This window comes from Pseudomonas sp. B20(2017), assembly GCF_002113125.1.
GTDB lineage: Bacteria > Pseudomonadota > Gammaproteobacteria > Pseudomonadales > Pseudomonadaceae > Aquipseudomonas.
Genome location: NZ_NEJP01000003.1, coordinates 230686 through 346028, shown reverse-complemented (window position 1 = coordinate 346028; position 115343 = coordinate 230686). Strand labels below are relative to the sequence as shown.

The window sequence follows — 115343 nt, the reverse complement described above, 5'->3', positions numbered from 1 at the left end:
CACCGATTTCTGGCGAGTTGAGATCGATGACCTGCTGACCACCGTCGACGAAAACCGCCTGTTGCAGCAAGAGAACGAATGCCGCAATGGCACCCAGGACATCAATTCAGCCAACTGCCAGTCGACCCTGGCACGCGTCGATCGCAATCCCGGCAATGCCGCCGTCGATCCCAATCAGTTGCAGCGGGTGCGGGTGAACGCGATCAACGCCGCCAGCGAACGGGTCAGCGGCCTGGACTTCAAGAGCAATATCCGCTGGGGCGCCGGGCAGTACGGCGCGTTCAGTTCGGCGCTGGGCTACACACTGGTGCTCTCGCATTACTACAAGGAATCGGACGAAGCCCCGACCCAGGACTGGCGCACTTCGCGCACCAATTACGACTGGCGCAGCAAGGTCAACGCCAGCCTGACCTGGGATTACCAGAAAGCCACGGCAACGCTGATGGGGATTCGTTACGGCTCGGTCACCAACGGCGCGGGCGACGGGCGTCTGTCGCCGTGGACGGTGTTCAACGCCAGTGCACGGTACAAGCTCAACGACCGGGCGAGTGTCGGGCTGACCGTGAACAACGTGCTCAATCAGGTCAAGCATGATGACTCGGCAGGGTGGCCTTATTACCCGACCGGTAACTACGACCCGTACGGGCGCCAGTGGTGGCTGGATGTGAGTTATCACTTCGGAGGTTGAGGGCTCGGCTTGGCTCGGAAACGGCCTACGGAAACGGCAGGATTTTTCGCGAAAGAGGGGATATTTCCGACGATATTTTCAGGTTGGTCGTCGGACGCGTGATCTATAGCATCGGCAATGACATTGAAGTCGTGAACGGCCTGATCGCTCAGGCCTCTGATAATGGATGGATCATGCGAACTGCACACCTCGAATACGAAGCGCCCGCTTATTCCGCTCGCCATCAGTGGCGCGATGATCGTGCCAGGTGCCCCATGGAGGATGTCGCCTTGCCCAGCGCAAAAGTACCCCGGTTGGCGGGCTTGAAGAGGGTCGAGGGCAAACCTGTCGAATTGCTCGTGCATGGCCAGAACATCGGTGATGACGCCTTGCTGATCGTTCACCTGACCGAGGAAGGTTTCCAGTTGAACGACGTCGTCGACATGCTTTCGACCTCCGGGCTTTACCAGCAAGGCGACATGGTCCAACGCATCACTGGCAAGTCGGTCCGAGCGGTTAGGCGACTGCTGAAGGAAGGTAAACCGGTACGGCTTGACCCGCAGCAGAGTGTCATCGCCTACCAGTATGCATTGGTGCTGGAATTGGCCACTCGGGCCTTCGGGGGGCAACCACGGGCGGAGGACTGGATGCAGAAACCCTCTACTTATTTTCACGGTCATGTGCCGCTGGAATTGACAGGACACCCATTGGGCTTTCAGATGGTTGAGCAGTATTTGCAGCAGCTTATCTACGGGGTTTACCCATGAACCCCTTGCCGTGGGACGAGCATTGGTATGCGTGGCGGCTGGATCCCGAGGTTTATGGAGGGACGTGGGACAGCGGGATAGGATCAAAGCTCAGAGGCGGTCGATGGAACATACCAGGACGACGCGTCGTCTACGCATCCGTCGATCCTTCTTCGGCCATTCTTGAGGTGGCAGCCAACCGCAGTTTTGATGCCCTGGACAGCGAGCCTTATGTGTTGACGTGCTTTGAGGTCATCAGCGACGCGAAGGTGAAAATCGTGCAGCCCGAAGAGGTGCCGAACCCTTATTGGCTGAGCCCTGCACGGCCGTCGCCCAATCAGCGATTGTTCGCCGACGCTTTACTGGCTGAGCATCCGTTTGTGCTGATTCCGTCGGCGGCAACCCGGCATTCGTGGAACTTGCTGGTGAGCTGTGACCTGGCAGAGGGGCAGTTCAGGATGGTCTCGCAGGAGCGGTTCGGCCTTGATACCCGACTAATCAGGGAAATGGAGTTGGTCTGATGCAGCGTCATGCTGCATTTTGCATAACCTCAGCACCCAATGGTCTAAATCGCGCCCTATAAAACAACATCCGCCATCGCACATCCCTGCATAAACCAAAACGCAGGGATGGCTGTTCATGATCCATTTTTCACCCGTTAAATCCCCTTTGAGCCTGGCCTTGCTGCTGGCGATCAACACATTGCCGGCCATCGCTGCCGACAGCACGGTAAACGAGCCGACAACGCAACTGCAACGGGTCGAAGTCACCGGCACCGCGATTCGCCGGGTCGATGCCGAAACCGCCGTACCGGTCACCATCCTGCGGGTCGAGGAGTTGCAGAAGCAGGGCGTGACCACCACTGAAGAGCTGGTCAGCCGCATCTCGGCCAACCAGTCTTCGGTGGGCTCCGGGCGCTCGGTGGGATCGAGCAGCGGCGGGGCGTCTTACGCCGACCTTCGTGGCATTGGCCCGAACAAGACCCTGGTGCTGCTCAACGGTCGGCGTCTGAGTAACAACGCGACCAATGCGATCAATGGCTCCGGCGTCGATCTCAACACCATCCCGTTCGCCGCCATCGACCGGGTAGAAGTGCTGCGCGACGGCGCCTCGGCGTTGTACGGCACCGACGCCATCGGCGGGGTGATCAACTTCATCACCAAGACCAGCCTCACCGAGGGCCAGGTCAGTACAAACTACGACACGCCGACCCATTCCGGTGGCGGGGAAAGCCGCAACTTCAGTGGCAGCTGGGGTTTTGGCGATTTGCAGGATGATCGCTTCAACGTTTTCGGCGTGGTGAGCTACGACAAGCAGAACCGTCTGGCCGCCGACGATCGCGGTTACACCTACAACTACCAGCCCGGCCGCGGTCTTGATTACACCTCCGGCACGGCGTCACCCGCCAACTGGAGTCAGGGCAGCAACGCCACCAATCCATTGGCCGGTTCCGGTTGCAATGCGCCGGGGCTGCTGTCGCGCAATGGCATCTGCCGCCAGAGCCTGTGGAATTACCTGGATCTGGTGCCGGAAACCGAGAAGACCTCGGCGTTCGCCAAAGCCACCGGCAAGCTGGCGGATGATCACAACGTCAGCCTCGAATACTTCTGGGCGCGCAACGAGAACCGGACGCAGATCGGGCCTGGCACTTTGATGGGCAATCAGGTCAACCCTGGCACGGCGTTCTATCCGGGCAACGGCATTACGCCCGGCCCGAGCGGTTTCGCTCTGGACCCGACGCAACCGGTGGATGTGAACTGGCGTGAAACCGCCGTCGGTGCGCGTCAGCATGAAGATGACAACACTGGTCAGCGTCTGCTGTTGAGCTTTGACGGCACGCTGGTTGGGTGGGATTACAACCTCGGTGCCTCGTACAACCAGAACAAAGTGGTCAACACGATTCGCAGCGGTTATGTGAACGACCGAGCCGTCAGCCAGGGCATCGCCGACGGTGTGATCAATCCGTTTGGTGCGCAGACGGCCGCCGGTTCGGCGTTACTGGCAGCCAACGGAGTGAACGGCGATTATTCGACGGCAGTAGGCCGGGTCAAGGCCATCGACGGACGCATCAGTCGCGAGATCGGCGACTGGTTCGGCGCCGGGCCGTCGGCACTGGCGCTGGGCGGGGAATATCGCAAGGAGGACTTTCATCAGGATTTCGCCCCGTTCGCGGCTGATGTGCAGAGCCTTGGTGTTGACCCCAATGCCAGCGTCGCCGGGGATCGCAGCGTCTCGGCGCAGTACGCCGAGGTCAATGTGCCGGTGCTCGACAGTCTTGAATTGTCTGCCGCCGTGCGACACGACAAGTACAGCGATTTCGGCAGTACCACCAACCCGAAATATTCGTTCCGATTCCAGCCGTTCAAGGAACTGGTGGTGCGTGGCGCGTATAGCGAAGGTTTCCGCGCACCGTCACTGTACGAGTTGTACAACCCGAACTTCACCTCGTTCACCGTGGCCAATTACAACGACCCGCGACTGTGTGCCGGTGGCAACCCGAGTAATGGCGGGATCGCCAATCGTGACTGCGCTCAGCAGTTCTATAACCGGACCGGCGGCAACACAGAGTTGAGCCCGGAAACCGCACGCAACGTGACACTCGGGTTCGTGTATCAGCCATTCGACCGTCTCACGACCGGCCTGGATTTCTGGTGGATCGATATCGCCAACCAGATCGCCGAATTCCCTGAATCGGCGGTGTTCGAAAACCCGGAGCTTTACCCGGAGCGCCTGATCCGCAAGCCTGACGGCTCCATCGATCACATCGTCACTGGCCTGGCCAACCTCGGCAAGATCAAGACCAACGGCGTCGACGTGAGCTTCGACTATCGCCTGCCGAGCACGCCGTACGGCGATTTCGGCATCGGCCTGCAAGGCACTTACGTCACCCGTTATGACTATCAGCAGCAGCTCAAGGGTGACTACATCGACAAGCTCGGCGATTTTCGTGGCGGCGACTTTGCTTCGGCCGGCGCCGTGGCCCGCTGGCGTCACAGCCTGATCGGCAGCTGGAACTACGGCCCGCTCGGCGCGAGCCTGACCAACCGCTACACCAGCGGTTACCACGACTCGGATCGCGAGACTCACGATTACGTCGGTTCCTACAACGTCTGGGACGTAGCCGGCACCTACACCTGGCGCAAGACCCTGGCGGTGACGCTCGGGGTGAAAAACCTGTTCGACCGCGAACCGCCGTTCAGTAACCAGACCTACACGTTCCAGAGCGGCTACGACCCGAAATACGGCGATCCGTTTGGCCGCACGTTGTACACGCGGGTCAATTACAAGTTCTGAAAATGACCGGTCAGGTTGGGTTTTAGTCACTTATCGTTCTAAACCCCGCCCTATAAAAAATGCCCGCCTGTTGTACATCACAGGTAGGCAGGAAGTGTGGTGACTGCTTTGGCCCTATCGCGAGCAGGCTCGCTCCCACAGGGGATTTGTGTTCACTGCGAACCATTGTGGGAGTGAGCCTGCTCGCGATGGGGCCATCGAGGCGCCCAATTATCAGGATCTTGCCGATGCTCTCCAGACTCATGCTTTTCAGCATCTTCGTGTTGTCGAGTCCGCTCAGTTTCGCGGCGCCCCAACACGCCCTCACGGTCTACGGCGAAGCCCCGAAATACGCCCCGGACTTCCAGCACCTGGCCTACGCCAATCCCGACGCGCCCAAGGGTGGGACCCTGCGCCGCTCTTCGCTGGAGAGCGGCCCGTTCGATCACCTGATTCCCTACATCGACAAAGGCACCGGCGTTGCCGACATCGACGGCTGGCTCTATGCGCCCCTGGCTTATCGCAGCAAGGACGAGCCTTACAGCGTCTACGGTCTGGTCGCGCAACGCATGGAGCTGGACGCGGACCGGCGCTGGCTGCGCTTTTACCTCAACCCCAAGGCACAGTTCGAGGACGGTACGCCGATCACCGCCCAAGACGTGCGTTACACCTTCGAGCTGTTCACCACTCAAGGCAGTCTCAAATATCGCCAGCAGTTTCGTGATGTCGCCGAGGTGCAGGTCGAATCGCCGACCCAGGTGCGTTTCGTGTTCAAGAACAACGAGAGCCGAACCTTGCCACTGGATCTGGCGACGTTGCCGGTGCTGCCCGAGCATTGGTGGCGTACACGCAATTTCGCCGATGGCGCAGGGTTCGAGATTCCGCCGGGGAGTGGGCCGTACAAGGTCAGCGCGGTGGACGCCGGGCGCAGCGTGAAATTTCAGCGGATCAAGGATTGGTGGGCCAGGGATTTACCTGTCACTCGCGGGCTCTACAACTTCGATCAATTGAGCGTGGAGTTTTTTGCCGACACCGACGTGTCGAGACAAGTGCTCAAGGCCGGCGGCTTCGATTACAACCGCGAGTTCTCAGCCACCAGTTACACCATTGGTTACGCCGGGGCGGCGCTGGAGCAGGGCAAGTTGCTGCGCGAACACCTCGCACCCGGTGCTGCGCAAGGCGCCCAAGGGTTTGCGTTCAATCTGCAGAAACCGATGTTTCAGGATCGCCGGGTGCGGCAGGCGATCGCCATGCTCTGGGATTTCGAATGGAGCAACCGGCAGATGATGCGCAGCATGTACCTGCGCCAACGCAGCTTTTTTTCCCACAGTGCGTTGTCGGCCACTGAATTGCCGGATGCCGAAGAGCTGAAAATCCTCGAACCGTGGCGCGGCAAGATTCCCGATGAAGTCTTCAGCCAGGTGTTCGAGGCGCCGCGCACCGACGGTAGCGGCAACATCCGCGCGCAGCAGTTGCAGGCGCTGAAATTGCTGGAGGCCGCCGGTTGGAAACCTCGTGGCGATCAATTGGTGAATGCCGCCGGCGAGCCGTTGCAATTCACTTTTCTCAACGGCCAGAAGGGCTTCGAGCGCTTGCTGCTGCCGTTCCAGCGCAACCTGGCGCAGATCGGCATCGGCTTCGATATTCGTCAGGTCGACACCGCGCAATACACCAACCGCGTACGCAGCCGCGACTACGACATGATCGTGGTGGGTTACCCGGTGAGTCAGGCGCCGGGGCGCGAGCTGTTCAACTATTTCGGCTCCGACGGTGCTGACGATCCCGGCTCCAACAACTACATGGTGCTGCGCGACCCGGCGGTGGATGCGCTGCTGGAGGGCGTGGTCCAGGCCGACAACCGCGAAAGTCTTCTGCGCCACGCCCATGCGCTGGATCGGGTGTTGCAGTGGGGCTATTACTGGATTCCCAACTATTACCCGCCGGGGATTTCCACGGTGTGGTGGAACCGCTTCGGTCGCCCGGCGATTGCGCCGTTGTACGACGCCGGCCTCGACACCTGGTGGGAAATCAGCCCGACCGCGCTGACCTCGACGCAGATGCAGCAACAGCAAAAGGAGTACGCCCATGTGGGGTTATAGCCTGCGGCGTCTGCTGCTGATCGTGCCGACCTTGCTGGCGATTCTGCTGGTGAACTTTGTGATCGTGCAGGCCGCGCCCGGTGGTCCGGTCGAGCAGGCCATCGCCCGATTGCAGGGGATTGGTGTCGGTGCGCCGGTGGGGGCCAGTCATGTCGAGAGCATTGGCGGCGAGTCCCGCGCGACCCGTGGCCTGGACCCGAAACTGGTGGCCGAGATCGAGCGCCAGTACGGCTTCGACAAAAGTGCCGGTGAGCGCTTGTGGCTGATGCTCAAGAGCTACGCGCAACTGGACTTCGGCAAGAGTTTTTTCCGTGGCGCGACAGTGACCGAACTGATCGGGGAGAAGCTGCCGGTGACCTTGTCGTTGGGATTGTGGGCGACGTTGATCACTTATCTGGTGTCGATCCCGCTGGGCATCCGCAAAGCCGTGCACAACGGTTCGGCGTTCGATGTCTGGAGCAGTGCGGCGATCATTATCGGCTACGCGATGCCGGGGTTTCTGTTTGCGCTGCTGCTGATCGTGGTGTTCGCCGGCGGCACGGCGCTGGACTGGTTTCCGGTGCGCGGACTGGTCTCGGACAACTTCGCCGAGCTGTCGCTGTGGGGCAAGGTCGCCGATTACTTCTGGCATCTGGTGTTGCCGGTCAGTGCGCTGGTGATCGGCGGTTTTGCGACGCTGACGATCCTGACCAAGAACAGCTTTCTCAACGAGATCTCACGGCTGTACGTGGTCACGGCCCGGGCCAAGGGCCTGAGTGAAAGACAGGTGTTATACGGGCATGTGTTTCGCAACGCGATGCTGCTGGTGGTGGCCGGATTGCCTCAGGCATTGGTCACGGTGTTTTTCGGCGGTTCGCTCTTGATCGAGGTGATCTTCTCCCTCGATGGTCTCGGCCGGCTGAGCTACGAAGCGGCGGTGTCGCGGGATTACCCGGTGGTGTTCGGTTCGCTGTTCATCTTCACCCTGTTCGGGCTCTTGATAAAACTGCTGGGCGACCTGTGCTACACGCTGGTCGACCCGCGCATCGACTTCACCGCGAGGACTGCCTGATGCCGACGCTTATTCCAATCGGACAGCGTCGTTGGGCGCGGTTCAAGGCTCATCGGCGCGGCTGGTGGTCGTTGTGGCTGTTTCTCGCATTGTTCGGCCTGAGCTTGGGCGGCGAACTGGTCGCCAACGACAAACCGTTGCTGGTGACGTATCAGGGCGAGTGGTATTTCCCGGCGTTCAAGCGCTACACCGAGCAGGATTTCGGCGGCGAGCTGCCGTTCCAGCCTGACTACCGCAGCGCCCAGGTGCGTGAACTGATCGATGGGCAGGGCGGGCGGATGTGGTTTGCGCCGATCCCGTTCGGCTACGACACTGCCAACTACGACCTCACCGAACCGGCCCCGAGCCCGCCCACCGTTGAAAACTGGCTGGGCACCGACGATCAGGCGCGGGATGTGCTGGCGCGGGTGATATTCGGCACGCGTGTGTCGCTGTTGTTCGCCCTGGCGTTGACGGCGGTGAGCGCGTTGATCGGCATCGCCGCCGGTGCCTTGCAGGGCTATTACGGCGGCTGGGTCGACTTGCTCGGACAGCGTTTGCTGGAAGTCTGGTCGGGGCTGCCAGTGCTTTACCTGCTGATCATTCTGTCGGGCTTTGTCGAGCCAAATTTCTGGTGGCTGTTGGGGATCATGGCGCTGTTTTCCTGGCTGAGTCTGGTGGACGTGGTGCGCGCCGAGTTCCTGCGCAGCCGAGGGCTTGAGTACGTGAAAGCGGCGCGGGCACTGGGTGTCGGCGATGCGCAGGTGATCGTGCGACACATTCTGCCCAACGCCATGAGTGCAACGTTGACGTTCCTGCCGTTCATTCTGACCGGGGCGATCGCCACGTTGTCGGCGCTGGATTTTCTCGGCTTCGGCATGCCCGCCGGCAGTGCTTCGCTGGGCGAACTGATCGGCCAGGGCAAGAACAATCTGCAAGCACCGTGGTTGGGGCTAACGGCTTTTTTTGCCCTGGCGCTGATTCTTTCTCTACTCGTATTCATCGGCGAAGCCTGCCGTGATGCCTTCGACCCCAGGACTTGATATGCGCGAACATCTGATCGAAATACGCGACCTGCGGGTGGCGTTCAAAGGACAGGAAGTGGTGCACGGCATCGATCTCGACATTTGCCCGGGCGAATGCCTGGCGCTGGTAGGCGAATCGGGTTCCGGCAAGTCGGTGACGGCCCACAGCATCCTGCAACTGCTGGATCCGAACATCACCCGGATCGACGGCAGCATCCGCTACGGCGGCGAAGAGTTGCTGGGGGTGCACGAGCGCTATCTGCGGCAACTGCGTGGCAACCGCATCGCGATGATTTTTCAGGAGCCGATGAGCTCGCTCAACCCGTTGCACAGCATCGAGCGGCAACTCGGCGAAAGCCTGGCGCTGCACAAAGGCCTGGCGGGCGCGGCGGCGCGCAAACGGATTCTGGAACTGTTGGAACTGGTCGGCATTCAACGTCCGCGCGAGCGACTGAAGGTGTATCCGCATCAGCTCTCCGGCGGGCAGCGACAACGGGTGATGATCGCCATGGCGCTGGCGTGCGAACCGCAATTGCTGATCGCCGATGAGCCGACCACGGCCCTCGACGTCACGGTGCAACGCAAGATTCTGTTGCTGCTCAAGGAACTGCAACAGCGGCTGGGCATGGCACTGCTGATCATCAGTCACGACTTGAATCTGGTGCGCACCATCGCCCAGCGAGTGGCGGTGATGCGGGCTGGCGAAATAGTTGAGCAGGCAAGCTGCGAGCAATTGTTCCGTGCGCCGCAACATCCCTACAGCATCGAATTGCTCAACGCCGAACCCGGTGGCGCGGCGCTGTGCCGTGATGCGGCGGAGGATTTGCTCGAGGTTCGTGATCTGAATGTGCGTTTTCCGCTGGGCGGCGGGTGGCTGCGGGCGAAGTCGTATCTGCACGCGGTCAATGGCATCGATCTGAACCTGCAACGGGGCAAGACTCTGGGCATCGTTGGCGAGTCTGGCTCCGGTAAATCAACGCTGGGGCAGGCGATCCTGCGCCTGATCGACGCCGACGGTAGCATCCGCTTCAAAGGCGAGGCGCTTGAGCAACTGAGCGGCAAACAATTACGTCCGCTGCGCAAACGCCTGCAAGTGGTGTTTCAAGATCCGTTCGGCAGCCTCAGCCCGCGTTTGTGCGTGGAGCAGATCATTGCCGAAGGTTTACAGGTGCACAGTGATTTGAATGCAGCCGAACGTGAACAGGCTGTTATTGATGTGCTGAAAGAGGTCGGGCTGGATCCGGCAACCCGCCATCGCTATCCCCACGAGTTTTCCGGCGGGCAACGGCAACGTATTGCGATCGCTCGGGCGCTGGTGCTCAAGCCGGATCTGATTCTGCTCGATGAGCCGACGTCGGCGCTGGATCGCACGGTGCAGAAACAGATCGTCGCGCTATTGCGTCGATTGCAGGAGGAGCACGGGCTGACCTATCTGTTCATCAGTCATGACCTGGCGGTGGTGCGGGCGCTGGCTCACGATCTGATCGTGATGAAGGATGGCGAGGTGGTGGAGCGTGGCGAAACGGCGGGGTTGTTTCATTCGGCCCGACACCCGTATACACGGGAATTGCTGGCGGCATCGTTTGCCGGTGTGAACGCCTGAAACGACAAATCCCGCCACAGGGGCGGGATTTGTTTGCAGACTGGCTGCGGTCTTACGCGGGGAACAGCTCGGACAGTTTCATCGACAGCATCATGTCGCCTTCAACGCGCAGCTTGCCACCCATGAAGGCCTGCATGCCGTCGGTTTCGCCGCTGACGATACCTTTCAGGGTTTCGCTGTCCAGCACCAGCGTGCAGTTGGCGTCGGCGTTTTCGCCTTCCTGGATGTCGCAGGTGCCGTCTTTGACGATCAGGGCATATTGCTTGTTTTCGTCAGTGATGTTGAAACCGAAGACCAGATCCAGACCGGCAGCGGCGGCTGGGTTGAACTTGGCTTGCATTGCTTTTACGGCATCAGCTACGGAGGTCATGGTTCGATCCTTTTTTGGTTGATTGCAGCAGGGTCACAGTAATCCGGACTCAGCGAAACGTGATGAGTTCCGGGGCCTTCAGCAGTTGCAAATGTGCATGACTGTTGAAGGAAGCCAGAGCCACCTCGCGACCGCGGAACTTCAGCTGGTTGAGCGAGGTGTTGACGATTTGCCAGTTCAGTTCAAAGGCCTGCCGGGCAGGCATTTGAGTGATGAGGTGGAGCAGGGCGGTGATCGTGCCACCGGAGGTGAACACCGCGATTTTCTGGGTGTTGTCGGCCTGTTCGAGAATCCGCTGCAGCCCGGCCTGTACCCGTTCGACGAAACCCAGCCAGCTTTCCAGGCCCGGTGTGTCGTGGGTGCCGGCGAGCCAGCGTTCGATGATCAGGGCGAAGATGCGCTGGAACTCGCCACGGTTTTGCGCGGCGTTGCGCAGGATCTCCAGTGCTTCGGGTTCTTCCGGCAGCATGGCCGGGAGCAGGGCGCGGATCACGGCATCGGCATCGAACTCGTTGAAGGCCGAATCGATTTCCAGAGCCGGAACCGGCAAACCGACAGCGGCGAACTGTTCCAGCGCGCTGTTGGCCGTGTGTTGCTGGCGGCGCAGGTCGCCCGACAGGCAGCGGTCGAAGCTGATTCCGAGTTCGGCGAGGTGACGGCCGAGGATTTCCGCCTGGCGTACACCGGTCGGCGACAGGACGTCATAGTCGTCTGCACCGAAGGAGGCCTGGCCATGTCGAATCAAGTAGATGCTGCCCACGTCCGCGTCATCCCGGTACGTTGAAGGTTGTGGCGAGGTTATGGGGATGACGGTGAGCTGTCAATGAAAAAACATACGCTTGTTTGAAATGCCCGTTCCAGCCTTGTTGCCAGAGGTTTCACGGCTGGCCGACGGGCCGGTGCATGGGTATGCTGGAGCCAATTCCCGCGTGTGTTTCACGACCGCGCATCGCTTGAAGGAGTCACTGTGGAGTTTTTCACTGAATACGCCAGTTTCCTGGCCAAGACCGTGACGCTGGTCATCGCCATTCTGGTGGTGCTGGCGAGTTTCGCTGCGTTGCGCAGCAAGGGGCGGCGCAAATCCGCGGGCCAGTTGCAGGTCAGCAAGCTCAACGATTTCTATAAAGGCCTGCGTGAGCGGCTGGAGCAGACCCTGCTAGACAAGGATCAGCTCAAGGCCTTGCGCAAGGGCCAGGCCAAATCCGAGAAGAAACAGAAGAAGAAACCCGACGCCAAGCCTCGGGTGTTCGTGCTGGACTTCGACGGCGACATCAAGGCCTCGGCTACCGAAAGCCTGCGCCACGAGATCACCGCGTTGCTGACCCTGGCCACGCCGAAGGATGAAGTGGTCCTGCGTCTGGAAAGCGGCGGCGGCATGGTGCACAGCTACGGCCTGGCTTCATCGCAACTGGCGCGTATCCGTGAAGCCGGCGTGCCGTTGACCGTATGCATCGACAAGGTCGCGGCCAGCGGCGGCTACATGATGGCCTGTATCGGCGAGAAGATCATCAGTGCACCGTTCGCCATCCTCGGCTCGATTGGCGTGGTTGCGCAGTTGCCCAACGTCAACCGCCTGCTGAAGAAGCACGACATCGATTTCGAAGTGCTGACCGCCGGCGAGTACAAACGCACCCTCACGGTGTTCGGCGAAAACACCGAGAAAGGCCGGGAGAAATTTCAGGAAGACCTGGACATCACCCACCAGTTGTTCAAGAACTTCGTTGCCCGTTATCGCCCTCAGCTGGCGATCGACGAAGTCGCCACCGGTGAAGTCTGGCTCGGTATTGCGGCACTTGAACAACAGCTGGTGGACGAACTCAAGACCAGCGACGAATACCTGGCCGAGCGCGCCAAACAGTCCGAGGTTTATCACCTGCACTATGCCGAGCGCAAAAGTCTGCAGGAACGCATCGGCATGGCAGCCAGCGGTTCGGTGGATCGCGTGCTGTTGAGCTGGTGGAGTCGGTTGACCCAGCAACGGTTCTGGTAATGCGGACATAAAAAACGCCGGTCAATGACCGGCGTTTTTGTGTGTGCAGTAAACCTGAAGGCTTAACGGCGACGGAACAGCGGCAGCGGCTCGTCAGTGGCGGCCTGATAGGTCACCGAGAAGTCCTTGAGGCTATCAAGAGCGTCGTACGGGTCTTTGTCCGCGCGCAGGGCGAAGGCATCGAAACCGCAACGGCGCATGTAGAACAGCTGGTCGCGCAGTACGTCGCCAATCGCTCGCAGTTCGCCTTTGAAACCGTAACGGTCACGCAGCAGGCGGGCGTTGGAGTAGTTGCGGCCGTCGGTGAACGCCGGGAAGTTCAGGGCAATCACCTGGAACTCGTTCACGTCGTCACCGATTTCCTCGGCTTCTTCGTCGGCGTCCAGCCACACACCCAGACCGCCATCGCGGGCCTTGAGCATGCGGGCGTGTTCACGCCACAGCTGGAGCGGGACGATCAGATCGTCGCAGTTGCTGATTTCATCGATGTTGAAATCCTTTGGCAGCAGGTGCCAGGTTTCGTCGACGACCTCGTTGTTCTTAATGATTCGCTGCATAGACGCGTTCCTTGAAGAGGTCGATGCCAATACGCTGGTAGGTGTCGATGAAACGCTCGTCTTCGGTGCGTTGTTCCACGTACACGTCGATCAGTTTGGAGATCACGTCCGGCATGTCTTCCTGGGCGAAAGACGGGCCGAGGATCTTGCCCAGGCTGGCGTCACGGCTTGCGCTGCCGCCAAGCGAGACCTGGTAGAACTCTTCACCTTTCTTGTCCACACCCAGAATGCCGATGTGGCCGACGTGGTGGTGACCGCAGGCGTTCATGCAGCCGGAGATGTTCAGGTCCAGTTCACCGATGTCGAACAGGTAGTCCAGGTCGTCGAAACGGCGCTGGATCGATTCGGCAATCGGGATCGACTTGGCGTTGGCCAGAGAGCAGAAATCGCCGCCAGGGCAGCAGATGATGTCGGTCAGCAGGCCTATGTTCGGCGTGGCGAAGCCGCTTTCACGCAGCTCGCCCCACAGGGTGAACAGCTGGCTCTGCTCGACATCGGCCAGAATGATGTTCTGCTCGTGGGAGGTGCGCAATTGACCAAAGCTGTAACGGTCGGCCAGGTCGGCGACGGCGTCGAGCTGCTTGTCGGTGATGTCGCCCGGTGCAACGCCGGTCGGCTTCAGGGACAGGGTTACGGCCACGTAGCCCGGCTTCTTGTGCGCCAGGGTGTTGCGGGCGCGCCAGCGGGCGAAGCCCGGATGCTCTTTGTCGAGGGCGGCCAGTTCGGCGTCGTGATTGCTCAGCGCCTTGTAGTCCGGGTCGACGAAGTGTTTGGCGACGCGATGAACTTCGGCTTCGGTCAGCGTAGTCTGACCGCCGCGCAGGTGTTCCATCTCCGCATCGACTTTCTGGGCGAAGACTTCCGGAGTCAGCGCCTTGACGAGGATCTTGATCCGCGCCTTGTATTTGTTGTCACGACGGCCGTAGCGGTTGTAGACCCGCAGGATCGCGTCGAGATAGCTCAACAGGTCCTGCCATGGCAGGAACTCGTTGATGAACGCGCCTACGACCGGAGTACGACCCAGACCGCCGCCCACCAGCACGCGGAAACCGAGTTCGCCAGCCGCGTTGTGCACTGGCTCAAGGCCGATGTCGTGGACTTCGATGGCCGCACGGTCGGAGGTCGAACCGTTGACGGCGATCTTGAATTTGCGCGGCAGGTAGGCGAATTCCGGGTGGAAGGTCGTCCATTGACGTACGATTTCGCACCACGGACGCGGGTCGATCAATTCGTCGGCCGCAACACCGGCGAACTGGTCGGTGGTGACGTTGCGCAGGCAGTTGCCGCTGGTCTGGATCGCGTGCATCTGCACGGTGGCCAGCTCGGCGAGGATGTCCGGGATGTCTTCGACCGCCGGCCAGTTGAACTGCACGTTCTGGCGCGTACTGATGTGGGCGTAGCCCTTGTCATAGTCGCGGGCGATTTTGGCCATCATGCGCATCTGACGCGAAGTCAGCTGGCCGTAAGGCACCGCCACGCGCAACATCGGCGCGAAACGCTGGATATACAGGCCATTTTGCAGGCGCAGGGGGCGGAATTCTTCTTCGCTCAGCTCACCTGCCAGATAGCGTCGGGTCTGATCACGGAACTGCTTGACGCGGTCCTCGATGATCCGCTGATCGTACTCGTCGTATACGTACATATAAGTCCTGTTCTCAGGCTTTGGCCACTCGGAAAACGCTGCGTTTTCGCTTGCTGGAGTCCGATGGTTCCTCTGCAATTCTGCGCGCACGGCCGCGCACTCCTGACGGAGCCGGGGCAATATACCCGTTTGCAGTTATGCGCAAAAGTGATGTTTGAGTATATGTAAAGAACCAAATCGCCTAACGAGAATCACTGGCAACTAATCCACATTTGTAGTGCGGGGAATCATCGTCTTAACTCTGGTCGAGTCTTTCTGCAATCACCGATAAAACCGACAAGAGGCGATGCAATGAGCAACCCAACCAAGGCAAGGAAAAGCGATAGCAGTGTCGATGCATGGGCCATTCTGTTCCTGATCATTTTGGTCGTTGGAACGGCTGTATTCTGGGTCAGTCATCAGTAAACGACACGTCCGGGCCCTGCTTGCGACGATTGTCGGACGAAAAGCGGGATCAAGCGCCAATGGCCGATTGATCGGTGGCTATAATGCGCGGCCATTTTTCCCCTGGGCCCGGATGTTTCATGTTCAAGTTACTTCACATCAGTCTGTTGCTGTTGGGCGCGATTTTCGGATCTTGCGTGCGGGCAGAGTCCGTGTTGTTTTTGAACCCGGGCTCGACTGAGGAAGCGTTCTGGGTCAGCTACTCGCAATTCATGCAGGCCGCTGCCCGGGATCTGGGGATCGACTTGCGCATTCTCTATTCCCAACGCCAGCCCGAGCTGACGGTTGCCCAGGCCCGGTTGGCGTTGCAGGGACGGGATCGTCCCGACTATCTGATGTTCGTCAACGAACAGTACGTCGCCCCGCAAATCTTGCGGCTGGCCAATGACAGCGGGGTAAAGCTGTTCATCGTCAACTCCGCATTGACGCCCAACCAGCAAGCGCTGGTGGCAGAGCGGGCGGACCGCATCGGCAGTCTGGTGCCTAACGACGAAGAGGGCGGTTACCTGATGATGAAGGAGCTGATTCGTCTGCATCCACCGGTGGCGCCCGGAAAAACCATCGACTTGCTGGCGTTCTCGGGCCTGAAGATCACGCCGTCGGCGCAACTGCGCGAAAAAGGCATGCAGCGGGCACTCGCTGAGCATCCTCAGGTGCGTTTGCGGCAACTGGTCTATGGCGGCTGGACGCAGAAACGCGCTTACGAGCAGGCGAAGCAGTTGCTGGTGCGTTACCCGGATGTGTCATTGGTATGGGCGGCCAACGACGAAATGGCGTTCGGCGCGATGCGTGCAGTTTCCGAGGCGGGCAAAGTACCTGGCAAGGACGTGTTGTTCAGCGCGGTCAACACCTCACACGAGGCCTTGCAGGCCCTGGTCGACGGGCGACTGAGCGCATTGCTCGGCGGGCACTTCACGCTCGGTGGCTGGGCGCTGGTCGAGCTGCACGATTATCAACAGGGCGTCGATCTGAATCAGTACGGTGGTCGTGATCGACAGGTTCCGCTGCTGCAACTGATCGACAGGGATCAAGCCCGCCGAATGCTGGCCATGGGCGCCTCACCAGACTACGGTGTGCACTTTCGCAAGCTCTCGGCGAAGGGCCGCCCGGCCTCGTACCGCTATCCGTTCAACCTGCAAACCCTGATGCACTGAGGCTGTTCAGGCGCCCGCCAGATGCACCACCAGTTGCACGATGCCGAACAGTGTCAGGGCGAACACGGCCGTGAACGCAATGCCCAGGAAGATGAAGTGGCTGGGCTTTCCATGGGTGAAATCCCTTGCCCGGTTCTTGCCGCTCTGCACCCCGAACGCCGCCGCCATGACGCTGTGCAGCATCTGCCAGAAGGTCGGTGGCTTGTTGTCGACTGGATCGTCCATAAATCCCTCGTCTGCCGTGTGTGTCAGACAAGCATAGTCAACCGTCCGGAGAACACCGCAAAACGAACTGTGGGAGCGAGCCTGCTCGCGATGGCGGCGGGTCATTCAACATTAATGCTGAATGATCGACCGTTTTCGCGAGCAAGCTCGCTCCCACAGGGTATTTCGTGAAGCTGTATTAGTTGTCGTAACCCAGGTTCGGCGCCAGCCAGCGTTCGGTCAGGCTCAGTTCCTGGCCTTTGCGCGAGGTGTAGCTCTGCACCTGATCCTTGTCGACCTTGCCCACCGCGAAGTACTGCGCCTGCGGATGGGCGAAGTACCAGCCGCTGACTGCTGCCGCCGGGAACATCGCGTAGTGCTCGGTCAGGAACACGCCGCTGCGACCGGCGCGCATTTCCTGGGCTTCAGGGTCGAGTAGGGCGAACAGCGTGGCCTTCTCGGTGTGATCCGGGCACGCCGGGTAGCCCGGGGCAGGGCGGATACCGGAATACTGCTCTTTGATCAGCGCCTCGTTGTCGAGGACTTCATCCTTGGCGTAACCCCAGTGCTCTTTACGCACCTGCTGGTGCAACCACTCGGCGCAGGCCTCGGCCAGTCGGTCGGCCAGGGCTTTGACCATGATCGAGTTGTAGTCGTCGCCAGCGTCTTGATAAGCCTTGGCCACTTCTTCGGCGCCGATCCCGGCGGTGGTGATGAAACCACCGACATAGTCGGTCACTTCGCTGTCCTTCGGCGCGACGAAGTCGGCCAGGGAGAAGTTCGGCTTGCCGTCGGTCTTGATGATCTGCTGACGCAGGTGGTGCAGGCGCGCCATTGGCTTGCCGTCATCGCCGTACAGCTCGATATCGTCGTCGTGCACCTGATTGGCCGGCCAGAAGCCAAACACCGCACGGGCGCTGATCAGCTTCTCGTCGATCAGCTTGGTCAGCATCTCGCGGGCGTCCTTGTACAGCGCGGTCGCCGCTTCACCGACGACTTCGTCCTCGAGGATGCGCGGGAACTTGCCGGCCAGGTCCCAAGAGATGAAGAACGGCGTCCAGTCGATGTACTCGGCCAGCACGTTGAGGTCGATGTTGTCCAGCACACGGGTGCCGGTGAAGGTTGGTTTGACCGGTGTGTAATTCGCCCAGTCGAACTGCGGTTTTTTCGCGATGGAAGCTGCGTAGCTCAGGCGCTCGGTACGGGCGCTGCGATTGGACGTGCGCTCGCGGACGTCGATGTACTCTTCGCGGGTCTTCTCGACGAAGCCGGCTTTCAGTTCCTTGGACAGCAACTGCGTCGCCACGCCCACGGCGCGGGAGGCGTCGGTCACGTAGACCACCGCGTCGTTGCTGTACTTCGGTTCGATCTTCACCGCCGTGTGTGCCTTGGAGGTGGTCGCGCCACCGATCATCAGCGGCAGGTGGAAGTCCTGGCGCTGCATCTCGCGGGCCACGTGGACCATTTCATCCAGTGACGGAGTGATCAGGCCGGACAGACCGATGATGTCGCATTTCTCTTCGCGGGCCACCTGCAGAATCTTCTCGGCCGGGACCATCACGCCGAGGTCGACGATGTCATAGCCGTTGCAACCGAGCACCACGCCGACGATGTTCTTGCCGATGTCGTGTACGTCGCCTTTCACGGTGGCCATCAGGATCTTGCCCTTGGCTTCCGGCTTGTCGCCTTTTTCCAGTTCGATGAACGGAATCAAGTGAGCTACGGCCTGTTTCATCACGCGGGCAGATTTCACCACTTGCGGCAGGAACATTTTGCCGGCGCCGAACAGGTCGCCGACGATGTTCATGCCCGACATCAGCGGGCCCTCGATCACTTCGATCGGGCGCGCGAAGGACTGACGGGACTCTTCGGTGTCTTCGACGATGTGGGTGGTGATGCCCTTGACCAGTGCATGCTCCAGACGCTTGTTGACGTCCCAGTTGCGCCACTCTTCGGTCTCGGCCTCCTTCACGCTGCCGTCGCCCTTGTACTTGTCGGCAATGGCGAGGAGGGCGTCGGTGCCTTCCGGCGTGCGGTTGAGGATCACGTCTTCAACGGCGTCGCGCAGCTCCTGCGGGATCTGGTCGTAGATCTCCAGCTGACCGGCGTTGACGATGCCCATGGTCAGGCCGGCGCGGATCGCGTGCAGCAGGAACACCGAGTGGATCGCCTCACGTACCGGGTTGTTGCCACGGAACGAGAACGACACGTTGGACACGCCGCCGGAACTCAGGGCGTACGGCAGTTCGTCACGAATGTAGGCACAGGCGTTGATGAAGTCCACAGCGTAGTTGTTGTGTTCTTCGATACCGGTGGCCACGGCGAAGATGTTCGGGTCGAAGATGATGTCTTCCGGCGGGAAGCCGACTTCGTTGACCAGAATGTCGTAGGAGCGTTTGCAGATTTCTTTCTTGCGCGCTTCGGTGTCGGCCTGGCCGGCTTCGTCGAAGGCCATCACCACAACTGCCGCGCCGTAGCGCTTGCACAGCTTGGCGTGGTGAATGAACTGCTCGACGCCTTCTTTCATGCTGATCGAGTTGACGATGCCCTTGCCCTGAATGCACTTGAGGCCGGCTTCGATCACGTCCCATTTCGAGGAGTCGATCATGATCGGTACGCGGGAGATGTCCGGTTCGCCGGCAATCAGATTGAGGAAGGTCACCATGGCCTTCTTCGAATCGAGCATCCCTTCGTCCATGTTGATGTCGATCACCTGGGCGCCGGCCTCGACCTGCTGCAGGGCGACTTCCAGGGCTTCGGTGTAGTTGTCTTCGCGGATCAGGCGGGCGAATTTCGCGGAACCGGTGATGTTGGTCCGCTCGCCGACGTTGACGAACAGCGAGCTGCGATCGATGGTGAACGGTTCCAGGCCCGACAGTCGGCAAGCCTTGGGAATGTCCGGAATCTGCCGTGGCGCATAACCGGCGACGGCTTTGGCGATGGCTTCGATATGGCCCGGCGTGGTGCCGCAGCAACCGCCGACAATGTTGAGGAAGCCGCTCTGGGCGAATTCTTCAATGACCTTGGCGGTGTCAACCGGCAGCTCGTCGTACTCGCCGAATTCGTTTGGCAGACCGGCGTTCGGGTGCGCCGAAACGTGGGTGCTGGCCTTGTCCGACAGCTCTTCCAGGTACGGACGCAGTTCGCGGGCGCCGAGTGCGCAGTTCAGGCCGACCGAGATCGGTTTGGCGTGCGCCACGGAGTTCCAGAACGCTTCGGTGGTCTGGCCCGACAGGGTACGGCCGGAGGCGTCGGTGATGGTGCCGGAAATCATGATCGGCAACTCGAAGCCCAGTTCCTCGAACACGCCCTGCACGGCAAAGATCGCGGCTTTGGCGTTAAGGGTGTCGAAAATGGTTTCGATCAGGATCAGGTCGGCGCCGCCCTCGATCAGGCCTTTGGTGGCCTCGGTGTAGTTTTCCACCAGTTCATCGAAGGTGACGTTGCGATAGCCCGGGTTGTTGACGTCCGGCGACAGGGAACAGGTGCGGCTGGTCGGGCCGAGCACGCCGGCGACGAAGCGTGGCTTATCCGGGTTTTCGGCAGTCTTGGCGTCGGCAATCTTGCGCGCCAGTCGTGCGCCTTCTACGTTGAGTTCGTAGGCCAGTTCTTCCATGCCGTAGTCGGCCATGGAAATGCGGGTGGCGTTGAAGGTGTTGGTTTCCAGGATGTCGGCGCCGGCATCCAGGTAAGCCTTCTCGATGCCGCCGATCACGTCGGGACGGGTAATGACCAACAGGTCGTTGTTGCCCTTGACGTCGCTCGGCCAGTCGGCGAAGCGTTTGCCGCGATAATCCTGCTCTTCGAGCTTGTAGCTCTGGATCATCGTGCCCATGCCGCCGTCGAGAATCAGGATGCGCTCTTTGAGAGCTTGCTTGAGAGCTTGAAGACGGACGCTGCGATCGGACATTGGGACTACTCGAAAAAGACCATGACGAAGGAGCGGGATCATAACAAACCTGTGCCGATTTAGAGCATGTGACGCTTTTGCATGAATATCGCTCATGTTGGCACGGTCGTCATAACGGTAGAATCGTCGGGTTTTTCTTACAGGATCGGGATCAGGGACATGTCGTACCGCGTCATCAGCATTGCGTTGCTGTTTCTCAGTTTTGGCGCGGTGGCGCAAAGTCCCGGGATTTCTCCTGCTATCTCGTATACCCGTGATATCCAGCCGATCTTCACCGAGAAGTGCGTGGCCTGCCATGCGTGCTACGACTCCGCCTGCCAGCTCAATCTGGGCAGCGGCGAGGGCGCTGCCCGTGGTGCGAGCAAGATGCCGGTCTATGATGGCGAACGCACCCAGGCGGCACCGACTACGCGGCTGTTCTATGACGCCTTTGGCAAACGTGCCTGGCAGCAGAAAGATTTCTATTCCGTACTCGATGCTCAAGGCAGTCAGGCCGCACTGATGGCGCGCATGCTGGAGCTGGGACACAAAACGCCGCTGACTCCCAACGCCAAACTGCCGGAAGACATCGTGCTTGGCCTCAACCGCGAGAACCTGTGCGCGATGCCCGCCGAGTTCGACGGTTATGCCGGCGCCCATCCGAAAGAGGGCATGCCGCTGGCGGTGACCGGCCTGACCGATCAGCAATACCAGACGCTGCAACGCTGGCTGGCGTCCGGCGCGCCTATCGATGAGCAAGGCCTGGCTCCGAGCACCAAGGAAGCGCTGCAGATCGTCCAGTGGGAAAACCTGCTCAACCAGCCCGGTGCACGGGAAAGTCTGGTCGGACGCTGGCTGTACGAGCACTGGTTCCTCGCGCACATTTATTTCAAGGACGGCGAGCCGGGGCATTACTTCCAGTGGGTGCGTTCGCGCACGCCGACGGGTAAGCCGATCGATCTGATCGCCACCCGTCGCCCGAACGACGATCCGGGCACTCAGGTGTATTACCGCCTGTGGCCGGTGCAGGGCGTGATTGTGCACAAGACCCACATCACCTATCCGCTGAGCGCGGCGAAGATGGCGCGGGTCAAAAGCCTGTTCTACAACGGTAACTGGCAGGTTAATGCCTTGCCGGGCTACGGGCCGCAGAGTCGGGCCAACCCGTTCGCGACCTTCGAGGCGATCCCCGCGCAGGCGCGTTACCAGTTCATGCTCGATAACGCCGAATACTTCGTGCGCACCTTCATTCGCGGCCCGGTATGCCGCGGGCAGATCGCGACCGACGTGATTCGCGACAACTTCTGGGCGCTGTTCCAGGCCCCGGAACACGACCTGTACATCACCGACCCGAACTATCGCGGCCAGGCCACGCCGTTGCTGGCCATGCCGGGGCAAAACGACGATGTCGGCAGTGTCCTCAGCCTGTGGCACAACTACCGCAACAAACGAAACAAATACGAAGCCCTGCGCCGTGACAGCTACGCCGACCTGCCGGCGCCGAGCTGGTCGACCCTGTGGGCCGGCAACGACAACGCCTTGCTCAGCATCTTCCGCCATTTCGACAGCGCCTCGGTGACCAAAGGCCTGATCGGCGAAGTGCCGCAGACCATGTGGCTGTTTGACTACCCGCTGCTGGAGCGCACTTATTATCAGTTGGCGGTGAATTTCGATGTGTTCGGCAACGTCTCCCATCAGGCGCAAACGCGTTTGTACTTCGACCTGATCCGCAACGGCGCCGAGCAGAACTTCTTGCGTTTGATGCCCGCCGATTCCCGCGAAGGCTACCTCGACGATTGGTATCAGAGCAGTGGTCAGTTCAAGATGTGGCTGGATTACGAAGCCATCGACGACGACAAGCCGACCGCGCTGAAGCTCGACGAGAAAGATCCGAAACACGATTTCGCCATGCAATTGCTGGCGCGCTATGGCGACCTCAACGCGCATCCGGATCCGATCAACCGCTGCGAAGACGCCTATTGCTCGCGTCCGAACATCGACCCGGCCCTGCAAAACGCCGAACAGGCGCTGAGCCGCCTGACTTCACGCCCGGCGGCTGGCTTGAAAGTGATCGATCAATTGCCGGAAGCGACCATGCTTCGGGTTGAAACCCGCAGCGGCAAACGCGAGGTCTACAGCCTGATGCGCAACCGCGCCCACAGCAACGTGGCGTTCCTGCTCGGTGAATCGCTGCGCTATCAACCGGGGCTGGATACGCTGACGATCTATCCGGGTGTGCTCAGCAGCTACCCGAATTTCATGTTCAACATCCCGGCCGATCAGGTGCCGGCGTTTGTCGATGCCATGGAAGGTGCAAAGGACGCCGCGCAGTTCGAGAAAATCGTCGAACGTTGGGGGATTCGCCGCAGTCATCCGCAGTTCTGGTTCTATTTCCATGATTTGAGCCAGTACATCCACGAAACCGATCCGGTGGAAGAGGGCGTGCTGGATATGAACCGGTACGAGAATCTTTGATCGTTTGACGCGTGCCTGCTGTCCGAACCCTCAGGGGCACCGCCGCTCCCCACAGGTTCAGTGGTGCCCCCCGAATCCAGGACGGGAGCACCATCGATGTTGATTTCAGTGCAGGCCCTGCGAGCGCTCGCCGCGTGGGCGGTGGTCTGCCATCACTTCATGCAGATCTTCTTCGACTTCGAGGCACGCGGGCCGATAGGGCAGCTGTTCATCGACAAGGGCGCCGTGGGCGTCGATATCTTTTTCGTGATCAGCGGGCTGGTGATTTTCCTGTCCACCGAAGGCAAGGCGCTGCCGCCGGCGCGGTTTCTGCTGTATCGGGTGTTTCGGATTGTCCCGGCGTATTGGCTCTAAACGGTGCTGATGGCGTTGCTGGTGGTGTTCGCCCGACCGCTTTTGCCGGATCAGACGGTGGACTGGAATCATTTGCTCCTGTCCTTGCTGTTTATCCCGATCGAGAACCCCGGCGGCTACGGGATCTATCCGACCCTGAATGTCGGCTGGACCCTGAATTACGAAATGTTGTTCTACGTGTTGTTCGCCTGGGCGCTGCTGTTCCGGCTGCAAGTGCGCTTGCTGGTGGTCGCGGCGCTGCTGTTTGCGGTGTGTCAGGCCTGGACCGGGTTTGGCTGGGTCAGCGAGTTTTATCGCTCGGACATCGTTTATGAGTTCCTGCTGGGGATTGGTATCGGCATGCTTTACCGTCGCGGCTGGATCGGACCGGCGCTGTGGCTGCCGTTACTGGGGATCGGCGCGGCGTTACTGGCGATCTATCACCTGCCGCCGGAACCCCGATTGCTGAATTGGGGTGTGCCCAGCGCGGTGCTGGTCATGGCCAGCATTGCGCTGGAGCGACATGTCGAGCGCAACAGGTTGCTCAAATTGCTGGGCGACTGTTCATACTCGGTGTATCTGATGCATGTGCTGGTGCTGTCGGCCGGCGGTTATCTGGCCCGACGCTACGGGATCAACCCGTATTTGATGTTTGTCGTCTGTGCGCTGGCCATTGTTATCGGTTCGTGGCTGAGCTACGAATGGGTCGAAAAGCGCAGTTATCAGTGGCTTAAAGCGCGGATTGACGGCGAACCTGGCGTCTAGCCGATTTGCGAACTATTCCTACGTAAATACTAGGACTTTGTGCCGCGCGCCGATTGGCGTAAACTCCGCCTCAAGCCTGCGAGGAGTCTCCATGACCGCTATTACCATTACCGACGCCGCCCATGATTACCTGGCCGATCTGCTCTCCAAGCAGAACACCCCGGGCATCGGCATCCGCGTTTTCATCACCCAGCCTGGCACCCAATACGCCGAAACCTGCATTGCCTACTGCAAGCCGGGCGAAGAAAAACCTGAAGACACGGCGCTGGGGCTGAAAAGCTTCACCGCTTACATTGACTCGTTCAGCGAAGCGTTTCTCGATGATGCCGTCGTCGACTACGCCACCGACCGCATGGGCGGCCAGCTGACCATCAAGGCGCCAAACGCCAAAGTCCCGATGGTCAACGCCGACAGCCCGATCAACGAGCGCATCAACTACTACCTGCAAACCGAAATCAACCCGGGGCTGGCGAGCCACGGCGGTCAGGTCAGCCTGATCGATGTGGTTGAAGACGGCATTGCCGTTTTGCAGTTCGGCGGCGGTTGCCAAGGCTGCGGCCAGGCGGACGTGACCCTGAAGGAAGGCATCGAGCGCACCTTGCTCGAGCGCATTCCGGAGCTCAAGGGCGTTCGCGACGTGACCGACCACACGCAGAAAGAAAACGCCTACTACTAAGGTGTTCGCTGCGGCATGAAAAAAACGGCGCCCCGTGAGCGCCGTTTTTTGTGCGTGAAATTCAATGACGCCTTCGCGGGCAAGCCCGCTCCCACACTGGATCGCATTCCAAGTGTGGGAGCGGGCTTGCTCGCGAAAGGGCCGTCATGGGCGGTAAAGATGTGCATGCCCCGCACGATACAGCGACGACTCACTAAAGTGATCGCTACCCAACACCCGCCCGACCAGAATCAACGCCGTACGCCGAAACCCCTTCGCCGCCACCTTCGCGGCAATATCCTCCAGCGTCCCGACCACCCAGTCCTGATCCGGCCACGTCGCCCGGTGAATCACCGCGATCGGGCAATCTGCGCCGTAATGCGGCAGCAGCTCGGCGAGGATTTTCTCCAGATGGTTGACCCCCAGATGAATCGCCATGGTCGCCCCGTGCTGCGCCAGACTACCGAGTTCTTCGCCAACCGGCATCGCCGTCTTGTCCGCGTAGCGGGTCAGAATCACGCTTTGCGAGATGTCCGGCAGGGTCAGTTCAGCGCCCAGCAGCGCGGCGCATGCGGCGGTGGCGGTTACGCCGGGGATGACCTCGAACGGAATATCCAGCTCGCGCAGATAACGAATCTGCTCGCCGATCGCGCCATACAGGCTCGGATCACCGGAATGCACCCGTGCCACATCCTGGCCCTTGCCGTGGGCGGTCTTGATCAGGTCGACGATCTGTTCCAGGTGCAGCTCCGCGCTGTTGACCACGGTTTCAGCGCAATGACCTTCCAGCACCGCCGTGGGCACCAACGAACCTGCGTAGATGATCACCGGGCAACTGCGGATCAGCCGCTGGCCTTTGACAGTGATCAATTCCGGGTCGCCGGGGCCGGCGCCGATGAAGTAAACGGTCATCGTTGGATCCTGTAGAAAGGGGCAGGGCAGTGCTTCACAAGCGCTTCAGATGAAGAATGCTCATGATCGAAAGCGTGGATTATCGGGAATTCAGGCAGCGCCGGCCAATGCCAGTGTCGCCTGAGCGTACTTTTGCCTGGATATCAGCAGTTTTGCGGGGCCGCTGATCAACTGTTCGGCGAGCGCCAGCGCGGCACTTTCCGCCACGCCGTAGCAGCCGGTGCGTTCAAAGGCGATCTGTGAATGGTGACTCAGTCGTTGCTGATAACTGGCCAGTTCCTCACTGCTGAAATACAGCAACGGCAGCGCCAGTTGGGCGGCAAGTTCCTGCAGGCCGGGTTCGTCGCGCTTGAGGTCGATGCTGGCCAGCGCCTTGACCTTCTCAAGGTCAATGCGGTGCGCCTGCAACGCCTGATCAAGCAATGCGCGCAGCGTACTGGCCGGGCAGCCGCGCTGGCAGCCCAGGCCGACCACGAAGGTCGGCGCTGCGCTGTCATCGGTCATGCGTGGTACTGACCTTCGCTTTTGCGGCGGAACAACCAGGCGCTGATCAGGCCCAGGGCCAGCCAGAAGGCGACGTTGGTCAGCTGCGATGCGATTTTGAACTGGGCTTCGAGGGCTTCCGGGGCGAGCATCGAATGCACTTCCGGTTGCGGCGCGCCGATCACGTGCGGCACGGCAAGGATCGCCACGCCGAGGATCTTCATCAGCCAGTGGCGGCTGAACGCGATCAAGGCCAGACCGACAGCGGTGGAGGCGGCAGTGCCGATCCACCACATCTGACGCGAGGCCAGATCCGCGGCGGCAGTGCCCGGCAGTTCAGGTGGCAGGCCCATGGTCGGCGCGAGCACGAAGGTCGCATAACCGGCCAGACCCCAGAGCAGGCCTTGCGAGGTTTTGGTCGGCGCACGCAGGGTGTACAGACCCGCGAGCATCAGGGCGAAACCCACGGCAACCACCAGATTGCCGCCGGTGGTGGACGCCACGCGCTGCCAGCCGTCTTCCGGCTCCCAAGCTTCGGCATCGTGGGTGTGGGCGGCGGTGCCGGCGGCGTGTTCGTGAACTTCGGCAACCGGTTCGGCTTTTTCGAAGGTTTCAGCCTGCAGAATCAGCGGCGACACCCAGAAGCTTTGCAGCAACGTCAGGAGCAGGGCGGCCAGAAGGCCAGTGAAACCTGCGGTCTGCGCAATACGCTTGATCATGTCGTCAGGTCTCAGTGGCACGGGAACGCGGCGCTATGGCGGGTATCGTGGGCGGCGTTGTGCACCGCTTCGATGTGCGAGAAACCGGCAAAATATACGAGGCACGCACCGAGGATCGACGCGCAGACGGCGGCGGTCAGGCGTTGGCTCAGGGTAGTAGTGCTGGAGATCTTGTCCGAATTGCTGCCGGTGCTGCTGATGATCGACATGGCGCTTCCCTCTGGAGTGTCAGCGGGTGAATAGAGCGCATGAAAATCCCTGCGGCCGGGCACGCAGAGGTTCGAACAGCGCCCGCCCACCGCGGGTTTGTTATGTTCAGTAACGCAAGATGCGCACTGTGTGTTGCGGGCCGGTCTCCGGGCTCACGAGGGGTGGCTGTCTGCCGACCTGCAAGCGTCACCTTCCCATGCTTGTGGGCACAGTGGATCTGACGCTTCGCTCGCTTACCGTTGCGGGGGCAGCACCGGACTGACATGGCTTTAGAGTAAAGCACATGATTCACCGGTTTCCCGTTTCACCCTGTGAAGGGCACCCGTAACAAGTTGTGTAGGAGACCATGGGCGGGGGTTTTTAGTCAATTGAATGGGGTGTGGGTTTGGATAGGTGGGGGCATATCCGTTGCTTCGGGTGCTGCCGCTGGCGGTTTCGCTCTTACAGCGAGTCACTTTTGGCAAACGCCCCAAAAGTAACCAAAAGGTCTCTAACCCTGACGTACGGCCCCTCGCTGAGGCTCGGGGTTCCTTCGCTCCGGGACTGATCCGGGGGCATCGCCTACGGTTTGCTTCGCTGCACCTCCTCTCGATGTGTTTGGCTTCGCCAAACGGTCGCTGCGCTCCCACCCCCCGGATCAATCCCTCCACTCAGCCTGCCGACGGGTCCTGCGATCAAGAGCGGTACTCGAGCTAACGCTCATCGTGGTGAGTGAGGCGGCTTTGCCGCTTGGGTTGTGCGCGGATTACAACTCTGGGAGCCCGCTTGCTGAGAGTGGCGGCCTGCTGGTCGACCAATTTGTATGGTTTGGGAGTTGTCCGCAGGATTTGCCGAAGCTGTGATCTTTGGCTTTGGCTTTGGCTTTGGCTTTGGCTTTGGCTTTGGCTTTGGCTTTGGCTTTGGCTTTGGCTTTGGCTTTGGCTCTTGATTTTTTGCCCCTTCGGCAGGCCGAGCGGAGGTGTTCATCAGGGGGGTAGGCGCGCAGCGCCGTGCGGCGAAGCCGCATACATCGAGAGGAGGTGCAGCGAAGCAAACCGTAGGCGATGCCCCCTGATGGACACCGTAGCGAGGGAACACTGAGCCTAGGCGAAGTGCCGTACGCCGGGCTCAGCCTTTTTGGTTACTTTTTTGGCGTTTGAAAAAAGTGACCCGCCGTAAGGGCGGAACCCTAAGTGGCCATAACCGCAGCAACGGATATGCCCACAAAACCAACCTCCCATTGACCCATCACGAACCCATGCGTAGCCTTGCGCTTTCGAGGTTCTTCGGCCCACGCCGAAGCTAAGAAGGGAACGCGGTCCAAGCCGCGGCTGCCCCCGCAACTGTGAACGGTGCTGTTCGCTGCCACGCCACTGCCAACTCAATCCAGAGCCAGCGGGAAGGCGCAGCGAATACCGGGCCAAGGCCCGAACACCGTCAGCCAGGAGACCTGCCTCGTCACAGATTCTCACTTTCAACCGGGCGGGGTGATCCGGTGGCGAACTCTCCAGGCACGCACCCGCGTTGCCGGTCTCGTCCCGTATGCCCGCCACCTTGCCAAAGGGCATCCGATGAAAACACTGGCCAAACTCCCCGTCACCATCGTCACCGGCTTCCTCGGCTCGGGCAAAACCACCTTGCTGCGGCACATGCTCGATAACGCTCAGGGCCGCCGCATCGCGGTGATCGTCAACGAGTTTGGCGAGCTGGGCATCGACGGTGAGATCCTCAAACAGTGCACCATCGGCTGCACCGAAGAAGAAGCCACTGGCCGCGTCTACGAACTGGCCAACGGCTGCCTGTGCTGCACGGTTCAGGAAGAGTTCTTCCCGGTAATGCGCGAACTGGTTGCCCGTCGCGGCGACCTCGACCATATCCTGATCGAAACCTCGGGCCTGGCCCTGCCAAAACCGTTAGTGCAAGCTTTCCAGTGGCCGGAAATCCGCAGCGCCTGCACCGTTGACGCCGTGATCACCGTGGTCGACAGCCCGGCCGTGGCTGCCGGCACTTTCGCCGCGTTCCCGGATCAGGTTGATGCCCAGCGCAAACTCGATCCGAACCTGGACCACGAATCGCCGTTGCACGAGCTGTTCGCCGACCAACTGGCCAGCGCCGACCTGGTGATCCTCAACAAGGCCGACCAGACCAGCCCTGAAGACCTCGCGCGCGTCCGTCTGGAAGTCGCCGAAGAACTGCCGCCAGCGGTGAAAATCATCGAAGCCAGCAACGGTCGTCTGCCGCTGGACGTGTTGATCGGCCTCGGTGCCGGTTCCGAAGAGCACATCGACAGCCGCCACAGCCATCACGATCACCACCACGGTGACGGCGATGACGATCACGACGACCACGATCACGACGCCTTCGACTCGATCTCCATCGAACTGCCGCAAGCCGACGAAAGCCTGCTGCTCGATGCGCTGACGCAACTGGTGGTTCAGCACGGCATCCTGCGGGTCAAAGGTTTCGCGGCGATCCCGAACAAGCCGATGCGTCTGCTGATCCAGGGCGTGGGCACGCGTTTCGACAAGCACTTCGACCGTCAGTGGGGCGCCGATGAGGCGCGCGTGACGCGTCTGGTGTTGATCGGTCAGGAACTGGACGCTGCCCAGCTCGAAGCGCAACTGCGCGCCGCGCTCAGCGTTTAAGCCATGCACCTGCTCAGGACCCAGCCCGGCGGTTTCGTGTCGGATGACAACATTGCCGACCTTGGACAAACCCCCGCCGAGCTGGTGATTCTGTGCAGCGGCGATTCCAGCCTCGCGCTGCTCGCCGAAGCGGCGCAGCAACTGCCCGAGGATTACCCGAGCGTGCGGCTGGCCAACCCGATGCAGGTGCAGAACCATGCGTCGGTCGACCTGTATGTTGATGAAGTGCTGCGCCACGCCAAGGTCATTCTGATCTCGCTGCACGGCGGCATCGCTTATTGGCGTTATGGCGTCGAGCGGCTGGTCGAGTTGTCCGAACGTGGCGTGCAGGTGATTCTGGTGCCGGGCGATGACCGGCCCGACCCGGAGCTCAGCGACCTGAGTACCGTGGGCGCCGAGGATCGCGATCGGCTCTGGCAGTTCTTGCGTCAGGGCGGCATGGGCAATGCGCAGGATTTCTTCCGCTGTCTGGCCAGTCGTTGGCTGGCGCGGGATTACGTGTGGGGCGAGCCGCAAACGCTGCCGCGCACGGCGATTTACCACCCGAACAAAAACACCGCCGCACTGAGTGACTGGCAAGCCGATTGGCTGCCCGGTCAACCGGTTGCGGCGGTGTTGTTTTATCGCTCGCATTTGCAAGCGGCCAATACGGCGTTTATCGACGTGTTCTGCCAACGGCTTCAGGCGGCCGGACTCAATCCGCTGCCGATCGCCGTGGCCAGTCTGAAAGAACCCGGCTGCCTGTCGGTGGTCGAGGACTGGCTCGATGAGGTCGAAGCGTCGGTGATTCTGAACACCACCGGTTTCGCCCAGTCCAGCCCGGAAGCACCGCATCTGCGGCCGTTTCGTCGCAACATTCCGGTGATTCAGGCGATCTGTGCCCAGGACAACGAGCCCGGTTGGCGTGACAGCGAGCAGGGCCTCGGTCCGCGGGATCTGGCAATGCACATCGCATTGCCGGAGCTGGACGGCCGGATCATCAGTCGGCCGATCAGCTTCAAGGACCTGGCTTGGCGCAGCGAACGCAGTCAGTCCGACGTCGTGTGTTATCGGGCCCAACCCGAGCGCATGGATTTCGTCGCCGAACTGGCGCGGCGCTGGGTCGATCTGGCGCGGGTGCCGAACGCTGAAAAGCGCATTGCGCTGATCCTCGCCAACTACCCGACCCGGGATGGACGCATCGGCAACGGCGTCGGCCTCGACACACCGGCCGCTGCGCTGAGTATCCTGCAGGCGTTGCAGGCCGAAGGTTTTCCGCTGCCGGCCAAACTGCCGGACAGCGGCACCGAACTGATCCAGCAATTGCTCGGCGGCGTCAGCAATGACCTCGATACGCTCGATCAGCGTCCATGTCAGCAAAGCCTGGCGATGGACGATTATCTGACGATGTTCAATGCGCTGCCAGAAGCCAATCGCACGGCGGTGCTGGGACGCTGGGGTTCGCCGCAGAACGATCCGATGTGCCGTGACGGGCGGATGATGATTGCCGGCCTGCGTTTCGGCCTGACCTTCGTCGGCATTCAGCCGGCGCGGGGGTATCAGGTCGATCCGAGCGCGGTGTATCACGACCCGGATCTGGTGCCGCCGCACGCGTACCTCTCGTTCTATTTCTGGCTGCGCCAGACCTATGGCGCTCACGGCGTGATTCACGTCGGTAAGCACGGCAACCTCGAATGGCTGCCCGGTAAAGGCGTGGGCCTGTCAGAGAACTGCTGGCCGGACGCATTGCTTGGGCCGCTGCCGAATATCTATCCGTTCATCGTCAACGACCCGGGCGAGGGCGCCCAGGCCAAGCGTCGCACTCAGGCGGTGATCATCGATCACTTGATGCCGCCGTTGACCCGCGCCGAAACCTACGGTCCGTTGCGCAATCTCGAATTGCTCGCCGACGAATATTACGAAGCTCAGTTGCTCGACCCGCGCCGCGCCCGTGAATTGCAACGCGACATCTTCCAGTTGGTGCGTGACACGCAGATTGATCGCGAATTGCAGCTGGACGAAAGCCTCGACAGCGATGCTGATGCGGCGATCTGGCTGCCGCGTCTGGATACTTACTTGTGCGACCTGAAGGAATCGCAGATCCGCGATGGCTTGCATATTTTCGGCGAGTCGCCGACCGGGCGTTTGCGTATTGATACTTTGCTGGCGTTGCTGCGGATTCCGCGTGGCGATGGCAAAGGTGAGCAGTCGAGTTTGTTGCGGGCGCTGGCCAAGGCGTTTCAGTTGGGGTTCGATCCGCTGGATTGTGCACTGGCTGATCCCTGGACCGGCCCGCGTCCAAAGGAACTAATGTCGGTCAGCGATGAAGTCTGGCGCACCGCAGGGGATACCCGCGAACGCCTTGAGCTGTTCGCCAGCCAGTTGATTGAGCAGGCACTCAACCAAAGTCAAGCCTTGCACACCCCCTGTGGGAGCGGGCTTGCCCGCGAAAGCGTCGTGTCAGTCAATATCTCTTTCACTGACATACCGCTTTCGCGGGCAAGCCCGCTCCCACAGGGTCCTCACTGGTCTGAGGTGAGTGCCATTCTTGCTCATCTGCGCGAAGTGATCGCCCCACGCCTCGACGCCTGCGGCCCGGCCGAAATGCGCGGCTTGCTCGACGCCTTGAGCGGCCGATTCGTCCCCGCCGGCCCAAGCGGCGCCCCAAGTCGCGGTCGCCTCGACGTGCTGCCCACCGGGCGCAATTTCTATTCGGTGGACGTGCGTAATCTGCCGACCACCACGGCATGGCGGATCGGCTTCCAGTCCGCGACCCTGATTCTCGAGCGACACCTGCAGGATCACGGCGATCACCTGCGCCAACTCGGTCTTTCTGTGTGGGGCACCGCAACCATGCGCACCGGCGGCGATGACATCGCCCAAGCCATGGCGCTGATGGGTGTGCGGCCGGTGTGGGCCACCGGCAGTCAGCGGGTCGATGATTTCGAGATTCTGCCGCTGAGCTTGCTCGACCGGCCTCGGGTCGATGTCACGCTGCGGGTCTCCGGATTTTTCCGCGACGCGTTCGCCAACCTGATCCGCCTGTTCGACGCCGCCGTTCAAGCCGTGGCGGAACTGGACGAACCGGACGATCTCAACCCGTTGGCCGCCAAAGTGCGTGCCGAGCGCGAGGCGTTGCGGCAATCGGGTCTGGATGAAGACGCGGCGCGGCGTCAGGCTGGCTGGCGGATCTTCGGTGCCAAACCCGGCGCTTATGGCGCGGGCTTGCAGGGCGCCATCGACGGTCGTCTGTGGCAGAGCCGCGAGGATCTGGCCGAGGTCTATCTGAACTGGGGCGCCTATGCTTACGGTGGTTCCGACGAAGGCACCGCCGCCCGCGAGCAATTCGTCCAGCGTCTGAGCCAGGTGCAGGCGGTGCTGCAAAACCAGGACAACCGCGAGCATGACCTGCTCGATTCCAACGACTATTACCAGTTCCAGGGCGGCATGCTTGCCGCCGTGGAAAGCCTGCGCGGTGAAGCAGCGGCCAGTTATCACGGCGATCACAGTCAGCCGGACCTGCCAAAGATCCGCACCCTGAAAGAAGAGCTGAACCGGGTAATCCGTTCCCGGGCGGCGAACCCGAAATGGATCGACGGCGTCAAACGCCACGGCTATAAAGGCGCGTTCGAACTGGCGGCGACGGTCGATAACCTGTTTGCCTTCGACGCCACCACGCAACTGATCGACGATCACCAGTACGCCTTGCTGGCAGAAGCGTATTTGCTGGACCCGGCAACCCGCGACTTTGTGCGCGAGCATAATCCCCACGCACTGCGCGACATGACCGAACGCATGCTCGAAGCGCAGCAACGCGGGATGTGGCAGGAACCGGGCGCCTACAAAGAGGCGCTGGAAAACCTGCTGCTGGACATAGAAGAAGAGAGCTGAGACTGAACATGACCGACACCCCGCATTTCCCGCTCTCCGCCGTGGTCGGCGCCGATGACCTGAAACTGGCGCTGTACCTGACGGCCATCGATCCGAAGATCGGCGGCGTGCTGATCGAAGGCCCGCGCGGCATGGCCAAATCTACATTGGCCCGGGGTCTCGCGGATCTGTTGGCAAGTGGTCAGTTTGTCACTTTGCCGTTGGGCGCCACCGAAGAGAGGTTGGTCGGAACGCTGGATCTGGACGCGGCATTGAGCGACGGTCGTGCGCAGTTTTCTCCGGGTGTGCTGGCCAAGGCTGACGGCGGTGTGTTGTATGTCGATGAAGTGAATTTGCTGCCGGATCATCTGGTGGATCTGCTGCTTGATGTGGCTGCCAGCGGCACCAACCTGATCGAGCGCGACGGCATTTCCCATCGGCATTCGGCGAAGTTCGTACTGATTGGCACGATGAACCCGGAAGAGGGGGAATTGCGGCCGCAATTGCTGGATCGTTTCGGCCTGAATGTCGCGCTCAGTGGCCACACGGCGCCGGTCGAACGTGGTCAGATCATTCGTCGTCGGCTGGATTTCGACAGCGATCCGCAGGCGTTCTGTGCTCAGTGGGAAACCGAGCAGAAAGCCCTGCGCGAGCGCTGCGAGAATGCCCGCAAGGTTTTACCGGGTATCCCGCTGGATGACGCGGCGCTGGCGCAGATCACCGAGCGCTGCTTTGCGGCAGGCGTCGACGGTTTGCGCGCCGACCTGGTCTGGCTGCGTGCGGCGCGGGCCCATGCGGCATGGCGCGGCGCCGAAGCCATCGCCGAGCAAGACATCGATGCCGTGGCCGAATTTGCACTGCGTCATCGTCGCCGCGAACAGTCTCCGACGAGTACGCAGCCACCGGCACAATCACCTTCCGGCACTCAGACCGAGCCGAGTGAAGGGCAGGGCCAGTGGGGAGAAATGCCGGCTCCGGCACTCGCTACCGGCACGCGCCGCGAAGTGCCGACCTGGCCAAAAAAGCCATAGGCATTCGCCCCCGATCCGACGCGGGGGCGAATGCCAGACCCCGCGCCGGATGCCTCGATAACGGTCGGCAGGGCAAACGTCACGCGGCTCGCAGTGGCTCGGTGAACTGGCCCGGAACCTTGCTCAATGGCCGTCCGAAAACCCGGGCGGATTTGCTGTTTCAACTGCGCACCCGTACGCCTCATGAGCTGTGGCTGGTGATCGTCGACGCTTCGGCCTCGACCCGTCGCCATCAAGCATTGAGCGATGCCAAGGGCGTACTCGCGCAACTGTTCGACGACGCTTACCGGCAGCGGGCGCGCCTTGCGTTGTTGACTGCAAGCGGCGCGGTGCCGAAATGGCAGGTGCAAGGCTTGAAAGCTTCCAGCGGATTGCACACATGGCTCGAAGGTCTGGGGGCGGGCGGCGGTACGCCGCTGCTGGCGGCGTTGTCCGAGGCCGGGCAATGGCTCGCGGTGCGCCGCAAACGCTTCCCCGCCGAGCAGCAGCGATTACTGCTGCTCACGGATGGCCGCTTGAAAGATATCGCAGGTTTGCCGGCGCTGGCCTGCCCGGGCTTGTTGATCGATATCGAGCGCGGGTCGATTCGTCTGGGTCGGGCGAAGCAGTTGGCGACGGCCCTGAAAGCTGATTACCGGCATCTCGACGAGTTGTTGACCGTCTGAGCTGTCTCCGTGACCAGAACAGTTACCCGCGCGAGCCGGCGCGGACGCCAACCATTTACACGTCCATCGCCTGGCGGTATTGGCGCGTACGGCGACTCAGGTACAACCTGTCGCGAATCAGCGCCCAGAGTGCCGACACTTCGGGATGCGGTTTGCGTCCACGACTCAGGCGATGCATCTGAAAACGCACGACGGCCATGTTTGCCAGCGCCGCCAGTGGTTTGCGTTTCCAGCGGATCGGCGGCAGTTGCGGCTGACTGTCCCGACCTTCGCGCCAATGCTTGACCAGGCTCGGTTCAATGGCCAGCGCCGTGGCAATGCCGGCCATGTCGATGCCGCTATCGAGCACTTGTTCGACCACGGGCAAGCGGCGGATACCGCCGGTGACCATCACCGGCATGCGCGCCACACTGGCCAGTTCACTGGCCATTTCCAGAAAGAACGCCTCGCGGGCGAGGGTGCGTCCGTCACGCGCTTCGCCTTGCATCGCCGGGGCTTCGTAGCTGCCGCCGGACAATTCCAGCAGGTCGATCGGCTGTTCGTTGAGCCATTCGATCACCTGTCGCGCATCGTCGGTGTCGAAACCGCCGCGCTGGAAGTCCGCCGAATTGAGTTTCACCGCCACGCAGAACTGCGGCGACACCGCCTGACGCACCGCCTCGATTACCGACAGCAACAACCGTGCGCGATTTTCCAGCGAACCACCCCAGCGGTCAGTGCGGCGGTTGGTCAGCGGCGAGAGAAACTGGCTGAGCAGATAGCCGTGGGCAGCGTGGATCTGCACCCCGGTGAATCCGGCCTTTTCGGCAAGCGCGGCGCTTTTTGCGAAACGTTGAATAACCTCTTCGATGTCGTCCTCGGTCATCGGCTTGGGCTCGGCGAACAGTTTTGAGAACGAACCCATCTCCAGGGCCACCGCCGACGGCGCCAGTGCTTGCTGGCCCATGTTGGCAAAGGTCTGGCGGCCGGGGTGATTGAGTTGGACCCAGACCTGCGCGCCGCCGCTGCGGGCAATTTCGGCCCATTGGCGGAAGCGGTCCAGATACCGTTCATCTTCGAGCACCACGCCACCGGGTCCGGTCATGGCGCGGCGGTCGATCATGACGTTACCGGTCAGCAGCAAGCCGGCACCGCCGTCGGCCCAGGCTTGATACAAGCGGAACAGTTCACGCGAAGGTGCCTGCTCACGATCCGCGAGGTTTTCTTCCATGGCGGCTTTGGCGATACGGTTGCCGAGGGTCTGACCGTTGGGCAGATTCAAAATCCGGAAGGGCGACATTGCTTGACTCCTCATCAGTGATGGAGAGAGGCTAAGCTTAAAGTTAACTTTAATGTCAAGCGGGCAAGTCGAGGCTGAAATGAAAATCGGTGAATTGGCGCAGCAGAGTGGCTTGAGCGCTTCGAGTATTCGCTTTTACGAGGCCCAGGGTCTGATTCCCAAAGTGGAGCGCCAGGGTAATGGCTACCGACGTTACCCGCCACAAGTGTTGCAAACTCTGAATATCATCCGCAGCGCCCAGCAGGCCGGTTTTTCCCTGGAAGAGCTCAAGCAGTTGTTGCCGGCCGCCGGAACCGGTGAATTCAAGCACGATGAACTGGTGGCAGGCCTGACGCGTAAGGTCGAACAGATCGAAGTCATGCAACAGCATCTGGCCCAAAGCAAGGCGCGGCTACTGGAGGTGATCGAGAACATTCAATCCAAGCCTGAAGGCATGAGCTGTGGTGCGAATGCCGACCGGGTTCTGGCTTCTATCTACCCCGATTCCTGAAATGATGCGGAGGGCGTACAGATTTTGAAATGATTTCCAGCTGTAGGAAAAGTCATCTGAGCCTGTACGCTTCAAGGCCTTTTTTCATTCAGGATTTGCATGAACACCCTCTCGGAGCCTCCCAGTTCTATTCAAAGAACCCCGTTCCTCTCGCGCCACGGCGCGGTCTTGACGCACTCGCAACATCCAGTTTTCCGACACCCGTCTATCGTTGTTGGCGCAGCCTTTGAGCTTTCGCGCCGCGCTTTGCCGTGTCCGGCAGCCTGAATTCACTGAAGAGAGATAGAGACAGATTATGGAATGGTTAGCGGATCCCACGGCATGGCTGGGCTTGTTGACACTGATCGTGCTGGAACTGGTGCTGGGTATCGACAACCTGGTGTTCATCGCGATCCTGGCGGACAAATTGCCGCCTCATCAGCGCGATCGTGCACGGATCATCGGTTTGAGCCTGGCGCTGATCATGCGTTTGGGCCTGCTGGCGAGTATTTCCTGGCTGGTCACCCTCACGGCACCGTTGTTCGAAGTGTTCGGCAAGAGTTTCTCCGGCCGTGACCTGATCATGCTGTTCGGTGGTGTGTTCCTGTTGTTCAAGGCGACCATGGAGTTGCACGAACGGCTGGAAGGCCATATCGGCGAGCGCTCGACCAACACCGCTTATGCGCTGTTCTGGCCGATCGTGGCGCAGATCGTCGTGCTCGATGCGGTGTTTTCCCTGGACGCGGTGATTACCGCCGTGGGCATGGTCGATGAACTGGCGGTGATGATGATCGCGGTGATCGTTTCCATCGGTGTCATGATTGTTGCCAGCAAGCCGCTGACTCGCTTCGTCAACGCCCACCCGACGGTGATCATGCTGTGTCTGGGCTTCCTGATGATGATCGGTTTTGCCCTGACTGCCGAAGGCCTGGGTTTCCACATCCCGAAAGGTTACCTGTACGCGGCCATTGGTTTCTCGATCCTGATCGAGATTTTCAACCAGATCGCCCGCGCTCGTCGCAAGCGCTCGATGCAGGGCTTGCGCCCGATGCGTGAACGCACGGCCCATGCGGTGATGCGTCTGCTGGGGGGGCGCAAACTGGCGGTAGAAGAAGTTGGCGAAGAAATTTCCGACTTGCTGGATAACGGTGAAGCCCCGAGTGCGGAGCTGTTCGACCGTCGCGAGCGGGTGATGATCAGCGGCGTGCTGCAATTGGCCGAGCGACCGATTCGCGCCTTGATGACGGTGCGCGCCGATGTCGACCACATTGATCTGGCCGACGACGCGGAGGCTATTCGTACGCGGTTGATGCATTCGTCCTACTCGCGCCTGCCACTGATTCGCAACGGTGCGGTGGATGAACCGCTGGGCTTCGTGCACAAGAAGGAACTGCTCAAGGAATATCTGGCCGGCAACGAGCCGAACCTTGAACACCTGGCACGCAAGACCGTCAATCTGCTGGACAGTTATTCGATCCTCAACGCACTGGAGCAAATGCGTGCGGCTTCGACCCACATTGCCTTTGTGGTGAATGAGTTCGGTGACTTTGTGGGCGTGTTGACCATGACCGACATTCTCGAATCGATTGCCGGTGAACTGCCGGACGCCAGCGAAATCGCCGGCCCGGACGTGGTCGAGGAGCAGGGCGGGTTTATCGTCAACGGTGCGCTGAACCTGAACCGCATCCGCGAGCACACCGGTTTTCGCGCCGAGCCCACCGAGGATTACCAGACCCTTGCCGGACTGGTGATGAGCCTGCTGGATCGCCTGCCGATGAAGGGCGATCGACTGGAACATGAAGGCTGGGGCATGACCGTGATGGCGGTCGAAGAGCGTCGCGTGACGCGGGTGTTGCTGGTGCGTGAGGCCTGACGGCCTCACTGATGAAAAGTGTACCGGTCCTTGCCGGTATGCTTTGACTCGTACAATGCTTCGTCAGCCTTGATCAGCGCCTGGTTGAGGGTGTCGCCGTCCTCGACCCGGGCCAGACCGATGCTGATGGTCACAGGGTGCCGGGTCGGTTGCTCACGCACCACCCGGCACAATTCCCCGGCCAGCGCCTCGACATCCTCGCGGCGCACACCGGCCAGATAGATCGCAAACTCCTCACCGCCCAGTCGTGCGTATTCGAAGCGTGACATCACGGTTTTGATGTCGGCGGCGATGCGCTTGAGCACCTCATCGCCGATATCGTGGCCGTACACATCATTCACTTTCTTGAAGTTGTCGATGTCGATCATCGCCAGGTAATGGTCATGCTCGCGCGGTACGGCTTGCAGGGTTTTTCCGGCGCGGGTCATAAACGAGCGACGATTGGGGATTTCGGTGAGGGTGTCGTTGTAGGCCTGGTCCAGCAGCAGTTTGGACATGATGTAGTTGTAGAGCTTGGCCTCGCGCAGCTTCAAAAACGTATAGATCGTCAACGCACAGAGAAACACGCTGTAGGCGATGGTCATCACGCCTTTGAGTTCAAGCAGGTCGATGCCGGTGTGCATGAACGGATTGAGCATCAGCCAGGTGATGACTTGAGCGGTGAAGAACGACCAGCGACTGAGCGGCAGCACTGACGCGCTGTACAGCGTGGTGGCGGCGGCCAGGACCAGCCAGATCCCGTGAAAGGAAGGCGGCAGACCATCGATCACCATCCTGATGCCCATTGTGATGATCGCCACGAACGTCAGGTTCAACCAGTCGAAATGCCGAGCCTTGCGGGTAAACATCAGTACCACGGCAATGATCGCGAACGCAGCGATGAAAACCATGGAGCGCCAGGTAAAATCCTGATCACCGAGGAAACTGACGATCAAATCGAAAGCCAGCCAGATGCCCATGCTCGCCAGATAAATCAGCAGGCAGAACGTGTGGAGCCGCTCGAACTCATGTTGAATGAACTCTTCCCACACTTCAGCGGGCGCAGTTTTCTTCAGGACTTCGTCTTCAATGGTTTTGTACATCGCTGCCCTGATGCTTGCGTTGGTTGTCGAGAATCGCCTTTCCCCACGGCCGATAACGCAGGGAAAACACTGCACTTTGATGGCAGCCAGGCGAGCTGGCATCCGGACTGGCCGGCTCGGCGCGAAACGGCTGACCCTCGCGGCTCACCTGGTGAAAGGCTTCTCGCACGATGCCTACGGAGCAGGGGAGTGCAGTGGCGTAACCGTTGCGCACCAGCGGTGCCAAACGAGCGGTGCCCGCGCCGTCCTGCCACCAGACCTGTGTGCCGGATGTCGTCAATTCGCCCAACCATTGCCCGTTGACCTCTGGAGCCAGCTTGCCGGCACTGAAGGCGCTGACATGCAGTGGCGCGTCCAGTTTTGCCGCGAAGTCTTTCAATTGGTGCTGGAGCGTGGCCCGTCGATCTGCCGCCAGAAAGTGAAGGTCATCCAGTTCCAGCGGCAGATACCAACCGCTGACCGGCAGTTTCCAATCCTGACGCAGCTTCTGTTGCTGGGCCAGGGACTGCCCCAGTTGTGCCTGCCAGTACGCACCGAGACCGGCGCTGTCCAGTTCGTCGATGCGCTGGTAGTAGGCCGGGTCCATCGCCAGGCCGAGCACCAGTTGCAGACCTTGTCGTTGAGCGAGTTTCAGGCTGTTGGCGAGCCAGCCAGTGGCACCGCCAAAGTCCGAGTCGCCATAGGCGGTCCACTGCACAATCACAGTTCGTGTGCCCTGTTTGGCGGTGTCCTGCCAGATTTTTTGCCATTGCGCCTGGGTCAGCCCGGCGTCGACATTCAGCGGCTGATAGAACACCCGCTCATCGGCCTTGGCGACAGTGGCACTCATCAGAAGGCACAAACACAATATCCATCGAGCCATCAGAAATTCCACTCCACGCCCACCAGTACACCGTTGCCGCCTTCATACAGATTGCCGCCCAGCGACTGTTGATATTCGGTACGTACCGTCAGTTTCGAACGGTAGGCGTTGTAGCGATCCTCGTCATACCACCATTGCCAGCGCAGACCGACACCGGTGCGCAGGTCCTGGCGCCAGTCGTTGCTCGGGTCCTGGCTGGCAAACTCGAGGAAGCCGTAAGGCATGATCGTCTGGGCGCCGCTGTTGGGCAGTTTCCAGGCGTGACCTTGCTGGAAGCGCGACAGCCACTGGTGATCGCCGGCCTTGGTCCACCACGCTGCATCGAGGTAGAGGAAGCGCTCGTCCCAATCGTTCTCGTCGACGCGCCAGTCGTTGCGGTATTTGCCCTGATCGAGGAATGAGGCGGTGGCGCGCAGCAGGTAGTCTGTGGTGGTGTGGCCGTCCTTGCGGTGATCGTTGACCTGATCGAACAGCTTTTCCGGCACCAGCATCTGGCCGAGGCTCAGGCTGTGACTGTCGTCATCGTCGAACTGGCTCTGTTTGTAGATCTCGCCGTAGAAGTTGATGTTCTGCGTGCCCCACGGTTTGTAGCGCAGACCGACACCGGCGGCGAGGGACTCCGCGTAACTGGAGCGACCTTGTCCGCCCAACAGCACGCGACCGTACACCGACAGCGTGCTGCCGGCGCGGCTCGGTTCTTCGCCCAGGGCATGGTCCCACATCGCCAACTGCACGTTCTGCGAGTCCGCGCGACGGCGCGAGCCCTGGCTTTCGTCCGGGCGTACGAAGTCGTTGGTCGAAACACCGGCGGGCGACCAGGTACTGGCAATCGTGCGACTGTCACGGCGCGATAGCGTTTCATGGGCGCGGCGCTGGCGATAGCGGCGGGCTTCCATGCTGCCGTCTTCGTCGTCGGCGGCTACGGGGTTCTGCTCCAGATCGATCACCCGGCGCAGTTCCTTGCGGGCAGAGGCGCTGTCTTCGACTTCGTCGTAGCGCCAGGCCAGGGTTTCGCCGAGACGGTAATCCTCGGGGAAATCGTGGGTGGCCTGTTGCAGATACGGAATCGCCGTGGCGCGCTCTTCGCGGGTTTCGGCACCGGCCAGACGCATGCCGTAGTCGGCGCGATAACGCGGGTTGTTCGGCTCGCGGCGTACCGCTTCGGCCAGCCAAGCAGTGCTTTGCGGCAAATCGCCGGCCTTTTGCGCGGTAACCGATGCGGCGTAGAAGTGCCCGGCATCCGGTGCCAGTTGCAGGGCCTGACGCTGACGTTGCAGTGCCTGGGTGTGATCACCCCGTGCATCGGCAATGGCTGCGCCGAGGGCCCACTCATTGGCGCCGCGAGTGGTGCTCTGTTGCCAGTAGGTTTCGGCGGTCTGGCTGTCGCCGACATTCAGTGCGCTGCGACTGGCCGTCAGACGTGCGTTGTCGCTGAGTTCGGCGGTCGGGAAGCTGCGCCAGATGGCCAGTGCGCCGGCAGAATCACCGGCCGCTTCCAGGGCATAGGCCAGCGGCAGACGACTGCTGCGATCGCCGAGCTTTTCAGCCTGCTGGTAGTAGACGACGGCTTCACCCGGGCGTTCAGGCATGGCGCAGCGACCGAGTGCGCGGTAATCGCCAGCCGCTTGCGGGTGGCTGCCGATGGCTTGCTGCACGGCGTCGCACTGGCCGGTCTCCGCGAGTTGCGCGAGCAGTTGGCCGCGTGTGGCGCCGTCCACCCGGTTGAGCAGCAGCGCCATACGCCGTTGTTGCTCGGGTGTCGTGGATGGCGCTGCGGCATATAGACCGGCCAGCCGCTGCAACGCCGTCGCCGGTAAACGTCCGTCATGACGATCGAATGCGGACTCCAGCAGCTGCTGGGCATGCGCACGATCGCCCGCATTCACCGCCAGGTAAGTCGCCTGATTCAGCGAGGACAAGTTGTCGGTCTGCCGGTAATGCAGTTCCCACAGGGTTTCTGCTTCGATCATTCGCCCCATGCGTTGCGTCAGTTCTGCGCGGCGCTTGACGATATCGGGCGTCTGTTTCTGCCCGGCCAGCCAGGCGTTGACCTCCGCACTGCGACCCTGCTCCTGCCAGATGTCGAGTACTTGGGCCTGACGACGGGTATCCCAAGGCTCCGGCAGACGAGTGCGTTGCAAAAGATCCGTGGCTTGCAGGCGCTGGGCGAGTACCAGCCAGGTTTGTGGATCATCCGTCGGTGTACAACTGTGCAGTTGCTTGAGTGCCGCTTCCGGATCCTGGCGCGACAGCCATTCGGCGGTCTCCAGGCAGGGACGTTGCAGATCGTTGCTCAGGCGCTGCACGGTGGGCACATCTTCGGTCTTGCGCGCCAGTTCCCACAAACGCTGACGTTGCGCGGGATCGGCGAGGTCGCTAGCCGGCAGCGACTGCATCCAGCGCTGGGCCTGTTGCTCGTGGCCCATGGCGATAGCGCGGTCGACCATCGCCAGTCGAACGTTGCGCGCGGCCTCGGGGCTCGGCGCCTGTTGCAGCAGTTGCTGCAGCGGCTTTTCATCGAGACGCTGCACGTAAGCGTTGGCCAGCCGTTGCCAGCCTTCGGCGTCCAGTTGCTTGCGCGCGGCCAGCGGCGCCAGTTGGTCGATGGTGCCGCTCCAGTCGCGCAGTTGCTCCGACCAGTTGGCGCGGGCCAGGCGCAGGATGTTGTCGTCACCCTTGGGCGCCAGTTGTGCCAGCCAGTCATGGGCCTTGGCTGCGCCGCCGAACTTGGCAAGGCTCAGACTGTAGGCCTGCCAAAGACGTACGCGGTCATTCAGATTGCTGGTGGCCATCCAGCTTTCCACTTGAGTGCTGGTCGGTGGATCCTGTTCGATCCAGGTCAGGCGCAGGTCGAGCAGGGCGTTGCTGTCGTCCGGCAATGCTTGCAGGGCTTCCTTGTAACGACGTTGCTTGGCCAGAGATTCCACCAATAGCGCTCGGGCTTCATCGTTTTTCGGGACCTTTTCCAGCAAGTGGCGCATCAGTCGCTCGACTTCTTTCCAGTTGCCCTTTTTCGCCTCGCGATAACTGCGGTCCATGTAGGGGTAGCTGCGGAACTGTTCGAAGTCGCTCAGCGGGGCCGCCTGTAGCGGATACGCAGTGCTCAGGCCCAGCAACAGGCTGCCCATCAGCAGGGTGTGACGATGCACAGGCTTCATGCGACCTCCCGGACAATGCGGTAGGCGGCTTGCTGCTCGCTGGCCTGATCGGACAGGGCCTGTTCCAGTACCTCTTGGGTGATCATGCCCCGAGAAATCAGATGCTCCCCGAGCGACATTTTCTCGGCATCGAAATCGATCAACGCCTGATTGAACAGGGTTGGCGGCACCATACCGCGCACTTGCAGCAGATTGCCCAGCAGCACCTGATGGCGGCTGACCCGTTCCATCAGGGCTTCATCGTCCTGATGGCGCTCAAGCACTTCGAGCATGTGACGCACTTCCTCATTCTGGCGGGGGCTGGCGTACCAGTAACGAATCCCCAATGTGACGCGGCCCTGAGGCGCAAGACGGCTGCGCACCGGGCGTTTCAATTGACGGCTGATGGCGCCGAGCGAAACCTGGCTGACCGGGCCTTCGGAGGCCAGAATCAGGGTGTCGCCTTCTTCGGCCACGGGCAGTACGCCGTAATGTGACGCGACCCGGCGCGGCACCGCATCAATCAGGCGTTTGTCAAGCTTGAACGGATTGAGCGGCGCCCATTCCAGATCCAGCTGTTCGGCAAGGGCTTGTACGAGTTGCGTGCTGTCAATGTACTCACGCAGCAGCAGTTCGCGGCCCAGTCGACGGCGCACAGGGCTGGTGATCGCCGCTTCCAGTTGTTCTTCGGTAAGCAGACCTTTTTCCACCAGCCGATGGCCGAGCGGGGTGCGCTGCGCTTTGGTCAGCGCCGGAAATTCGTGGGTGGTCTTGTCCCAGGCCACACGCCGCGAATCGCCCATTTCCATGACCTGACGCAGGGCGCGCAGGTTGGCGAAGAAGTTGACGAAGTTGCTCCACATCATTCGTGGGGCCGACAGCAGACCTTCGACCAGACCGTAATAGCGAGTGACGAACCAGCCGCGCTGAAACAGGCGGTTGAGCAGCATCAAGCCGTTGAGCCACAGCAATGCCGAGAGCAAAGAGCTGTCGGCGAGGATCGAGGGATAGCGCCACGAGTCCGGGGAAATGACCGTCACCGCCCACATCGCCAGCAGCACGAGGAACAGCAGGTTCACCAAAAAGCTCAGCAGGTAGGCGATCAGCCCGCGACGGTCGCGCCAGAGGAAGTAATTGAGCAGACCCTTGCGGCTCCAGCCGAGGTTCTTGGTGCCTTGAAAAACGATACCGACAATCCACCGCGATTTCTGCCGGATTGCGTGTTGCAGGTCACGTGGGAAGTGTTCTCGCACGCAGATCACCTGGGAGAACTCGCGGTTCATGCCGAAAACCCAGGGTTGCTCCAGCGCCAGCTTCGGATCGCTGACCGAATAACGGGCGAAGATGCATTTCATGCCTTTCTGCTTGAGGCGGAAACCGATGTCGTAGTCCTCGGTGAGACTCTGCACATCGAAGGCGATGCCGTCCCCGTCCTCAAGCAGAGCGCTGATGGCCTTGCGGCTGAAGCAGGTGCCGACGCCGGCGCTGGGCACCTGGCCGGTGAGGGCTTCACGGACGATGACGTCCTTGCCGTGGTTTTCGGCGAACTCATCGACGTAGTGTCCGGCGGTGAAGCCTTTCCACTCCGGCGCGTAGGGGTAGACCGGAATCTGGATCAGATCCTTGTTCGGCAACAGGTAGTTGTAGAGGCGCAATTCCATCGGCGAAATCACGTCTTCGGCGTCGTGCAGGATGAACCCGGCGAACTGGATTTTCGCCTCGCTCTCGAAGCGCAGGATGGCGTCGATGATGTTGTTCAGGCAGTCGGCCTTGCTGGTCGGGCCGGGGCGGGCGCAAACCACTTTGTGCACGTTGGGGTAGTGCTGGCACACCGCGTCGACATCGGCCTGGGTTTCGGCATCGTTGGGGTAGGTGCCAACGAAAATCTGATAGTTCTCGTAGTCGATGGTCGAGGCGGCCAGACGCGCCATTTCACCGACCACGCCGACTTCGTTCCACGCCGGCACCATGATTGCCAGCGGCTTCTCGGGAATCGAATAGAGACGCTCTTCATCAGCACGCTTGAACTTCTCGTAGATCCGCCAGCGCCGGATGAACTTGCGGCTCCAGTACACCAGATCGATGAACAGGTCATCGAGGCCGAGGATGAACATCAACAGGGCGAGGGCAATCGCCACATATTTGAGACCGAACAGCACATACGCGAAGAAATCGACCCAACCCAGGCTCATACCCCATTACCCGCCGCCGAGCGTGCGCTCAGCCAGGCGTGGAGGCGAGTGGCGATGCGTTCACTGGCGTGGCCGTCACCGTAGGGGAAGTGCACGCGGCTCATGCGCGCGTAGGTGTCCGGGTCGTCCAGCAGTTGGCGGGCTTCCTTGACGATGCGCGCCTTGTCGGTGCCGACCAGCAGCATGGTGCCGCTCTCGAGCACGGAAGGTCGCTCGGTGACGTCGCGCAATACCAGCAGCGGTTTGCCGATCGCCGGGGCTTCCTCCTGGACGCCACCGGAGTCAGTCAGGATGAAGTGCGCGCGGCCCATCAGCCAGACGAAATTCGGATAGTCCTGCGGTGGCACCAGATAGATGTTCGGCTTGTTGGCCAGCATGCCGTACACCACCTCCTGCACCAGCGGATTGAGGTGCACCGGATAAACGAATTGCACGTCCGGGTATTGTTCGGCCAGTTCGGCCAGGGCCTGGCAGATATTGCGGAAACCGTCGCCGAGGTTTTCCCGTCGATGGCTGGTGACCAGAATCATCCGGCGCTGTTCATCAATCGCCGCCAGAGGCGAATCGGCAGGCGGATGCCAATCGATTTCCTGCTGGTGCTTGCGCATCCACAGCAAGGCATCGATAACGGTGTTGCCGGTGATTTCAATGTTGTCTTCGGGTACGCCTTCGCGCAGCAGATTGGCGGCGGACTTGGAGGTCGGCGGGAAATGCAGGTCGGTAAGCACGCCGGTCAGACGTCGATTCGCTTCCTCGGGCCAGGGCGCGCGCAGGTTGCCGGTACGCAAACCGGCCTCGACGTGGCCGATAGGCAGTTGCCGATTGAAAGCGGCGAGGGCGGCGATGAAGCTGGTCGTGGTGTCGCCATGCACCAGCACGATGTCCGGCTTGACCCGTTCGTAGGCCTGATCGAGCTGGGCGAGCAGATGCTGCGACAGACCATTCAGGGTCTGGCCGTGGGTCATGACTTGCAGGTCTTCGTCGACCGTCAGTTCGAATGCATCCAGCACCTGAGTGAGCATCTCGCGATGCTGGCCGGTGGAGCAGATGTTGAGTTTGATGTCGGGCCACTGACGCAGAACCCGGGCCAGCGGGGCCATTTTGATGGCCTCCGGGCGAGTACCGAAAACCATCATGACATTAAAGGACATTGACCCCTCCTGGGACGAAGCAAGGCTGCGACCCGAGGGCCGGCAGCACTTATCTCTTTCTGAGAAATAAAGAAAAGCAGCCGGATGGGAGCTTGTCCAATCCGGCTTCGAGGCTAGTTGTTACAGATCAATTGGAACGACGGTGCCATTACCTGATGGCTCTTAGGTGGCACTTTCAGGAAAAGTTCCATCGTTTTGCGCGGGGAATGGTGCAGAGCGTGTTGAGGGTGTGGCGCAGCCAGTTCAGGTCATGGGTCGGTTTGCGCGGTGCAGCGCAGTGTCTGGTTTTGCCGAGGAATTGGGTGAAGTCTTGCAGGAGGGATTCTTGCGAACCGATGCCTTTCAGTTTTTTGATCAGAACGCCTTCCTTGTAGAAAAACAACGTTGGCGTGCCCGTGACATCCGGATGCCGACAACACTGTGCTGTATCGAGCATGAAGATATCCATCCAAGGCCGAAAGGGCTTGGCGATCTCAAGGAAAACGGGGCCGGAAGACACGCAGGCACCGCAGTGCTCGTTGAAGAAATACAGGACGACAAGGCGCCTGGCTTTCAAGACCTTCCGGTACGTCGGGGGCAACGCTGAATATCGGGTCGGTGTCGTCATTGGAGCCTCCTGAGCAATGAATCTGGAAGGCCTTTGACGTTAAAGCAGGGCAAAACGGCGGTCTACTGTCAGAAATTACAGGTAGGTCTTACAAAGGATGATTTCGTCCTACTTTGATGCAAGAGCATTCCCTCAGAAGACTTAGATCCGCGGAGGCCAGGCAGTTGGTATCGTTTTCAGACATTTATCAAAGGAGCTCCGGATGGGCAGCGATGCAGGTTTGAAAGCAGTTTCAGTAGCAAAAGGATTGAAGTCAGATGCGTCCTGGAGTGCTATTTTCAGCACTCTGAAAAGCACTCCGAGGCAAACCTTCATGACTCATATTGTCCTTTCCCAAGTCGTGGCAAGCATTTCCGAACTGAAAAAAAATCCCATGGGAACTGTCGCAGCAGGCGGCGGTGCTTCAGTCGCAATTCTCAACCGCAATGAGCCGGCCTTTTATTGCGTCCCGGCAGAAGCCTATGAGGCGCTGATGAATCGCCTTGAGGATCTGGAGCTGATTGCTCTGTGCAAGGAACGGGAAAATGATCCGACCATAAAGGTCTCGATAGATGACCTATGAGCTGGAGTTTTCGGAGAAGGCCTGGAAAGAATGGAAAAAGCTTGACGCGAATCTCAAGGAGCAGTTGAAGAAGAAGCTTCAGGAGCGGCTTGAGAATCCGCATGTTCCAGCTGACCGGCTCAGAGGACTTGGAGGGGCTTACAAGATCAAGCTGCGGAATGTCGGGTATCGACTGGTCTATCGCGTCAAAGACGAAGTGCTGATCGTGACAGTCATTGCCATTGGTAAAAGGGAGCGGGGAGACGTATACAAAATTGCTACCAAACGTTGACCCTATTGCTTGCATCCTCTTCGGCATCTCTTACGGTAACAATGGGCACTGCCCCTGAATCGATCACCCGTGCACCGACTGGGAACCTGCTACCCGCATTGTTGTGGCCAACGGTAGCGCACGCTCCGCTCTCTCACTATTTCTCTATTTTTTCTTTTTACATATCTCTTTGATTCCTCGGAATTTTCCATCCATTGCAGATTCCCCGCGAATCCTGTGGCACACTTTCTGCTGTCTATTCCGTAGTAACAAACCGTGTTCCGGTATAGCGGAATAAACAATTCTCTGGAGTGCTTGCCATGCATCGCCGACCTTCCTTGTTCAAAGCGTGTGTTTTTGTTCTCGCGGCTTCGTCCGCTGTCATGGGTATGGCCCAGGCGGCCGACAGCAAGCTCGATAGCGTCCTGGCCCGTGGAAAATTGATCGTGGGCACCGGCAGCACCAATGCACCGTGGCACTTCCAGGGCGCGGACGGCAAGTTGCAGGGCTTTGATATCGACATCGCCCGGATGGTGGCCAAAGGGCTGTTCAATGACCCGAGCAAGGTCGAGTTCGTGGTGCAGTCGTCGGATGCGCGGATTCCCAACCTGCTGACCGACAAGGTCGACATGAGCTGCCAGTTCATCACCGTCACCGCCAGTCGTGCGCAGCAAGTGGCGTTCACCCTGCCGTACTACCGCGAAGGCGTCGGCCTGCTGCTGCCGAACAACAGCAAGTACAAGGAAATCGAAGACCTGCAGGCCGGTGGCGATGGCGTGACCGTGGCGGTGTTGCAGAACGTGTACGCCGAAGAGCTGGTGCATCAGGCGCTGCCCAAGGCCAAGGTCGATCAGTACGACAGCGTCGATCTGATGTATCAGGCGGTGAACTCCGGTCGCGCCGATGCCGCCGCCACCGACCAGTCTTCGGTCAAATACCTGATGGTGCAGAACCCTGGCCGCTATCGCAGCCCGACCTATGCCTGGAGCCCGCAGACCTATGCGTGTGCCGTCAAACGTGGCGATCAGGACTGGCTGAACTTCGTCAACACCGCCCTGCATGAAGCGATGACCGGCGTTGAGTTCCCGACTTATGCCGCGTCGTTCAAGCAATGGTTCGGCGTGGATCTGCCATCGCCTGCCATCGGTTTCCCTGTCGAATTCAAATGATCCCGTGAGAGTGGGGCGCCGTGCTGCGCCCCGCTCAAGGTACTGCCGACCATGAACTATCAGTTGAACTTTGCCGCCGTGTGGCGCGATTTCGACACCTTGCTGGCGGGGCTCGGTCTGGGCCTCGAACTGGCGCTGGTGTCGATCGCCATCGGCTGCGTGATCGGCCTGCTGATGGCGTTTGCCTTGCTGTCCAGGCATCGCGCCTTGCGGGTGCTGGCATCGGTGTATGTGACGGTGATCCGTAACACGCCGATTCTGGTGTTGATTCTGTTGATCTACTTTGCGTTGCCGAGCCTGGGGATCCGGCTGGACAAGATCCCGTCGTTCATCATCACCCTGTCGCTGTATGCCGGGGCGTACCTGACCGAAGTGTTCCGCGGTGGTTTGTTGAGCATCCCCAAAGGCCAGCGTGAAGCGGGGCTGGCCATCGGCCTGGGCGAATGGCAAGTGAAGGCCTACGTCACCGTGCCGGTGATGTTGCGCAACGTGCTGCCGGCGCTGTCGAACAACTTCATTTCGCTGTTCAAGGACACCTCGCTGGCCGCCGCGATCGCGGTGCCGGAGCTGACCTATTACGCGCGCAAGATCAACGTCGAAAGCTACCGGGTGATCGAAACCTGGCTGGTGACCACGGCGTTGTATGTCGCGGCCTGTTACCTCATTGCCATGCTGCTGCGTTACCTCGAGCAGCGTCTGGCAATCCGCCGATAGGAGGCTGCGATGTACGAATCCACCAGTTGGTTGCATGAGTTGTGGATTGCCCGCGAAGCCTTGTGGCAAGGCTTTCTGACCAGCGTGCAAGTGTCGGCGCTGGCCATTCTGTTCGGCACGGTCATCGGCGTATTCGCCGGGCTGGTTCTGACCTACGGTAAGTTCTGGATGCGCGCGCCGTTCCGCTTTTATGTCGACCTGATTCGCGGCACGCCGGTGTTCGTGCTGGTGCTGGCGTGCTTTTACATGGCACCGGCGCTCGGCTGGCAGATCAGCGCATTTCAGGCCGGCGCGCTCGGGTTGACGCTTTTTTGCGGCTCCCACGTGGCCGAGATCGTGCGCGGTGCGTTGCAGGCGTTGCCACGCGGACAGATGGAAGCCGGCAAGGCCATCGGCCTGACGTTCTATCAGTCCCTCGGTTATGTGCTGTTGCCCCAGGCGCTGCGGCAGATCCTGCCGACCTGGGTCAACTCGTCCACGGAAATCGTCAAGGCCTCGACCTTGCTGTCTGTGATCGGCGTGGCCGAGCTGTTGCTCAGCACCCAGCAGATCATCGCCCGGACGTTCATGACCCTGGAGTTTTATCTGTTCGCCGGTTTTCTGTTCTTCGTCATCAACTACGGCATCGAATTACTCGGCCGGCACATTGAAAAGCGGGTGGCCCTGCCATGACTCAAGCTCAAGTTTCCAACGTCCAGAACGGTCAGCCCCTGCTGGACATCCGTGGCCTGCACAAACAATACGGCGCGGTCGAAGTGCTCAAGGGCGTCGACCTGAGCATGCAGCGCGGCAACGTGGTGACGCTGATCGGCTCCAGTGGTTCGGGCAAGACCACGCTGTTGCGCTGCGTGAACATGCTGGAGGAATTCCAGGGCGGGCAGATCCTGCTCGACGGCGAATCCATCGGTTATGACGAACTCAATGGCAAACGCGTACGCCATCCGGAAAAAGTCATCGCCCGGCATCGTGCGATGACCGGCATGGCGTTCCAGCAATTCAACCTGTTCCCACACCTCACCGCGTTGCAAAACGTCACGCTCGGCTTGCTCAAAGTCAAAAAAATGCACAAGGACGAAGCCGTGGTCCTGGCCGAGAAATGGCTGGAGCGGGTCGGTCTACTGGAGCGGCGCAATCACTTTCCCGGCCAGTTGTCCGGCGGTCAGCAACAGCGTGTGGCGATTGCCCGGGCGATTGCGATGAACCCGAGCCTGATGCTGTTCGACGAAGTCACCTCGGCCCTCGACCCGGAACTGGTCGGCGAAGTGCTTAACGTGATCAAGGGCCTGGCCGAGGACGGCATGACCATGTTGCTGGTGACCCACGAAATGCGTTTTGCCTTCGAGGTCTCGGACAAGATCGTTTTCATGAATCAGGGGCGCATCGAAGAGCAGGGGCCTCCCAAGGAACTGTTCGAGCGTCCTCAATCGCCGCGGCTGGCGGAATTTCTCAAAAGCACGCGGTTCTGACTTTTCACTTTTTCAATCAGGAGAAACATCCATGAGCATTACTCGTTACGGCACCGGCAGCACCGCCGCTGGCGGTCAGCCTCGTCCATTCGCCCGCGCCGTTGAAGCCGATGGCTGGCTGCACGTTTCCGGGCAGGTGCCGGCGGTGGATGGCGAGATCATTGTGGGCGGCATCGTCGAGCAGACGCACCAGACCATGAAGAACCTGATCGCGATCCTCGAAGAGGCCGGTTATGGCTTGGAAGATGTGGTACGGGCCGGCGTATGGCTGGACGATCCGCGGGATTTCACCAGTTTCAATAAGGTCTTCGGCGAGTACTTCAAGCCCGAACACGCACCGGCCCGGGCCTGTGTGCAGGCGAGCATGATGGTCGACTGCAAGGTCGAGATCGACTGCATTGCGTACAAGAAAAAGGCCTGAGCCGGGGTGACTTCATCGCCAGCAGGCTGGCTCCCACAGGGGAGCGCGTTCCAAATGTGGGAGCCAGCCTGCTGGCGATGGCGGCCTAACGGTCGACGCAAAACTGTCGGTAAACTCCCGGCACTTTGAATGGGGACCACTGAAATGACCGAAGACACCATCAAGCGCCGGGCACGCGGTCTGGACCGGGCGTTCGACATCCTCGATTTCCTCAAGGAAATCGGCCAGCCACTGCGTCCGAACGATATCGCCAACGGCATCGGCAGCCCGAAGTCCACGGTCTACGAACTGGTGGCGTCATTGCTCGAACGGCGGATTCTGGAGCCGGTGGGCAAGGATGGTCACGTCTATCTCGGTCGTCAGCTGTACTTCCTCGGGCAGGCGCATCTGCGGCATTTCGACCTCAGTCGCGAGGCCGATCACGCGTTGCAGGAAATTGTCAGCCAGACCCGGGAAACCGCGCAGATGTGCCTGCTCAACGGGCGCAAATACACGGTGGCGCTGATGAAGGAGGGCGAGCGGCATTTCCGCATTTCTTCCGATATCGGCGAGAACGCGCCGATCCCGTGGACGGCGTCCGGACGCTTGCTGTTGGCGCACTTGAGCGACCAGCAGATCAGCGACCTGATCGACCCCGACGACTTCATTTTGCCGGGTGGCGAACGTCTGCCGATGGAGACGTTTCTGGCGGAAATCCGTCAGGCCGGCATCGACGGTTTCTTCTCCTTCGACAGTGTCGCCGACACCTTTACCCATTGCTTCGCCGCCCCGGTCAAAGACCCTCAAGGCGTTGCCATCTGCACCCTGTGCATCGTCGCCCCGCGCGCCGATGCCAAGAACAATTACAACGACTATCGCCGGGTCTTGATCGAGAGCGCCAACAGCCTCGCCCGGCGAATCAACGAATAACCGCGCCTGCCTGCGGGCGCGACTGTGAGGAGTTCGACCATGACGACTGCCAACAACATTGCTGCCGTGGAAAAGGGTGATGCCGCGCTCGGCGCGCAACTGGTGCGTGACATCAGTCTGCCGGCGCTGGTGCTGCACCGCGAAGCGCTGGAGCACAACATTCGGTGGATGCAGAAATTCGTCAGCGACAGCGGCGCCGAACTCGCGCCCCACGGCAAAACCAGCATGACCCCGGCGTTGTTTCGTCGTCAGCTCGACGCCGGCGCGTGGGGCATCACCCTGGCCAGCGCCACCCAGACCCGCGCCGCTTACGCCCACGGCGTGCGCCGGGTGTTGATGGCCAACCAACTGGTCGGCACGCCGAACATGGCGCTGATCGCCGATCTGTTGGCGGCCGATTCGGGCTTCGATTTCTATTGCATGGTCGATCACCCGGACAACGTCGCCGATCTGGGCGCTTACTTTGCGTCCCGTGGCGTGCGGCTGAACGTGATGATCGAGTACGGCGTGGTCGGCGGCCGTTGCGGTTGCCGCAGCGAGCAGGAAGTCATCGAACTCGCCAAAGCCATTGGCGCGCAACCTGCGCTGGTCCTGACTGGCATCGAAGGTTACGAAGGCGTGATCCACGGCGATCATGCGGTCAGCGGTATCCGTGAATTCGCGGCCTCGTTAGTGCGACTGGCGGTGCAGTTGCAGGACAGCGGCGCGTTCGCCATCGCCAAGCCGATCATCACCGCGTCGGGTTCGGCGTGGTACGACCTGATCGCCGAATCGTTCGAAGCGCAGAATGCTGGCGGGCGTTTCCTCAGCGTGCTGCGTCCTGGCAGTTACGTGGCGCACGACCATGGCATCTATAAAGAAGCGCAGTGCTGCGTGCTCGACCGTCGCAGCGACCTGCATGAAGGCCTGCGTCCGGCGCTGGAAGTCTGGGCTCACGTGCAGTCGATGCCGGAGCCGGGCTTTGCCGTGATTGCCCTGGGCAAGCGTGACGTGGCGTTCGATGCCGGCATGCCGGTGCCGCTGCTGCGTTACAAGGCCGGTGTGCTGCCGGCGGTGGGCGACGATGTCGGCGCCTGTAAAGTGACGGCGGTGATGGACCAGCACGCGTTCATGACCGTGGCACCGGGTGTGCAATTGCGTGTGGGTGACATCATTTCCTTTGGCACCTCGCACCCGTGCCTGACCTTCGACAAGTGGCGCGTAGGGCTGCTGGTGGACGAGCAGCTGTCGGTGATCGAAACCATGGAAACCTGCTTCTGATGAACACGCTCAGTCCATTGGGTCCGAACACCCCGCGCATCGCTCTGATCGGCGAATGCATGATCGAACTCCAGCAACGTGCCGATGGCAGCCTGCAACAGAGCTTTGGCGGTGACACGCTGAATACGGCGGTCTATCTGTCCCGCGCCATGGGCGACAAGGCGCAGGTCGATTACGTCACCGCGCTGGGGGATGACAGCTTCAGTGACGCGATGTGCCGCAGCTGGGCCGATGAAAACATTGGCCTGGATCTGGTTCAGCGTTTGCCCGGTCGGTTGCCGGGGCTGTATTGCATCCAGACCGACGCTGCCGGGGAGCGCCGCTTCCTCTACTGGCGTAACGAAGCCGCCGTTCGCGACTGCTTCACCACGCCAGCGGCCGCACCGATTCTGGCGGCGCTGCCGGATTACGACGTGCTGTATTTCAGCGGTATCACGCTGGCGGTGCTTGGGGCACAGGGTCGGGAAAAACTGATCGAGACCTTGATCGAAGCCCGTCAGCGTGATGCGCGAATCGTCTTCGACAATAACTACCGCCCACGCCTGTGGGCTTCAGTGGAGGATGCGCGGGCGGCCTATCGCAACGTGTTGCCCCATGTCGATCTGGCGTTGCTGACGGTGGACGACGAGCAGGCGCTGTTCCAATTCAAGGACTGTGAGGCAGTGTTTGAAGCGTACGCGCAGATCGGCACGCTGGAAGTGGTGCTCAAGCGTGGGGCCGAAGCCTGTCTGATCCGTTGCGCCGGGGAAGCGTTTGAAGTCCCGGCGCAGAAGGTCGAGAAAGTGGTGGACACCACGGCGGCGGGGGATTCGTTCAGTGCGGCGTATCTGGCGAGTCGTTTGTCCGGCGCAAGTCCGGCGGAAGCGGCGCAGGCCGGGCATCTGTTAGCGAGCAAGGTCATTCAAGTGCCTGGCGCATTGATTCCGAAGTAAGCGGTGATGGCCGATTGCTGTGCAATCGAAGCGCGAGCAGGCTCGCTCCCACAATGATTGTGTGTCGTTCACAGTTCTTTTGTGGGAGCGGGCTTGCCCGCGAAGAGGCCCTGAAGCCAATCACTCAGTCGCGGTAAAACACCTGCACCAGGTGATACCCGAACTTGCTCTTGATGGGCCCGTGCACCGTGCGCAGCGGCTTCTTGAAGATCACCGCATCGATCGCACCGACCATCTGCCCCGGCCGCACTTCACCCAGATCGCCGCCGCGCTTGCCGGACGGGCAGGTCGAAAACTTCTTCGCCAGCACATCGAACGCTTCACCGTTGGCGATGCGTTGTTTGAGTTTTTCAGCCTCTTCGGCGGTTTTCACCAGAATGTGGCGGGCTTGGGCTTTCATTGTGCAATACCTGTAGCGGGGTGACGGCGGGGCGCGGATTATGCCTCAAGTCACGGGTTTTGGCTGATCATCGTGCGGATCTTGCCGGCCAGCTGTTCGATGGAGAACGGCTTGGCGACCATGTCCATGCCATCCTCGAGGAAGCCCTGACGCTCGGCGGCTTTCTGCGCGTAACCGGTCATGAACAACACCTTGAGCCCCGGACGATGCTGGCGGGCGATCTCCGCCATTTGCCGGCCGTTCATGCCCGGCAGGCCGACGTCGGTCACCAGCAGGTCCACCCGCAAATCGGATTCGAGCAATGGCAGGGCACCCTTGGCGTCTTCGGCCTCATGGGCGCGATAACCCAGCTCCTTGAGCAGGTCCATGACCAGCATGCGCACCGCCGGATCGTCCTCGACCACCACCACGGTTTCGCCGGTGGCGACGGCGGGAGCCTCGGTAACCGTTTCGATCACCGGCCACTCCGGTTCCAGTGCATGCAAACGAGGCAGGTACAGGCGCACGCAGGTGCCCTGGCCCGGCAGGCTGTCCAGGCTGACGTGCCCGCCGGATTGCTGGGCAAAGCCATAAATCATCGACAACCCGAGCCCGGTGCCCTGGCCGATCGGTTTGGTGGTGAAGAACGGATCGAACGCCTTCGAACGTACCGAAGGCGTCATGCCGGTGCCGTTGTCGCTCACCGCGAGCATCAGGTAATCACCGGCCTTGACCGGTTCCAGAGTGGTGATGTCGTTGCCGTCCAGGTAGACATTGGCGGTTTCGATCAGCAACTCACCGCCGTCCGGCATGGCATCGCGAGCGTTGATCACCAGGTTGAGCAGGGCGTTTTCCAGTTGACTGACATCGGTGCTGACCGACCATACGTTGTCGGCCAGGCGTAATGTGAGCTCGATCGGATCACCCTTGGTACGGCGGATCAGGTCTTCCAGCGAGTGGATCAACTCGTTGACGTCGATGGTCTTGCGATCCAGCGACTGGCGCCGGGAGAACGCCAGCAGACGGTGGGTCAACGCCGCCGCGCGGTTGGCCGAGGACACTGCCGCGTCGGTGAAACGGCCGATCTCATCGGCGCGGCCATTGGCGATGTAGCGCTGCATCAGGTCGAGGCTGCCGATGATGCCGGTCAGCATGTTGTTGAAGTCGTGGGCGATGCCGCCGGTGAGCTGGCCGACCGCTTCCATTTTCTGCGCGTGGCGCAAAGCATCTTCGGCGCGTTCGCGCTCGAACATCTCGTTCTGCAAACGCTGGTTGGCCTGGGCCAGTTGTTCGGTGCGCGCACTCACGCGCTCCTCAAGGGTTTCATTGAGGTTGCGCAGGTCTTCTTCGGTCTTTTTGCGTTCGGTCTCGTCGATCACGAAGATGTAGAAGCCGTTCACCGCACCGTCCGCGCCGTGACGCGGCAGGTAATTCATCAGGGCATGACGCTGGCTGCCGTCACGGTGCGGCGTGTACAGGCTGAACGAGCAGGGGCGGCCGGCCAGGGCTTCGGCGATGTACGGTGCACGCAGGAAATAGGCCTCTTCGCCGATCACTTCGCGGATCGTGCGACCGTACAGCTCTTGAGGCGTGAGTCCGTACCAGTCGAGGTACGCGGCATTGTTCAGGCGAAAGCGTTCTTCGTGGTCGACATAGCTGATCAGGATTGGCATGGCGTTAATGATCAGTTGCAGCTCGGTCTGGCTTTGCCGTAATGCCTGCTCGGTGTGCTTGCGCTCGGTCAGATCCAGCGCGGCGCCGAGGAAGCGCATCGGCCGTCCGTGATGATCCTTGTAACAGCGCCCGCGCGCGAACACCCAGCGCAGCTCGCCATTGGCCTGCAGCAGGCGGTACTCCTCGGCGTATTCAGTGCCATGGGTAATGCAATGCTTGATGCTGCGGGCAATCAGCGCGCGGTCTTCGGGGTGCACGCCGTGCAGGTATTCGCTGATCGGCAACTGACCGGCCAGCGCCGGGTCGACACCGTGCAACTGGGCGAAATGCGCGTCGGCGATGAAGCGGTCTTCGCCGATGTCCCAATCCCAGGTGCCAACCGCATCGGTGGCTGCCAGCGCCAGTTGCAGACGTTCTTCGCTTTCGCGTTGGGCCTTGAGGCTGTCTTCCGAGCGTTGCTGCAATTCCAGGGCGATGCGCCGGCGTTCGTTGGTTTCGATGGCGGTGACGAGGATTCCGGCGACCTGGGCGCTTTCGTCGCGGATCGGGCTGTAGGTCAGGTCAAGCCAGAAGTCGGAATCCTGGCCGTCCCGTTGCAGGGTGAAGCGTCGTTCACTGTAGGTCCGCACCTGGCCTTGTAGGACGGCGCTGTAAATCGGGTCGGTAAAGTCTCGAAGTTCCGGCCATATCTGGTGCGCCGGCTGTCCGAAAGCGTGCGGATGCTTGCTGCCGGCCAGCAGCGCAAAGCCGTTGTTATAGATCTGGGTGAGTTGTGGACCCCACAACAGCAGCATCGGCATCGGCGAGTGAATCACGATGTCCACCGCGGTGCGCAGGCTTTGCGGCCAGGTGCCAGCGGCGCCCAGCGGGCTGCGGCTCCAGTCGGTTCGGGCAATCAGTGCCTGGGCGTCGTTGGTGTTCGGTACAGCGTTCATCACATCAATCCTGGGCGTCGGTCGGTGAGGCGGCGTCTACTATCCTAATGCGGTAGACGCTGTAAGGCCCGTCGCGTCACGACGCACGGTCTTAAGTTCATTGAAAGCTTCGCAGGTGCTTTTGGCCATGGAAATCGATGCATTGCTCAAACAACTGGCGAGCCGCCACGGTTCGGATCTGTTCCTGTCCACGGGCGCGCCGCCCAGTGCGCGGTTCGACGGGGTGCTGACGCCGCTGAGCGATCAGCCGTTCAAACCCGGCGAAGTGGCGACTGTCGCCGCCTCCCTGATGGACGCCGAGCAGCGCCGGGAGTTCGACCGGGATCTGGAAATGAACCTGGCGATTTCCCGCACGGGCATCGGTCGCTTCCGGGTCAACATCTTCAAACAGCGCAACGACGTGTCGATCGTGATCCGTAACGTCAAACTTGACATTCCGCGATTCGAAGACCTCAAGCTTCCGCCAGTCCTGCTCAAGACGGTGATGCTCAAGCACGGGCTGATTCTGTTCGTGGGTGCGACCGGCTCTGGAAAATCGACTTCGCTGGCGGCGCTGATCGATCATCGCAATCGTCACAGCAGCGGGCACATCATCACCATTGAAGACCCGGTCGAGTATATCCATCGTCACAAGAAATCGATCATCAACCAGCGGGAGGTCGGCGTCGACACCCGCAGTTTCGATGCAGCCTTGAAGAACACACTGCGCCAGGCCCCGGATGTGGTGCTGATCGGCGAAATTCGTGATCAGGAAACCATGGAGCACGCCCTGGGGTTTGCTGATACCGGCCATCTGGTGCTATCGACCTTGCACGCCACCAACGCCAATCAGGCACTGGACCGGATCGTCAATTTTTTCCCCGAGGAACGCCGCCCGCAATTGCTGCATTCGCTGGGCAACAACCTCAAGGCGTTCGTATCGCAGCGCCTGGTTCGAACGGTCGATGGTCAACGCCGGGCAGCGGTGGAAGTCATGCTGGGAACTCCGACCGTCGCCGACCTGATCAGGCGCAATGAGCTTGGAGAATTGAAAGGCATTATGGAAAAGTCCGAAGAACAGGGAATGCTCACCTTTGACAGGGCGTTGTATCAACTGGTGAAAGAAGGCGCTATCGCTGAAGAGGAAGCTCTGAAAAACGCCGACTCTGTCAATAATCTGCGTCTGGCTTTGAAGTTGGGAGGGGCAGGTGGAGATAAAGATGTACCAGGGGCCTGGGGGTTGATGGAATAAAGCTCTGCAAATGTAAGGAGGGGCTTGAATATTTAATGTGTTTTATTGTTGGTTTATTGGGTTTATATATCTAAACGGTGTTTATTGGCGTTTTTGTATACTTTGGAATGAATCGGAAAAATTAGCTGACATCGCAGCGATGGATATTAAGCACTATTTGGTTGAGTCTGTGTTTGGTGTTTATCCACGTTATCAGTTATTTTTTTGAGTCGTTTGATATGAGAAGTGAACTTGACAAGTTGTCTGTTGGAACAGCCGAGGCCGATCTGAAACAGCGCGTCGCTGATGAAATAGAAAAGAGCAGCGTCGAATGGTGTTTGACACGAGTTGCCGAGAAATACGGGAATGTTGATTCGGTGCGGGTGGATCTGAGCAATGAGTACTTCGAAATGGTCGAGGGCTCGTCGCTTTACAGTCTGCATAATCCGCTGGTGAAACTGGTCGAGGCTTTCCAGGAACAACCCTTTGTGCAGGCCAAAATCGGCTCGTTTGGTATCGGGGCATATGAAAGCTGTGCAGTGACGGCAGACGCAAAGCTGCTGGTCTTCACTGACGGGGAGCTGCTGCCTGCATTGCATCTCGACAGCGTACAACCGGAAGAACGGGAACAGGTGGACTTTTTGGCTCGGTGCGCAAGTCAGACCGGGGGATTTGTCTGGGACAGTAATGAGGGTTGTCTGGCTCAGTGGCTGAAATTTTATGAGTTCGATGTGCCCGCCACCGTCGGCGGGTGCAAAAAGCTTGTTGAGCATTTGAACTTCGTGATTCCCGCGCCTGGTGCTCTTGGACATTATTGGGGGCAAATAAGCGGCGTCGACGAGTTGTCTGTTGTACTCACCACCGAAGAGCAGGACCGGATCAAAACAGTGGTAGCGGGTATGACATCGGGTGGTGCGCGACTATTAGATAGAATCTACGAGGAAGCGGGAAAACCCTTGATAAATGACAAGGGAAAAATTGCACGAACCATCAGGTCAATACTGGCTCATGAAAAAGTTCAGAGCCTGGCATCCAGTCTCAATCAATCGCTGGGCTGGTACGGTACGCAAGAGAACCAATCCATTACTTCTCAGGACTTGAGTCAGCTGATGGTTACGGCCGTTATTCTCGATCTGAATGTTCCTGATGCCGAGCAGCGGCGTAATGTCATCTGTGGGTATGATCTTTATCAGATTGCGAATGCCGATCTTCACCCGGACGTCGTTCTGACAAAATTCGAAAACCATCTGATGACTTCCCGCCGGGTCTCTCGGCAAGTTGCTGGCATGGCGGCCCATATCATGCTGTCCGATCTCGCCCCGGAGTTTCTCGTGCGGGGGATCGATGAAGGAATGTCGATCGGCTCGATCGCCTGGATAAACTTCTGCGCAACGGTGGCAACTCTGGAGTTGAAATCCAGGGGAACTGCGCGTTCGATGGATGCGCCCACCGTCTTGGCTTTGGCAAACATGGAGCCTTGCAGCCAGGTCATGCGTGATTTGCAGGCAGTTGCGTTCATCGATCCGGTACTGGATTGGGGACTCGTCAATGGCCTCATCAACCATGACGCGTTGGCGACAGACTCGAGACAGGCCTCGAGCCTGGTACTCAACCGTTATGAGGCTCGCCTGGACCTGTTGTCGAAGGCTGCCAGCGCTCTCGCCAAGCCGCTACCCGATAAACAGGAGTTGGCGTTGACGCATCTGAAAAGAGCGCTGCCCACATGCGACTTTTTGGAAAGAAACGTGCTTTTCGAACGAAAAACCCCGGCTCCCGGTAGTCTGCCGGGTCAGCGTCTATTGGAAACTCTGTTTGATGCGATCAGTCCGAACCCCAGGTCAATGGCGGAACTGTATGCCTGCGATGAGTTGAAGAGCGGTCGTTGGGATTTGAAGGACCAGCCCGGAATTTTCAGACAATTTGGCAGCTACCTTTATACATTGCCACCGATCAAACCGTTGGTTGTCGCCGAAGTTGCCAAGTGGTACGACAATCTGAAAAAAGCGATGGTGACGACACACAAACTATCCCTTTCGACCATGCCTTCTGATGATCGTCGAGCGTTTTTGAAAGGTGACGTGAGCTTTTTTACCCTGCGTCCTTCGGTAGGCGTCTATCACACTCCCACTGTTTCCACTCAGAGCAGCCTGACTGGAGCTGCATCACCCTTGAAAACATTTCTGGCCGAGACTCAAAAAGCCAAGGATGAGGTGACCGGCCGCTACGGGGTGATCATGTGTACGGTGGATGCCAGCAATAAGCTGCTTTGCTATGAAATGCTGACTTTGAGGGGGGAGTGCCGCAAGAATGAGCGTCTTGCGCAGATAGTCGAGGCCTCAGGTGTAATGAACCATGCTGCACGGCTCGACTTTCGTGGTGACCTGAACGCGTTCGTGCCGGCGTTGCCTGTTCTCAATCTGCCGACCGATCTGCTCAGTTACACAGAGGGGCGCAAGCAATCCAGTGCTGTCACCAGTCGCGGCGTTATCGAAAAACTGGGCGTTGTGCGCAAGTCTGCCCGAGCCGCCGAGTATGCAGATAATGCCTATGAATGTTTCGAGGATGTTCAGGCGATCGCTCTGGCTACATTCATTGTCGAAAAACATCCGCCGGCAACACTTGAGGAAGTCGAAGCCGTAGCATTGAAGCCAACGCCTCTGGAGGAAGAACGGCAAACACTGGAGAGCCTCAACGAGTACGTGCTCAATCTGGTGGTGCCCTTCAGAAGCTGTATTGCCGATCTGACTTCCGGCGAAAAGGCACGTATCAGTAGCGGCGTGTTCGGTTGTGTCATGGACGCCATCGGATTGATCGGTACCGCTGTGGGGGTCGCCAGCAAAGTCGTGCATGTGGTTAGCCGCTCGGTATCGACTACTGCCAAGGTTGCGACGCTGGCCAGATTTGCCCTGATCACCACTGTCTCCGTCTTCAATCCTCTGGATGGCTTCGGCGCGATGGCCAAAACCGGTGGAAAATTGCTCGCTCGCGGCGGTGCCCAGCTTGGCCGCAGTGGCCTGCGGACGTTGACGTCGGCAAGGTTCCAGTTGCGTCGAATGGTAGGGCGCGCCGGGTCTGCCGATCTGCTTAACCCCAATGATTACGCACAACTTTGCCAAGGAACGTGGCGGCCTTCGGGGACGCCCACCCAACGGCTGAATGTCTGCGTAGCCCGCAAAGGAAGCGAGTGGTACGCGACTGACCGTTTCGGTCGAGCCTGGGGTCCGAAACTGGACAACTTCGTGTTCAGTCACGCGTTGCGGCCATTCAGAACCCGCCAAGCGCTGCCAGATGTCTACACCGGCCATATCCTCCGGCAGGCCCTGCCTCAGGCCGGTGTAAAGATTGAGAGCGCCTTGGCGACCTTGATCAAGTCGGCCGAGAAGCTTCAGACCGACCTTGCCATCGGTCTGTTGTTTGGCAGTACCGCCAAGGGGCGAGACAACATGCTGACGTTCCTCAAATTGATCAAAACGGATTTCAATGGCTTCTCGTTCGGCAATTGTCTGCTGGAGGCGGTACAAGAGGATCGACATACGATAGTTATCGACTCCGCGGCCTATATGGCATGGAAGCAAATGAACCCGCAGCAGTCCGCTACTCATCGGTTTCTGAAAGTGTATGGGGAGAACCTGCAGGAACATTTTCATAACGAACAGTCCAGTTCCAGCGTCATTGCTGCAGACCTGGTTCATCAGGTGTTTCAAGCCGAACCGAAAACCAGGGTTCTGGCCCTGGCTTCCAGGCCCGTGACACGTGTCTCCGGACACTATCAATTGAACGTAGCATCGCTGTTGAGTCTGGCGCTGGGCCAAGTGCCTGTCGCGCCAGATGTGAAACTCCAGGACAAACCGGCGGCGCTACAAGGCGATAGTGGCTTGCGGACTACGGCCAGCGAGGACCGGTCAGGCCTTTACGACAAGGAACGGACCGTTGAAAACGCCGATACCTATGCCGTAATGGTCTTGCTCCTGGATCAGGCGTCAGGTGAATACAACTGGCGATTCCGCCGAAATGTGCAAGCCATGCAGGAAGCTGTGACCGCCAGCAACGGCGGGCCGGTTACCGGTGACGTCCTGCTGGAGTTCGATCGCTAGGAAAGACGTTCGATGACCTGCCCGGTCCGGCCCTCAATCGGTCAGGGCGGGTCAGTCGTCCAGCTCCGGTCGATCCCGAAACTGCTCCAGTGCTTCGGGATTGGCCAGGGCGTCCGTGTTTTTCACGGCTTCGCCATGCACTACATTGCGCACCGCCAGTTCAACCACTTTGCCGCTGATGGTGTGCGGTATGTCGGTGACTTCGACGATTTTCGCCGGTACATGACGAGGTGTTGTATTGGCGCGGATCACCTGTCGGATCTGCTGTTGCAGTGCTTCATCGAGCAACGCTCCCTCCTTGAGACGTACGAACAGCACCACCCGTACGTCACCTTTCCATTGCTGGCCGATGGCGACGCTTTCCAGCACTTGCGGGACTTTCTCCACCTGCCGATAGATTTCCGCCGTACCGATGCGCACGCCGCCGGGGTTGAGCACGGCGTCGGAGCGGCCGTGAATCAGCATCCCGCCGTGGGGCAGTTGTTCGGCATAGTCACCCTGGGCCCAGACGCCGGGGAACTGGCTGAAATAGGATTTGCGCAGTTTCTCGCCGTCGGGATCGTTCCAGAGTCCGATGGGCATCGCCGGGAATGGCCGAGTACACACCAACTCACCTTTTTCGCCGGTCACCGGTTGCCCGGCGTCGTTCCACACCTCCACTGCCATGGCCAGGCTCTTGCCCATGATCTCGCCCCGGCGTACCGCCGATATCGGGTTGCCGTTGACGAAGCAGGACACGATGTCCGTGCCACCGGACATCGAGGACAGGCACACGTCCGGTTTGAAGTCGCGATAAACGAAGTCGTAACCCTGAGGCGACAGCGCCGAACCGGTGCAGAGCAAGGTTTTCAGGTGGCTCAAGTCGTAGCTTTCGCGCGGTTTGATGCCGCTGCTTTCGAGGGTCGCAAGGAATTTCGGACTGGTGCCGAACACGCTGACCTGCTCGTCATCCAGCAGCTCCAGCAACCGCTCGTTGTCCGGATAAAACGGTGAGCCGTCATACAGCACCACCGTACTGCCGACTGTGAGTGCCGAGACCAGCCAGTTCCACATCATCCAGCCGCAGGTGGTGTAGTAGAACAAACGGTCGCCGGGGCCCAGATCGACATGCAGCCCGTGTTCCTTGGCGTGTTGCAGCAACACGCCGCCGGTGCTGTGAACGATGCACTTCGGCACGCCGGTGGTGCCGCTGGAATACAGCACGTACAGCGGATGATCGAACGGCACCGGGACGAACTGCGGCTCATCGCCCGGTTCATAGAAGTCGTCCCACAGCGTGACGTTGGCGGATGTCCGGTAATCCGTGGCATGGGCGTGAGGTCGTGCGTAGGGCACGATGATCAGCTGTTGCAGTGAAGGCAGCTGTTCGAGTATTTCGTTGATCTTGACGGTCTGGTCGATCTCTTTGCCGGCGTAACGGTAACCGGCGCAGGTGATGAGTACTTTTGGTTCGATCTGGCCGAAGCGGTCGATCACGCCGTGGGTGCCGAAGTCCGGCGATGAGCACGACCAGATCGCCCCGAGGCTGGTGGTCGCCAGCATCGCTACCAGGGTTTGCCAGGTGTTGGGCATGCACGCGGCAACCCGGTCGCCGAGCACGACGCCGGCCGCTTGCAGGCTGGCCTGGAACCCGGCGACTTGCTGGGCCAGTTCGGCCCAGGTCAGCAATTCTCGCTGGCCGTTTTCGCCGATAGCGATCACGGCGATGGCATCGTCGCGGCGACTCAGCAGGTGTTCGGCGAAGTTCAGGGTGGCGCCGGGAAACCATTCGGCACCCGGCATTTTCAGGCCACCACGCAGAACGGCGTCCGGCTGGGTGTGAAAACTGATGCCGAAGAAATCAACGATCGCTTGCCAGAATGCTTCGCGCTGGTCGATGGACCATTGATGCAGGGCCGGGTAGTCGTCGAGCTTCAGGTGGTGGCGCTGATTGATGAAGCGCCGAAAGCCGTCCATGCGGGACCGGGCAATGCGTTTGGCATCGGGCTGCCAGAGAATGTCGGACATGGTTTGCCTCTTGTTTTTGTTGTTCACATGACCTGTGGGAGCTTACTGCGCGAGCCACCCGCCATCGATATTCCACGCTGCGCCACGCACCTGGCTGCCGGCCTCGCTGCACAGAAACAGCACCAGTTCACCCAGATGCGCCGGGGTGACGAACTCCAGCGACGGCTGTTTCTCTGCCAGCAGATCATGTTGCGCCTGCTGCGGGTCGACACCCTTGGCCGCGCGATCGTCGATCTGTTTCTGCACCAACGGCGTCAGCACCCAGCCCGGACAGATCGCGTTACAGGTGACGTTGCTGGCGGCGGTTTCCAGGCCGACCACCTTGGTCAGTCCGATCACCCCATGCTTGGCCGCCACATACGCCGCCTTGCCGGTGGAACCGACCAGGCCGTGCACCGATGCAATGTTGACGATCCGCCCCCAGCCTTTGGTGCGCATACCCGGCAGGCTCAGGCGCGTGCTGTGAAACACCGACGACAGGTTGATCGCGATGATCGAATCCCAGCGCTCCACCGGAAATTCTTCCACCGCTGCGACGTGCTGGATACCCGCGTTGTTGACCAGAATGTCCACGCCGCCGAACTCGCGCTCGGCGTAGGCGATCATGTCGGCGATCTGCGCCGGATCGCTGACGTCTGCCGGGTGATGGCCGACCTTGCCGCCAAACTGTTCGACTTCCGCAATCACCTTTGAAGCATCGCCAAAACCGTTGAGGATCAAGTTGGCGCCGGCCTTGGCCAGCGTCAGGGCGATGCCCAGCCCGATGCCGCTGGTGGAGCCGGTAACCAGTGCGGTCTTGCCAGAAAGAGTCGTCATCAATACCTCACACAATGCCAGTGGCGTAGAAAGTGCCGATCACCACGAAAACCGCCAGGGTCTTGATCAGCGTAATACAGAAAATGTCCTTATAGGCCTCACGATGAGTCAGGCCGGTGACGGCGAGCAGGGTGATCACCGCGCCGTTGTGCGGAAGGGTGTCCATGCCGCCGCTGGCCATCGCGGCCACCCGGTGCAGCACTTCCAGTGGAATGTTGGCGGCGTGGGCGGCGCTGATGAATTGTTCGGACATCGCTGCCAGCGCGATGCTCATGCCGCCCGAAGCGGAGCCGGTGATGCCGGCCAGCAAGGTCACGGTGATCGCTTCGTTGACCAGCGGATTGGGAATGCTTTTGAGCCAGTCGGCCAGCACCAGGAAACCTGGCAGCGAAGCGATGACTGCGCCGAAACCGTATTCCGACGCGGTGTTCATCGCCGCCAGCAGTGCACCGCTGACCGCGCTTTTGCTGCCTTCGGCGAGCTTGCTTTTGATCGCTTTAAAACCGAATGCCAGCACCATCAGGATGCCGACCAACAGGGCTGCCTGCACCGCCCAGATTGCGGTGAGTTTGGCGATTTCGGTGGTAACCGGCGCGGCCATGCCCGGCAGTGCGAGGCTGTGGGTCTTGCCGTACCACTGCGGAATCCACTGGGTGAACAGCAGGTTCATGATGCCCACCGCCAGCAGCGGCGACAGGGCAATCCACGGGTTGGGCAGTTTCAGGTCTTCGGCGGTTTCCGGCTCGTTGCGCAACTCGGTGCCGTAGCCTTCGCCAGCGCGCTGAGCCTTGTTGCGCTGGCGCTGCAAGAACAGCATGCCGGCGCAGAACACGAAAATCGTGCCGATCACTCCCAGCCACGGCGCCGCCCATGCGGTGGTGTTGAAGAAGGTGCTGGGGATGATGTTCTGGATCTGCGGCGTGCCGGGCAGGGCGTCCATGGTGAACGAGAACGCGCCGAGGGCGATGGTCGCCGGGATCAGGCGCTTGGGGATGTTGCTCTGGCGGAACATTTCCGCTGCGAACGGGTAGACCGCGAACACCACGACGAACAGCGAAACACCGCCGTAGGTGAGCAGGGCGCAGACCAGCACGATCACCAGCATCGCCTGGCGCGTGCCGAGCAGACGAATCGCTGCGGCAACAATCGAGCGCGAAAACCCCGACAGCTCGATCAGCTTGCCGAACACGGCGCCGAGCAGGAACACGGGAAAGTAGAGTTTGATGAAACCGACCATCTTCTCCATGAACACCCCGGTGAAAGCAGGGGCGACGGCGGACGGGTCGGTGAGCAGGACGGCGCCGAGGGCGGCGATCGGGGCAAAAAGGATAACGCTGTAGCCACGGTAGGCCGCAAGCATCAGCAGCGCGAGGGCCGCCAAGGCGATGATCACACTCATGGTGTGCTCCTTCGATTGTTATTTTTGTGGGTGGAACGGGTGTGAGGAGCGCTATAGCGAGATCTGTGCCAGATGCTTAAGTTGTTGAAATAAAAGGAATTAATTTGATGTTTGGTGGTGGTTTTCGGGGTTTTGTCTCTGTTTTGAGACTTCTATGGCTGTGAGGACGCTTTCGCGGGCAAGCCCGCTCCCACATGGGTACCCATATCTCCTGTGGGAGCGAGCTTGCTCGCGAAGCTTTTGATGTTGTCCCTCTATGGAGAATTGTGTCTCTTTACTGAGACTCTGCGATCCCGAGCGCAATCATCTTCTTGTATAACGTCGACCGACCAAGTCCGAGCCGCTCAGCCGCTTCAATCACCTTGCCCCCACATTGCGCGAGGGTGGATTGAATCAACTGCCGGTCAAACCGCTCGCGGGCCTGACTAAAGGTCTCGTTTATTGTTGGCTCTGACACAGGCACCAGCGTTCGTTCAACCGGTGTAAACGTGCCAATCGCCGCACGAATGTCATCCGCCGTCAGCATCAAGTCATCACTGAGCAACGCAGCCCGCTCCAGCACATTGCGCAACTCGCGGATATTCCCCGGCCAGGCGTGCTGCCCCAGCAACTCCAACGCTTCACGATTGAGTTCGTGCTGACTGCGCAACTCCTCCAGAATCGCCTCACTGAGCGCCGGCAGATCGTCCAGCCGTTCCCGCAACGGCGGCACTTGAATCGGCAGCACGTTGAGCCGGTAGTACAAATCGGCGCGGAATTCACCACGCTTGATCGCCGCTTCCAGATCCGTCGAGGTCGCGGCAATCACCCGCACATCGCTCTGGATCACGTCGTTGGAGCCTACGGGCTCGAATTCCTTTTCCTGCAACACCCGCAGCAATTTGCTCTGCAGCGGCAGCGGCATGTCACCGATCTCGTCGAGAAACAGCGTCCCGCCCTGAGCGATCTGCAACTTGCCGGTGCGACCCTTGCGATCGGCACCGGTGAAGGCACCCGGCGCGGTGCCGAAGAACTCGGCTTCAAGCAACGCCTCGGGAATCGCCGCGCTGTTGATGCTGACGAAGGCTTTGTGCGCCCGAGGTGAAGCGCCGTGGATGGCCTGCGCCAGTAACTCTTTGCCGCTGCCGGTCTCGCCCAGCAACAGAACCGGCGACTCGGCGCTGGCGCTGCGGCGGGCACGGCGCTTGACCTCCAGGCTGGCAGCGCTGGTGCCGATGAAGTGGGCGAAGTTGTATTTGCTCTGCCGGGCGCGCAGCAGAGAACGGGTGGAGGCCAGCTCTTCCTGCATGCTCAGGTAGCGCTTGAGCATCGGCGACAGGGTGCGCAATTCGTCGAACAGGGCAAAACCGATGGCGCCGATCACCGCCCCGGCGTCGTCATGAATCGGCAGGCGCATCACCACCAGCGGTTCTTTCGGCGTGTCCTGCATGTCCAGCAGAATCGGCCGCCCGGTGCGCACCACTTCGCGCAGCAGACTGCCGGGGATCACGCTTTCGCAAGGCTTGCCGATGGCGCCGGCGGCGGAGTCGAGCCCGAAGCGCCGGGCATAGCGCTCGTTCATCCAGACGATGTTCGCGTCGCGGTCGACAATCACCGTGCCTTCACTGGATTGCTCGATGATCTCGAACAACGAACGGATCGCCAGGGTGCGAACCCGTTGGTAATCCTTGAGGCTTTCGGTGGTGTTCATGGCGGCGTCCATTGGCGGAAGTCAGGTGGCGCGATTATGCCTATCCCGGATGCGCCGCGGCCAACAGCTCTTTGGTATAGGGATGCTGCGGTGAATCGAACACGTCATGGCTGGCGCCGCTTTCGACCACCTTGCCGTCCTTGATCACGATCATGTCGTGGGCTAGCGCCCGCACGACGGCCAGATCGTGGCTGATGAACAGATAGGTCAGACCGTGTTTTTCCTGAAGCTGGCGGAGCAGGGCCACCACTTGTTTCTGCACGGTGCGATCCAGTGCGGAGGTTGGCTCGTCCAACAGGATCAGCGCCGGTTTGAGCACCAGTGCCCGGGCGATGGCAATGCGCTGGCGCTGGCCACCGGAGAACTCATGGGGATAACGATGGCGGCTTTCGGGGTCGAGCCCGACTTCCTTGAGCACGCGGATCACCTGGTCGTCGCACTCGTCGGCGGTGGACTGGCAATGCACCTCCAGCCCTTCACTGATGATCTGCGCCACCGACATGCGCGGGCTGAGGCTGCCGAACGGGTCCTGGAACACAACCTGCATCTGCCGACGCCACGGTCGCATCTGCTTCTGGTCGAGACCGTCGAGTGCCGTGCCCTGGAAGCGAATGCTGCCCTTGGAGTCGAGCAGCCGCAGGATCGCCTGGCCGAGGGTGGACTTGCCCGAGCCGGACTCGCCGACGATGCCCAGCGTCTTGCCGCGCTGGATGTTCAGGCTGATGCCGTCCACCGCGCGCAGGTATTGCTTGCGCTGGAACAGCCCGCCGCCGACCGTGAAATCAACCCGCAGGTCATCGACTTCCAGCACGTTCTCGCGTTCGTCCCGGGGCAGCGCTTCGCCTTCCGGTTCAGCGTTGAGCAACACGCAGCTGTAAGGGTGTTTCGGTTCGGTGAACAGGGTTTCGCACGGCGCCTGCTCGACGATCTCGCCGGCCTTCATCACGCACACCCGTTGGGCGATGCTGCGCACCAGATTGAGGTCATGGCTGATCAGCAGCAGCGACATGCCCAGGCGTCGTTGCAGGGACTTGAGCAGTAGCAGGATCTTGCGCTGCACTGTCACATCGAGGGCTGTGGTTGGTTCGTCGGCGATCAGCAATTCAGGTTCGCAGGCCAGGGCCATTGCGATCATTACCCGTTGGCGCTGGCCGCCGGACAGTTGATGCGGATAAGCCTTCAGTCGTTCTTTCGGCTTCTGGATGCCCACCAGTTCGAGCAGCTCGAGGATCCGCGCCTGAGCCTCTTTGCCGCCGAGGCCACGGTGCAGCAGCAGGGTTTCGCCGATCTGCTTTTCAATCGTGTGCAACGGATTGAGCGAGGTCATCGGCTCCTGGAAAATCATGGCGATGCGGTTGCCCCGCAGGTCGCGCAGGGTCTTGGGATCGGCGCCGACCAGTTCCTGGCCGCGATAACGGATGCTGCCGGTGGTCCGGGCATCGCATTCGGGGAGCAATTGCAGGATCGAATGCGCCGTCACCGATTTGCCCGAGCCCGACTCGCCGACCAAGGCCAGGCACTCGCCGGGGCGGATGTCCAGGCACAGGTTGCGCACCACGGTCTGGCCATGGAAGGCAACGCTGAGGTCACGGATTTCGATCAGGTTGTCAGTCATGTCAAAGGTCCGTTCATGAGCGCGGGTCAAAGGCATCGCGCAGCGCTTCGCCGATGAATACCAACAGGGAAAGAATCAGCGCCAGGGTGAAAAACGCGGTCAAGCCGAGCCACGGCGCTTGCAGGTTCTGTTTGCCCTGACCGATCAACTCACCCAGCGACGCGCTGCCGGCGGGCATGCCGAAACCGAGGAAGTCCAGTGCGGTCAGGGTCGAAATCGCTCCGGTCAGAATGAAGGGCAGGTAGCTTAAGGTCGCGTTCATCGCGTTGGGCAGGATGTGCCGGACAATCACTTTGCGATCGCTCAAACCCAGGGCCCGGGCAGCCTTGACGTACTCGAGGTTGCGACCGCGCAGAAACTCGGCCCGCACCACGTCCACCAGCGCCAGCCAGGAAAACAGCGCCATGATCCCCAGCAGCCACCAGAAGTTCGGCTCGACGAATCCCGAAAGAATGATCAGCAGGTAAAGCACCGGCAACCCCGACCAGACCTCCAGCAAACGCTGGCCCAGCAGATCGACCCAGCCTCCGTAATAGCCCTGCAGGGCGCCGGCCGCGATGCCGATCAGGGCGCTGACGAAGGTCAGCATCAGGGCGAACAGGATCGACACCCGCGCGCCGAAGATCACCCGAGCCAGTACGTCGCGCGCCTGATCGTCGGTGCCCAGCCAGTTGACCGAAGTCGGCGGGCTCGGTGCCGGTTTGTTGAGGTCATAGTTCGGGGTGTCGTCACTGAACGGAATCGGCGGAAACAGCAGCCAGCCACCGTCCTTGCGGATCAGCTTCTGCACGTAATCGCTGCGGTAATCGGCCTGGAACGGCAGTTGTCCGCCGAACTCCTGTTCGGTGTGGCGCTTGAACACCGGGAAGTACCATTGGCCCTGATAACTGACGATCAGCGGCTTGTCGTTGGCGATCAACTCACCACCGAGACTGATCACGAACAGACCAATGAACAACCACAGCGACCACCAGCCCCGGCGGTTTTTCTTGAAGCGTTCGAAGCGGCGACGGCCCAGAGGCGAGAGCTTGAACATCAGGCATTCCTCGCGGCGAAGTCGATGCGCGGGTCGACCAGCGTGTAGCACAGGTCGCCGATCAGTTTTATCAGGAGGCCGAACAGGGTGAAGATGAACAGCGAACCGAACACCACCGGGTAATCACGGGACACGGCGGCTTCGTAGCTCATGCGCCCGAGGCCGTCGAGGGAGAAGATCACTTCGATCAGCAACGAGCCGGCAAAGAACACGCTGATGAACGCCTGGGGAATGCCCGACACCACCAGCAGCATCGCGTTGCGGAACACATGTCCATAGAGCACCCGGTTTTCGCTCAGGCCTTTGGCGCGAGCGGTGACCACGTATTGGCGAGTGATTTCATTGAGGAACGAGTTCTTGGTGAGGATGGTCAGGGTGGCGAAACCGCCGATCACCAGCGCCGTGACTGGCAATACAAGATGCCAGAAGTAGTCGGCGATCTTGCCCAGCGTCGACAGGGATTCGAAGTTGTCGGACACCAGCCCGCGCACCGGAAACCAGTTCAACGAAGTGCCGCCGGCAAACACCACGATCAGGAACATCGCGAACAGGAATGCCGGCATGGCGTAGCCGATGATGATCGCCGTGCTGCTCCAGATATCGAAATGACTGCCGTGGTGCACTGCTTTGCGGATGCCCAGCGGGATCGACACCAGATAGGTGATCAGCGTCGCCCACAGCCCGAGGGAAATGGTCACCGGCATTTTCTGCAGGATCAGGTCGGTGACCGTGGCGCCACGGAAGAAGCTCTTGCCGAAATCCAGCTGCGCGTAGTTCTTGAGCATCAGCCACAGGCGTTCATGGGCCGGTTTGTCGAAACCGTACTGTTTTTCGATGTCCTTGATCAGCTGCGGATCGAGACCACGGCTGGCTCGGGACGTGCCGCTCATGGTCTCGCTAGCACCGCCGCCGACGCTGGCGCCGCCGATGCCTTGCAAGTGGGCGATTGCCTGTTCCACCGGACCACCCGGCGCGGCCTGGATGATCACGAAGTTGACCAGCAGAATGATCACCAGCGTAGGGATGATCAGCAGCAGGCGCCGCAGTATGTAAGCCCACATCAGTGCGGCCCTCCGGGTCTGCCACGGCTGATTTTCTCGGCCGTCATCTGCTGGTTGGTCAGTGGCGTGCGGCTGATTTCCCACCAGCTCTCGATCGCTTCGTCATTGCTCGCCTGCACGGTGGGAATGCCGAAGCGGTTCCACCACACGGTGGACGTGCCCGGCGGGTAGTAGTTGGGAATCCAGTAGTAGTTCCATTGCAGCACCCTATCCAGCGCATGGGCATAACGCAGCATGTCGGCCTGGGTCGAAGCTCGGATCAGTCCGTTGATCAGCGTGTCGACCGCCGGGTTCTTCAGCACCATGTAGTTGTTGGCGCCGGGGTCGTTGGCCGACGCCGAACCGAAGTAGTTCAACAGTTCGCCGCCGGGGGAGGTGGTGACCGGGTAGCCGGTGACGATCATGTCGTAGTCGCGGCTCATCAGGCGGTTGACGTATTGCGAGGAATCGATGCGACGGATGTCGAGGTTGATGCCGATCTGCTTCAGCGTGCGCTTGTATGGCAGCAGCAGGCGATCCATGCCGTTCTGGCTGACCAGGAAGGTGAAGCTCAAGGGTTCGCCACGGTCGTTGACCAACTGGTCGCCATCAGGTTTCCAGCCGGCCTGCTCCAGCAGCTCCAGCGCTTGCAGCTGTTTGTCGCGGATAAGGCCGCTGCCATCGGTCTTCGGGGCCTCGAAGACCTGGGTGAACACTTCGTCGGGAATCTGTCCGCGCAAGGGTTCGAGAATCTTCAGCTCGGCGGCATCCGGCAGCTTGCGGGCGGCCAGTTCGGTGTTGGAGAAGTAACTCTGCTGGCGGATGTACATGTTGCGCATCATCTGCCGATTGCTCCACTCGAAATCCCAGAGCATGGCCAATGCCTGGCGAACGCGGCGATCCTGAAACATCGGCTTTTGCAGATTGAACACGAAGCCCTGGGCCGACTGCGGCGCCTCGGTGGCCAGATGCGCCTTTTGCAGGCGACCGTCGCTCAGGGCCGGGCTGTCATAGCCGATGGAATAGCCAGTGGCAGAGAACTCACGGTTGTAGTCGTAGGCGCCACCACGCAAGACCTGGCGGGCGACGTCGGTGTCGCCGAAGTACTCGATGCTGAAGTGATCGAAGTTGTAGAGGCCACGGCTGACTGGCAAGTCCTTGCCCCACCAGTCGGGATTGCGTTCAAAGGTGATGCTGCGCCCTGAGTCGACCTTGCCGACCCGATACGGGCCACTGCCCAGCGGCGGTTCATAGCCGCCACCGCCGGCGAAGTCACGGGTCTTCCACCAATGCTCGGGAAACACCGGCAGGGTCGCGATGTCCAGCGGCAGGGTGCGGTTTTCGTTGCTCTTGAAGTCGAAACGCACGGTGAGCGGGGCTTCCACTTCGACGCCTTTGACGTCGGCGAACTGGGTGCGATAACGCAGGCTGCCCTGGGTCATCAGCAAGTCATAGGTGTAGCGCACGTCTTCGGCGGTGATCGGCTTGCCATCGGCGAAGCGGGCCTTGGGATTGATAAAGAAGCGCAACGACAGGCCGTCATCCGAGCGTTCCATTTTCTGCGCCACGAGGCCATATACGGTGTAGGGTTCGTCGAGCGAACGCTGGGCCAGCGGGGAATACAGCAGGCCGTCGATCTGGCTGACGCCGATGCCTTTGTCGATATAGGGCAGGACATGGTCAAAGTGACCGATCTCGATGGCCGAGCGGCGCATCGTCCCACCCTTGGGCGCCCGGACGTTGGTGTAATCGAAGTGACTGAAACCAGGCGGGTATTTTGCCGGTTCGCCATAGACGGTCATCGCATGCTGGGGTGCGGCGTCCACACCGGTGATCCCAAGCAGCAGGGTCACGGCAGTGAACATCAATGTCGGGAAAGCCAGTCGCATTGTCAGCCTTAAAGCCGGGTAATCGATAAGCGCAATTTGTACGCGAGCGGCGCGCCGTTCGCCAGCGGTGTGGTGTAACCAAAACAAAACGGCCCGCCATCAGGCGGGCCGTTGCACAGCAGGTCGGGCTGAAGATCAGTCCTGACGGCTGGTGACTTCCAGCAGGTGGTAGCCAAACTGGGTCTTCACCGGGCCTTGCACGACGTTGATCGGCGCGCTGAATACCACGGTGTCGAATTCCTTGACCATCTGGCCAGGACCGAACGAACCCAGGTCGCCGCCCTGACGGCTGGACGGGCAGGTGGAGTTGGCCTTGGCCACTTCGGCGAAGTCGGCGCCGCCTTCGATCTGGGCCTTGAGTTCGTTGCACTTGGCTTCGCTGGAAACCAGGATGTGGCGGGCAGTGGCTTTAGCCATGGGGAAACTCTCCAATCAAATCAGTAAAGGGGGGAGCCTACCGGATTCAGTGGCTGATTTCTCGGCAAAGTTCCATTCATCTGTCTGGTGCCGGCCGCTAGAGATTAGCTGCTTGCAGGCGTAAGGCGTGTTCAACGTAGAGCGCGATCGAGTCGCTCGCCGCAGGAATCTGGCCGACGGCCCGACGCAGACTGCCCAGATGATCGAGAGGATAATCGGAACGAATCACGGTGCCCAGATGGGAGCTGAAGCGACCGACGAAACCGTCGTTTTGTTCGGGCTCTGTAATGAAATATTCCGACAGGGCGCGGCAGATGCCATGAGTTGGATCGGCTGGCGGAACGTCGAATTCTGGCACCACGCCACTCCACGAGTAATAGCGAACACCGTTCACCTGCTCGGCACCGTGACCGCCCCAGGTTTTGGGCAAGCCCTGCGGGTATTTGTCGTTGAAGCTGCCGACACCTTCAGTTGTCAGCGCGCCAAGCGCAGCCACTGCATTGCGTGGCAGTCGGGTGCCGCTGATCTGCGCCAGAAAGTCAGAAAACAGAGTCGCCACATTCTGTGCCACGGCCTCCGGCAGCCGTCCCGGGATCAGTGCCTTGCGCAGAAAGTCGGCAAGTTCCGAGCCGTGGTTGGGGCCACTGACCGACGTTACGGAGGCAACGCTGTGTGGGGCAAGCGCTGCAGCGTACCGAGCTGCGAGTGCGCCTTGACTATGACCGATCAGGTTGACTTTGCTCACGCCTGTGCCTCTCAGCACTGAGTCGATCTGCAAAAGCAATTGTTCACCTCGTGCTTCGTTGTCATGGATTGCTGACAGGTGCGGCACAAACACCTGCGCACCGATGGCTTTGAGCGCTTGTTTGACGTCGTGGAACAGTTCGAAAGGGCCAATGCGCTCGAATCCGAACAGGCCATGCACCAGCAGAATGGGATGAAGAGTAGTCGCATTTCGTAGCATTTTTCGTCCTTGATCGCAGAAGATCATCGATGTTGTCTGCGTGCCACTCTAAAACAGTCGAGAGTCCCGGGATGCCTGAATAGTCACCATCGCTTGTTGGAATCTGGATCAATGTGCGTATGAAACTTCGTCTTTAAATGAAATCCACTTCGGAACATTTGGAGAGCTTCTGACTCGTCGCCAGTGTTTTTCCCCTTTTTGCCTACTTCATTTAGTGCGTTTAGCCTCGGCTCGCGAGGAGCTGAGCTGACATCGGATGGGTGAAGAAACGCATTAAATGGAACTTCTTCGACGCGGTGAGTTGGCGGCGTTTTTCCCAGGGAATGGAGAGGTGACGAGTGAGTGACGCAAGGACGATGGTTTCGCAAGATCAGGGCAATTGGTTGGAGGTTGAAGGTGTTCGGTCATTGGAGCGCTGTCGAGGGGGTGAGTCGGCTGTTTCGTTGTTACCCGCACCCATGTTTGATTCTGTTTTGAGCGGGGTCATTGACCCGTCCCTGAGCAAGGTAGTCATCAGGATTGCGCCCTATCCTGAAATGGCGAGCGGCGACAGGGTGGTGTTGAGTTGGCACGGTTTCGATATCGAGGGCTTGCCCTATCGTCACGAAGTCATTCGATTTGTCAGTGAAGGTCAGTTGGGCAAGGAGATCGTTCTTGTCGTTCGGGACGCCCACATTGTTGCGCTGGACGGTGGTTCGCTTGAAGTCTTCTGGACATTGACCAGCGCCAGGCGATCAGAGTCTTTGGTTTCCATGCGCACGAAACTGGATGTGGGCGACGTCCGCTTCAGTCTTTTGCCGGTCGTCATCAACGATGCCGTTGGTGGCAGCCTCGATCCTGCTCGCGTGACTGATGGAACCACTGTCACCCTTCAGCCTTATGCCGGGATGTGCGCGGGTGATCGAGTGGAATTGAGCTGGCAAGGCTCCTCGACAGAGGCATCTTTTCGAGATGTTCTGAATGTCGAGTGCTTTGCTGTCGGCCATCCTCTGGTGCTGGGGATTGCCCCCGAGTTCATTGCTCCGCATCTCGGTGGTGAGGTGGTGGTCAGCTATTGTATCGAGCAGAAAAGCGGAGCCGTCCGCGAGTCAGGTGTTGCGCGAGTTGATATTGCTCCTCTGGCACGAGGCGAGTTAATGGCCCCGCAGGTCCTTGAGGCCAATGACGGGGTGCTCGACGTGCAGGATAGCGTCGACGGTGTCAGCGTGCTGATCACTGATGCAAGGGTGGAGGAGGGCGAGCTGGTTTATCTCAAATGCGACGGTGAGTCGTTCTTCCACCGGGATGACCGCGAAATCATCAAAGGTATGGCCATGCAGCCTTTGGTCTTCATCGTGCCCTACCGATTCTGGCGCGAGCACGCGGATACCGTTGTGCAACTATCCTATTCGGTTGAACGGCTGGACGATGTCAGTCAAGAATCCGGGGTGACGTTGTTGCGCATTCAGGCGTGATTCGATTGTCGTGAGCGTGACCCACCCTCCGGGCAAGCGGTGCCCGGAGGGTGTATTCATTATCAGACCGATGTCTGTTTGCGCAGACGGTGCGCGGCATTCAGCAGCAAATGACTGGTGGCGTCGAATCCAAGGCAGCCGTCGGTGACGGACACGCCGTATCGCAACGAGTCGCTCAACGGTTGGCATCCTTCGAACAGGTGCGACTCGAGCATCATGCCGATCAGTGAACGATTGCCCTGCAGGCGTTGCCCCAGCACTTCGTTGAACACGGCAGGCTGGCGGAGAGGATCCTTGCCGCTGTTGGCATGACTGCAATCGACCATGATCCTGCCGGGAATTTTCAGGCGAGTCAGCTCGGTTTCGATTCGGGAAACGCTTTCGCGATCGTAGTTTGGTCCTTGGTGGCCGCCACGCAGCACCAGATGCGTATCCGGATTGCCCGGTGTCTGAATGATTGCCGGGTGACCCTGGCTGTCGACACCGAAGTGGCGATGAGGATGGGCTGCCGATCGCATCGCGTCGACAGCGATGGCCACGCCGCCGTCCGTCCCATTCTTGAAACCGACCGGCATGCTCAGCCCGCTGGCCATTTCACGATGGATCTGTGATTCGGTGGTGCGGGCGCCAATGGCGACCCAGCTCAGCAAGTCATCGAAGTATCCGGCTGCCATTGGCTGCAGCAGTTCGGTGGCAATTGGCAGTCCGAGGTTGATCATTTCCAGCATCAGTTCGCGTGATAACGTCAGTCCGGCGGCCATGTCGTCGCTACCATCCAGATGAGGGTCGTAGGCAAGGCCTTTCCAGCCGACGGTGGTTCGGGGCTTTTCGACGTAAGCGCGCATCACCAGCAACATGTCATCACGGACTTCTTCGGCCAGGCGCGAGAGTTTGCTGGCGTATTCAAGCGCGGACTCAGGGTCGTGAATCGAGCAGGGGCCGACGATCACCAGCAAGCGCGGATCATGGCCATCGAGAATCGCGCGGACCGCTTGGCGGTGGGCGACGACTTGCTGGTTCAGCGTATTGCTCAGGGGCAATTGCTGTTTGAGTTGCAGCGAACTCGGCAGACGCAGGGTCAATGCTTCGTTGGCAGGGTTCAGAGTGGACAGTGGCAGAGCAGAAACGGACGAGTTCATATTCGGTCTTCCTGGGCGGAGGGCGGGGGCTTCCCGCTCACTCGGCCCTATTGGGGTGTTCGACAATTGGCCGGATTGGCTACGTGTGTTGGCTTGCCACCTGTGGGTGACCGATCGGAGGCGGCAGGCTGTCCCGAGCGGAGGCTGGTAAATCGCCAGGCGGTAAAACTGTCGTAACGGTAATAAGTGGCGTAGTTCATTTGCTGAGTCCTCAAAGTGTCTGGTGTATTGCTTAAAAAGTTCGGGCCTGAAAAAACAAAACCCCCGGTCGGGAGGCCGACCGGGGGTTGAGAAATCTCTGGTAGGCGACCCGTTCAAATGGGCGCCGGTTGGGTATCAGGCGCGCCAGTGGCTAAACCAATACCCAAAATAAAAGCTTGCTGGAGCAGCACAGACGCCGTTTACCCGGGCAGCCGCAACCGAGCGCGATGCGCTGGCGGTACGAAGCTGTGAGAGGGTGTTGAACATGAGCTGTCTCCAAAGAATGCGCCGAGCTTACTAGAGGCGGCTGCGCGTCAGCAATCAGAAATTGCTATCGAACGCACGAGAGAGACTCTATGGTTGAGCGCCCGCCAAGGTGTGACACACTCTACTTTCTGAACGTGTGCTCAAGGAAGGGGCATGAACTTGAAGAAGATCGAGGCAGGAATGAGTTTTGAGTTGCGCCAGGCAACGTCCGCCGACCTGTCGTTTGTACGAGAACTGACTTGCCGAAACATGCTCCGCTACTACATTCACTATGAGTTGCTGTGGCAGGACGAGGCGTTTGATGTTGCCTGGGCGGGGCGCGAAAACTGGTTGATCCTTTGTGAAGGCGAATTGTTGGGCTATTTCAGTCTGAGTCGAGATGCTCGGGCTGTGTATATCCGCGAATTGCAGATCGTCGAAAGTGCTCAAGGCCGGGGCGCGGGATCCTGGGCGATCGATCAGGTTGTTGCGATGGCTCGGCTGGAGCGTCGCCTGGCGTTGCGCTTGACGGTGTTCAAAAACAATCCGGCGCAAAACCTGTATCGAAAAAAAGGAATGTTTGTGCAGGGCGAGGACGAGTGTTTCCTGCGAATGCAGCTCGATTTCAGTACACCTGTGCTCTGAAACCCACGGCTGGCAAGCCCTCGATGAAGAATTGAAACTTTTTATATGTCGCTTGCCGCTAGGTCTGCCCGGCACTTTTTGCTAAGGTGTCCGGCATCCCAATAAGACCATATCGCGAGGTGTCTGCTTGATTAGGGTGCTAGTGGTCGACGACCATGATCTCGTTCGTACAGGCATTACACGGATGCTGGCCGATATCGATGGCTTGCAGGTGGTAGGCCAGGCCGAGTCCGGGGAAGAATCCCTCATCAAGGCTCGTGAGTTGAAGCCCGATGTGGTGCTGATGGACGTCAAGATGCCGGGCATCGGCGGTCTGGAAGCCACGCGTAAACTATTGCGCAGTCATCCCGACATCAAAGTGGTCGCGGTCACCGTGTGTGAAGAAGATCCGTTTCCTACACGGTTGTTGCAGGCCGGTGCGGCAGGGTATCTGACCAAGGGCGCCGGATTGCCGGAAATGGTTCAGGCCATTCGCCTGGTGTTTGCCGGCCAGCGCTACATCAGCCCGCAGATTGCCCAACAATTGGCGATCAAATCCTTTCAGCCGACCAACGATTCACCGTTCGATGCCTTGTCGGAACGAGAAATCCAGATTGCGCTGATGATTGTTGGCTGTCAGAAGGTTCAGATCATTTCTGACAAGTTGTGTCTGTCACCGAAAACCGTGAACACCTACCGTTACCGCATTTTCGAGAAGCTCTCGATCAGCAGCGATGTCGAGCTCACGCTTCTGGCGGTTCGCCACGGCATGGTCGATGCCAGCCTCTGATCATGACTGACGTTTTCGATTCCAGCGCCTTTCTGTCGACCGTCAGCGGGCGCCCAGGCGTGTATCGCATGTTCGACAGCGATGCGCGTCTGTTGTATGTCGGTAAGGCCAAGAACCTCAAGAAGCGCCTGGCCAGTTATTTTCGCAAAACAGGTCTGGCGCCGAAAACAGCAGCTTTGGTTGGGCGTATCGCTCAAGTAGAAACAACCATCACGTCCAACGAAACAGAGGCGCTGCTGCTCGAGCAAACCCTGATCAAGGAGTGGCGGCCGCCGTACAACATCCTGTTGCGCGACGATAAATCCTATCCCTATGTCTTTCTGTCTGACGGGCAGTTTCCGCGCCTGAGCATTCACCGCGGTGCGAAAAAGGCCAAGGGCAAGTATTTCGGCCCGTATCCCAGTGCCGGAGCAATTCGCGAAAGTCTCAGCCTTCTGCAGAAGACGTTTTTCGTGCGTCAGTGCGAGGACAGTTACTACAAGAACCGGACCCGGCCGTGCCTCCAATATCAGATCAAGCGCTGCAAGGCACCTTGTGTCGGGCTGGTCGAGCCTGAGGTTTACGCTGAAGACGTGCGTCACTCCGTGATGTTCCTCGAAGGGCGCAGTCATGCACTGACCAATGAGCTGTCCACGGCGATGGAGGAGGCCGCGATCAATCTCGAGTTTGAGCGCGCCGCCGAACTGCGCGACCAGGTTGCATTGCTGCGGCGGGTTCAGGACCAGCAGAGCATGGAAGGCGGCACGGGCGACATTGATGTGATCGCCGCCTTCGTCAATCCTGGCGGCGCCTGTGTGCACTTGATCAGTGTGCGGGGCGGGCGTGTCCTGGGCAGCAAGAACTTCTTCCCGCAGGTGGGAATCGAAGAAGACGTTGCCGAGGTCATGGCAGCGTTTCTGGGTCAGTACTTCATCAGCAGCCCGGAGCGCGATCTGCCGAGTGAGCTGATTGTCAACGTCGTGCACGAGGACTTTCCTGCGCTGATTGAAGCCATCCACGAACTGCGTGGTCGTGAATTAAGTATCAGTCATCGGGTGCGCGGCACGCGGGCGCGCTGGCAGCAATTGGCCGTTACCAATGCCGAGCAGGCGCTGGGCGCCCGGCTGGCCAACCGACAGCACGTCGCCGCGCGTTTCGAGGCGTTGGCAGAAGTGTTGAACCTCGATGAGCCGCCGCAACGGCTGGAGTGTTATGACATTAGCCATTCCAGTGGTGAGGCCACAGTCGCATCCTGTGTGGTGTTCGGGCCGGAAGGGCCAATCAAGTCGGATTATCGCCGCTACAACATTGAAGGCGTAACGGCTGGCGACGATTACGCAGCGATGCATCAGGCCTTGACCCGGCGCTTCAGCAAGCTGAAGGATGGAGAGGGCAAGTTGCCGGATATTCTTTTGGTCGACGGCGGTAAAGGTCAGTTATCGATGGCGCGTGATGTGCTGAATGAATTGGCCGTCCCGGATCTGATTCTGCTGGGCGTTGCGAAGGGCGCAACACGCAAGGCCGGATTCGAGACTTTGTATCTGAATGATGCAGCAAATGAGTTCACCTTGCGGGGTGATTCGCCGGCGCTGCATCTGATCCAGCAGATTCGTGACGAAGCCCACCGCTTTGCGATCACCGGCCACCGTGCACGGCGCGGCAAGACCCGCCGCACGTCGACGCTGGAGGGCGTTGCGGGCGTCGGGCCGACCCGACGTCGGGACTTGTTGAAACATTTTGGTGGATTGCAGGAGCTGTCTCGTGCAAGCATCGAAGAGATCGCCAAAGCACCGGGGATCAGCAAAAAGCTAGCAGAGTCGATTTATGCAAACCTGCATAGTGAGTAGAATGCCCATTCACCTCGTAGCCAGTTGTGCCGATGAATATCCCTAATCTGATTACCGTTCTCCGCGTCCTGCTCATCCCGATCTTCATTCTGTTGTTCTACTTGCCATACCAGTGGAGTTATCTGGCCTCAAGTTCGGTGTTTGCCTTCGCGGCGGCCACGGACTGGCTGGATGGTTACCTCGCGCGGCGTCTGGAGCAAAGCACTCCGTTTGGAGCCTTTCTCGATCCGGTTGCCGACAAGCTGATGGTGGCCGTCGCACTGGTCTTGCTCGTGCAAGAACATGGCAACTTGTGGCTGACACTGCCGGCGGCAGTCATCATCGGACGCGAAATTGTGGTTTCGGCACTGCGTGAGTGGATGGCGGAGCTTGGCGCTCGCGCCCATGTGGCTGTCTCGAACCTGGGCAAATGGAAAACCGCCGCGCAGATGCTCGCGCTGGTCATCCTGCTGGCCAATCCAAAGGATTTCAGCTTCTGGGTATTGCTGGGTTATGCGTTGTTGATGGTATCGGCAGGCCTGACCTTGTGGTCGATGGTTCAATACCTTCGCGCTGCCTGGCCACATCTGAAGACCGATGTTGAAAAGAAATAAAACTTTTTTGAATCAAAGGGTTGACGGGGCATCTGGAATCTATAGAATGCGCCACACCAAGCGGGAATAGCTCAGTTGGTAGAGCACGACCTTGCCAAGGTCGGGGTCGCGAGTTCGAGTCTCGTTTCCCGCTCCAAGTTTGTACAACGTTTGTTGTTGCGCTACTGACAGCAAATGTTTTGAGGCCGAGTAGCAAAATGGTTATGCAGCGGATTGCAAATCCGCCTACGCCGGTTCGATTCCGACCTCGGCCTCCACTATAAACAAGCTCCGTAGATCCATGATTTACGGAGCTTTTTTATTGGCATCGCGCCGAAAGATTTAGTCTTTCAAACGGCGATTGCAAACTTGATTCACCGGGAAGTGATGTATATATTTCCCCCTCGGCTGCCGAGGTGCAAATCCTGTCAGGATTGTGAATCGTCATCAGAGTAAAGAAGCACCGCGCTACCGCCCGAATGGCGAAACTGGTAGACGCATGGGACTTAAAATCCCCCGCTCGTAAGGGCGTGCCGGTTCGATTCCGGCTTCGGGCACCATCTTGAATCAAGGGTTTGCGGGCGAAAGCTGATGCAAGCCCTTGTTTGTTTCCGGTCTGCAATTTTGATAGCGGTCCACAATCCGCTTCCTTCATTGGCGTGACTTTCTTCCCTTCGATTCCGGATGCACTGCTCGGTCATCGCGACGGTTGATGCCTAAGGCACCCTTCGCGCCGGAGCAAAGATTTGCCGGAAATGTGAATTTACCGGCATTCGACAGTGACAATTCAATCCTTATGGACAAGTGCATCCACCACAACCCCAAACGCGGATGAGTGCTCACGCCGGTTCGGATAATAAAGATGATAGCCGGCAAAGGGTTGGCACCAGTCTTCCAGTATCCGGATCAGACTGCCGTCGGTTGTGTGAAGCCAGATCGCCCGGTTCCTTTGGAATCGGGCGATCCTTGAAGTATTGGGGCGAGCCCACGACGGCGATGCGCAACGATGGCCCGATGGGAACGGCGATCATGTCTTTAGCCACCTGTTCACCCAAGCGAACTCCGGCGTCATAGCGTTGCGCAACGATGTCGGAGAGGGCGTAGTCGACGGTGATTTCGACTTTGATGTCGGGGTAGTCGGGCAGCACCTTCAACAGCTTGGGCCAGAGAATATTGTTCGCCGCATGTTCGGACGCCGAGATTCGCACATTGCCGGCCGGGGTGTCGCGAAACTCGCTCGGGATAACGTCACGAAGGCTCCTTTTTATCAGGCCGGGAAGTTGCCTCGACCTGTTGTACCTATCGTTCGGGCGTCATCAACACGGCCAGGGTCATCTTGATGAATTCCTCATTCCGATCGATTGCGCCAGTGACACGCGAACGTTTTCCCCGACTTCAGCAAATCCGTGCTGCTCAACCCAAAGGGTGAGCTCCATGATGGCGGCTTCGAGGGCCAGTTGGTTCTCGTTGATTTTGTAGAGCAGGGAAGGGAGCAGATCAGAGTTGGACATCGCGGGTTCCTCCGTGAAAGAGCCCAGCGTAGGACCGTGTTATATGAAGAGTGTTTTATGTTCGGCAGGACGCCGGAGAAGGGAGTGAAAAGCTGCTAGTTATGGAACACGTCCAGAATAGTTTTGGAACACTTCCTGAATGACGCAAATTTTTCAAAACGGCAGAAACGACAAAGCCCTGAATAATCAGGGCTTTGTCGTATCAAATATGGCGGAGGCGATGGGATTCGAACTCATGGACCTGTTACAGTCGACGGTTTTCAAGACCGTTGCCTTAAACCACTCGGCCACACCTCCGTTGCGTTGCGGGCGCCATAATACCTGAATGAAACACACTGTCAAACTCTGTGCATGGCTTGTTACAGAGCGTCTGTTATGATCTTTGCGACTGAACGTTTCAAACCAACAGGAGTGTCGCCATGCGCGAACAGGATTACGCAGTTCACAACAGCGTGCAGGCTGAGCAGCTAGAGGTTAGCCGCGTCCTGCGCAACACTTACGGTCTACTGGCGCTCACCCTCGCATTCAGCGGTGTGATGGCGTTCGTGGCTCAGCAGATGCGGGTCGGCTACCCGAACATTTTCGTGGTGCTGATCGGTTTCTACGGGCTGTTCTTCCTCACCAACAAGCTTCGTGATTCCGCCTGGGGCCTGGTGTCGGCGTTTGCCCTGACCGGTTTCATGGGGTTCCTGCTCGGCCCGATCCTCAACCGTTATCTGGGCATGCAGGGCGGCGCTGAAGTCGTCAGCTCGGCGTTCGCGATGACCGCACTGGTGTTCGGTGGTCTGTCGGCTTACGTGCTGATCACCCGCAAGGACATGAGCTTCCTCGGTGGCTTCATCACCGCCGGTTTCTTCGTCCTGCTGGGCGCGACGCTGGCGAGCATGTTCTTCCAGATCAGCGGCCTGCAACTGGCGATCAGCGCAGGTTTCGTGCTGTTCTCGTCGGTCTGCATCCTGTTCCAGACCAGCGCCATCATCCACGGCGGCGAGCGCAACTACATCATGGCGACCATCAGCCTGTATGTATCGATCTACAACCTGTTCGTCAGCCTGTTGCAGATCTTCGGCATCATGAGCCGCGACGACTGATCGCTGCACCGCAATAAACAGAAAACCCGCGAAAGCGGGTTTTTTGTTGCCTGCGAAAAAGAGAGCAGGCGATCAATTGATCACGATGCTGCCATCGGCCTGTTGCTTGTAGATTGTGTAGGGCAGCAGCAATGTATCGAGCACTCCCGACACGGCCGCATCGACCAGCAGGCCCGGCGTCGCGTTCTTGTAATTGAACGCGTCGACGTCATCCGGCTTTTCGGCGTGCAGCATGCAGAAGTCATAGGTCACGCCGCTGTAGATACGCGGTACAGCGCCGCAGTAGCTTTTGTTCGCTTTCAACTGCTCCGTTGAATGCTTGTCACTGAACGCCACGGTCTGCACCGTCCCGCACCCAGTCAGCATCAACACCGTCAGCATCATTGCCTGAACTCTCATACCGCCAATCCTTCGCCGGAAAAACTCAATTTACGCCGCTCAGGCCATTGGCGGCAATCGACGTTTCACCGGGGTCTTCTTGACGATCGCAGTATTGGTTTCCGCCAGCGTATTCAGCCGGTCGAGCAAGGTATCCAGCTGCTCCATCGACCGCACATGCAGACGAGCGATGAAACAATCTTCGCCAGTGACCTTGTCGCATTCGGTGAACTCGGGAATCGACAGGATCTGCCGCTCGACTTCCTGCAATTGCCCCGGCAATGGCCGCACACGAACAATGGCCTGCAACTGATAGCCGAAGCATTTGGGGTCGATCTCCACGGTGTAGCCCTTGAGCACGCCACGCTCTTCCAGACGGCGCAAGCGCTCGGCCACGCTGGGTGAGGACAACCCGCTGATTTGCGCCAGCGCTTTGAGCGAGCGCCGCGAGTCCTCCATCAATGCCCCGATCAGGACCTGGTCAATGTCGTCGGTCATTCAAAACTCCGCATTAGGCGATTGACGGAAACCACCCTTGATAAAAAAGGTAGAAATCGATTTTAGCCTGCTTTTTGCGCTGGAGAAGCCCCGCGAGCAATTGGCATACTTTTGCCACGCTTTCGCCAAATACCCAGGAGATTGAAGATGGACAACACAATCCGTCGCGGCTCATTCGAAATGACCGCCGCCATGCTGATATCCGGGACGATCGGCTGGTTCGTGCTGGTGTCCGGGCAACCGGTGCTGGACGTGGTGTTCTGGCGCTGTGTGTTCGGTGCCGGGGCCTTGCTGCTGATCTGCGCCGCGTTCGGCTTTCTGCGCCCAGGCTTCCTGACCCGCACCACATTCCTGCTGGCGGTGCTCAGCGGGGTCGCAATCGTCGGCAACTGGGTGTTGCTGTTCGCCTCTTATTCCCGCGCCTCGATTGCCATTGGCACAGCGGTCTACAACGTGCAGCCGTTCATGTTGGTGGGTTTGGCGGCGCTGTTTCTGGGCGAAAAAATCACCCTGCAAAAGCTGTTCTGGCTGGCGATTTCTTTCATGGGGATGCTGGCCATCGTCAGTGCCCACGGCGGGCAGGGCGAGGACGGAAGTGATTACCTGACGGGCATTGCACTGGCACTGGGAGCGGCGTTTCTGTACGCCATCGCCGCGTTGATCATCAAGCGCCTGACCGGCACGCCACCGCACCTCATCGCGCTGATCCAGGTCTGCACCGGCGTTTTGCTGCTCGCGCCGTTCGCCCATTTTTCAGCAATGCCCGAGGCACCGAGTGCCTGGGCCAGCCTGGTGACGCTGGGCATTGTCCACACCGGTCTGATGTACGTGTTGCTCTACGGCGCGATCCAGAAACTCCCGACCGCATTGACCGGCGCGCTGTCGTTCATCTACCCGATTGCGGCGATTTTCGTCGACTGGTTCGCCTTCGGGCACCAACTGCAAACCCTGCAATGGATCGGCGTGGCGGCGATTTTGCTGGCTGCTGCTGGCATGCAACAGGGCTGGGGATTGAAGTCCCGTCGTCTGGTCGCTCAGTGAATTCAGATCTCCTTGACCGCGGCTTTGAACAGTCCTCTCAGTAGTTGATTGCCGGCATCAACCAGATGGTTATCGTCGAAATAAAGTGGCACACCTTGCTTTGACCCCATGCAATTGCCATCCGGGCAAAGCAGCGGGGTAGGGTCCAGTACCTGTGCATTGCACCGTTTCGCCACGGTTCCGATGGCATTGTTGGCGATTCGGTTGCGTTGCTCGTAATCCTGCAACGGAACGGAAATATCGGCGGTGTCGCCAAAGATGCGTTGGTGCAAATTCAGACCCTTATAGACGCTGAACGGCATCTCCGGGATCGGTTTGACGATGTAAACCGGATGGTTTTCGGCAATGGCGCACACAGTGTTCGCGTATTCAGCAACGTAGGCCTCGCTGAAAGACATTTTCTGGCGATCGGGAAAGCGAATCCGATAGCTGTTGTTACGGCTCGGATCGGCATACAGCGCCGCTCTGCTGAGCAGCACCACTGGAATTCCCGCGTATGAATTCTTCAGTACCTGCAGTTTTTCGTGATTGAACGCCTGACATTTATGCTCGAGCTTTTTGTCGTGCATCTGGAAGTTCTGTAATGTCGGGCAGCCGCCCAGGGACCACGACAGGGCTGCCTGCGGATTATCCATCTGCACGGCAGCGGCGGTGGATTGCGCATGGCTGTCGCCAAACAGAATGACTGACACTTCGCCGTTGCCCAGTTTGCAATCAGCGGCGTCGTACGCATTCGGATTACATTCCTGGGTATAGAGCTTGCTGGTGTACTCGGGTTGCCCGAGGTCGACAAAGGCGAAGCGAAGTGTCGGGTGTTCCTTGACCAGCGATGCCGTCGCGGCGGACACGACAACCGCCCCGATCACCCACGATGCAAACTTCAAGAGCGTGCCGCGCACTGAGGTCATCGGCTTGACCCTGGATTCCACCAGATAATACGACCCGGCCCCTAGAACAAATGACAACGCCACCGCCCCCCAGACATGTGGCCAGCTATCGAGCAGGCCGCAAGTGTAGAGAAGAACTACCAGCGGCCAATGCCACAGATAAGCCGAGTAGGAAATGGTGCCGGTCAATTGCAGTGGCTTGAACGTGCTGAAGACCGATCGGGTATTACCGTAGATCACCAGTACCGTGCCCAACACCGGTAAAAGCGCCAGGTAACCCGGCCACAGATCCTGTTCCGAAAAACCCGACACACTGCCCAAAATGGCCAGCAGCCCCACGCCTTCAGCGATAGAGCCGTTGCGCTTGCTCAGTTGCAAGGGAAAGAGAAACACCAGGCCGCCGGCAATCAATTCCCAGGCGCGGGTCGGCAGCATGTAGAAGGCAAACACCGGGTTCGAGCGGGTCATGACGACTGACGCGGCGAAAGACGCTGCGGCCAGCATCAACAAGCTGTAGCGGGTTTTTTGCGGGCCCAGGTATCTGTGCAGCGCCATCAGAAGCAAGGGGTACAGCATGTAGAACTGCCATTCGACTGACAGTGACCAGGTGTGCAACAACCAGTTCTCGTGCAGCGGCGCGTCGAAGTAGCTGCCACCCTTGGCGAACATGAAGTTGGAACTGAACAGCAGGCTGCTTTTGATCGTTCTGATGACGTCGCGAAAGTCATCCAGCGGCAGAAAGATGAAACCGAAGAGCAGCAGGGCAATGCACACCACCAACAGCGCCGGGATGATGCGTCGGGCTCTCGATGCGTAAAACCCCAACAGCGAAAAGCGCTGCTGTTCCAGGCCCGTGAAGATGATGCCGGTCATCAGGAAGCCGGAGATGACGAAGAACACGTCTACGCCCGCAAATCCGCCGCCGAATCCCTGAATAGCAAAGTGATAGAGCACCACCGATAGCACGGCGAGCGCCCGCAGGGCATTGATATTCTTCCTGAACTGCATTGATGCATCCATCCACGTCCGTTGTGGAAGCGCATTGTAGAGATGATGTCGAGTTTGTTACATCGAAAAATAAGTCTCAGATGTTCCAGCGCGGCGCAGTCTTCGCCAGGCGCTGGCGCATCTCGCCGATGTTCGCCGCCAGTTGCCGGGTCAACAAACGGTAGCCATCCAGCGGGCTGTAGACCAGGGTGTCGAGGCTGGCGTCCGGCAACTCTACCGGACGTCCCAATCGACCGGACGCACCGGTTTTCAACGCTCGGGCCATGCCGATCAATTGCACGCGAATATGCCGGTGTTCAGCCTTGAGCGCCGCTTGCAGGTGCGCCATGGCGTCGGGGTCGTTAGCGTCCGGGCGGATGTTGCCGAGGATCTCCAGAGTGCTGATGCACATGCGCAGGTTGCGCTGGATCGCGTCCAGTTCGGTCATCGAGACTTTGACTTCCTTGGACACCGACGGCATCAGCGAACGCAATTGCACCATCACCGCGTTCAGCCGACTCATCAACTTCAAGTGTTCGTCGGCCGTCACCGGCTGGCCGCCGATGATCCTTCCGTACACGGTGGCGCAATCTCGCAGCGCGTCGGCCAGGTTGTAGCGCCACGAATAAACCGCGTACAGCGGCAACGCAAAGGAAAAGGCCAGGGCCAGGGCGATGCCGATCAGGATATCGACCCCGCGCCACAGCCCGTCGGTGATCGGGTTGTCGCCATGCCCGGCGACGATGAAAACGGTAATGGCCGAGAGCAGGGCGGTGTAGCCGCCCTTGCCGATGGCGTGATACGAGAAAAATCCGCAGACCACCGCCATGGCGAAATAGGTTAGCCATGGCATGCCCAGCCACGCCTGCTGCGCTACCAACACCAGGCCGACGCCGGCTCCGATCAAGGTGCCGATGGCGCGCTCGGCAGCTTTCTTGCCGATGTTGCCGTGATGCTGCAAACCACCGATCACCACCAGCATGGTCACCGACGCCCACTCGCCGTGGGGCAGATTGATGCCGGTGGTCAGCAGGATCGTCGCCAGCAACCCCAGCGCGACCCGCACCGCGTGGATCGTTCGTGCGTGGCGGTAACGTCGATACGGGTCGAGCAACGGCCGCAGGATCCGCCGCAACAGCGGCGGCCAGCGATGAGGGCTGAAAGTGCTCAGCGGTGATTCCTCCTCAGAAGATGTAGTCGGTGGCGATGAAGTTCGAATCGCGCCCGCGAATGATTTCGCTGATCAGATCCTTGTTGGGTTCCTGAAACTTGGTCGCCACCAGCGTGCGGATCGAAAACACCCGCAGCGCATCGTGTACCGACAGCGTGCCTTCGGCGGAGTTCTTGCGACCGTTAAACGGGTAGGTGTCCGGGCCGCGCTGGCACTGGGCATTCAGGTTGATCCGACCGACCTGGTTGGCGAAGGTGTCGACCAGTCGACCGACCGCCACCGGGTTGGTGCCGAAGATGCTCAGTTGCTGGCCGAAGTCCGACTCCAGGACGTAGTCGATGACGGTGTCGAGGTGACGGTACGGCACGATCGGCACCACCGGGCCGAACTGTTCTTCCTGATACACGCGCATCTGCGGCGTCACCGGGTACAGCACCGCCGGATAGAAGAACGAGGCCCGTGCTTCACCGCCATTCGGGTTGACCACTTGCGCACCTTTGCTCTGCGCGTCAGCGACCAGCCCGTGCAGGTAATCGACCTTGCCCGATTCCGGCAACGGCGTCAGCGAAACCCCGCTGTCCCACGGCATGCCCGGTTTGAGGCTGGCCAGTTTGGCGTTGAATTTCTCGATGAAGCTGTCCACCACATCTTCATGCACGAACAGAATTTTCAATGCGGTGCAGCGCTGGCCGTTGAACGAAAGGGAACCGGTGACCGCTTCGTTGACCGCGTTATCCAGATCCACCTCTGGCAGGACGATGCCAGGGTTCTTAGCATCCAGCCCCAGCGCGGCGCGCAAGCGGTGTGGTTTCGGGTGCAGTTTTTTCAGGTCGCTGGCGGCCTTGTTGGTGCCGATGAAGGCGAAGATGTCGATCTTGCCGCTGGCCATCAGCGCACTGACGGTCTCACGGCCGCTGCCGTAAATCACGTTGATCACGCCGGTCGGGAAGCTGTCGCGGAAGGCTTCAAGCAATGGGCGGATAAGCAGCACGCCGAGCTTGGCCGGTTTGAACACCACGGTGTTGCCCATGATCAACGCCGGAATCAGCGTGGTGAAGGTTTCATTCAGCGGATAGTTGTAAGGACCCATGCACAGCGCCACGCCGAGCGGGACGCGGCGGATCTGACCGAGGGTGTCCTGTTCCAGTTCGAAACGGCTGGAGCGGCGGTCGAGCTCTTTCAGCGCATTGATGGTGTCGACGATGTAGTCGCAGGTGCGGTCGAACTCTTTTTCCGAGTCCTTGAGGTTCTTGCCGATTTCCCACATCAGCAGTTTCACCACGGCGTCGCGCTGTTGGCGCATGCGCCCGAGGAAGGCTTCGACGTGCTGGATGCGTTCGGCCACGCGCAGGGTCGGCCACAGGCCCTGGCCCCGGTCGTAGGCGCGCACGGCGGCGTCGAGGGCGGTGAGGGCGGTGTCGGCGTCCAGCAGCGGCGTGCTGCCGAGGATCACTTGTTCGTCGCCGTTGTCGCCCTGCAGATAGACCGGGCTGCGCACGGTGGCGAGCGGGCCGTCCCAGCGACGCAATTCGCCATCGACCAGGTATTCGCGTTGTTCGACCTGACCGTCGAGGCGGTATTTTTCCGGGATGTCGCTGACAGAAGGGAACAGGTTGCCGAGGATGTTTGCTGTGGTCATGTCGCTACCCCGCGTCATTGAAAAAGTCTGTAACGGTTATACGCCTGAACGCGCCGAAATTTAAACCCGCAAATGTCACGCGAATGTCACGCGAAACCGCACAGCAGAGCGGGCATCCACACATGATCGTTCCCACGTCGAGGCGTCGAGCCGTCTGCGTGGGAATGCCTCAAGGGACGCTCCGCGTTCCAAGCGGACGCAGAGCGTCCAGGGCTGCATTCCCACGCGGAGCATGGGAACGATCGTCTTCGGTAATGGGCTGGCCCCGTTTGCCCCCCTCAATGTCCCGCAATGCCCTCAACCCGCCGACCTGCCTGCCTTAAGGTGTGACCATAACAATAAGCGAGGCCGTTATGCGGGCAATCCGACTCACATTATTACTGGCATTGGCCATGACGCTGCCTGGCTGTGGCGAAGACCCCAAGCCCCCGGCCAGCACCAACAACGCCATTCCCAAAGACCCGGCGCTGGCGCAGATCTACGCCAACAGCTGCCAGCTCTGCCACGCCAACCCTGCCGCGAATGCGCCGTTGACCGGTGACCGCAAGGCCTGGGAACCGCGCATCCAGCAGGGCGCCGACACGCTGCTCGACCACGCCATCAACGGCTACAACGGTATGCCGCCGATGGGCCAGTGCGTCGAGTGCTCGGAAGAACAATTCCTTCAGTTGATCGGCTTCATGGCCGACCAGCCGCTCCCACAATAAGGATCCTGGCATGCCGATAGATCTGACACGCCGGCAGTTGTTGCAACGGGCAAGCATCGTCGGGGCGTTCAGCGCGCTGGCTTCCAATCCGGCGCTGGGCCAGTTGATGCGCGCGCCACGGCTGATTCCCTGGCGCAACTGGTCGGGCGGGCAGAGCTGCCTGCCGGCGGCGCGGGTGGCGCCGAAGAATCTCGATGAACTGACGACGATCATTCAGCAGGCACCGGGCAAGATCCGCCCGGTCGGCTCGGCGCATTCCTTCAGTGCGTTGGTGCCCACCGACGGTACGTTGCTGTCCCTGAGCTACTTCAACGGCCTGCTCGATCACGACCCGAAAACCCTGCAAGCCGAATTCGCCGCTGGCACACCGATGTCGCGCATGGGCACGCCGCTCAAGGATGTCGGCCAGGCCCTGCAAAACATGGCCGACATCGATTACCAGACCCTGGCCGGGGCCATTTCCACCTCGACCCATGGCACCGGCAAAACCTTCCAGTCCTATTCCGCCCACGTCTGCGGGATGCAACTGGTGACCGCCAGCGGCGAGGTTCTGGACTGCGATAGCCAGCGTCATCCCGAAGTATTCAATGCCGCCCGTGTGTCCCTCGGCGCACTCGGCGTGGCCACCAAAATCCGCCTGCAAAACCGTCCGGCCTATCGTCTGCGCGAACGCCAGTGGATCGCCAAGACCGAAGAACTGCTGGAAGACATCGACAAGAACACGAGCGAAAACCAGCACTGGGAAATGCTCGTCGTCACCCATTCCGACTACGCCTTGTCCATCGCTCTCAACGAAACCACCGACCTGCCCACGCCGCCGATCCCGCCTGAAGAGGAGGGTGGCAACGAGTTCGTGACCCTGATCGAGAAGATCGACAAATACGGCAGCGATTTCCCGGGCCTGCGCAGTTCGTTGCTCAACAGCCTGCGGCATCTGGCGAGTTTCGACGACCGGGTCGGCGACTCGTTCGACATCTACGCCAACGTGCGCACCGTGCGTTTCAACGAGATGGAATATTCGGTGCCCGCCGAACATGGCCCGGCGTGCCTGCGCGAGATTCTCAAGCTGATCCGCGACAAGGACCTGCGCACGTGGTTTCCCATCGAGTACCGCTACGTCAAGGCCGACGACATCCCGCTGAGCATGTTCGAGGGCCGCGACAGCTGCTCGATCTCGGTCCACCAGCATTACCAGATGGACCACCACAACTTCTTCGCCGCGATCGAGCCGATCTTCTGGAAGTACAACGGCCGGCCGCACTGGGGCAAATTGCACGCGCTGAATGCCCGTACGCTACAAACGCTCTATCCACGCTGGCAGGAATTCATTGAGGTACGCCAGGCGCTGGACCCGAGCGGCAAGTTTCTCAACGGGCATCTGTCGTCGATTCTGGGGGTGAGCTGATGGCGGTCAATCGACGTAATTTTGTGCTCGGAACTTTGGGTGTTGGCGCTTTGCTGGTAGGCGTGGGTGCGTTGTTAAGGCCGGGGGATCGCGGCGGGCCCTACAGTGAATACTTCCGGGCGCTGAACAACGAACTCAAGACCAAGGGCCCGATGCGCCCGGTGTTGCTGATCGATCTGGATCGGCTGGATCACAACATCGACGTGGTAATGCGCTCGGTCAACCGCGCGGGCAAACAGTTGCGGCTGGTGGAGAAGTCGCTGCCGTCACCGGGCCTGCTCAGCTATATCGGCCAACGGGCAGGGACGCAGCGATTGATGTCGTTTCATCAGCCGTTTCTCAATCACGATGCGGTGACGTTTCCGCAGTCGGACATTCTGCTCGGTAAGCCCTTGCCAGTTCGTTCGGCGGAGATTTTCTACCAGACCCACAAAGGTCCGTTCGACCCCGCGAAGCAACTGCAATGGCTGATCGACAACCCCGAACGTCTGCAGCAATACCTCGCGCTGGCTCAAGGCTTGGGCACCCGGATGCGGATCAACATCGAGCTGGACGTGGGCCTGCACCGGGGCGGCGTCAGTGATGTCAACGTGCTCGGGCAGATGCTCACGCTGATCGCCGCCAACCCGCAGCACCTGGAGTTCGCCGGGTTCATGGGCTACGACCCTTTCGTGGGCATGGGCGTGCCGGGGATTCTTGGATCACCCGAGGAGCTGTTCGCCAAGGTGATGGTGATTTATCAGCGTTGCGTCGACTTTACCCGGCAGCAATACCCGACGCTGTGGCATGACGGGTTGTGCCTGAACACCGCCGGCAGCCCGAGTTATCGCATGCATGAAAACGAACATCTGAGCAGTGAAGTGTCGGTGGGGACGGCGATGCTCAAGCCGACTCATTACGACTTGCCGTCGCTGGTTGAACACGAACCGGCCACTTACATCGCCACCCCGGTGTTGAAAAGCACGGGGCCGGTGAACATCCCGGCGCTGGATGACAAGTCGAAACTGTTTTCGTGGTGGGACACCAACCAGCGGCAGACCTTTTTTATCTACGGCGGCAACTGGATGGCCGAGTTCGAATCGCCGCCCGGATTGCAGAGCAATGGGGTTTACGGGCGCAGTTCGAATCAGGAGATGGTCAACGGTTCGAATGCCGTTGGCCTGACGGTGGAGGATCAAGTCTTTCTGCGGCCGACCCAGACTGAAGCCGTTCTTCTGCAATTCGGTGATTTGCTGGCGGTGCGTGGCGGGAAGATCGTCGATACCTGGCCGGTTTATTCCTGACCAATAAAACAAGCTCATCCTTGTGGGAGCGAGCTTGCTCCGGGCGGCGTTCCGACGAAGGCGTCATTTCAGTCACCTTTTATTTGGCTGACACACCGCCTTCGCGAGCAAGCTCGCTCCCACAGGTTTTTAGGGTGCCTGATCGATCTTATTCGATTTCTGTAATGAAGCTTTTATGACAAAAGTTCGGTAGCACATCGCCAGTCCGGTCATGCCTATGTAACGCGCTTGAGGGGCCCTTTGGGCGCTTTTCACAAGCCGAGGCGGGACGCCGGGAGTGAGGCAATGGGGACTATGGAACGCTACTCGAAAGTGGGCATGCAGGAACTCGATCAACGCCTGTCGAAGATCGTCGAAGCCGCGCGCAAGAAGCCGGTTTCGGTGTATCGCTACGGCGCGCCGTGGGTCTGGATCGTGTCGCAGGATGACTGGCAGGGCGCCTTGAAAGAGGTCTCCAGCTACATTCCGCCGGGTCATTCGCTGGTGCTGCTGCGCCCGCAGATCGACGATTTGCTCGACGCCCACCGCGACCTCCTGCACGACCTCAATGCCCAACCCGGCATGCTGATCGCCCCGCAGACGGTCATGCACATTCTGCTGCTGCAACTGCTGTATTCGGTGCCCAGCGAGCAGCAGCTCTACGAACAGCTCAATTACAACCTGCTGTTCCGCTGGTTCGTCGGCCTGGGCCTGAACCAGAAAGTCTGGAGCTTCAACGTCCTCAGTCGCGACATCGCCACGCTGCTCAACGAACCGCGTGCGGTGCAGCTCATCCAGAAAATCATCGGTGAAGTGTTCTGCGGCGCGCTGCTGCAAATGCCCGAGTTCTCGCTGAACTTCGCGCTGCTGCACACCTGGCTGGGCAAGCACACCGGGGCCGGCACTTCAGCAATCAAGAACGCCAGTAACTGACGCACACGCATGGCGCATGAGCGCCAACAGGTCATCGCGAATTTCAGGGGGTAGTGTGGATCAGATTTTCACGTCACGGCTGGCGCTGTGGGGCTGGCTGCTGGTGACGGCCGGCGCGCAGCCGGCGTTCGCCGAGGAGGCCGAAAACACAGCAGCGCAGCGTCTGGTGGACGTCAACGAATACTTCGTGCGCGGCAATACCGTGCTCGATGCGCGGGCGATTGAAGAAGCGGTGTATCCGTTCCTCGGTCCGCAAAAAGCCTTGAGCGACATCGAAGGCGCGCGGGACGCCTTGCAGAAGGCCTATCAGGAACGCGGCTACCAATCGGTGTTCGTCGAGCTGCCGGAGCAAGCGGTGGCCGACGGCATCGTCTACCTGCAAGTCAGCGAAACCAAAGTTGGCCGGGTCCGCGTGGTCGGCGCCAAACACTATTCGCCGCTGGACATCCGCGACAACGTCCCGGCCCTGAAGGAAGGCGAGGTGCCGGACTTCGCCAAGGTCCAGGGCGAACTGGCGCAACTCAACAAAACCCCGGGCCGGCAGGTAATGCCGCTGGTGCGCGAAGGGCAGCGCCCCGGCACCATGGACGTGGATTTGCAGGTCGAAGACCAGAACCCGTGGACCGCCAGCGTCGGCCTGAACAACGACTACAGCGCCGACACCGAAAAGCTGCGCACCGTTACCAGCCTCGGCTACAACAACCTTTGGCAACTGGGCCACAGCGTCAACCTGACGTTCTTCACCGCACCGCAGGAAACCGACAACGCCAAGGTCTGGTCCGGTTCCTACACCGCGCCGCTGACCGAGCGCTGGAGCGTGCAGTTCTCCGGTTACCAGTCCGACAGCAACGTCGCCACCCTCGGCGGCAGCAACGTGCTCGGCAAGGGACACTCCTACGGCGTAGCGGCGATCTACACCATTCCGTCCAGCGGCAACTGGTCGAACTCGCTGTCGGCCGGCATCGACTTCAAGGACTTCGACGAGCGCCTGACCCTGTCCGGTGAGAGCGACAAGGTGCCGCTGAAATACGCGCCGCTCACCTTCGCCTACAACGGCTATCGCTACAGCGAAAAGAGCCAGCTCGGCCTCGGCCTGAGCCTGGTCGCGGCCACCCGCAGCATCTTCGGTTACGGCAGCTCCGACGAAGACTTCGACTACAAACGCTACCGCGCCAACCCGAGTTTCGCCGTGCTCAAGGGCGATACCAACTTCACCTGGACCTTCGACAGCGACTGGCAGAGCGCGAGCAAAGCTGCGTTCCAATTGGCGTCGGGACCGCTGGTTTCCAACGAACAATTCTCTGCCGGTGGCGCGACCTCGGTACGCGGTTATCTGGCCGCTGAACGCACCGCCGATGACGGCTTCCTGTTGAGCGAAGAGCTGCGCACACCGTCGCTGGCCAAATACGTCGGCGGCTGGATGCAGGACTGGCGCTTCTACGCCTTCGCCGAGGGTGCGCAACTCTATCTGCGCGACGAACTGCCGGACCAGGACGCCAATTACGCCCTGGCCAGTGTCGGCCTCGGCACCCGCGCCAGCCTCAGCAAATGGCTGTCCGGCAGCCTCGACTGGGGCTACCCGCTACTCGAAGGGCCGAACACCTCGAAACAGGAATCGCGCCTGCACTTCAACCTTCAGGCCACTTTCTAACAAGGAGCACCTCCATGCAGCGCCTTTTCCTTTCGTTGTTGATCTGCCTGGGCTTCGTGCTCCCGGCCACGGCTCAGGCCTGGTGGCAGGACGACTGGCATTACCGCAAACAGATCGCCGTCGACACCACGCCGCAAGGCGCCGCGATCAATCAGGCCCTGGGCCGCACCGCGCTGCTGGTGCGCCTGCACACCGGCAACTTCACCTTTGACGGCGTGAAAGAGGACGGCTCGGACCTGCGCTTCGTCGCCGCCGACGACAAGACCGTACTCAACCACCAGATCGAAAGCTTCGATGCGCTGATGGGCATGGCGCTGATCTGGGTCGATGTGCCGAATGTCGAGGGCGGCCAGCGTCAGGACATCTGGATGTACTACGGCAACCAAAAAGCCCCGGCCACCGGCAACGGTCAGCTCACTTTCGATCCGAATTACACCGCGCTTTATCACTTCGACGGCGCCACTGGCACCCCGGTCAAAGACACCACCGCCTATGGCAACACCGCGCAGAGCGCGACCGGCGCCGCCATCGATGGCGTAGTAGGGCGGGCCTTGCAGTTCAGCGGTCAGCCATTGCTGCTGCCAGCCAGTCCGTCGTTGCAGCACAACGCTGGCAGTGCCTTCACCTTCAGTGCCTGGTTGCGTCTGGATCAGGCTAATGGTGAGCAACTGATCCTGGCTCGCCGCGAAGGCGCCAACAGCCTGTTGGTCGGTGTGAATCAGGGCGTGCCGTTTGTGGAAATCGACGGCCAGCGCGCCGTGGCCACGCAGCCGCTGAATCCGGGCCAATGGCAGCACGTCGCATTGACCGCTGAAGGCGCGAAAGTGACGCTGTACATCAACGGTCGCGAAGGCGCGGCACTGGCTCAGACGATGCCGGCGTTCAATTCGGTCATGGCCATCGGCGCTGATCTCCATGAAGGTCCTTTCCAGCCGTTCGTGGGTGCCATCGATGAGCTGCGTCTGTCGAAAGTCGCCCGTCCGGCGCCGCTGTTGCTGGCTGACGCCACTTCCCAGGGCGCCGAGTCGAAACTGGTGGCTTACGGCGTCGATGAAGAACAGTCCGGCTTCGGTTTCGGCAGCCTCGGTTTCCTGCTCAACGCCGTGCCGGTCGATGCCTGGGTGATCATCGCGGTGCTGGTGCTGATGATGTTCCAGTCGTGGATCATCATGCTGCGCAAGAACCGCACCCTCAGCCGCGTCACCGCCGCCAACGAAGACTTCCGCGTGCAATTCGCCAAGGTCGGCACTCGCCTGGAAATGTTCGCTGACGACACCCAGCTCGCCCAGCGCTTGCAACATTCGCCGCTGTGGCGCCTGTATCAGGTGGCGGTGAAAGAGATCCGCACCCGTCGCGAGCAGGGCGCCGATACCTCGTCGGTTTCGGCGGCGACCATCGAAGCGATCCGCTGCTCCATGGACGGCGTGCGCACCCGGGAAAACCAGCAGCTCAGCTCGAAACTTTCGACCCTGTCCAACGCCATTGCCGGCGGCCCGTACATCGGCCTGCTCGGCACCGTCCTGGGGATCATGGTGGTGTTCCTCGGCACGGCCATGGCCGGCGACGTCAACATCAACGCCATCGCGCCGGGTATGGCCGCCGCATTGCTGGCGACCGCCATGGGCCTGTTCGTCGCGATCCCGGCGCTGTTTGGCTACAACCGCCTGATCACTCGCAACAAGGAAGTCAGCGCTGACATGCGCGTGTTCGTCGACGAGTTCATCACCCGTCTGGCGGAGATGCACGGTGAAGGCCAGTCCAGTGAAGCGGCGCATCAGCGCGGTCATCACGCCAATCACTCCGTACCGGCCTGAGGAGCACTGACATGGCGTCCGTAAATGCCTCCCACGACGATGACGAAGATGCCGCAGTGGACAGCATCAATATCACGCCACTGGTGGACGTGCTGATGGTGGTGCTGGTGATGTTCATCCTCACCGCTACCGCGCAGGTCTCCGGGATCCAGATCAACCTGCCCAAGGCCAGCGCCGCCGTGTCGCTGTCCGAGGCCAAGACCAAGGCGATTTCGGTCAACGACGGCGGCCAGGTGTTCCTCGACGCCTACCCGGTGACCTTGCCGGAGCTGGAAGAGCGCCTGCGCATCGAGAAAGCGCAGAACCCGGACTTCCCGGTAATCGTGCGCGGCGACGCCACGGTGCAATACCAGAAGGTCATCGAAGTGCTGGATCTGCTGCGCCGGCTCGAACTGTCCCAGGTCGGTCTCGTCACCGGCAAACCGACGCAGGGCTGAGTGATGACTGCACAACTGCCAATCGAGCCTTTGCCGGTGAAGAAGTCGCCACTGCGTTACGTGAAGTGGGGCGCCGGGCTGCTGCTGGGCGCCGTCGCGGCGTTCCTGTTGTGGCAGTGGGCCAACGACATGAGCGGCATCCGCCGGGAAGCGCCGAAGGTGCCAACGATCATTCCGTTACCGCCACCGCCACCGCCACCTCCGCCGCCGGAAAAGCCGCCGGAGCCGGAAACCCCGGTCGAGGAAAAAATCGTCGAGCCCGAGCCAACGCCCGAACCGCAAGAGGTCAAGCCCGAGGAAGAAGCACCGCCATCGCCAGCGGACGACCTGGCCAACCCGATGCAAATGGACGGTGACGCCCAGAGCGGCAGCGACGCCTTCAACATCGGCGCGGGCAAGGGCGGCGGCATGGCCGGCTCCGGCGGTGGGCGGTTGGGCAACGGCACTTACAGCCAGTTTCTCGCGTTCACCTTCCAGAAGCTGCTGCGTGAGAACCCCGACCTGCGCAACCTGGCGTTTTCGCTGCAGGCCGATGTGTGGCTGAGCAGCGTCGGCGAGATCACCCGGGTCGAGCTGATCAAGTCCAGCGGCAACCCCGAAATCGACAGTCAGGTGTTGGCCGCATTGCGTAACGCGCCCCACCTGAGCGAGCGGCCACCGGCCTCCATTACCTTGCCTGTGCGCATGTCCCTGCAAGGGCGGCGTCCGGGTTAACCGAATTCATAAAGCTGTATGAAAAGGAGTTGTGTGCAGATGATTTCCAACGTGAATCGATTGTCCCTGGCGGTCGGCATGGTCATCGCGACCCTGGTCGGTCAGGCCGCGGCAGCGCCTGCGCCCTCGGAGAACGCCACGATCAATCTGATCCGCTTGCTGGTCGAGCAGGGCATTCTGAAACAGGACAAGGCCGACGCGCTGATCGCCCAGGCCCAGAACGAAGCGGTCCAGGCCAAGCAGGCTGCGGCGTCTACCGCTGTGGCAGCCGGGCCGGTCGCCGCGCCGGGCGATGTGCGGGTGCAATACGTGCCGGCGGCGGTGCGCGACCAGATCCGCGATCAGGTCAAGGCCGAAGTCATGGCCACCGCCAAACAGGAAAACTGGGCCGCGCCCAACACCTTCCCGGACTGGGCGTCGCGCATCAGCTTCGACGGCGACATCCGTCTGCGTGACGAATCGCGCTATTACTCGGGCAGCAACAGCAATGAAATCGTCGACTTCGCCAAGCTCAACAACAACGGCCCGTACGACGTGAACCCAAACAGCAGCACCGCGTTGCCGCCGTTGCTCAACACCCGCGAAGACCGCGAAAACCTGTTCCGCCTGCGCGCCCGGTTGGGCATGAAAGCGGAGATTTCGCCGCAATGGACCGCCGGCATCCGCATCGGCACCGGCTCGGACAACAACCCGGTGTCGACCACCCAGAACCTCGGCGGCGGTTTCTCGAAAAAAGACATCTGGCTCGATCAGGGTTACCTGACCTGGAAGCCGTCGGATGAACTGACCCTGACCGGTGGCCGCTTCGCCAACCCGTTCATGTCCACCGACATGCTGTATTCCAACGACCTGAACTTCGACGGTGTGGCGGCGATTTTCGACCACAAGCTCAGCCGCGACTGGGGCGTGTTCGGCACCGTCGGCGCGTTCCCGGTGGACTACACCAACGACACCACCACCAGCAACGGCTTCGACAAGGAAGAAAGCGACAACAAATGGCTGTACGGCGCGCAGATCGGCGCCAAATGGGCGATCAACAGCAACAACCGCTTGAAAGGCGCGCTGGCCTACTACCGCTTCGACGACATCGAAGGCCAGCGTTCCAGCCCTTGCGAACCGTGGGCCGGCGCACCGGGCTGCGACAGCGACGGCACCCGCGCAGCATTCATGCAGAAGGGCAACAGCGTGTTCCTGCTGCGTGACATCACGCCGAACCCGCTCAACCCGACCACCACGCCGCAGCCGCAATTCGTTGGCCTGGCGTCCGAGTTCAACCTGCTGGACCTCAACGTGGTGTGGGACGCCGACCTGCCGGAAGACTTCAAGCTGCGCAGCCAGGGCAACTACATCCACAACCTCGGCTACGACGAAGGCGACATGCGCAAGCGTTCCGCCGGGCAACTGGTCAACAACCTCGACAGCAACGGCAACATCGAAAGCGGCGCCAATGCGTGGATGGTCCAGTTCACCCTCGGCAACGCGCTGGAGCTGAAGAAGCAGGGCGACTGGAACCTGTTCGCCGGCTACAAGTACATCCAGCCGGATGCCTTGCCGGACGGCTTCAACGACTCGTCCTTTCACCTCGGCGGCACCAACGCCAAGGGCTATATCCTCGGCGGCAACTACGGCCTGGCAAAGAACGTTTACGCCACCGGCCGCTGGATGAGCACCGAGGCGGTGTACGGTGCGCCGTTCGACATCGACGTCATGCAGCTTGAGATCAACACGCGCTTCTAAGCGCCGGGAGAGGGTTATGAAAATCCGCTTTTTATGGCTTGGACTCGGGATGTTGATCGCCACCGGGGCGAGCGCCGAAGGCATGGAGGAACGCCTGCGCACCCAGTTGCGCAGCACCACCCAGCAACTGCAAACCTTGCAAAGTCAGCAGGCCCAGGCCAGCGCCGCGCAACTGGCGGCGCAGAACGAGGCCAAGGCAGCACAGGCGCAAATCAAGCAATTGACCGCCGAACTGGCCAAGGCCAAAGGCCTCGCCGAGCAACTGGCCGGGCAGCAGCAAAGCCTGCATAGCCAGGCCCAGGCGCAAGTCGCGGCCAGCAACGAGCAGACCGGCAAGTTCAAGAAGGCCTACGAAGAGCTGTTGGTCCTGGCCCGTGCCAAAGAGGCAGAACGGTCTAAGCTTCAAGCGCAATTGACTGAACGTGACACACAAGTGCAGCAATGTTCGGTCAAGAATCAGCAGATGTACGGCGTGGCCAAGCAGATTCTCACCGCCTACGAAAACATCGATGTGGCCGAGGTGATGAAGATCCGCCAACCCTTCGCCGGCAGCGCCCGGGTCAAGTTCGATGAGCTGGCTCAGGGCTTTGGCGACGAACTGTACAAGACTCAATTCGATGCGCCGCAAGCCGCGATCGCGCACTGATTAAAAGACTCATGGACAAGGAAGAAGTAATGACTCAATTGATCTCCCACGTATCCCCGCAATCCCTGACCGACGTACTGCAAGCCGCCGGTTACCGCGTCAACCAGACCGAACAGAACGGCATCGTCCAGTTGCTCAGCGCCAGTCAGGGCATCGGCTATGCGGTGCGTTTCGGCAACCCGGCGGTGGCGGAACAGGGCAGCTACGTCGACTTCACGTTCAGCTGCGCCTTGCGCGTGCAGGGTGAGTTGCCGGCCGGTGTGGCCGAGCAGTGGAACGCGACCCGCCGGTTTGCCCGGTTGTCGTTGCAGGGCGAGTTTCTGGTGATGGAGATGGACGTGGTGGTAGCGGCTGGCGTCAGCAACGATCACCTGCGCGGCAACCTGGAATTGTGGGATCGCCTGCTTCAGGAATTTATCGTGTACCTGCGTGATTTCACCCAAAGCGCTGCCGTTGCCCAGGCACCCAAGGTTGAGCAAGAGGAAGTCGCGCTGTGACGAAACCTGCCATGGTAATCAGCGCCGCTGCGGTGGCGCTGTTGGTGGTCGCCGTGGCCCTGGTGGTGCGGCCGGGCAATGACCCGGTCGCCGCCCAGCAACCGGCGCCGATCGTGGGAGCCAGTGCCGGGCCGGCGGTGGCTCGACTGGGCAATCAGCAGGTCACGCCGGAGGAATTGCAGGCGCTGCTGGCGGCCGTCCCGCCGCAGACTCGTGAGCAACTGCGTGGCAATCGTGAGGCGCTGGAGCGCTGGATTCGTTCACGCCTGGCCGAAAAAGCCGTGCTGGAACAGGCCGATGCCCAGGGCTGGGCGCAGCGTCCGGACGTGGTTCGGCAAACCCGAGCCGCCACCGAACAGATCGTGTTCCGCGACTATTTGCAGTCGGTGAGTCAGGTGCCGGCGGATTACCCGAGCGCCGCCGAGTTGCAACAGGCGTATGACGCGGGCAAGGCTAATTGGCAGACGCCGGCGTTGTATCGGGTCAGTCAGATTTTCCTCGGGGTGAATGAGCCGCAGAATCTTGAGGCCGTGCGCAAGCAGGCTTCGGAGTTGAGCAAGAAAGCCCAGGCGACTCCGGCTGACTTTGCGGCGTTGGCCAAAGAGTTTTCTCAGGATCGTCTCACTGCCGAACGTGGTGGTGACACCGGCCTGCAACCCTTGCAGCAATTGGTGCCGGAAGTGCGTGGCGCGGTGGCGCGGCTCAAGGTTGGCGCGGTCTCCGATCCCGTTCAAAGCAGCGCCGGTTTCCACGTGATCAAACTCACCGAACAACAACCGGCCCGCACTGCGACCCTCGACGAGTTGCGTGACCAACTGACTCAGGCCTTGCGGGCACAGCGTCAGGAACAGATTGCCCAGGCGTACCTGGACGGCATGCTCAACACCGCGACGCTGAGCATCGACGGGGCCGAGCTCAACAAGGTGCTGGAGGAAAAACTGTAATTCAGATCCACCTCTGAACTCTGTGGGAGCGAGCTTGCTCGCGAAAGCGGTGTATCTGGCAATGAGATGTTGCGTGTGCCGATGCCTTCGCGAGCAAGCTCGCTCCCACAATGGATTTATGCAAAGGCAAACAACAAAGATCGACAGGGAGTCATCGATGTCATTCACCGAACCCGCAGCACGACAGAGCAGCGCCGATTTCCGCTGGCCCCGGGACAAGGACGAACCCTGGCTGGCGCAAGCAGCGACCCTCGACGGCGACGTCGCGCAATATTTTCTGGTCAGTGCCCGTTGCGGCTGCTTCATGCAGGCCGCCCGCAGCCTCAACGTGCGCTCGACCCTCCTGCGCAAACAACTGGCGCAGCTCGAACAGCAACTGCAATGCGCGCTGTTCAGCTTTCAGGGCAGCGCCTTGAGCCTGACCCGCGAAGGCCAGCAATTGCAGGCAAAACTGATCGCCCTGGCTCACGAACGTAAACTCCCGGTGATCGAGCAACCCCTGATCAGGCTGGCTGTCGCCGAATCGATCCTGCATGACATCCTCGGTCGCGACCTCATCGCACTGCTGCGCCGCAACGCCAGCGTGCGCCTGGAGATCATCGCCCTCGACAGCGAACTGGCCCTGCGCGCCGTCAGCGCCGACATCGTGCTCTGGCTCGCCCATGGCGACACCCCGCATCCCGGCCCGACCTTCGCCACCAGCGAACCGCAACGCCTCGCGCAACTGGAATACCAGCCGCATATCGCCAAACGCTACTCCCGCGTGACTGCACGGCCGGAAAGTCCGGACGACCTTGCCGATTTCATGCTGGTGCAATGGCAGCATGACCGGCAGATCGACAGCTTCCGGCCGTGGAATGAACTGGTCGAACAGCGGTTGGCCGGGGTGGTGCAGATGCAGTCTTATGAACTGATGCTGGAGATGATCCGGTGCAGCGCGTGCATCGGGTTGTTGCCGATGTACATGAGCCGGTTTGATCGCGGGTTGGTGGCGTTGCCGGGGTTGTTTGAGGAGGCGATGCGGTTGCAGGCGTGGCTGGCGGTGAACAGCGAATCGCAGGAGGTCGGGGAGGTGCAGACCTTGGTGGATTTGATTCAACGCACGTTCAATGAGCGGCAGGAGTGGTTCGAGTAATTTTTCTTAGATCGTTCCCACGTCGAGGCGTCGAACGCGTCCGCGTGGGAATGCCTCAAGGGACGCTCCGCGTTCCAGCACTGGAAGGGACGCGGAGCGTCCCGGGCTGCATTCCCACGCAGAGCGTGGGAACGATCATCGAACTAAAGCGGCGCCTCAGCCTTCAACTCCAGATTATCCAGCGCCCGGTTCACCGCCAGTTCCCCCAGCATGATCAGTTGCGCAATGCCCAAAAGCACATGCCGATGTGAGCCGTCCACCAGCCCGGCGAAGTCGGTGGCCATGGTTTTGGCCGAGGTCAGGGTTTCGCAGGCGTCGGCCAGCAGTTCTTCGCTGTCGATGCCGGGGGCGATGAGGTAGCGGGTGTTGGGTTTGAGCAGGGGGGTTCTGGGGTGGAACGGATTGAGGTAGTGATCGAGAGCGCGGTCGGCGGCTTCGTGGAATTTCTTGGAATCCAGGGTTTCGTAGGGCGAGGTCGGGTCGGTTTCAGGTGGGTTTGGTGTTGGTTTGATCATGGTGGAGCTCCTTGAGAATGGAGCCGTCATCCATCGCTGCTAAACGAACGAGGTGGCGGCTGTACGCGGGTTAGCAGACCAGGCTCAAGGATCCCGGCGCACCGAAGTGCCCCACGCAAGCCGCCATAAAACAGAAATGGCGAAACCAGCGTGCCTTGAGAATTGCCGAGCTGCTAAACCCGGTCGCTGATTCATCAGCGACCGGGAAACGATAGAGCCGACCCTCAAGGCGCACAAGCCGGCGGATTCTGGCGGATGCGTAGGCAATGGCGCAAGGCGATGTGGCTTGCCGGACGTTTCGGTCAACGGCTTTAAACAGTCGTGGCGAATCCGTGAAGAAGCGGTTTACAGTGACCGGCCACGCACTGATCCAGGAGGGATCTTTCATGCCTGAGCACAACCCCGCGATTGATCTCGAACGCTTCAGCGAATGCCACCTTGAAGGCGTCACTGCGCTCTACAACGACCCGGCGGTAGCCCGGCAAGTGTTGCAGATGCCGTTTCAATCCTCCGAGATCTGGCGCCAGCGCCTGATGCCGGACAGCGAGCGAGTGTTGAAACTTGTGGCGCTGCACCAAGGGGTGGTGATCGGTTATCTGGGGCTGGAGGCTTTTTCCCGGATTCGTCGTAGTCATGCCGGCAGCATCGGGCTGAGCGTTGCGGTGGCCTGGCAAGGCAAGGGGGTGGGGACGAAGTTGATGGCAGCGGCGCTGGAAGTCGCCGACAACTGGATGAACCTGCACCGGGTCGAACTGAGCGTGTACGCCGACAACGAGGCGGCCATCGGGCTCTATCGCAAGTTCGGCTTCGAAACCGAAGGCCTGTTCCGCGATTACGCCGTGCGTGACGGGCAATGGGTCGACACCCTGAGCATGGCGCGTCTGCGCCAGACGCCAAAGGTTTGAAAGATCGTTCCCATGCTCTGCGTGGGAATGCCTCAAGGGACGCTCCGCGCTCCAGCTCCGGAAGGGACGCGGAGCGTCCCGGGCTGCATTCCCACGCAGAGCGTGGGAACGATCAACATCAACGGAAGTAGCTCACATTTCGAGGTTGACCCACCCCGGCTTCGCCACCTCCGGCGCCACCGCTTTCACGGTTTTACCGGTGGCCATCTCAACCCGCCGAGCCACCTCCGGATCATCCGCAAACGGCGTCAGACTCGCCTCATCCAGACTTTCGGCCGTCTCGTGCCGCAAGCAGTACTCAACCGCCAGCCACAGAAACACCACGCCCAACACATTCAAGAAAACATCGAACATGACCGGCTCCCTGTATCAGGCGATCTGCGCTTCACGGTGGGTAATCGCAACATTCGCCACCCGCACCGTGCGCCATACGTTGTAGGCCATCAGCAACATGCCGCTGAGGAAGAACACCCCGCCGGCAAACCGCACGACAAACCCCGGATGGCTGGCCTGCAGCGCTTCGACGAACGAGTAGGTCAGCGTGCCGTCCTCGTTGATCGCCCGCCACATCAGGCCCTGGGTAATCCCGTTGACCCACATCGAAGCGATGTACAACACGGTGCCAATGGTCGCCAGCCAGAAGTGCAGGTTGATCAACGGTGTGCTGTGCATCCGCTCGCGGCCAAAGACCTTGGGCACCATGTGATAAGTCGCGCCGAAGGTGATCATCGCCACCCAGCCCAAGGCCCCGGCGTGGACGTGGCCGATGGTCCAGTCGGTGTAGTGGGAGAGGGCGTTGACGGTCTTGATTGCCATCATCGGCCCTTCGAACGTCGACATGCCGTAGAACGCCAGCGACAAAACCAGGAAGCGCAGGATCGGGTCGGTGCGCAATTTATGCCACGCGCCCGATAGCGTCATCATCCCGTTGATCATCCCGCCCCAGCTCGGCGCCAGCAGGATCAGCGACATCGCCATACCCAGCGACTGCGCCCAGTCCGGCAGCGCGGTGTAGTGCAAATGGTGCGGGCCGGCCCAGATGTACAGGGTGATCAGCGCCCAGAAGTGCACGATCGACAACCGGTACGAATACACCGGCCGATTGACCTGCTTGGGCACGAAGTAATACATCATCCCGAGGAAACCGGTGGTCAGGAAGAACCCCACCGCGTTGTGCCCGTACCACCACTGCACCATGGCGTCGGTAGCGCCGGAATACACCGGATAGGACTTGAACCAGTCCACCGGGATCGACAGGTGATTGACCACGTGCAACATGGCGATCACCAGAATGAACGCGCCGAAGAACCAGTTGCCGACGTAGATGTGCTTGGTCTTGCGCTGCACCACGGTGGTGAAGAACACGATGGCGTACGCGACCCAGACCACCGCCATCCAAACGGCGCCGGAGAATTCGATCTCGGCGTACTCCTTGGTGGTGGTGTAGCCCATCGGCAGGGTGACCAGCATGATCACGATCACCGATTGCCAGCCCCAGAAGGTGAAGGCGGCGAGCTTGTCCGAGTACAGCCGCACCTGACAGGTACGCTGCACCGCGTAGTAACTGGCGGCGAATTGCGCGCTGCCGGCGAAGCCGAAAATCACCAGGCTGGTGTGCAACGGTCGCAAGCGGCCGAAGGTGGTCCACGGCAAGTCCAGATTCATCTCCGGCCATACCAGTTGCGAGGCGATCCATACCCCCATCGCCATGCCCACGACACCCCAGAAAACAGTCGCGATGACGAATTGGCGGACGACCTTGTAGTTATAAGCCTGTCCGATTGTTGCTGTGCTCATGGTCAGTTCATCCACGGTTGCAAAGTCTTGCCAGGCCACCCGGTCTGGCACGAGCTGCACTGTAGAAACCCCACCGGAAACAAAACAGGCTCAGGAATTGTTGATTTATGCGGATCAGATCCAGGCGCTGCCTGCGGCCATCTGCCGCGCCCTGATACGGTTTTTATGCGTTCAGGTGAATCTGTAACGGGCTGCGCTGCAACGTCATAGTGCTTGCAAGAAACTGTGGGAGCGAGCTTGCTCGCGATTGCGGTGTGTCAGCCAACATTGCAGTTGCCTGACACACCGCAATCGCGAGCAAGCTCGCTCCCACAGGAAACTCCTGATGAGGTGGCAGTTGCATGTATCAATACGATGATTACGACCGGGCGCTGGTGTTCGAGCGCGTTGCGCAGTTTCGCGATCAGGTCGAGCGCTTCATGGCCGGGGAGTTGAGCGAAGAAGAGTTCCTGCCGCTGCGCCTGCAAAACGGCCTGTACATGCAAAAGCACGCCTACATGCTGCGAGTAGCGATTCCCTACGGCACGCTGAGTGCCGAACAGATGCGCACCCTGGCGAGCATCGCCAGTGACTACGACCGAGGCTACGGCCACTTCACCACCCGGCAGAACATGCAGTTCAACTGGATCGAGCTGCACGAAGTGCCGGATATTCTCGAACGTCTGGCGCAGGTCAACATGCATGCGATCCAGACCTCGGGCAACTGCGTGCGCAACATCACCACCGAAGCTTTCGCCGGGGTCGCGGCGGACGAGTTGATCGATCCGCGTCCGCTGGCGGAGATCCTGCGGCAATGGTCGACGATCAACCCGGAATTCCTGTTCCTGCCGCGCAAGTTCAAGATCGCCATCTGCTCGGCGAAGCAGGATCGCGCGGCGATCATGATGCACGACATCGGCCTCTATCTTTACCCGGGGCGTTACGGCCAGATGCTCCTGCGGGTGATCGTCGGCGGTGGTCTGGGGCGCACGCCGATCCTCGGTCTGCAGATCCGCGATGGCCTGCCGTGGCAGCACTTGCTGTCCTACGTCGAGGCGGTGCTGCGGGTCTACAACCGTCACGGCCGGCGGGACAACAAGTACAAGGCGCGGATCAAGATTCTGGTCAAGGCGCTGGGTATCGAGGCGTTCGCCAAGGAAGTCGAAGAGGAATGGCAACACCTCAAGGACGGCCCGGCGCAACTTACCGAAGATGAATACCAACGCGTCGCCAGTGCTTTCGTGCCGCCGAGCTACCAAACGCTGGCGGGCACCGATCTGGATTTCGGCACGCACCTGGCCGACAACCCGGCGTTCGCCCGCTGGATCGCGCGCAACGTGCAACCGCACAAATTGCCGGGCTACACCAGCGTGGTGCTGTCGACCAAACCGGGCCCGACTTCGCCGCCGGGGGACGTCACCGATGCGCAGATGTTGGCCGTGGCCGACTGGTCCGAGCGTTTCGGTTTCGGCGAAATCCGCATCGCCCACGAGCAGAACATCGTCCTGCCGGATGTGCCCAAGTCCGAGCTGTTCGCGCTGTGGCAACTGGCGAAAGCGCAGGGCCTGGGCGCGGCCAACGTCGGTCTGCTGACCGACATAATTGCCTGCCCCGGCGGTGATTTCTGCGCGCTGGCCAACGCCAAATCGATCCCGATTGCCCAGGCGATTCAGGCGCGCTTTGACAACCTCGACTACCTGCACGATCTGGGTGACATCAGCCTGAACATTTCCGGCTGCATGAACGCCTGCGGCCATCATCACATCGGCAACATCGGGATCCTCGGCGTCGATAAGAACGGCAGCGAGTGGTACCAGATCACCCTCGGCGGCGTTCAGGGCAAGAACAGCGCACTGGGCAAAGTCATCGGTCCGTCGTTCAGCGCCGCTGAAGTGCCGCAGGTGATCGAGCGGATCATCGGCACCTTCGTGCGTTATCGCGAAGCCGAAGAATTGTTCGTCGATACCGTGGCACGCATCGGACTGGAGCCGTTCAAGGAGCGGGTCTACCCGAAAGCGCTGGAGGTGCCGGCATGAACAATCTGCTGCGCATGGAGGCGGGCGGGGCGCGGATCGTGCTGGATGATCCTTGGACGCTGATCCGCTCGCCAGAAACAGAGTTCAGCGCGGGGATGTTGATTCTACCGCTGGCCCAGTGGCTCGATTCACCCTCGACCCATGCGGTCTGGCTCGGTCCGGACGATGGCGTCGAAAGCCTGCTGCCATGGCTGACCTCGCTGCCACTGATCGCCCTCGATTTCCCGAGCTTTCGCGACGGCCGCGCCTACAGCCAGGCCTATCTGCTGCGCAGTCGTTTTGGCTGGAAAGGCGAGTTGCGCGCCATCGGCGATGTACTGCGCGACCAGCTCAGCCACATGCGCCAGTGCGGTTTCGACAGCTTCGCCGTGCGCGAGGACAAATCCGCCGAGGATGCGCTCAAGGGGCTGGCCGGGATGAGCGTGTTGTACGGGCGCTCGGTGATCGAGCCGCGCCCCTTGTTCAGACGCCGCTGATGCAGGGGAAACCCTTAGAACCCTGATGAATCGGGGATTTTTCCTTGGGTCGATGGTGGCCTTTTGGTAGAGTCCCCGTCGCCAGCGGGTTTTCGGCTGGACGACGGAATGAAGAAGGGAGTCTGATCAGTGAGTCCGGGCAAAAAAATTCTGGGCATCACCGCGTTGCTGTTGATGGTGACGCTGTGGGCCGGTTACATCTACGTATTCAACGAAAACCGTGCCGGTCAGCTCGGTGGCGTCGGCGAAAGCACCGCGTGGTGCGGCACGCCGCCGAACACTGAGGCGGCGCTGTTGGGCAAGGATCAACTGACCCTGCGCATCACCAACAACCTGCGCGGCGAGTTCATGCTCAGCGGCGCGGTGGTGGTGTCCGAACGTACCTTCAACCGCTATGACCTGGGCCGCAACGAACTGCGTCTGCGCCTGGAACCGTTGCAGTGGTCCTACGGCGTCACGCCGATCTTCCTTGAGCAAGTAAAAGTCCTGCCCCTGAGCCGCAACCTTGCCTCGACCGACAAGAGCGCCTTTGCCGAACTCGAATCGCGGCCGATCAGTGTTCAGGGCCGGGTCACCGAATTCCCTTTCGACACCTATCGCTACGGCTACAAACCGGTGCTGTATTACCTCAAGGGTAGCGAGCGCATCGACCTGCGCTTCAAGAACATCACCACGCTGATGGAGATGTCCAACACCTTCACGCCGATCCAGAAATACAACCGCGCCGACTACATCAACGAGAAAAACTCGATGATCCGCGACGAGGACTACAAGGCCTACGGTCCCCACGAATGCGCGTTCAGCGTCGAGCGCAAAGGCTCGTTCAAAGTCGTGGTGCTGTTGATGCTGCTGGTGCTGTGCCTGCCGCTGCTGCTGGTGTTCTACCGCGATGAGCCGGGGATCGACTTCCTCGCTACGCTGGTGGGAATCGGCGTGGTGCGCACGGTGCTGGTGGGGCCGGTGCAGGATTTCCAGCTGTACAACATTGATTTTCTGTTTGGTGCGGCGATTTTGCTGGTGGGGACGGTGTCGCTGATCAAGGCGATGCGGGCGAACAGCCGGCGGGAGATGGCGTTGAGAAGTGGGGAAACTTCGAGCTGGTGACGGGTCGCAATCGGCGCGCTTTTAGCTATACCTGTAACTCCTGATGCAATAAATCCGGCCTTCCAACAGGAGTTACAGCATGAAGCTTGCCGTAATGATGAGCACCTTGTGTATCGCCACGCTGGGCGTGGTGGGCTGCTCCAGCAAAACCGTTGCGCCAGACGAGTATTCGGGGTTTCTCAAAGACTACAGCCAGCTCAAGGAGGCGAAGTCGCCGTCCGGCGCCGAGGTGATGCGGTGGATCGACCCGAAAATCGACATCGGCAAATTCACCAGCGTCTACATCGAACCGACCCAGCTCTATCCCAAACCGCAACCCACCGTGAAGATTCCGCAGCAGACCCTCAACGGCATCACCAGCTATTACGATCAGGCACTCAAGCGTGAATTGGGCAAGTCCCTGCCGCTGGCCTCAGGCCCCGGGCCGGGCGTGATTGTGGTACGTGCGGCCATCACCGCCGTCAGCAGCAAGACTGAAGGCCTGCATGCCTATGAAGTGATTCCGGTGGCGTTGGTGGCGGCAGCGGTCAGCACCGCCAGCGGCATTCGCGATCAGGAAACCACCCTGGCGACCGAAGCGGTGTTCCTCGATGGCGGCACCAATAAGGTGGCGGCGCAGGTGGTGCGCAAGGGCACCGGCAAACCGCTGGAAAACGATTCGCAGGTGATGAAGGCCGATGACGTGAAAAGCGTGATCGACGGCTGGGCGGCGGATCTGCATCAGTCCTACCTCAAGCTCAAGGCCAAGTAAGACCGGCACGCCGGGTCGTCCCTGAGGGCGATCCGGCGTGTGCACTGCGTCAGAAACTGGCGCGCGCCAGTCGGTTGTAATGGCTGAGCAAGCCGTCGTAACTGCGGGTCACGGCGTAGTAGTCCTCGCTCAGGCGCTGAGGCTCTGAGTGGTTCTGCCAGTCGGTGTGCAGCGTGTTCAAGGCTTCGAGATAGTCTTGCCCCGGCTCGCCGATGCGCAGCCACAGATCCCGTGCAGCATCGGTCTTGTTCTGGAATCCCCCCGTGCGCGGCGCGAGCCAGGGGGCGCGACGGTTCCAGGCCTGTTGCAGCTTTGCGGTGGTCTCGGCCACCAATTTCGGGGTCAGGGTGCGGTTTTTCATCGCTTCGTCGAGCACATCGACGGTCTCTCGCGCCTGAATCATGTACGCCAGCAAGTCCCAGTGAATGTCTCTGCCCAGACGCGCTTCGATCAGCTTGAGCTGTTCGGGACGCTGCGCGGCGTCGAGCGGCAGCAGGCTTTGTCGCAGAGCTGTCGAAGCGCCGATGTACTCCTGTGACACGCGCTCGATCGCCGCGAGTTCGTCAGGGGAGGGCTGTTGCGATCCGGAGATGAAACTCGCCTCTCGGTAAAAGCGCGTTGGAGCAATGGTTGTCGTGACGTGATTCAGGGCCCGAACATACTCGTTGGCCTGTCGTGCCAGCTCTGGTTGCCAGGTCAGCAATTCGAGTTTTTCCGTGAGGCCCTGACCGCAGACATCACGCTGTATGTCGCGCACATTGAACGCGTCACTGTCGTCGAAATCCTTGAGGTTCTTCAACCAACGCTGGTCGCGAGGCAAGGGCGGTTGAGGGTTCTTGTAGCGGTCGTAGGCCGCTCGCCATTGCACGTCGATCCGGTTGACGCAGGCGATCACCGGGCTCAGCGCATTGGCCTGAGCGGTGACCGGC

The 115343-nt window shown here is 60.3% G+C and carries 94 protein-coding genes, 4 tRNA genes, 3 pseudogenes and 2 riboswitches (2 of these 103 only partly in view); of the genes and pseudogenes, 59 read left to right on the top strand and 42 right to left on the bottom strand.

Annotation, left to right across the window (positions count from 1 at the left end; genetic code table 11):
- From CAF63_RS06700 to CAF63_RS06665, 8 genes are all read left to right on the top strand, one after another.
- Window positions 1-688, top strand: partial view of a TonB-dependent receptor gene (locus CAF63_RS06700; RefSeq protein WP_085683899.1) — the 3' end only. 2237 nt of this gene lie to the left of the window's left edge; the window shows 688 of its 2925 coding nt (coding positions 2238-2925); the start codon falls outside the window, past its left edge; the stop codon is at window positions 686-688.
- 254 nt (window positions 689-942) lie between these two features.
- A complete protein-coding gene (locus CAF63_RS06695) occupies window positions 943-1434 on the top strand; it encodes an antitoxin Xre/MbcA/ParS toxin-binding domain-containing protein (RefSeq protein ID WP_085683969.1) in 492 nt (163 codons plus the stop codon).
- Entirely contained in the window at window positions 1431-1934 is a 504-nt protein-coding gene (locus CAF63_RS06690; protein ID WP_085683898.1) for an RES family NAD+ phosphorylase, read from the top strand. The genes CAF63_RS06695 and CAF63_RS06690 overlap by 4 nt, the downstream gene beginning before the upstream one ends.
- 118 nt (window positions 1935-2052) lie before the next feature.
- Window positions 2053-4707 carry a TonB-dependent receptor gene (locus CAF63_RS06685; protein WP_085683897.1) on the top strand — a complete coding sequence of 885 codons (2655 nt, stop codon included), beginning with the start codon at window positions 2053-2055 and terminating at the stop codon, window positions 4705-4707.
- A gap of 227 nt (window positions 4708-4934) precedes the next feature.
- Complete coding sequence (locus tag CAF63_RS06680) at window positions 4935-6785, top strand: extracellular solute-binding protein (protein ID WP_085683896.1); 1851 nt, start codon at window positions 4935-4937, stop codon at window positions 6783-6785.
- On the top strand, window positions 6772-7836 hold the full coding sequence (locus CAF63_RS06675; RefSeq protein WP_085683895.1) for a microcin C ABC transporter permease YejB: 1065 nt from the start codon (window positions 6772-6774) through the stop codon (window positions 7834-7836). The genes CAF63_RS06680 and CAF63_RS06675 overlap by 14 nt, the downstream gene beginning before the upstream one ends.
- A complete protein-coding gene (locus tag CAF63_RS06670; RefSeq protein WP_085683894.1) occupies window positions 7836-8858 on the top strand; it encodes an ABC transporter permease in 1023 nt (340 codons plus the stop codon). The genes CAF63_RS06675 and CAF63_RS06670 overlap by 1 nt, the downstream gene beginning before the upstream one ends.
- A gap of 1 nt (window position 8859) precedes the next feature.
- Complete coding sequence (locus CAF63_RS06665) at window positions 8860-10443, top strand: ABC transporter ATP-binding protein (protein ID WP_085683893.1); 1584 nt, start codon at window positions 8860-8862, stop codon at window positions 10441-10443.
- A gap of 52 nt (window positions 10444-10495) precedes the next feature.
- On the opposite strand, the gene CAF63_RS06660 is transcribed toward CAF63_RS06665, so the two are convergent.
- Window positions 10496-10813, bottom strand: a complete 318-nt coding sequence (locus tag CAF63_RS06660; protein ID WP_085683892.1) for an SCP2 sterol-binding domain-containing protein — start codon at window positions 10811-10813, stop codon at window positions 10496-10498.
- A 49-nt stretch (window positions 10814-10862) separates the two neighbouring features.
- Complete coding sequence (locus tag CAF63_RS06655; RefSeq protein ID WP_085683891.1) at window positions 10863-11573, bottom strand: histidine phosphatase family protein; 711 nt, start codon at window positions 11571-11573, stop codon at window positions 10863-10865.
- A 207-nt stretch (window positions 11574-11780) separates the two neighbouring features.
- Between CAF63_RS06655 and sohB the strand changes: the two genes are divergently transcribed.
- On the top strand, window positions 11781-12803 hold the full coding sequence (gene sohB / locus CAF63_RS06650; RefSeq protein ID WP_085683890.1) for a protease SohB: 1023 nt from the start codon (window positions 11781-11783) through the stop codon (window positions 12801-12803).
- Window positions 12804-12865: 62 nt separating this feature from the next.
- Here the strand turns inward: sohB and CAF63_RS06645 are convergent, their stop codons facing one another.
- On the bottom strand, window positions 12866-13360 hold the full coding sequence (locus CAF63_RS06645; RefSeq protein WP_085683889.1) for a DUF934 domain-containing protein: 495 nt from the start codon (window positions 13358-13360) through the stop codon (window positions 12866-12868).
- Window positions 13344-15002, bottom strand: a complete 1659-nt coding sequence (locus CAF63_RS06640; RefSeq protein WP_085683888.1) for a nitrite/sulfite reductase — start codon at window positions 15000-15002, stop codon at window positions 13344-13346. Before CAF63_RS06640 ends, CAF63_RS06645 begins: the two co-directional genes overlap by 17 nt.
- Before the next feature lie 524 nt (window positions 15003-15526).
- Here CAF63_RS06640 and CAF63_RS06635 point away from each other — a divergent pair.
- Window positions 15527-16600: an ABC transporter substrate-binding protein gene (locus CAF63_RS06635; RefSeq protein ID WP_085683887.1), complete on the top strand. Its 1074-nt coding sequence runs from the start codon at window positions 15527-15529 to the stop codon at window positions 16598-16600.
- Between the two features lie 6 nt (window positions 16601-16606).
- Here the strand turns inward: CAF63_RS06635 and CAF63_RS06630 are convergent, their stop codons facing one another.
- Window positions 16607-16825 carry a DUF2970 domain-containing protein gene (locus CAF63_RS06630; protein WP_065257810.1) on the bottom strand — a complete coding sequence of 73 codons (219 nt, stop codon included), beginning with the start codon at window positions 16823-16825 and terminating at the stop codon, window positions 16607-16609.
- A gap of 178 nt (window positions 16826-17003) precedes the next feature.
- Window positions 17004-20714, bottom strand: coding sequence for a methionine synthase (metH, locus tag CAF63_RS06625; RefSeq protein ID WP_085683886.1), 3711 nt, complete (start codon window positions 20712-20714; stop codon window positions 17004-17006).
- Window positions 20715-20873: 159 nt separating this feature from the next.
- Here metH and CAF63_RS06620 point away from each other — a divergent pair, with 159 nt between their 5' ends.
- From CAF63_RS06620 to nfuA, 3 genes and pseudogenes are all read left to right on the top strand, one after another.
- Window positions 20874-23168: a fatty acid cis/trans isomerase gene (locus CAF63_RS06620; RefSeq protein ID WP_085683885.1), complete on the top strand. Its 2295-nt coding sequence runs from the start codon at window positions 20874-20876 to the stop codon at window positions 23166-23168.
- A 96-nt stretch (window positions 23169-23264) separates the two neighbouring features.
- Window positions 23265-24266, top strand: a pseudogene (locus CAF63_RS06615) (acyltransferase family protein).
- A 91-nt stretch (window positions 24267-24357) separates the two neighbouring features.
- Complete coding sequence (gene nfuA / locus CAF63_RS06610) at window positions 24358-24942, top strand: Fe-S biogenesis protein NfuA (protein WP_007959519.1); 585 nt, start codon at window positions 24358-24360, stop codon at window positions 24940-24942.
- 144 nt (window positions 24943-25086) lie between these two features.
- Here nfuA and cobM read toward each other — a convergent pair whose 3' ends face one another.
- The 4 genes from cobM to CAF63_RS06590 all read right to left on the bottom strand — a co-directional run bounded on the left by cobM (window position 25087) and on the right by CAF63_RS06590 (window position 27244).
- Window positions 25087-25833: a precorrin-4 C(11)-methyltransferase gene (gene cobM / locus CAF63_RS06605; protein ID WP_085683884.1), complete on the bottom strand. Its 747-nt coding sequence runs from the start codon at window positions 25831-25833 to the stop codon at window positions 25087-25089.
- Window positions 25834-25923: 90 nt separating this feature from the next.
- The gene (locus CAF63_RS06600) at window positions 25924-26337 is read right to left on the bottom strand and encodes a cobalamin biosynthesis protein (protein ID WP_011334491.1); all 414 of its coding nucleotides are present in this window, start codon (window positions 26335-26337) and stop codon (window positions 25924-25926) included.
- The gene (locus tag CAF63_RS06595) at window positions 26334-27035 is read right to left on the bottom strand and encodes a CbtA family protein (protein WP_085683883.1); all 702 of its coding nucleotides are present in this window, start codon (window positions 27033-27035) and stop codon (window positions 26334-26336) included. Before CAF63_RS06595 ends, CAF63_RS06600 begins: the two co-directional genes overlap by 4 nt.
- A gap of 11 nt (window positions 27036-27046) precedes the next feature.
- Window positions 27047-27244, bottom strand: coding sequence for a CbtB domain-containing protein (locus tag CAF63_RS06590; protein ID WP_007959524.1), 198 nt, complete (start codon window positions 27242-27244; stop codon window positions 27047-27049).
- A 120-nt stretch (window positions 27245-27364) separates the two neighbouring features.
- Window positions 27365-27586, bottom strand: a riboswitch (cobalamin riboswitch).
- A 900-nt stretch (window positions 27587-28486) separates the two neighbouring features.
- A riboswitch (cobalamin riboswitch) is annotated at window positions 28487-28697 on the top strand.
- 98 nt (window positions 28698-28795) lie between these two features.
- Between CAF63_RS06590 and cobW the strand changes: the two genes are divergently transcribed.
- From cobW to CAF63_RS06565, 4 genes are read left to right on the top strand one after another with little or no spacing between them, the layout of a single operon-like run.
- Window positions 28796-29869: a cobalamin biosynthesis protein CobW gene (gene cobW, locus CAF63_RS06580; RefSeq protein ID WP_085683882.1), complete on the top strand. Its 1074-nt coding sequence runs from the start codon at window positions 28796-28798 to the stop codon at window positions 29867-29869.
- Between the two features lie 3 nt (window positions 29870-29872).
- Window positions 29873-33739, top strand: coding sequence for a cobaltochelatase subunit CobN (cobN, locus tag CAF63_RS06575; protein ID WP_085683881.1), 3867 nt, complete (start codon window positions 29873-29875; stop codon window positions 33737-33739).
- Window positions 33740-33747: 8 nt separating this feature from the next.
- On the top strand, window positions 33748-34749 hold the full coding sequence (locus CAF63_RS06570) for an ATP-binding protein (RefSeq protein ID WP_085683880.1): 1002 nt from the start codon (window positions 33748-33750) through the stop codon (window positions 34747-34749).
- Entirely contained in the window at window positions 34731-35414 is a 684-nt protein-coding gene (locus CAF63_RS06565) for a VWA domain-containing protein (protein ID WP_256574493.1), read from the top strand. The genes CAF63_RS06570 and CAF63_RS06565 overlap by 19 nt, the downstream gene beginning before the upstream one ends.
- Before the next feature lie 55 nt (window positions 35415-35469).
- Here the strand turns inward: CAF63_RS06565 and CAF63_RS06560 are convergent, their stop codons facing one another.
- The gene (locus CAF63_RS06560; protein ID WP_085683878.1) at window positions 35470-36693 is read right to left on the bottom strand and encodes an NADH:flavin oxidoreductase/NADH oxidase family protein; all 1224 of its coding nucleotides are present in this window, start codon (window positions 36691-36693) and stop codon (window positions 35470-35472) included.
- A 79-nt stretch (window positions 36694-36772) separates the two neighbouring features.
- Here CAF63_RS06560 and CAF63_RS06555 point away from each other — a divergent pair, with 79 nt between their 5' ends.
- Both CAF63_RS06555 and CAF63_RS06550 read left to right on the top strand, forming a co-directional pair.
- Window positions 36773-37183, top strand: a complete 411-nt coding sequence (locus CAF63_RS06555; RefSeq protein WP_085683968.1) for a MerR family transcriptional regulator — start codon at window positions 36773-36775, stop codon at window positions 37181-37183.
- Between the two features lie 295 nt (window positions 37184-37478).
- A complete protein-coding gene (locus tag CAF63_RS06550) occupies window positions 37479-39035 on the top strand; it encodes a TerC family protein (RefSeq protein ID WP_085683877.1) in 1557 nt (518 codons plus the stop codon).
- 5 nt (window positions 39036-39040) lie between these two features.
- Here the strand turns inward: CAF63_RS06550 and CAF63_RS06545 are convergent, their stop codons facing one another.
- From CAF63_RS06545 to CAF63_RS06520, 6 genes are all read right to left on the bottom strand, one after another.
- Window positions 39041-40117 carry a GGDEF domain-containing protein gene (locus CAF63_RS06545; RefSeq protein WP_085683876.1) on the bottom strand — a complete coding sequence of 359 codons (1077 nt, stop codon included), beginning with the start codon at window positions 40115-40117 and terminating at the stop codon, window positions 39041-39043.
- Complete coding sequence (locus tag CAF63_RS06540; protein ID WP_085683875.1) at window positions 40101-40979, bottom strand: DUF4434 family protein; 879 nt, start codon at window positions 40977-40979, stop codon at window positions 40101-40103. Before CAF63_RS06540 ends, CAF63_RS06545 begins: the two co-directional genes overlap by 17 nt.
- On the bottom strand, window positions 40979-44137 hold the full coding sequence (locus CAF63_RS06535) for a phage receptor (RefSeq protein ID WP_085683874.1): 3159 nt from the start codon (window positions 44135-44137) through the stop codon (window positions 40979-40981). Before CAF63_RS06535 ends, CAF63_RS06540 begins: the two co-directional genes overlap by 1 nt.
- Window positions 44134-46308 carry a cyclic di-3',5'-guanylate-activated glycosyltransferase NrfB gene (gene nrfB / locus CAF63_RS06530; RefSeq protein ID WP_085683873.1) on the bottom strand — a complete coding sequence of 725 codons (2175 nt, stop codon included), beginning with the start codon at window positions 46306-46308 and terminating at the stop codon, window positions 44134-44136. The genes CAF63_RS06535 and nrfB overlap by 4 nt, the downstream gene beginning before the upstream one ends.
- Window positions 46305-47459: a non-hydrolyzing UDP-N-acetylglucosamine 2-epimerase gene (gene wecB / locus CAF63_RS06525; protein ID WP_085683872.1), complete on the bottom strand. Its 1155-nt coding sequence runs from the start codon at window positions 47457-47459 to the stop codon at window positions 46305-46307. The genes nrfB and wecB overlap by 4 nt, the downstream gene beginning before the upstream one ends.
- Window positions 47460-47634: 175 nt before the next feature.
- Window positions 47635-48066: a co-chaperone YbbN gene (locus CAF63_RS06520; protein WP_085683871.1), complete on the bottom strand. Its 432-nt coding sequence runs from the start codon at window positions 48064-48066 to the stop codon at window positions 47635-47637.
- A gap of 313 nt (window positions 48067-48379) precedes the next feature.
- Between CAF63_RS06520 and CAF63_RS06515 the strand changes: the two genes are divergently transcribed.
- From CAF63_RS06515 to CAF63_RS06470, 10 genes are all read left to right on the top strand, one after another.
- Window positions 48380-48628, top strand: coding sequence for a type II toxin-antitoxin system Phd/YefM family antitoxin (locus tag CAF63_RS06515; RefSeq protein WP_085683967.1), 249 nt, complete (start codon window positions 48380-48382; stop codon window positions 48626-48628).
- Window positions 48618-48899 (top strand): type II toxin-antitoxin system RelE/ParE family toxin, encoded by a 282-nt coding sequence (locus CAF63_RS06510; protein ID WP_085683870.1) that lies wholly within the window; start codon window positions 48618-48620, stop codon window positions 48897-48899. The genes CAF63_RS06515 and CAF63_RS06510 overlap by 11 nt, the downstream gene beginning before the upstream one ends.
- A gap of 299 nt (window positions 48900-49198) precedes the next feature.
- Window positions 49199-50047 carry a transporter substrate-binding domain-containing protein gene (locus CAF63_RS06505; RefSeq protein WP_007960245.1) on the top strand — a complete coding sequence of 283 codons (849 nt, stop codon included), beginning with the start codon at window positions 49199-49201 and terminating at the stop codon, window positions 50045-50047.
- Between the two features lie 51 nt (window positions 50048-50098).
- A complete protein-coding gene (locus CAF63_RS06500) occupies window positions 50099-50761 on the top strand; it encodes an amino acid ABC transporter permease (RefSeq protein WP_007960243.1) in 663 nt (220 codons plus the stop codon).
- 9 nt (window positions 50762-50770) lie between these two features.
- A complete protein-coding gene (locus CAF63_RS06495; protein WP_085683869.1) occupies window positions 50771-51433 on the top strand; it encodes an amino acid ABC transporter permease in 663 nt (220 codons plus the stop codon).
- On the top strand, window positions 51430-52227 hold the full coding sequence (locus tag CAF63_RS06490) for an amino acid ABC transporter ATP-binding protein (RefSeq protein ID WP_007960239.1): 798 nt from the start codon (window positions 51430-51432) through the stop codon (window positions 52225-52227). The genes CAF63_RS06495 and CAF63_RS06490 overlap by 4 nt, the downstream gene beginning before the upstream one ends.
- Before the next feature lie 31 nt (window positions 52228-52258).
- Complete coding sequence (locus CAF63_RS06485; protein ID WP_039768794.1) at window positions 52259-52648, top strand: RidA family protein; 390 nt, start codon at window positions 52259-52261, stop codon at window positions 52646-52648.
- Between the two features lie 144 nt (window positions 52649-52792).
- Window positions 52793-53557 carry an IclR family transcriptional regulator gene (locus CAF63_RS06480; RefSeq protein WP_085603279.1) on the top strand — a complete coding sequence of 255 codons (765 nt, stop codon included), beginning with the start codon at window positions 52793-52795 and terminating at the stop codon, window positions 53555-53557.
- Window positions 53558-53596: 39 nt separating this feature from the next.
- Window positions 53597-54817 carry an amino acid deaminase gene (locus CAF63_RS06475; RefSeq protein WP_085683868.1) on the top strand — a complete coding sequence of 407 codons (1221 nt, stop codon included), beginning with the start codon at window positions 53597-53599 and terminating at the stop codon, window positions 54815-54817.
- Window positions 54817-55749 (top strand): sugar kinase, encoded by a 933-nt coding sequence (locus CAF63_RS06470; RefSeq protein WP_085683867.1) that lies wholly within the window; start codon window positions 54817-54819, stop codon window positions 55747-55749. The genes CAF63_RS06475 and CAF63_RS06470 overlap by 1 nt, the downstream gene beginning before the upstream one ends.
- 124 nt (window positions 55750-55873) lie before the next feature.
- Here CAF63_RS06470 and CAF63_RS06465 read toward each other — a convergent pair whose 3' ends face one another.
- Entirely contained in the window at window positions 55874-56149 is a 276-nt protein-coding gene (locus CAF63_RS06465; RefSeq protein WP_007952044.1) for a peptidylprolyl isomerase, read from the bottom strand.
- 50 nt (window positions 56150-56199) lie between these two features.
- Window positions 56200-58737, bottom strand: a complete 2538-nt coding sequence (locus tag CAF63_RS06460; RefSeq protein ID WP_085683866.1) for a PAS domain-containing protein — start codon at window positions 58735-58737, stop codon at window positions 56200-56202.
- A 127-nt stretch (window positions 58738-58864) separates the two neighbouring features.
- Between CAF63_RS06460 and CAF63_RS06455 the strand changes: the two genes are divergently transcribed.
- Both CAF63_RS06455 and CAF63_RS06450 read left to right on the top strand, forming a co-directional pair.
- Window positions 58865-59968, top strand: coding sequence for a PilT/PilU family type 4a pilus ATPase (locus CAF63_RS06455; RefSeq protein WP_085683865.1), 1104 nt, complete (start codon window positions 58865-58867; stop codon window positions 59966-59968).
- Window positions 59969-60141: 173 nt separating this feature from the next.
- Window positions 60142-64041 carry a hypothetical protein gene (locus tag CAF63_RS06450; RefSeq protein WP_143492428.1) on the top strand — a complete coding sequence of 1300 codons (3900 nt, stop codon included), beginning with the start codon at window positions 60142-60144 and terminating at the stop codon, window positions 64039-64041.
- A 51-nt stretch (window positions 64042-64092) separates the two neighbouring features.
- On the opposite strand, the gene CAF63_RS06445 is transcribed toward CAF63_RS06450, so the two are convergent.
- The 10 genes from CAF63_RS06445 to CAF63_RS06400 form a co-directional block, all read right to left on the bottom strand.
- The gene (locus CAF63_RS06445) at window positions 64093-66048 is read right to left on the bottom strand and encodes an acetoacetate--CoA ligase (protein WP_085683863.1); all 1956 of its coding nucleotides are present in this window, start codon (window positions 66046-66048) and stop codon (window positions 64093-64095) included.
- A gap of 42 nt (window positions 66049-66090) precedes the next feature.
- Window positions 66091-66864, bottom strand: a complete 774-nt coding sequence (hbdH, locus tag CAF63_RS06440; RefSeq protein WP_085683862.1) for a 3-hydroxybutyrate dehydrogenase — start codon at window positions 66862-66864, stop codon at window positions 66091-66093.
- 7 nt (window positions 66865-66871) lie between these two features.
- Window positions 66872-68263 carry a GntP family permease gene (locus tag CAF63_RS06435; RefSeq protein ID WP_007952055.1) on the bottom strand — a complete coding sequence of 464 codons (1392 nt, stop codon included), beginning with the start codon at window positions 68261-68263 and terminating at the stop codon, window positions 66872-66874.
- Between the two features lie 274 nt (window positions 68264-68537).
- The gene (locus CAF63_RS06430) at window positions 68538-69953 is read right to left on the bottom strand and encodes a sigma-54-dependent Fis family transcriptional regulator (RefSeq protein ID WP_085683861.1); all 1416 of its coding nucleotides are present in this window, start codon (window positions 69951-69953) and stop codon (window positions 68538-68540) included.
- 40 nt (window positions 69954-69993) lie between these two features.
- Entirely contained in the window at window positions 69994-71568 is a 1575-nt protein-coding gene (locus tag CAF63_RS06425; protein WP_007952057.1) for an ABC transporter ATP-binding protein, read from the bottom strand.
- A 13-nt stretch (window positions 71569-71581) separates the two neighbouring features.
- Entirely contained in the window at window positions 71582-72604 is a 1023-nt protein-coding gene (locus CAF63_RS06420) for an ABC transporter permease (protein WP_085683860.1), read from the bottom strand.
- Complete coding sequence (locus tag CAF63_RS06415) at window positions 72604-73665, bottom strand: microcin C ABC transporter permease YejB (RefSeq protein WP_085683859.1); 1062 nt, start codon at window positions 73663-73665, stop codon at window positions 72604-72606. The genes CAF63_RS06420 and CAF63_RS06415 overlap by 1 nt, the downstream gene beginning before the upstream one ends.
- Window positions 73665-75533: an extracellular solute-binding protein gene (locus CAF63_RS06410; RefSeq protein ID WP_085683858.1), complete on the bottom strand. Its 1869-nt coding sequence runs from the start codon at window positions 75531-75533 to the stop codon at window positions 73665-73667. The genes CAF63_RS06415 and CAF63_RS06410 overlap by 1 nt, the downstream gene beginning before the upstream one ends.
- Window positions 75534-75668: 135 nt before the next feature.
- Complete coding sequence (locus tag CAF63_RS06405; RefSeq protein WP_007952068.1) at window positions 75669-75950, bottom strand: peptidylprolyl isomerase; 282 nt, start codon at window positions 75948-75950, stop codon at window positions 75669-75671.
- Window positions 75951-76047: 97 nt separating this feature from the next.
- Window positions 76048-76914 carry a triacylglycerol lipase gene (locus CAF63_RS06400; protein WP_085683857.1) on the bottom strand — a complete coding sequence of 289 codons (867 nt, stop codon included), beginning with the start codon at window positions 76912-76914 and terminating at the stop codon, window positions 76048-76050.
- A gap of 338 nt (window positions 76915-77252) precedes the next feature.
- Here CAF63_RS06400 and CAF63_RS06395 point away from each other — a divergent pair, with 338 nt between their 5' ends.
- On the top strand, window positions 77253-78368 hold the full coding sequence (locus CAF63_RS06395; protein WP_256574486.1) for a hypothetical protein: 1116 nt from the start codon (window positions 77253-77255) through the stop codon (window positions 78366-78368).
- Between the two features lie 62 nt (window positions 78369-78430).
- On the opposite strand, the gene CAF63_RS06390 is transcribed toward CAF63_RS06395, so the two are convergent.
- Window positions 78431-79507, bottom strand: a complete 1077-nt coding sequence (locus CAF63_RS06390) for a 3-deoxy-7-phosphoheptulonate synthase (RefSeq protein ID WP_085683856.1) — start codon at window positions 79505-79507, stop codon at window positions 78431-78433.
- Between the two features lie 648 nt (window positions 79508-80155).
- On the opposite strand from CAF63_RS06390, the gene CAF63_RS06385 reads away from it, so the two are divergent.
- The 7 genes from CAF63_RS06385 to CAF63_RS06355 all read left to right on the top strand — a co-directional run bounded on the left by CAF63_RS06385 (window position 80156) and on the right by CAF63_RS06355 (window position 84326).
- Window positions 80156-80599, top strand: a complete 444-nt coding sequence (locus CAF63_RS06385; RefSeq protein ID WP_085683965.1) for a GNAT family N-acetyltransferase — start codon at window positions 80156-80158, stop codon at window positions 80597-80599.
- Between the two features lie 127 nt (window positions 80600-80726).
- Complete coding sequence (gene uvrY, locus CAF63_RS06380; protein WP_032829778.1) at window positions 80727-81368, top strand: UvrY/SirA/GacA family response regulator transcription factor; 642 nt, start codon at window positions 80727-80729, stop codon at window positions 81366-81368.
- A 2-nt stretch (window positions 81369-81370) separates the two neighbouring features.
- Window positions 81371-83194 (top strand): excinuclease ABC subunit UvrC, encoded by a 1824-nt coding sequence (gene uvrC / locus CAF63_RS06375; RefSeq protein ID WP_085683855.1) that lies wholly within the window; start codon window positions 81371-81373, stop codon window positions 83192-83194.
- A 32-nt stretch (window positions 83195-83226) separates the two neighbouring features.
- Window positions 83227-83787 carry a CDP-diacylglycerol--glycerol-3-phosphate 3-phosphatidyltransferase gene (pgsA, locus tag CAF63_RS06370; RefSeq protein WP_085683854.1) on the top strand — a complete coding sequence of 187 codons (561 nt, stop codon included), beginning with the start codon at window positions 83227-83229 and terminating at the stop codon, window positions 83785-83787.
- Between the two features lie 60 nt (window positions 83788-83847).
- Window positions 83848-83923: transfer RNA gene (locus CAF63_RS06365), tRNA-Gly, on the top strand.
- Between the two features lie 47 nt (window positions 83924-83970).
- Window positions 83971-84044: transfer RNA gene (locus CAF63_RS06360), tRNA-Cys, on the top strand.
- A 195-nt stretch (window positions 84045-84239) separates the two neighbouring features.
- A tRNA-Leu gene (locus CAF63_RS06355) sits at window positions 84240-84326 on the top strand.
- Between the two features lie 227 nt (window positions 84327-84553).
- Here the strand turns inward: CAF63_RS06355 and CAF63_RS06350 are convergent.
- From CAF63_RS06350 to CAF63_RS06340, 3 genes and pseudogenes are all read right to left on the bottom strand, one after another.
- Window positions 84554-85004 (bottom strand): annotated as a pseudogene (locus CAF63_RS06350) (LysR substrate-binding domain-containing protein); the annotation flags it as partial.
- A gap of 61 nt (window positions 85005-85065) precedes the next feature.
- A pseudogene (locus tag CAF63_RS06345) lies at window positions 85066-85277 on the bottom strand (hypothetical protein).
- A gap of 209 nt (window positions 85278-85486) precedes the next feature.
- Window positions 85487-85574, bottom strand: a tRNA-Ser gene (locus CAF63_RS06340).
- A 122-nt stretch (window positions 85575-85696) separates the two neighbouring features.
- On the opposite strand from CAF63_RS06340, the gene CAF63_RS06335 reads away from it, so the two are divergent.
- Window positions 85697-86368, top strand: a complete 672-nt coding sequence (locus CAF63_RS06335; protein WP_007955123.1) for a Bax inhibitor-1/YccA family protein — start codon at window positions 85697-85699, stop codon at window positions 86366-86368.
- Between the two features lie 72 nt (window positions 86369-86440).
- Here CAF63_RS06335 and CAF63_RS06330 read toward each other — a convergent pair whose 3' ends face one another.
- Both CAF63_RS06330 and CAF63_RS06325 read right to left on the bottom strand, forming a co-directional pair.
- On the bottom strand, window positions 86441-86767 hold the full coding sequence (locus CAF63_RS06330) for a YceK/YidQ family lipoprotein (RefSeq protein ID WP_085683853.1): 327 nt from the start codon (window positions 86765-86767) through the stop codon (window positions 86441-86443).
- Between the two features lie 39 nt (window positions 86768-86806).
- Window positions 86807-87244, bottom strand: a complete 438-nt coding sequence (locus tag CAF63_RS06325; RefSeq protein ID WP_085683852.1) for an Lrp/AsnC family transcriptional regulator — start codon at window positions 87242-87244, stop codon at window positions 86807-86809.
- Between the two features lie 147 nt (window positions 87245-87391).
- Between CAF63_RS06325 and CAF63_RS06320 the strand changes: the two genes are divergently transcribed.
- Window positions 87392-88285, top strand: coding sequence for a DMT family transporter (locus CAF63_RS06320; RefSeq protein ID WP_085683851.1), 894 nt, complete (start codon window positions 87392-87394; stop codon window positions 88283-88285).
- 2 nt (window positions 88286-88287) lie between these two features.
- Here CAF63_RS06320 and CAF63_RS06315 read toward each other — a convergent pair whose 3' ends face one another.
- The 3 genes from CAF63_RS06315 to CAF63_RS06305 form a co-directional block, all read right to left on the bottom strand.
- The gene (locus CAF63_RS06315) at window positions 88288-90180 is read right to left on the bottom strand and encodes an acyltransferase family protein (RefSeq protein ID WP_085683850.1); all 1893 of its coding nucleotides are present in this window, start codon (window positions 90178-90180) and stop codon (window positions 88288-88290) included.
- 76 nt (window positions 90181-90256) lie between these two features.
- Window positions 90257-91297, bottom strand: a complete 1041-nt coding sequence (locus CAF63_RS06310; RefSeq protein ID WP_178081273.1) for an FUSC family protein — start codon at window positions 91295-91297, stop codon at window positions 90257-90259.
- 46 nt (window positions 91298-91343) lie between these two features.
- A complete protein-coding gene (locus CAF63_RS06305; protein WP_085683849.1) occupies window positions 91344-92969 on the bottom strand; it encodes an NADP-dependent glyceraldehyde-3-phosphate dehydrogenase in 1626 nt (541 codons plus the stop codon).
- Window positions 92970-93322: 353 nt separating this feature from the next.
- On the opposite strand from CAF63_RS06305, the gene CAF63_RS06300 reads away from it, so the two are divergent.
- From CAF63_RS06300 to CAF63_RS06240, 13 genes are all read left to right on the top strand, one after another.
- A complete protein-coding gene (locus tag CAF63_RS06300) occupies window positions 93323-93676 on the top strand; it encodes a cytochrome c5 family protein (RefSeq protein WP_085683848.1) in 354 nt (117 codons plus the stop codon).
- A 76-nt stretch (window positions 93677-93752) separates the two neighbouring features.
- A complete protein-coding gene (locus tag CAF63_RS06295) occupies window positions 93753-95081 on the top strand; it encodes a D-arabinono-1,4-lactone oxidase (protein WP_178081272.1) in 1329 nt (442 codons plus the stop codon).
- Complete coding sequence (locus CAF63_RS06290) at window positions 95081-96364, top strand: DSD1 family PLP-dependent enzyme (protein ID WP_085683846.1); 1284 nt, start codon at window positions 95081-95083, stop codon at window positions 96362-96364. Before CAF63_RS06295 ends, CAF63_RS06290 begins: the two co-directional genes overlap by 1 nt.
- 285 nt (window positions 96365-96649) lie before the next feature.
- Entirely contained in the window at window positions 96650-97276 is a 627-nt protein-coding gene (locus CAF63_RS06285) for a transposase (RefSeq protein WP_085683845.1), read from the top strand.
- Window positions 97277-97331: 55 nt separating this feature from the next.
- Entirely contained in the window at window positions 97332-98927 is a 1596-nt protein-coding gene (locus tag CAF63_RS06280; protein ID WP_085683844.1) for a ShlB/FhaC/HecB family hemolysin secretion/activation protein, read from the top strand.
- A 14-nt stretch (window positions 98928-98941) separates the two neighbouring features.
- Complete coding sequence (locus CAF63_RS06275) at window positions 98942-100741, top strand: DUF2341 domain-containing protein (RefSeq protein WP_085683843.1); 1800 nt, start codon at window positions 98942-98944, stop codon at window positions 100739-100741.
- A gap of 11 nt (window positions 100742-100752) precedes the next feature.
- A complete protein-coding gene (locus tag CAF63_RS06270; RefSeq protein WP_007955109.1) occupies window positions 100753-101178 on the top strand; it encodes a biopolymer transporter ExbD in 426 nt (141 codons plus the stop codon).
- Window positions 101179-101181: 3 nt separating this feature from the next.
- A complete protein-coding gene (locus CAF63_RS06265) occupies window positions 101182-101892 on the top strand; it encodes an energy transducer TonB (RefSeq protein WP_085683842.1) in 711 nt (236 codons plus the stop codon).
- A gap of 39 nt (window positions 101893-101931) precedes the next feature.
- Entirely contained in the window at window positions 101932-103629 is a 1698-nt protein-coding gene (locus CAF63_RS06260; protein WP_085683841.1) for a putative porin, read from the top strand.
- Between the two features lie 16 nt (window positions 103630-103645).
- Window positions 103646-104275: a DNA repair protein gene (locus CAF63_RS06255; protein WP_085683840.1), complete on the top strand. Its 630-nt coding sequence runs from the start codon at window positions 103646-103648 to the stop codon at window positions 104273-104275.
- Window positions 104276-104304: 29 nt separating this feature from the next.
- On the top strand, window positions 104305-104772 hold the full coding sequence (locus tag CAF63_RS06250; protein ID WP_085683839.1) for a YbjN domain-containing protein: 468 nt from the start codon (window positions 104305-104307) through the stop codon (window positions 104770-104772).
- A gap of 11 nt (window positions 104773-104783) precedes the next feature.
- Complete coding sequence (locus CAF63_RS06245) at window positions 104784-105716, top strand: peptidylprolyl isomerase (protein WP_371807392.1); 933 nt, start codon at window positions 104784-104786, stop codon at window positions 105714-105716.
- 157 nt (window positions 105717-105873) lie between these two features.
- Complete coding sequence (locus CAF63_RS06240) at window positions 105874-106851, top strand: LysR family transcriptional regulator (protein ID WP_085683837.1); 978 nt, start codon at window positions 105874-105876, stop codon at window positions 106849-106851.
- Window positions 106852-106994: 143 nt separating this feature from the next.
- Here CAF63_RS06240 and CAF63_RS06235 read toward each other — a convergent pair whose 3' ends face one another.
- Complete coding sequence (locus tag CAF63_RS06235) at window positions 106995-107366, bottom strand: DUF6124 family protein (protein ID WP_085683836.1); 372 nt, start codon at window positions 107364-107366, stop codon at window positions 106995-106997.
- A gap of 386 nt (window positions 107367-107752) precedes the next feature.
- On the opposite strand from CAF63_RS06235, the gene CAF63_RS06230 reads away from it, so the two are divergent.
- Window positions 107753-108271 carry a GNAT family N-acetyltransferase gene (locus tag CAF63_RS06230; protein ID WP_085683835.1) on the top strand — a complete coding sequence of 173 codons (519 nt, stop codon included), beginning with the start codon at window positions 107753-107755 and terminating at the stop codon, window positions 108269-108271.
- A 132-nt stretch (window positions 108272-108403) separates the two neighbouring features.
- Here CAF63_RS06230 and CAF63_RS06225 read toward each other — a convergent pair whose 3' ends face one another.
- Entirely contained in the window at window positions 108404-108625 is a 222-nt protein-coding gene (locus CAF63_RS06225; protein ID WP_085683834.1) for a CcoQ/FixQ family Cbb3-type cytochrome c oxidase assembly chaperone, read from the bottom strand.
- A gap of 15 nt (window positions 108626-108640) precedes the next feature.
- Window positions 108641-110068, bottom strand: a complete 1428-nt coding sequence (ccoN, locus tag CAF63_RS06220) for a cytochrome-c oxidase, cbb3-type subunit I (RefSeq protein ID WP_085683963.1) — start codon at window positions 110066-110068, stop codon at window positions 108641-108643.
- A gap of 341 nt (window positions 110069-110409) precedes the next feature.
- Here ccoN and CAF63_RS06210 point away from each other — a divergent pair, with 341 nt between their 5' ends.
- The 4 genes from CAF63_RS06210 (at window position 110410) to CAF63_RS06195 (ending at window position 114414) form a co-directional block, all read left to right on the top strand.
- Complete coding sequence (locus CAF63_RS06210; RefSeq protein ID WP_085683833.1) at window positions 110410-112083, top strand: nitrite/sulfite reductase; 1674 nt, start codon at window positions 110410-110412, stop codon at window positions 112081-112083.
- Window positions 112080-112559, top strand: a complete 480-nt coding sequence (locus CAF63_RS06205; RefSeq protein ID WP_085683832.1) for a DUF934 domain-containing protein — start codon at window positions 112080-112082, stop codon at window positions 112557-112559. The genes CAF63_RS06210 and CAF63_RS06205 overlap by 4 nt, the downstream gene beginning before the upstream one ends.
- A gap of 129 nt (window positions 112560-112688) precedes the next feature.
- Window positions 112689-113663, top strand: coding sequence for a hypothetical protein (locus CAF63_RS06200; RefSeq protein WP_085683831.1), 975 nt, complete (start codon window positions 112689-112691; stop codon window positions 113661-113663).
- 79 nt (window positions 113664-113742) lie between these two features.
- Entirely contained in the window at window positions 113743-114414 is a 672-nt protein-coding gene (locus tag CAF63_RS06195) for a DUF3313 domain-containing protein (protein WP_085683830.1), read from the top strand.
- A 49-nt stretch (window positions 114415-114463) separates the two neighbouring features.
- On the opposite strand, the gene CAF63_RS06190 is transcribed toward CAF63_RS06195, so the two are convergent.
- Window positions 114464-115343, bottom strand: the 3' portion of a protein-coding gene (locus CAF63_RS06190; protein ID WP_085683829.1) for a DUF3829 domain-containing protein. 116 nt of this gene lie beyond the right edge of the window; 880 of the gene's 996 nt are visible here — the last part of the coding sequence; the start codon falls outside the window, past its right edge — the gene reads right to left on this strand; the stop codon is at window positions 114464-114466.

What these genes read in the sequence shown, in the direction of transcription:
- CAF63_RS06290 (WP_085683846.1), top strand. Translation starts at nt 95,081, where the DNA reads ATGGCGGTCAATCGACGTAATTTTGTGCTCGGAACTTTGGGTGTTGGC.
- CAF63_RS06505 (WP_007960245.1), top strand. Translation starts at nt 49,199, where the DNA reads ATGCATCGCCGACCTTCCTTGTTCAAAGCGTGTGTTTTTGTTCTCGCG.
- CAF63_RS06485 (WP_039768794.1), top strand. Translation starts at nt 52,259, where the DNA reads ATGAGCATTACTCGTTACGGCACCGGCAGCACCGCCGCTGGCGGTCAG.
- CAF63_RS06400 (WP_085683857.1), bottom strand. Translation starts at nt 76,914, where the DNA reads ATGCTACGAAATGCGACTACTCTTCATCCCATTCTGCTGGTGCATGGC.
- CAF63_RS06460 (WP_085683866.1), bottom strand. Translation starts at nt 58,737, where the DNA reads ATGAACGCTGTACCGAACACCAACGACGCCCAGGCACTGATTGCCCGA.
- CAF63_RS06240 (WP_085683837.1), top strand. Translation starts at nt 105,874, where the DNA reads ATGTCATTCACCGAACCCGCAGCACGACAGAGCAGCGCCGATTTCCGC.
- CAF63_RS06515 (WP_085683967.1), top strand. Translation starts at nt 48,380, where the DNA reads ATGACTCATATTGTCCTTTCCCAAGTCGTGGCAAGCATTTCCGAACTG.
- cobM (WP_085683884.1), bottom strand. Translation starts at nt 25,833, where the DNA reads ATGACCGTTTACTTCATCGGCGCCGGCCCCGGCGACCCGGAATTGATC.
- CAF63_RS06320 (WP_085683851.1), top strand. Translation starts at nt 87,392, where the DNA reads ATGGACAACACAATCCGTCGCGGCTCATTCGAAATGACCGCCGCCATG.
- CAF63_RS06640 (WP_085683888.1), bottom strand. Translation starts at nt 15,002, where the DNA reads ATGTACGTATACGACGAGTACGATCAGCGGATCATCGAGGACCGCGTC.
- CAF63_RS06385 (WP_085683965.1), top strand. Translation starts at nt 80,156, where the DNA reads ATGAGTTTTGAGTTGCGCCAGGCAACGTCCGCCGACCTGTCGTTTGTA.
- CAF63_RS06255 (WP_085683840.1), top strand. Translation starts at nt 103,646, where the DNA reads ATGAAAATCCGCTTTTTATGGCTTGGACTCGGGATGTTGATCGCCACC.
- CAF63_RS06645 (WP_085683889.1), bottom strand. Translation starts at nt 13,360, where the DNA reads ATGCAGCGAATCATTAAGAACAACGAGGTCGTCGACGAAACCTGGCAC.
- CAF63_RS06690 (WP_085683898.1), top strand. Translation starts at nt 1,431, where the DNA reads ATGAACCCCTTGCCGTGGGACGAGCATTGGTATGCGTGGCGGCTGGAT.
- CAF63_RS06620 (WP_085683885.1), top strand. Translation starts at nt 20,874, where the DNA reads ATGTCGTACCGCGTCATCAGCATTGCGTTGCTGTTTCTCAGTTTTGGC.
- nrfB (WP_085683873.1), bottom strand. Translation starts at nt 46,308, where the DNA reads ATGAGCCTGGGTTGGGTCGATTTCTTCGCGTATGTGCTGTTCGGTCTC.
- CAF63_RS06335 (WP_007955123.1), top strand. Translation starts at nt 85,697, where the DNA reads ATGCGCGAACAGGATTACGCAGTTCACAACAGCGTGCAGGCTGAGCAG.
- CAF63_RS06275 (WP_085683843.1), top strand. Translation starts at nt 98,942, where the DNA reads ATGCAGCGCCTTTTCCTTTCGTTGTTGATCTGCCTGGGCTTCGTGCTC.
- CAF63_RS06305 (WP_085683849.1), bottom strand. Translation starts at nt 92,969, where the DNA reads ATGACCACAGCAAACATCCTCGGCAACCTGTTCCCTTCTGTCAGCGAC.
- CAF63_RS06415 (WP_085683859.1), bottom strand. Translation starts at nt 73,665, where the DNA reads ATGTGGGCTTACATACTGCGGCGCCTGCTGCTGATCATCCCTACGCTG.
- CAF63_RS06210 (WP_085683833.1), top strand. Translation starts at nt 110,410, where the DNA reads ATGTATCAATACGATGATTACGACCGGGCGCTGGTGTTCGAGCGCGTT.
- nfuA (WP_007959519.1), top strand. Translation starts at nt 24,358, where the DNA reads ATGACCGCTATTACCATTACCGACGCCGCCCATGATTACCTGGCCGAT.
- CAF63_RS06685 (WP_085683897.1), top strand. Translation starts at nt 2,053, where the DNA reads ATGATCCATTTTTCACCCGTTAAATCCCCTTTGAGCCTGGCCTTGCTG.
- CAF63_RS06205 (WP_085683832.1), top strand. Translation starts at nt 112,080, where the DNA reads ATGAACAATCTGCTGCGCATGGAGGCGGGCGGGGCGCGGATCGTGCTG.
- CAF63_RS06430 (WP_085683861.1), bottom strand. Translation starts at nt 69,953, where the DNA reads ATGAACACCACCGAAAGCCTCAAGGATTACCAACGGGTTCGCACCCTG.
- CAF63_RS06520 (WP_085683871.1), bottom strand. Translation starts at nt 48,066, where the DNA reads ATGACGACACCGACCCGATATTCAGCGTTGCCCCCGACGTACCGGAAG.
- CAF63_RS06510 (WP_085683870.1), top strand. Translation starts at nt 48,618, where the DNA reads ATGACCTATGAGCTGGAGTTTTCGGAGAAGGCCTGGAAAGAATGGAAA.
- CAF63_RS06555 (WP_085683968.1), top strand. Translation starts at nt 36,773, where the DNA reads ATGAAAATCGGTGAATTGGCGCAGCAGAGTGGCTTGAGCGCTTCGAGT.
- CAF63_RS06245 (WP_371807392.1), top strand. Translation starts at nt 104,784, where the DNA reads ATGGTAATCAGCGCCGCTGCGGTGGCGCTGTTGGTGGTCGCCGTGGCC.
- CAF63_RS06455 (WP_085683865.1), top strand. Translation starts at nt 58,865, where the DNA reads ATGGAAATCGATGCATTGCTCAAACAACTGGCGAGCCGCCACGGTTCG.
- CAF63_RS06225 (WP_085683834.1), bottom strand. Translation starts at nt 108,625, where the DNA reads ATGTTCGATGTTTTCTTGAATGTGTTGGGCGTGGTGTTTCTGTGGCTG.
- CAF63_RS06330 (WP_085683853.1), bottom strand. Translation starts at nt 86,767, where the DNA reads ATGAGAGTTCAGGCAATGATGCTGACGGTGTTGATGCTGACTGGGTGC.
- CAF63_RS06465 (WP_007952044.1), bottom strand. Translation starts at nt 56,149, where the DNA reads ATGAAAGCCCAAGCCCGCCACATTCTGGTGAAAACCGCCGAAGAGGCT.
- CAF63_RS06665 (WP_085683893.1), top strand. Translation starts at nt 8,860, where the DNA reads ATGCGCGAACATCTGATCGAAATACGCGACCTGCGGGTGGCGTTCAAA.
- CAF63_RS06265 (WP_085683842.1), top strand. Translation starts at nt 101,182, where the DNA reads ATGACTGCACAACTGCCAATCGAGCCTTTGCCGGTGAAGAAGTCGCCA.
- ccoN (WP_085683963.1), bottom strand. Translation starts at nt 110,068, where the DNA reads ATGAGCACAGCAACAATCGGACAGGCTTATAACTACAAGGTCGTCCGC.
- CAF63_RS06285 (WP_085683845.1), top strand. Translation starts at nt 96,650, where the DNA reads ATGGGGACTATGGAACGCTACTCGAAAGTGGGCATGCAGGAACTCGAT.
- CAF63_RS06535 (WP_085683874.1), bottom strand. Translation starts at nt 44,137, where the DNA reads ATGAAGCCTGTGCATCGTCACACCCTGCTGATGGGCAGCCTGTTGCTG.
- CAF63_RS06325 (WP_085683852.1), bottom strand. Translation starts at nt 87,244, where the DNA reads ATGACCGACGACATTGACCAGGTCCTGATCGGGGCATTGATGGAGGAC.
- CAF63_RS06590 (WP_007959524.1), bottom strand. Translation starts at nt 27,244, where the DNA reads ATGTCGATCATCAGCAGCACCGGCAGCAATTCGGACAAGATCTCCAGC.
- CAF63_RS06595 (WP_085683883.1), bottom strand. Translation starts at nt 27,035, where the DNA reads ATGATCAAGCGTATTGCGCAGACCGCAGGTTTCACTGGCCTTCTGGCC.
- CAF63_RS06410 (WP_085683858.1), bottom strand. Translation starts at nt 75,533, where the DNA reads ATGCGACTGGCTTTCCCGACATTGATGTTCACTGCCGTGACCCTGCTG.
- CAF63_RS06550 (WP_085683877.1), top strand. Translation starts at nt 37,479, where the DNA reads ATGGAATGGTTAGCGGATCCCACGGCATGGCTGGGCTTGTTGACACTG.
- CAF63_RS06270 (WP_007955109.1), top strand. Translation starts at nt 100,753, where the DNA reads ATGGCGTCCGTAAATGCCTCCCACGACGATGACGAAGATGCCGCAGTG.
- CAF63_RS06490 (WP_007960239.1), top strand. Translation starts at nt 51,430, where the DNA reads ATGACTCAAGCTCAAGTTTCCAACGTCCAGAACGGTCAGCCCCTGCTG.
- cobN (WP_085683881.1), top strand. Translation starts at nt 29,873, where the DNA reads ATGCACCTGCTCAGGACCCAGCCCGGCGGTTTCGTGTCGGATGACAAC.
- CAF63_RS06500 (WP_007960243.1), top strand. Translation starts at nt 50,099, where the DNA reads ATGAACTATCAGTTGAACTTTGCCGCCGTGTGGCGCGATTTCGACACC.
- CAF63_RS06250 (WP_085683839.1), top strand. Translation starts at nt 104,305, where the DNA reads ATGACTCAATTGATCTCCCACGTATCCCCGCAATCCCTGACCGACGTA.
- CAF63_RS06235 (WP_085683836.1), bottom strand. Translation starts at nt 107,366, where the DNA reads ATGATCAAACCAACACCAAACCCACCTGAAACCGACCCGACCTCGCCC.
- CAF63_RS06695 (WP_085683969.1), top strand. Translation starts at nt 943, where the DNA reads ATGGAGGATGTCGCCTTGCCCAGCGCAAAAGTACCCCGGTTGGCGGGC.
- CAF63_RS06390 (WP_085683856.1), bottom strand. Translation starts at nt 79,507, where the DNA reads ATGAACTCGTCCGTTTCTGCTCTGCCACTGTCCACTCTGAACCCTGCC.
- cobW (WP_085683882.1), top strand. Translation starts at nt 28,796, where the DNA reads ATGAAAACACTGGCCAAACTCCCCGTCACCATCGTCACCGGCTTCCTC.
- CAF63_RS06480 (WP_085603279.1), top strand. Translation starts at nt 52,793, where the DNA reads ATGACCGAAGACACCATCAAGCGCCGGGCACGCGGTCTGGACCGGGCG.
- CAF63_RS06230 (WP_085683835.1), top strand. Translation starts at nt 107,753, where the DNA reads ATGCCTGAGCACAACCCCGCGATTGATCTCGAACGCTTCAGCGAATGC.
- wecB (WP_085683872.1), bottom strand. Translation starts at nt 47,459, where the DNA reads ATGTCCTTTAATGTCATGATGGTTTTCGGTACTCGCCCGGAGGCCATC.
- CAF63_RS06435 (WP_007952055.1), bottom strand. Translation starts at nt 68,263, where the DNA reads ATGAGTGTGATCATCGCCTTGGCGGCCCTCGCGCTGCTGATGCTTGCG.
- CAF63_RS06260 (WP_085683841.1), top strand. Translation starts at nt 101,932, where the DNA reads ATGATTTCCAACGTGAATCGATTGTCCCTGGCGGTCGGCATGGTCATC.
- CAF63_RS06495 (WP_085683869.1), top strand. Translation starts at nt 50,771, where the DNA reads ATGTACGAATCCACCAGTTGGTTGCATGAGTTGTGGATTGCCCGCGAA.
- CAF63_RS06670 (WP_085683894.1), top strand. Translation starts at nt 7,836, where the DNA reads ATGCCGACGCTTATTCCAATCGGACAGCGTCGTTGGGCGCGGTTCAAG.
- CAF63_RS06540 (WP_085683875.1), bottom strand. Translation starts at nt 40,979, where the DNA reads ATGGCTCGATGGATATTGTGTTTGTGCCTTCTGATGAGTGCCACTGTC.
- CAF63_RS06680 (WP_085683896.1), top strand. Translation starts at nt 4,935, where the DNA reads ATGCTCTCCAGACTCATGCTTTTCAGCATCTTCGTGTTGTCGAGTCCG.
- CAF63_RS06445 (WP_085683863.1), bottom strand. Translation starts at nt 66,048, where the DNA reads ATGTCCGACATTCTCTGGCAGCCCGATGCCAAACGCATTGCCCGGTCC.
- CAF63_RS06420 (WP_085683860.1), bottom strand. Translation starts at nt 72,604, where the DNA reads ATGTTCAAGCTCTCGCCTCTGGGCCGTCGCCGCTTCGAACGCTTCAAG.
- CAF63_RS06570 (WP_085683880.1), top strand. Translation starts at nt 33,748, where the DNA reads ATGACCGACACCCCGCATTTCCCGCTCTCCGCCGTGGTCGGCGCCGAT.
- CAF63_RS06475 (WP_085683868.1), top strand. Translation starts at nt 53,597, where the DNA reads ATGACGACTGCCAACAACATTGCTGCCGTGGAAAAGGGTGATGCCGCG.
- CAF63_RS06545 (WP_085683876.1), bottom strand. Translation starts at nt 40,117, where the DNA reads ATGTACAAAACCATTGAAGACGAAGTCCTGAAGAAAACTGCGCCCGCT.
- CAF63_RS06425 (WP_007952057.1), bottom strand. Translation starts at nt 71,568, where the DNA reads ATGACTGACAACCTGATCGAAATCCGTGACCTCAGCGTTGCCTTCCAT.
- metH (WP_085683886.1), bottom strand. Translation starts at nt 20,714, where the DNA reads ATGTCCGATCGCAGCGTCCGTCTTCAAGCTCTCAAGCAAGCTCTCAAA.
- hbdH (WP_085683862.1), bottom strand. Translation starts at nt 66,864, where the DNA reads ATGACGACTCTTTCTGGCAAGACCGCACTGGTTACCGGCTCCACCAGC.
- CAF63_RS06675 (WP_085683895.1), top strand. Translation starts at nt 6,772, where the DNA reads ATGTGGGGTTATAGCCTGCGGCGTCTGCTGCTGATCGTGCCGACCTTG.
- pgsA (WP_085683854.1), top strand. Translation starts at nt 83,227, where the DNA reads ATGAATATCCCTAATCTGATTACCGTTCTCCGCGTCCTGCTCATCCCG.
- CAF63_RS06315 (WP_085683850.1), bottom strand. Translation starts at nt 90,180, where the DNA reads ATGCAGTTCAGGAAGAATATCAATGCCCTGCGGGCGCTCGCCGTGCTA.
- CAF63_RS06560 (WP_085683878.1), bottom strand. Translation starts at nt 36,693, where the DNA reads ATGTCGCCCTTCCGGATTTTGAATCTGCCCAACGGTCAGACCCTCGGC.
- CAF63_RS06630 (WP_065257810.1), bottom strand. Translation starts at nt 16,825, where the DNA reads ATGGACGATCCAGTCGACAACAAGCCACCGACCTTCTGGCAGATGCTG.
- uvrC (WP_085683855.1), top strand. Translation starts at nt 81,371, where the DNA reads ATGACTGACGTTTTCGATTCCAGCGCCTTTCTGTCGACCGTCAGCGGG.
- CAF63_RS06660 (WP_085683892.1), bottom strand. Translation starts at nt 10,813, where the DNA reads ATGACCTCCGTAGCTGATGCCGTAAAAGCAATGCAAGCCAAGTTCAAC.
- CAF63_RS06195 (WP_085683830.1), top strand. Translation starts at nt 113,743, where the DNA reads ATGAAGCTTGCCGTAATGATGAGCACCTTGTGTATCGCCACGCTGGGC.
- CAF63_RS06300 (WP_085683848.1), top strand. Translation starts at nt 93,323, where the DNA reads ATGCGGGCAATCCGACTCACATTATTACTGGCATTGGCCATGACGCTG.
- CAF63_RS06635 (WP_085683887.1), top strand. Translation starts at nt 15,527, where the DNA reads ATGTTCAAGTTACTTCACATCAGTCTGTTGCTGTTGGGCGCGATTTTC.
- CAF63_RS06600 (WP_011334491.1), bottom strand. Translation starts at nt 26,337, where the DNA reads ATGACCGATGACAGCGCAGCGCCGACCTTCGTGGTCGGCCTGGGCTGC.
- CAF63_RS06405 (WP_007952068.1), bottom strand. Translation starts at nt 75,950, where the DNA reads ATGGCTAAAGCCACTGCCCGCCACATCCTGGTTTCCAGCGAAGCCAAG.
- CAF63_RS06470 (WP_085683867.1), top strand. Translation starts at nt 54,817, where the DNA reads ATGAACACGCTCAGTCCATTGGGTCCGAACACCCCGCGCATCGCTCTG.